Annotated in this window: 118 protein-coding genes and 4 pseudogenes (1 of these 122 only partly in view); 30 read left to right on the forward strand and 92 right to left on the reverse strand. The window is 52.1% G+C overall.

Going from position 1 to position 114,034, the window contains the following annotated elements:
* Position 1 precedes the first annotated feature (1 nt).
* The 8 genes from JTY93_RS28075 to JTY93_RS28110 all read right to left on the reverse strand — a co-directional run bounded on the left by JTY93_RS28075 (position 2) and on the right by JTY93_RS28110 (position 4,986).
* The gene (locus JTY93_RS28075; protein WP_076965110.1) at positions 2–268 is read right to left on the reverse strand and encodes a hypothetical protein; all 267 of its coding nucleotides are present in this window, start codon (positions 266–268) and stop codon (positions 2–4) included.
* 160 nt (positions 269–428) lie between these two features.
* A complete protein-coding gene (locus JTY93_RS29540; RefSeq protein WP_236466703.1) occupies positions 429–1,163 on the reverse strand; it encodes a helix-turn-helix domain-containing protein in 735 nt (244 codons plus the stop codon).
* Entirely contained in the window at positions 1,160–1,492 is a 333-nt protein-coding gene (locus tag JTY93_RS28085; RefSeq protein WP_038445807.1) for a type II toxin-antitoxin system HigB family toxin, read from the reverse strand. The genes JTY93_RS29540 and JTY93_RS28085 overlap by 4 nt, the downstream gene beginning before the upstream one ends.
* Before the next feature lie 150 nt (positions 1,493–1,642).
* Positions 1,643–2,284, reverse strand: a complete 642-nt coding sequence (locus JTY93_RS28090; protein WP_038445805.1) for an SOS response-associated peptidase — start codon at positions 2,282–2,284, stop codon at positions 1,643–1,645.
* Between the two features lie 28 nt (positions 2,285–2,312).
* Positions 2,313–3,611, reverse strand: coding sequence for a translesion error-prone DNA polymerase V subunit UmuC (gene umuC / locus JTY93_RS28095; RefSeq protein ID WP_038445804.1), 1,299 nt, complete (start codon positions 3,609–3,611; stop codon positions 2,313–2,315).
* Positions 3,601–4,029, reverse strand: coding sequence for a LexA family protein (locus tag JTY93_RS28100; protein WP_038445802.1), 429 nt, complete (start codon positions 4,027–4,029; stop codon positions 3,601–3,603). Before JTY93_RS28100 ends, umuC begins: the two co-directional genes overlap by 11 nt.
* A 216-nt stretch (positions 4,030–4,245) precedes the next feature.
* A complete protein-coding gene (locus JTY93_RS28105) occupies positions 4,246–4,419 on the reverse strand; it encodes a hypothetical protein (RefSeq protein ID WP_162843699.1) in 174 nt (57 codons plus the stop codon).
* A 36-nt stretch (positions 4,420–4,455) separates the two neighbouring features.
* Positions 4,456–4,986 carry a hypothetical protein gene (locus tag JTY93_RS28110; RefSeq protein WP_076965109.1) on the reverse strand — a complete coding sequence of 177 codons (531 nt, stop codon included), beginning with the start codon at positions 4,984–4,986 and terminating at the stop codon, positions 4,456–4,458.
* A gap of 589 nt (positions 4,987–5,575) precedes the next feature.
* Here JTY93_RS28110 and JTY93_RS28115 point away from each other — a divergent pair.
* Complete coding sequence (locus JTY93_RS28115; protein ID WP_038445799.1) at positions 5,576–6,466, forward strand: hypothetical protein; 891 nt, start codon at positions 5,576–5,578, stop codon at positions 6,464–6,466.
* Here JTY93_RS28115 and JTY93_RS28120 read toward each other — a convergent pair.
* Together JTY93_RS28120 and JTY93_RS28125 are read right to left on the reverse strand one after the other, a co-directional pair.
* Entirely contained in the window at positions 6,445–8,385 is a 1,941-nt protein-coding gene (locus JTY93_RS28120; RefSeq protein WP_038445798.1) for a DEAD/DEAH box helicase family protein, read from the reverse strand. The genes JTY93_RS28115 and JTY93_RS28120 overlap by 22 nt on opposite strands.
* Before the next feature lie 515 nt (positions 8,386–8,900).
* Positions 8,901–10,097, reverse strand: a complete 1,197-nt coding sequence (locus JTY93_RS28125) for a hypothetical protein (protein WP_038445796.1) — start codon at positions 10,095–10,097, stop codon at positions 8,901–8,903.
* A gap of 398 nt (positions 10,098–10,495) precedes the next feature.
* Between JTY93_RS28125 and JTY93_RS28130 the strand changes: the two genes are divergently transcribed.
* A protein-coding gene (locus tag JTY93_RS28130; RefSeq protein ID WP_088500423.1) for an IS3 family transposase occupies positions 10,496–11,646 on the forward strand; the annotation gives its coding sequence in 2 pieces (ribosomal slippage) (positions 10,496–10,730 and positions 10,730–11,646; 1,152 coding nt in all).
* A gap of 394 nt (positions 11,647–12,040) precedes the next feature.
* On the opposite strand, the gene JTY93_RS28135 is transcribed toward JTY93_RS28130, so the two are convergent.
* Both JTY93_RS28135 and JTY93_RS28140 read right to left on the reverse strand, forming a co-directional pair.
* Positions 12,041–12,340, reverse strand: a complete 300-nt coding sequence (locus JTY93_RS28135) for a hypothetical protein (protein WP_169898852.1) — start codon at positions 12,338–12,340, stop codon at positions 12,041–12,043.
* Positions 12,341–12,577: 237 nt separating this feature from the next.
* Positions 12,578–13,063, reverse strand: a complete 486-nt coding sequence (locus tag JTY93_RS28140) for a hypothetical protein (RefSeq protein WP_038445794.1) — start codon at positions 13,061–13,063, stop codon at positions 12,578–12,580.
* Positions 13,064–13,529: 466 nt separating this feature from the next.
* Here JTY93_RS28140 and JTY93_RS28145 point away from each other — a divergent pair, with 466 nt between their 5' ends.
* Complete coding sequence (locus JTY93_RS28145) at positions 13,530–13,874, forward strand: hypothetical protein (protein WP_154220709.1); 345 nt, start codon at positions 13,530–13,532, stop codon at positions 13,872–13,874.
* Positions 13,875–14,526: 652 nt separating this feature from the next.
* Here the strand turns inward: JTY93_RS28145 and mobI are convergent.
* Positions 14,527–15,000, reverse strand: a complete 474-nt coding sequence (mobI, locus tag JTY93_RS28150; RefSeq protein ID WP_170058669.1) for a conjugative transfer protein MobI(A/C) — start codon at positions 14,998–15,000, stop codon at positions 14,527–14,529.
* 261 nt (positions 15,001–15,261) lie between these two features.
* On the opposite strand from mobI, the gene JTY93_RS28155 reads away from it, so the two are divergent.
* From JTY93_RS28155 to JTY93_RS28175, 5 genes are all read left to right on the forward strand, one after another.
* A complete protein-coding gene (locus JTY93_RS28155; protein ID WP_038445791.1) occupies positions 15,262–16,242 on the forward strand; it encodes a ParM/StbA family protein in 981 nt (326 codons plus the stop codon).
* Between the two features lie 36 nt (positions 16,243–16,278).
* Positions 16,279–16,551: a hypothetical protein gene (locus tag JTY93_RS28160; protein WP_080727736.1), complete on the forward strand. Its 273-nt coding sequence runs from the start codon at positions 16,279–16,281 to the stop codon at positions 16,549–16,551.
* Positions 16,544–17,107: a transglycosylase SLT domain-containing protein gene (locus JTY93_RS28165; protein ID WP_080727735.1), complete on the forward strand. Its 564-nt coding sequence runs from the start codon at positions 16,544–16,546 to the stop codon at positions 17,105–17,107. The genes JTY93_RS28160 and JTY93_RS28165 overlap by 8 nt, the downstream gene beginning before the upstream one ends.
* 10 nt (positions 17,108–17,117) lie before the next feature.
* Complete coding sequence (locus JTY93_RS28170) at positions 17,118–18,152, forward strand: hypothetical protein (protein WP_047229208.1); 1,035 nt, start codon at positions 17,118–17,120, stop codon at positions 18,150–18,152.
* A gap of 115 nt (positions 18,153–18,267) precedes the next feature.
* Positions 18,268–18,630, forward strand: coding sequence for a hypothetical protein (locus tag JTY93_RS28175; protein ID WP_169899552.1), 363 nt, complete (start codon positions 18,268–18,270; stop codon positions 18,628–18,630).
* Between the two features lie 63 nt (positions 18,631–18,693).
* On the opposite strand, the gene JTY93_RS28180 is transcribed toward JTY93_RS28175, so the two are convergent.
* The 6 genes from JTY93_RS28180 to JTY93_RS28205 form a co-directional block, all read right to left on the reverse strand.
* Complete coding sequence (locus JTY93_RS28180) at positions 18,694–22,131, reverse strand: conjugal transfer protein TraG N-terminal domain-containing protein (protein ID WP_170058668.1); 3,438 nt, start codon at positions 22,129–22,131, stop codon at positions 18,694–18,696.
* An 11-nt stretch (positions 22,132–22,142) separates the two neighbouring features.
* On the reverse strand, positions 22,143–23,546 hold the full coding sequence (locus JTY93_RS28185) for a conjugal transfer protein TraH (RefSeq protein ID WP_047229210.1): 1,404 nt from the start codon (positions 23,544–23,546) through the stop codon (positions 22,143–22,145).
* The gene (gene traF / locus JTY93_RS28190) at positions 23,543–24,568 is read right to left on the reverse strand and encodes a conjugal transfer protein TraF (RefSeq protein ID WP_047229211.1); all 1,026 of its coding nucleotides are present in this window, start codon (positions 24,566–24,568) and stop codon (positions 23,543–23,545) included. Before traF ends, JTY93_RS28185 begins: the two co-directional genes overlap by 4 nt.
* Positions 24,569–24,686: 118 nt before the next feature.
* On the reverse strand, positions 24,687–25,802 hold the full coding sequence (locus JTY93_RS28195; protein WP_080962922.1) for a DUF7146 domain-containing protein: 1,116 nt from the start codon (positions 25,800–25,802) through the stop codon (positions 24,687–24,689).
* A gap of 48 nt (positions 25,803–25,850) precedes the next feature.
* Positions 25,851–26,474: a hypothetical protein gene (locus JTY93_RS28200; protein WP_047229212.1), complete on the reverse strand. Its 624-nt coding sequence runs from the start codon at positions 26,472–26,474 to the stop codon at positions 25,851–25,853.
* Positions 26,471–26,779, reverse strand: coding sequence for a hypothetical protein (locus tag JTY93_RS28205; protein WP_047229213.1), 309 nt, complete (start codon positions 26,777–26,779; stop codon positions 26,471–26,473). The genes JTY93_RS28200 and JTY93_RS28205 overlap by 4 nt, the downstream gene beginning before the upstream one ends.
* 410 nt (positions 26,780–27,189) lie before the next feature.
* On the opposite strand from JTY93_RS28205, the gene JTY93_RS28210 reads away from it, so the two are divergent.
* On the forward strand, positions 27,190–27,876 hold the full coding sequence (locus tag JTY93_RS28210; protein ID WP_047229214.1) for a DUF1845 domain-containing protein: 687 nt from the start codon (positions 27,190–27,192) through the stop codon (positions 27,874–27,876).
* Between the two features lie 211 nt (positions 27,877–28,087).
* Here the strand turns inward: JTY93_RS28210 and JTY93_RS28215 are convergent, their stop codons facing one another.
* From JTY93_RS28215 to JTY93_RS28335, 25 genes are all read right to left on the reverse strand, one after another.
* Complete coding sequence (locus JTY93_RS28215) at positions 28,088–28,807, reverse strand: nuclease-related domain-containing protein (RefSeq protein ID WP_047229215.1); 720 nt, start codon at positions 28,805–28,807, stop codon at positions 28,088–28,090.
* A gap of 49 nt (positions 28,808–28,856) precedes the next feature.
* A complete protein-coding gene (locus tag JTY93_RS28220) occupies positions 28,857–29,906 on the reverse strand; it encodes a TraU family protein (RefSeq protein ID WP_052915339.1) in 1,050 nt (349 codons plus the stop codon).
* Positions 29,893–31,134 carry a TrbC family F-type conjugative pilus assembly protein gene (locus JTY93_RS28225; RefSeq protein WP_047229216.1) on the reverse strand — a complete coding sequence of 414 codons (1,242 nt, stop codon included), beginning with the start codon at positions 31,132–31,134 and terminating at the stop codon, positions 29,893–29,895. Before JTY93_RS28225 ends, JTY93_RS28220 begins: the two co-directional genes overlap by 14 nt.
* Positions 31,128–31,700, reverse strand: coding sequence for a S26 family signal peptidase (locus JTY93_RS28230; protein WP_052915341.1), 573 nt, complete (start codon positions 31,698–31,700; stop codon positions 31,128–31,130). The genes JTY93_RS28225 and JTY93_RS28230 overlap by 7 nt, the downstream gene beginning before the upstream one ends.
* Positions 31,700–34,165 (reverse strand): type IV secretion system protein TraC, encoded by a 2,466-nt coding sequence (gene traC, locus JTY93_RS28235; protein WP_047229217.1) that lies wholly within the window; start codon positions 34,163–34,165, stop codon positions 31,700–31,702. The genes JTY93_RS28230 and traC overlap by 1 nt, the downstream gene beginning before the upstream one ends.
* Before the next feature lie 11 nt (positions 34,166–34,176).
* Positions 34,177–34,890 (reverse strand): DsbC family protein, encoded by a 714-nt coding sequence (locus JTY93_RS28240; protein WP_047229218.1) that lies wholly within the window; start codon positions 34,888–34,890, stop codon positions 34,177–34,179.
* A gap of 118 nt (positions 34,891–35,008) precedes the next feature.
* Positions 35,009–35,353: a TraA family conjugative transfer protein gene (traA, locus tag JTY93_RS28245; RefSeq protein WP_047229219.1), complete on the reverse strand. Its 345-nt coding sequence runs from the start codon at positions 35,351–35,353 to the stop codon at positions 35,009–35,011.
* A gap of 140 nt (positions 35,354–35,493) precedes the next feature.
* Positions 35,494–42,159, reverse strand: coding sequence for an Ig-like domain-containing protein (locus JTY93_RS28250; RefSeq protein WP_170058667.1), 6,666 nt, complete (start codon positions 42,157–42,159; stop codon positions 35,494–35,496).
* A gap of 59 nt (positions 42,160–42,218) precedes the next feature.
* Entirely contained in the window at positions 42,219–42,698 is a 480-nt protein-coding gene (gene traV, locus JTY93_RS28255; RefSeq protein WP_047229982.1) for a type IV conjugative transfer system lipoprotein TraV, read from the reverse strand.
* 10 nt (positions 42,699–42,708) lie between these two features.
* Positions 42,709–44,025, reverse strand: a complete 1,317-nt coding sequence (locus JTY93_RS28260; RefSeq protein WP_047229981.1) for a TraB/VirB10 family protein — start codon at positions 44,023–44,025, stop codon at positions 42,709–42,711.
* 11 nt (positions 44,026–44,036) lie between these two features.
* On the reverse strand, positions 44,037–45,077 hold the full coding sequence (locus JTY93_RS28265; RefSeq protein ID WP_047229980.1) for a type-F conjugative transfer system secretin TraK: 1,041 nt from the start codon (positions 45,075–45,077) through the stop codon (positions 44,037–44,039).
* A gap of 177 nt (positions 45,078–45,254) precedes the next feature.
* Positions 45,255–45,896 (reverse strand): TraE/TraK family type IV conjugative transfer system protein, encoded by a 642-nt coding sequence (locus JTY93_RS28270; protein WP_047229979.1) that lies wholly within the window; start codon positions 45,894–45,896, stop codon positions 45,255–45,257.
* Entirely contained in the window at positions 45,896–46,183 is a 288-nt protein-coding gene (traL, locus tag JTY93_RS28275; RefSeq protein ID WP_052915356.1) for a type IV conjugative transfer system protein TraL, read from the reverse strand. Before traL ends, JTY93_RS28270 begins: the two co-directional genes overlap by 1 nt.
* Positions 46,180–46,965, reverse strand: coding sequence for a DsbA family protein (locus JTY93_RS28280; protein ID WP_047229978.1), 786 nt, complete (start codon positions 46,963–46,965; stop codon positions 46,180–46,182). The genes traL and JTY93_RS28280 overlap by 4 nt, the downstream gene beginning before the upstream one ends.
* 87 nt (positions 46,966–47,052) lie before the next feature.
* Positions 47,053–47,700 (reverse strand): DUF4400 domain-containing protein, encoded by a 648-nt coding sequence (locus tag JTY93_RS28285; protein WP_170058666.1) that lies wholly within the window; start codon positions 47,698–47,700, stop codon positions 47,053–47,055.
* Entirely contained in the window at positions 47,693–48,049 is a 357-nt protein-coding gene (locus JTY93_RS28290; RefSeq protein ID WP_047229976.1) for a hypothetical protein, read from the reverse strand. The genes JTY93_RS28285 and JTY93_RS28290 overlap by 8 nt, the downstream gene beginning before the upstream one ends.
* Before the next feature lie 13 nt (positions 48,050–48,062).
* Positions 48,063–49,892, reverse strand: a complete 1,830-nt coding sequence (gene traD / locus JTY93_RS28295) for a conjugative transfer system coupling protein TraD (protein ID WP_170058665.1) — start codon at positions 49,890–49,892, stop codon at positions 48,063–48,065.
* On the reverse strand, positions 49,889–50,752 hold the full coding sequence (locus tag JTY93_RS28300) for a hypothetical protein (protein WP_205519053.1): 864 nt from the start codon (positions 50,750–50,752) through the stop codon (positions 49,889–49,891). The genes traD and JTY93_RS28300 overlap by 4 nt, the downstream gene beginning before the upstream one ends.
* The gene (mobH, locus tag JTY93_RS28305; protein ID WP_205519054.1) at positions 50,694–52,442 is read right to left on the reverse strand and encodes a MobH family relaxase; all 1,749 of its coding nucleotides are present in this window, start codon (positions 52,440–52,442) and stop codon (positions 50,694–50,696) included. The genes JTY93_RS28300 and mobH overlap by 59 nt, the downstream gene beginning before the upstream one ends.
* 100 nt (positions 52,443–52,542) lie before the next feature.
* On the reverse strand, positions 52,543–53,586 hold the full coding sequence (locus tag JTY93_RS28310) for a YqaJ viral recombinase family protein (protein ID WP_233096853.1): 1,044 nt from the start codon (positions 53,584–53,586) through the stop codon (positions 52,543–52,545).
* A gap of 183 nt (positions 53,587–53,769) precedes the next feature.
* A complete protein-coding gene (locus tag JTY93_RS28315) occupies positions 53,770–54,273 on the reverse strand; it encodes a hypothetical protein (protein ID WP_169990577.1) in 504 nt (167 codons plus the stop codon).
* Positions 54,254–54,433: a hypothetical protein gene (locus tag JTY93_RS28320; RefSeq protein ID WP_169990578.1), complete on the reverse strand. Its 180-nt coding sequence runs from the start codon at positions 54,431–54,433 to the stop codon at positions 54,254–54,256. The genes JTY93_RS28315 and JTY93_RS28320 overlap by 20 nt, the downstream gene beginning before the upstream one ends.
* Positions 54,434–54,566: 133 nt before the next feature.
* Positions 54,567–54,815 (reverse strand): hypothetical protein, encoded by a 249-nt coding sequence (locus JTY93_RS28325; RefSeq protein WP_170058663.1) that lies wholly within the window; start codon positions 54,813–54,815, stop codon positions 54,567–54,569.
* A 235-nt stretch (positions 54,816–55,050) separates the two neighbouring features.
* Positions 55,051–56,142: a recombinase RecT gene (locus tag JTY93_RS28330; protein ID WP_169990579.1), complete on the reverse strand. Its 1,092-nt coding sequence runs from the start codon at positions 56,140–56,142 to the stop codon at positions 55,051–55,053.
* Positions 56,143–56,209: 67 nt separating this feature from the next.
* The gene (locus JTY93_RS28335; protein ID WP_169990580.1) at positions 56,210–56,716 is read right to left on the reverse strand and encodes a single-stranded DNA-binding protein; all 507 of its coding nucleotides are present in this window, start codon (positions 56,714–56,716) and stop codon (positions 56,210–56,212) included.
* A 420-nt stretch (positions 56,717–57,136) separates the two neighbouring features.
* Between JTY93_RS28335 and JTY93_RS28340 the strand changes: the two genes are divergently transcribed.
* From JTY93_RS28340 to JTY93_RS28360, 5 genes are all read left to right on the forward strand, one after another.
* A complete protein-coding gene (locus tag JTY93_RS28340) occupies positions 57,137–57,694 on the forward strand; it encodes a hypothetical protein (protein ID WP_047229966.1) in 558 nt (185 codons plus the stop codon).
* A 6-nt stretch (positions 57,695–57,700) separates the two neighbouring features.
* Positions 57,701–58,558: a DsbA family protein gene (locus JTY93_RS28345; RefSeq protein WP_169990581.1), complete on the forward strand. Its 858-nt coding sequence runs from the start codon at positions 57,701–57,703 to the stop codon at positions 58,556–58,558.
* 383 nt (positions 58,559–58,941) lie between these two features.
* Positions 58,942–59,874, forward strand: coding sequence for a ParB-like helix-turn-helix domain-containing protein (locus JTY93_RS28350; RefSeq protein WP_169990582.1), 933 nt, complete (start codon positions 58,942–58,944; stop codon positions 59,872–59,874).
* Positions 59,861–60,034 carry a carbon storage regulator gene (locus JTY93_RS28355; RefSeq protein WP_169990583.1) on the forward strand — a complete coding sequence of 58 codons (174 nt, stop codon included), beginning with the start codon at positions 59,861–59,863 and terminating at the stop codon, positions 60,032–60,034. The genes JTY93_RS28350 and JTY93_RS28355 overlap by 14 nt, the downstream gene beginning before the upstream one ends.
* Positions 60,035–60,115: 81 nt before the next feature.
* A complete protein-coding gene (locus tag JTY93_RS28360; protein WP_169990584.1) occupies positions 60,116–60,949 on the forward strand; it encodes a hypothetical protein in 834 nt (277 codons plus the stop codon).
* A gap of 53 nt (positions 60,950–61,002) precedes the next feature.
* On the opposite strand, the gene traN is transcribed toward JTY93_RS28360, so the two are convergent.
* The 13 genes and pseudogenes from traN to JTY93_RS28420 all read right to left on the reverse strand — a co-directional run bounded on the left by traN (position 61,003) and on the right by JTY93_RS28420 (position 72,858).
* Positions 61,003–62,586: a conjugal transfer mating pair stabilization protein TraN gene (traN, locus tag JTY93_RS28365; RefSeq protein ID WP_205480064.1), complete on the reverse strand. Its 1,584-nt coding sequence runs from the start codon at positions 62,584–62,586 to the stop codon at positions 61,003–61,005.
* A gap of 29 nt (positions 62,587–62,615) precedes the next feature.
* Positions 62,616–63,645 (reverse strand): annotated as a pseudogene (locus JTY93_RS28370) (IS30-like element ISShes10 family transposase).
* A 37-nt stretch (positions 63,646–63,682) separates the two neighbouring features.
* Positions 63,683–65,353 (reverse strand): hypothetical protein, encoded by a 1,671-nt coding sequence (locus JTY93_RS28375; RefSeq protein WP_205478264.1) that lies wholly within the window; start codon positions 65,351–65,353, stop codon positions 63,683–63,685.
* 173 nt (positions 65,354–65,526) lie between these two features.
* Positions 65,527–65,724, reverse strand: coding sequence for a hypothetical protein (locus JTY93_RS28380; RefSeq protein ID WP_169990586.1), 198 nt, complete (start codon positions 65,722–65,724; stop codon positions 65,527–65,529).
* A 142-nt stretch (positions 65,725–65,866) separates the two neighbouring features.
* Entirely contained in the window at positions 65,867–65,998 is a 132-nt protein-coding gene (locus tag JTY93_RS29710) for a hypothetical protein (protein ID WP_262379181.1), read from the reverse strand.
* A 1-nt stretch (position 65,999) separates the two neighbouring features.
* Positions 66,000–66,206 (reverse strand): hypothetical protein, encoded by a 207-nt coding sequence (locus JTY93_RS28385; protein ID WP_169990587.1) that lies wholly within the window; start codon positions 66,204–66,206, stop codon positions 66,000–66,002.
* A 799-nt stretch (positions 66,207–67,005) separates the two neighbouring features.
* Entirely contained in the window at positions 67,006–67,251 is a 246-nt protein-coding gene (locus JTY93_RS28390) for a hypothetical protein (RefSeq protein WP_169990588.1), read from the reverse strand.
* 61 nt (positions 67,252–67,312) lie between these two features.
* On the reverse strand, positions 67,313–67,561 hold the full coding sequence (locus JTY93_RS28395) for a hypothetical protein (RefSeq protein WP_169990589.1): 249 nt from the start codon (positions 67,559–67,561) through the stop codon (positions 67,313–67,315).
* 229 nt (positions 67,562–67,790) lie between these two features.
* Positions 67,791–68,207 carry a hypothetical protein gene (locus JTY93_RS28400; RefSeq protein WP_169990590.1) on the reverse strand — a complete coding sequence of 139 codons (417 nt, stop codon included), beginning with the start codon at positions 68,205–68,207 and terminating at the stop codon, positions 67,791–67,793.
* Positions 68,208–68,276: 69 nt separating this feature from the next.
* Positions 68,277–70,076: a VWA domain-containing protein gene (locus JTY93_RS28405; RefSeq protein ID WP_169990591.1), complete on the reverse strand. Its 1,800-nt coding sequence runs from the start codon at positions 70,074–70,076 to the stop codon at positions 68,277–68,279.
* Between the two features lie 80 nt (positions 70,077–70,156).
* Positions 70,157–71,356, reverse strand: a complete 1,200-nt coding sequence (locus tag JTY93_RS28410; RefSeq protein ID WP_169990592.1) for a DUF3150 domain-containing protein — start codon at positions 71,354–71,356, stop codon at positions 70,157–70,159.
* 77 nt (positions 71,357–71,433) lie between these two features.
* A complete protein-coding gene (locus tag JTY93_RS28415; RefSeq protein ID WP_099168933.1) occupies positions 71,434–72,405 on the reverse strand; it encodes an AAA family ATPase in 972 nt (323 codons plus the stop codon).
* A 93-nt stretch (positions 72,406–72,498) separates the two neighbouring features.
* Positions 72,499–72,858 (reverse strand): hypothetical protein, encoded by a 360-nt coding sequence (locus JTY93_RS28420; RefSeq protein ID WP_047229952.1) that lies wholly within the window; start codon positions 72,856–72,858, stop codon positions 72,499–72,501.
* A gap of 1,808 nt (positions 72,859–74,666) precedes the next feature.
* Here JTY93_RS28420 and JTY93_RS28425 point away from each other — a divergent pair.
* On the forward strand, positions 74,667–74,861 hold the full coding sequence (locus JTY93_RS28425; protein WP_099168934.1) for a hypothetical protein: 195 nt from the start codon (positions 74,667–74,669) through the stop codon (positions 74,859–74,861).
* 18 nt (positions 74,862–74,879) lie between these two features.
* Here JTY93_RS28425 and JTY93_RS28430 read toward each other — a convergent pair whose 3' ends face one another.
* From JTY93_RS28430 to JTY93_RS28530, 22 genes and pseudogenes are all read right to left on the reverse strand, one after another.
* Positions 74,880–75,020, reverse strand: a complete 141-nt coding sequence (locus JTY93_RS28430) for a hypothetical protein (RefSeq protein ID WP_169990593.1) — start codon at positions 75,018–75,020, stop codon at positions 74,880–74,882.
* 100 nt (positions 75,021–75,120) lie between these two features.
* Complete coding sequence (locus JTY93_RS28435) at positions 75,121–75,372, reverse strand: hypothetical protein (protein WP_169990594.1); 252 nt, start codon at positions 75,370–75,372, stop codon at positions 75,121–75,123.
* 1 nt (position 75,373) lies between these two features.
* Positions 75,374–75,679 carry a hypothetical protein gene (locus tag JTY93_RS28440; protein ID WP_099168935.1) on the reverse strand — a complete coding sequence of 102 codons (306 nt, stop codon included), beginning with the start codon at positions 75,677–75,679 and terminating at the stop codon, positions 75,374–75,376.
* Positions 75,680–75,856: 177 nt separating this feature from the next.
* On the reverse strand, positions 75,857–76,036 hold the full coding sequence (locus tag JTY93_RS28445) for a hypothetical protein (RefSeq protein WP_099168936.1): 180 nt from the start codon (positions 76,034–76,036) through the stop codon (positions 75,857–75,859).
* Between the two features lie 66 nt (positions 76,037–76,102).
* Positions 76,103–76,309, reverse strand: a complete 207-nt coding sequence (locus JTY93_RS28450; RefSeq protein ID WP_099168937.1) for a hypothetical protein — start codon at positions 76,307–76,309, stop codon at positions 76,103–76,105.
* A gap of 249 nt (positions 76,310–76,558) precedes the next feature.
* Positions 76,559–77,086: a hypothetical protein gene (locus JTY93_RS28455; protein ID WP_099168938.1), complete on the reverse strand. Its 528-nt coding sequence runs from the start codon at positions 77,084–77,086 to the stop codon at positions 76,559–76,561.
* Between the two features lie 319 nt (positions 77,087–77,405).
* A complete protein-coding gene (locus JTY93_RS28460) occupies positions 77,406–77,813 on the reverse strand; it encodes a Rap1a/Tai family immunity protein (RefSeq protein WP_169990595.1) in 408 nt (135 codons plus the stop codon).
* A gap of 11 nt (positions 77,814–77,824) precedes the next feature.
* Positions 77,825–78,022, reverse strand: a complete 198-nt coding sequence (locus tag JTY93_RS28465; RefSeq protein ID WP_099170541.1) for a hypothetical protein — start codon at positions 78,020–78,022, stop codon at positions 77,825–77,827.
* 17 nt (positions 78,023–78,039) lie between these two features.
* The gene (locus JTY93_RS28470; protein WP_205478263.1) at positions 78,040–78,345 is read right to left on the reverse strand and encodes a hypothetical protein; all 306 of its coding nucleotides are present in this window, start codon (positions 78,343–78,345) and stop codon (positions 78,040–78,042) included.
* A gap of 327 nt (positions 78,346–78,672) precedes the next feature.
* A complete protein-coding gene (locus JTY93_RS28475) occupies positions 78,673–79,554 on the reverse strand; it encodes a hypothetical protein (protein WP_099170543.1) in 882 nt (293 codons plus the stop codon).
* A gap of 235 nt (positions 79,555–79,789) precedes the next feature.
* The gene (locus tag JTY93_RS28480) at positions 79,790–80,038 is read right to left on the reverse strand and encodes a hypothetical protein (RefSeq protein ID WP_099170544.1); all 249 of its coding nucleotides are present in this window, start codon (positions 80,036–80,038) and stop codon (positions 79,790–79,792) included.
* Between the two features lie 9 nt (positions 80,039–80,047).
* On the reverse strand, positions 80,048–80,308 hold the full coding sequence (locus tag JTY93_RS28485) for a hypothetical protein (RefSeq protein ID WP_099170545.1): 261 nt from the start codon (positions 80,306–80,308) through the stop codon (positions 80,048–80,050).
* Positions 80,309–80,336: 28 nt separating this feature from the next.
* Positions 80,337–81,017 carry a VRR-NUC domain-containing protein gene (locus JTY93_RS28490; protein WP_099170546.1) on the reverse strand — a complete coding sequence of 227 codons (681 nt, stop codon included), beginning with the start codon at positions 81,015–81,017 and terminating at the stop codon, positions 80,337–80,339.
* A 12-nt stretch (positions 81,018–81,029) separates the two neighbouring features.
* A pseudogene (locus JTY93_RS29545) lies at positions 81,030–81,237 on the reverse strand (type II toxin-antitoxin system PemK/MazF family toxin); the annotation flags it as partial.
* Between the two features lie 53 nt (positions 81,238–81,290).
* On the reverse strand, positions 81,291–81,740 hold the full coding sequence (locus tag JTY93_RS28495) for a DUF6530 family protein (protein ID WP_099170547.1): 450 nt from the start codon (positions 81,738–81,740) through the stop codon (positions 81,291–81,293).
* Between the two features lie 138 nt (positions 81,741–81,878).
* Positions 81,879–82,454: a tyrosine-type recombinase/integrase gene (locus JTY93_RS28500; protein ID WP_099170548.1), complete on the reverse strand. Its 576-nt coding sequence runs from the start codon at positions 82,452–82,454 to the stop codon at positions 81,879–81,881.
* 227 nt (positions 82,455–82,681) lie between these two features.
* Positions 82,682–83,485, reverse strand: a complete 804-nt coding sequence (locus JTY93_RS28505; protein ID WP_099170549.1) for a hypothetical protein — start codon at positions 83,483–83,485, stop codon at positions 82,682–82,684.
* Positions 83,482–84,948: a 3'-5' exonuclease gene (locus JTY93_RS28510; protein WP_076965334.1), complete on the reverse strand. Its 1,467-nt coding sequence runs from the start codon at positions 84,946–84,948 to the stop codon at positions 83,482–83,484. The genes JTY93_RS28505 and JTY93_RS28510 overlap by 4 nt, the downstream gene beginning before the upstream one ends.
* On the reverse strand, positions 84,945–85,397 hold the full coding sequence (locus tag JTY93_RS28515) for a hypothetical protein (RefSeq protein ID WP_076965333.1): 453 nt from the start codon (positions 85,395–85,397) through the stop codon (positions 84,945–84,947). The genes JTY93_RS28510 and JTY93_RS28515 overlap by 4 nt, the downstream gene beginning before the upstream one ends.
* Before the next feature lie 393 nt (positions 85,398–85,790).
* Positions 85,791–86,570 carry a matrixin family metalloprotease gene (locus tag JTY93_RS28520; RefSeq protein ID WP_076965332.1) on the reverse strand — a complete coding sequence of 260 codons (780 nt, stop codon included), beginning with the start codon at positions 86,568–86,570 and terminating at the stop codon, positions 85,791–85,793.
* A 14-nt stretch (positions 86,571–86,584) separates the two neighbouring features.
* Positions 86,585–86,968, reverse strand: coding sequence for a hypothetical protein (locus JTY93_RS28525; protein ID WP_130898287.1), 384 nt, complete (start codon positions 86,966–86,968; stop codon positions 86,585–86,587).
* A 355-nt stretch (positions 86,969–87,323) separates the two neighbouring features.
* Entirely contained in the window at positions 87,324–88,814 is a 1,491-nt protein-coding gene (locus JTY93_RS28530; RefSeq protein WP_076965331.1) for a DEAD/DEAH box helicase, read from the reverse strand.
* Positions 88,815–89,073: 259 nt separating this feature from the next.
* Between JTY93_RS28530 and JTY93_RS28535 the strand changes: the two genes are divergently transcribed.
* The 3 genes from JTY93_RS28535 to JTY93_RS28545 all read left to right on the forward strand — a co-directional run bounded on the left by JTY93_RS28535 (position 89,074) and on the right by JTY93_RS28545 (position 91,534).
* Positions 89,074–89,640: a hypothetical protein gene (locus JTY93_RS28535; RefSeq protein ID WP_028622358.1), complete on the forward strand. Its 567-nt coding sequence runs from the start codon at positions 89,074–89,076 to the stop codon at positions 89,638–89,640.
* Between the two features lie 3 nt (positions 89,641–89,643).
* Positions 89,644–90,645: a nucleoid-associated protein YejK gene (gene yejK / locus JTY93_RS28540; protein ID WP_076965302.1), complete on the forward strand. Its 1,002-nt coding sequence runs from the start codon at positions 89,644–89,646 to the stop codon at positions 90,643–90,645.
* A gap of 652 nt (positions 90,646–91,297) precedes the next feature.
* On the forward strand, positions 91,298–91,534 hold the full coding sequence (locus JTY93_RS28545) for a hypothetical protein (protein WP_076965300.1): 237 nt from the start codon (positions 91,298–91,300) through the stop codon (positions 91,532–91,534).
* 40 nt (positions 91,535–91,574) lie between these two features.
* On the opposite strand, the pseudogene JTY93_RS28550 reads toward JTY93_RS28545, so the two are convergent.
* Positions 91,575–91,871 (reverse strand): annotated as a pseudogene (locus JTY93_RS28550) (IS3 family transposase); the annotation flags it as partial.
* Between the two features lie 55 nt (positions 91,872–91,926).
* On the opposite strand from JTY93_RS28550, the gene JTY93_RS28555 reads away from it, so the two are divergent.
* On the forward strand, positions 91,927–93,303 hold the full coding sequence (locus tag JTY93_RS28555) for an IS30 family transposase (protein WP_170044298.1): 1,377 nt from the start codon (positions 91,927–91,929) through the stop codon (positions 93,301–93,303).
* Here the strand turns inward: JTY93_RS28555 and JTY93_RS28560 are convergent.
* Positions 93,206–94,177: pseudogene (locus JTY93_RS28560) on the reverse strand (IS3 family transposase). The gene JTY93_RS28555 and the pseudogene JTY93_RS28560 overlap by 98 nt on opposite strands.
* A gap of 78 nt (positions 94,178–94,255) precedes the next feature.
* On the opposite strand from JTY93_RS28560, the gene JTY93_RS28565 reads away from it, so the two are divergent.
* On the forward strand, positions 94,256–94,792 hold the full coding sequence (locus tag JTY93_RS28565; protein ID WP_076965299.1) for a protein-tyrosine phosphatase family protein: 537 nt from the start codon (positions 94,256–94,258) through the stop codon (positions 94,790–94,792).
* A 92-nt stretch (positions 94,793–94,884) separates the two neighbouring features.
* Here JTY93_RS28565 and JTY93_RS28570 read toward each other — a convergent pair whose 3' ends face one another.
* Positions 94,885–95,109 carry a hypothetical protein gene (locus tag JTY93_RS28570; protein ID WP_130898285.1) on the reverse strand — a complete coding sequence of 75 codons (225 nt, stop codon included), beginning with the start codon at positions 95,107–95,109 and terminating at the stop codon, positions 94,885–94,887.
* A 169-nt stretch (positions 95,110–95,278) separates the two neighbouring features.
* On the opposite strand from JTY93_RS28570, the gene JTY93_RS28575 reads away from it, so the two are divergent.
* Positions 95,279–95,611 carry a hypothetical protein gene (locus JTY93_RS28575; protein WP_373562158.1) on the forward strand — a complete coding sequence of 111 codons (333 nt, stop codon included), beginning with the start codon at positions 95,279–95,281 and terminating at the stop codon, positions 95,609–95,611.
* A gap of 162 nt (positions 95,612–95,773) precedes the next feature.
* A complete protein-coding gene (locus JTY93_RS28580; protein WP_076965297.1) occupies positions 95,774–96,598 on the forward strand; it encodes an N-6 DNA methylase in 825 nt (274 codons plus the stop codon).
* Between the two features lie 19 nt (positions 96,599–96,617).
* Here the strand turns inward: JTY93_RS28580 and JTY93_RS28585 are convergent, their stop codons facing one another.
* Positions 96,618–97,070, reverse strand: a complete 453-nt coding sequence (locus JTY93_RS28585) for a hypothetical protein (protein WP_154220724.1) — start codon at positions 97,068–97,070, stop codon at positions 96,618–96,620.
* A gap of 34 nt (positions 97,071–97,104) precedes the next feature.
* Here JTY93_RS28585 and JTY93_RS28590 point away from each other — a divergent pair, with 34 nt between their 5' ends.
* From JTY93_RS28590 to JTY93_RS28600, 3 genes are all read left to right on the forward strand, one after another.
* A complete protein-coding gene (locus JTY93_RS28590; protein ID WP_076965296.1) occupies positions 97,105–97,776 on the forward strand; it encodes a GNAT family N-acetyltransferase in 672 nt (223 codons plus the stop codon).
* Positions 97,777–98,125: 349 nt separating this feature from the next.
* Entirely contained in the window at positions 98,126–98,533 is a 408-nt protein-coding gene (locus tag JTY93_RS28595) for a hypothetical protein (protein WP_076965295.1), read from the forward strand.
* A complete protein-coding gene (locus tag JTY93_RS28600; protein ID WP_076965294.1) occupies positions 98,530–99,783 on the forward strand; it encodes a tyrosine-type recombinase/integrase in 1,254 nt (417 codons plus the stop codon). The genes JTY93_RS28595 and JTY93_RS28600 overlap by 4 nt, the downstream gene beginning before the upstream one ends.
* 154 nt (positions 99,784–99,937) lie before the next feature.
* Here JTY93_RS28600 and JTY93_RS28605 read toward each other — a convergent pair whose 3' ends face one another.
* The 8 genes from JTY93_RS28605 to JTY93_RS28640 form a co-directional block, all read right to left on the reverse strand.
* Positions 99,938–100,423 (reverse strand): hypothetical protein, encoded by a 486-nt coding sequence (locus JTY93_RS28605; protein WP_076965293.1) that lies wholly within the window; start codon positions 100,421–100,423, stop codon positions 99,938–99,940.
* A 144-nt stretch (positions 100,424–100,567) separates the two neighbouring features.
* Positions 100,568–100,927 carry a histone-like nucleoid-structuring protein, MvaT/MvaU family gene (locus JTY93_RS28610; protein ID WP_076965292.1) on the reverse strand — a complete coding sequence of 120 codons (360 nt, stop codon included), beginning with the start codon at positions 100,925–100,927 and terminating at the stop codon, positions 100,568–100,570.
* Positions 100,928–101,113: 186 nt separating this feature from the next.
* Positions 101,114–101,737: a hypothetical protein gene (locus tag JTY93_RS28615; RefSeq protein WP_169899438.1), complete on the reverse strand. Its 624-nt coding sequence runs from the start codon at positions 101,735–101,737 to the stop codon at positions 101,114–101,116.
* A gap of 63 nt (positions 101,738–101,800) precedes the next feature.
* Positions 101,801–102,781, reverse strand: coding sequence for a ParB/RepB/Spo0J family partition protein (locus tag JTY93_RS28620; RefSeq protein ID WP_076965369.1), 981 nt, complete (start codon positions 102,779–102,781; stop codon positions 101,801–101,803).
* Between the two features lie 883 nt (positions 102,782–103,664).
* A complete protein-coding gene (locus JTY93_RS28625) occupies positions 103,665–103,970 on the reverse strand; it encodes a hypothetical protein (protein WP_076965345.1) in 306 nt (101 codons plus the stop codon).
* A 393-nt stretch (positions 103,971–104,363) separates the two neighbouring features.
* A complete protein-coding gene (locus JTY93_RS28630; protein WP_076965343.1) occupies positions 104,364–105,392 on the reverse strand; it encodes a ParB/RepB/Spo0J family partition protein in 1,029 nt (342 codons plus the stop codon).
* 135 nt (positions 105,393–105,527) lie between these two features.
* Positions 105,528–106,661 (reverse strand): ParA family protein, encoded by a 1,134-nt coding sequence (locus JTY93_RS28635; RefSeq protein WP_169990628.1) that lies wholly within the window; start codon positions 106,659–106,661, stop codon positions 105,528–105,530.
* A 209-nt stretch (positions 106,662–106,870) separates the two neighbouring features.
* Complete coding sequence (locus JTY93_RS28640; protein WP_169899440.1) at positions 106,871–107,350, reverse strand: hypothetical protein; 480 nt, start codon at positions 107,348–107,350, stop codon at positions 106,871–106,873.
* 1,018 nt (positions 107,351–108,368) lie between these two features.
* Between JTY93_RS28640 and JTY93_RS28645 the strand changes: the two genes are divergently transcribed.
* Together JTY93_RS28645 and JTY93_RS28650 are read left to right on the forward strand one after the other, a co-directional pair.
* Positions 108,369–109,235 (forward strand): replication initiation protein, encoded by an 867-nt coding sequence (locus JTY93_RS28645; RefSeq protein ID WP_076965359.1) that lies wholly within the window; start codon positions 108,369–108,371, stop codon positions 109,233–109,235.
* Between the two features lie 596 nt (positions 109,236–109,831).
* The gene (locus JTY93_RS28650; RefSeq protein ID WP_169899442.1) at positions 109,832–110,800 is read left to right on the forward strand and encodes an HNH endonuclease signature motif containing protein; all 969 of its coding nucleotides are present in this window, start codon (positions 109,832–109,834) and stop codon (positions 110,798–110,800) included.
* Between the two features lie 23 nt (positions 110,801–110,823).
* Here the strand turns inward: JTY93_RS28650 and JTY93_RS28655 are convergent, their stop codons facing one another.
* Positions 110,824–111,465, reverse strand: coding sequence for a DUF6988 family protein (locus JTY93_RS28655; RefSeq protein ID WP_076964878.1), 642 nt, complete (start codon positions 111,463–111,465; stop codon positions 110,824–110,826).
* Between the two features lie 236 nt (positions 111,466–111,701).
* On the opposite strand from JTY93_RS28655, the gene JTY93_RS28660 reads away from it, so the two are divergent.
* The 3 genes from JTY93_RS28660 to JTY93_RS28670 all read left to right on the forward strand — a co-directional run.
* The gene (locus JTY93_RS28660; protein WP_076964880.1) at positions 111,702–112,667 is read left to right on the forward strand and encodes a DNA replication terminus site-binding protein; all 966 of its coding nucleotides are present in this window, start codon (positions 111,702–111,704) and stop codon (positions 112,665–112,667) included.
* 112 nt (positions 112,668–112,779) lie between these two features.
* Positions 112,780–113,046: a hypothetical protein gene (locus tag JTY93_RS28665; protein WP_047229587.1), complete on the forward strand. Its 267-nt coding sequence runs from the start codon at positions 112,780–112,782 to the stop codon at positions 113,044–113,046.
* A gap of 817 nt (positions 113,047–113,863) precedes the next feature.
* Positions 113,864–114,034, forward strand: partial view of a hypothetical protein gene (locus JTY93_RS28670; protein ID WP_240357308.1) — the start only. Its footprint extends 1,041 nt past the window's final position; the window shows 171 of its 1,212 coding nt (coding positions 1–171); its start codon is at positions 113,864–113,866; its stop codon lies off the right edge, out of view.

Consider the following 114,034-nt stretch of genomic DNA (forward strand, 5'->3'; position numbering starts at 1 on the left):
GTTACTGGGCACCCTCGTCCGACAGTCGACTACTGGCCTGCACCATGGTTTCAATCAGTTGGCAACTGATGACCCCGCCCTCTTGCCTGGTGATCAGACCGGCATCTACCAGGGCTTGCAGATAGCCCTGTCCCTGATGGAACTCAAGCCTAACCTGATCTCTGGATTGGGCTGTTCGAAGCTGTTTCAGACGCTCCTCACAGCTTCGTTGTATTTGTTCATTGGGGTACTTGGCCTGTACGTCGAAAGCGGTAGGCTTGTCGGTCATTGTGTCTCTCCTATTATTTTCCGTGGCTTGTGGAGCGTGTGGTGGACGAGGAGACTCTCCGCTTCGCGCAAAAGCAACGTTCAAAGCCTTGGAACATGATTCGTACATTGCTCGCCAAAGTTCAATACACGAGTTGTGCAAAGGCTGAATATTTGAGGAATTACGGCTTAGGTCCACGGTCGCTTGGTTTAGGCGCACGCGCCACTAACCTATGATCATCATCTTGCCGAGTTGGCCACCAGCTACCAGCAGGTTGCGCTGGCCGAGCTGCCGGCTTTGATGGCTTAGCAGGCGCTGACGGCTTGAATGGCTTAGCAGGCACAGCCACTGCGGGTTTTGGCCCATTGCCCGAGTGCAATTTGAGCTTAGGGAGACTGACAGGTTGCTGTTTATTCGATACAGACATCGCTAAGGCGGCATCTACAGTAGCCTTACCAGGTGTTGGGGCGAATGCTTTCGGGTCCATGCTAAATCTCTCAGCTAGAGCGAACGCCATTCTATGGCTGATCGGTAATCTGCCGTTGAGCACCTTTGATACAGCTGCCTTATCGCCAATTTCCGGTAGATCTGAACCTGTGAGCTGCAGTGTTTCCATCAAATCTTTAAGCAGCTGCACCGGCGTGGTTTTGGCTGTGAAAGATTCGTTGAAGGCCTTGAACTGCTCACCGTCTTGCTCGTAAGCGAGAATAGCGTCCTCGAGCTCGACCAGAATCTTTTCCTCATACTTGTTGAGGTCATGCCCGTCGGTCAGCTCATCAAGCAAGACCGAGGCGCGTGCGTAGTCCGCGGCGTCATTAATGCCATTGACGAACTGGCCGCTCAGCTGCTCGAGAAGCATTTGGAGATCTTCGAGCGCGGCGCGCACGGTCTGCGAATTCTCTAGAACAGTGATCATGGTTTGATTCCTCGTTTGTTGCTGGCATACCACTCTGTAGCCGTGTCGTAGTCAGCATGGGTGTAAATGTGCTTCACATAAAGCTTTTGCCTGGCGTAGTTAACGCCTGCAATCAGCCTCAAATTGTTCCCACCAATATCAATTACTACCCAACAGTCATCAGCGCGGTATTTGAAGAGATCGATAGTGTGACCGAATATTTTTTCCAGATCCGTGTAGCTCTTTGGCTCTGCCTCCGTCAGCAATCTGTAACATCGTTGAAGCCCGCTCCGATCGTTCGGGTAGCGATTCGCGGCATCTTGAAACCGCTGCTTGAGCAATACGTCCATGGGCTTTCCTAACATTTAGGATCAAGAATACTCCAGTTGTGTATTTTGACAACTGATATTTCGATCCGCCTTCAGCGAAGTGCCACTTTTTTTGTACATGGGTGGTGCCGATGCTCAGGCTTCTGGTCGACACTGATAAATCACAGAAAATCACACAGCCACGGCCATCCGATCTGCTGGGTACTGCCGCATGAATTCCATGCTCTCGCAGGCTGGAGCTTTCAACCAGTCGCTGTATAGCCCCCGGGGCAGTATGACGACCATACGTTTTTCATCCTGGGGTTTGTGGTAGTTGCGCATGAATGGGTGATCGTCCGCGTTGATGGTCAACATGGTGTAGCTGTGCAAGATCTCCCCGGTGCCGGGATCGCGCCATTGCTCCCATAGACCCGCGATGCCCATCAACTCGCCATCTGTCCGCGCAATCCGCGTGGCTATTGCCTTTCCTGATCGCCAGTCAGGCTCATAGATGGCTGCTGCGGGAATAATGCAGTGCTGGGCCAGACGCCAGGCACTGCGAAAAGACGGTTTTTCCGCGACGGTTTCAGACCTGGCGTTGTAAGTACGCCGCGCAATTTTGGTGTCCTTGCTCCAGGACGGTATCAATCCAAATGAACCGGACAGCGCCTCTACCGGCATCTGCACCGCTCCATCGTGATCAACCTGTTCCGCGCGGCGGACGAAAGGCCCGATGTAGCCTGGCCATAGGTCCAACTTGCCCTGCTCATAGGGATCGATGCCGAATGTGTGGGCGAGCAGCCGCGGCGTCGGCGCTTCATAATGACTGCACATGTAAAAACTCCCTCAGATTATTTACGCCTCAATTGGCGTTCACCGTCCATAACTGGTCAAGCCTCGTGGTGTAGCTCTGGCTCATCAACTCACGCCGCATCGCCCAGGCCGGCGCTGCCGGCACTGCTGCGGCGCGCAGCGTACCCCGCCCCCACCGGTTATTGATCTCATCGAGGACATTCATCACCTTATCCGCCGCGGCTGGTTGCGTATGCGCAAAGAGATCATCTGTGAATTCACCAGGTTGACGCAGATCCATGAGCAAAACTTCGGCCTTGCTGTATCGAAACCCGGGGCGGAACAGGCGTTCTACTGCCTGTGTCGCTGCCTTGGTGATCAGGCGCACGTCATTGGTGGGATAGGGAAGCTCCACAAGAACGCCGTTGGCGTAACGCGCTTCGTCCGGGTTGAACATGCCGGTTCGAATACTCACGCGGATCTTTTTGCACAGAGAATGCTGAGCTCGCAGCTTCTCCGAAGCCCGTTGCACGTAGGTGGCCACCGCTTCCTTAATCGGCTCGATCGTCTCCAATCGCACACCAAACATTCTGCTGCAACAGATCTCCTGTTTGGACGGAGCTGCGTCTTCCAGCGCCAGACAAGAAGTGCCGGCAAGCTCGCGTATGGTTTTCTCAAGGACGACGCTGAATTTACGGCCGAGCAGGACCGGGTCCGCCGTGGCCAAGTCCATTGCTGTGCGAATGCCCAAGGCCTGCATGTGTGCCGACATGCGTCGACCAATGCCCCACACCTCTTCAACGGCGGTGTTACGCAATACCCAGTCGCGTTTGAAAGGATCGCACAGGTCCACCACCCCGCCAGTCTGCGATTGCAGCCGTTTTGCGGTGTGATTGGCCAGTTTGGCCAGTGTTTTAGTATGGGCAATGCCCACACCCACCGGGATACCGGTGTGTTTTAGGACTTTGGCACGGATCTTTCGGCCGAATTCGGTGAGGTCGCCGGGCATGCCGGTCAACGTACAAAATATTTCATCGATACTATAAATTTCTGAGTCGCAAACCATTGATTCTATTATGGTCATGACTCTTTCGGACAACTGACCGTACAACGCGTAATTGCTGCTGAAAGCCACGATTCCGTGCCGGCGCAAGGTGTCCTTGATCTGGAAATAGGGTGCGCCCATTTTGACGAAGGGCTTGGCATCGTAGCTACGGGCAATAACACAGCCATCATTATTGCTCAGCACGACAATCGGCGTGCTGGCCAGATCCGGCCGAAAAACACGCTCACAACTGGCGTAGAAGCTGTTGCAGTCAGCCAGCGCAAAAATCGGCAAGGCTGGATCGACGGCAGTATTAACGCTCATGATCGCGAACGCTGTAGTTAACCACACCCCATATCACCAGTTCGTCGCCCTCCATCACATATCTAGGCGGAAATTTGGGGTTTTCGGCCATCAACACCACTTGGCCATCTCGCTTGTGCAGACGTTTGCACACGCACTCGGTGTTGAGCGCCGCAATGACGATATCGCCATGTCGCGCCGTTTTACTTCGATCAACGATCACCAGATCACCGCTGAAAATGCCCGCGCCTTGCATGCTGTCGCCCAGGATCTTGGCTAGGTACACATGCGGTGCCCTGATATCAAACAGCTCGTCCAGAGATATCAGCTTTTCAAGATGGTCCGCTGCCGGCGACGGAAAGCCAGCAGATACCTGACACGAATACAGCGGTAGCGATTTACCACCGCTCGCAATGGGACCAAGAAGGGTCACGCTCATAAACCTGGCCTGAAGAAATAACTGTATGGATACACAGTTAACTGCGTACTCAACGCGCCGTCAATCTTCGCCGACCGGATGCACAATCGTTAGAGGTACCCCACCAGGACGCGCAGTGGGCTTTGAAGACCAGCCCGCCTTCAACCACTTTCCAGACGGGGGGATGCTTTCTTTGACTTTGGCTCAGGATAAATTCGGTCCAAGAGGCAGTTACAGTCAGAGCGCCCGCAAAGCTTCATCACAACGGGCTGCCAGCAGATCATGCAGTATTTCGGCGTCATTGGCCGCATCCACGCAATCGCGGAGCAGCGCTTTCTCCAAACAGCTTTTCAGCCAGTCACTGGTAGCAGGGTTGTTGAGAACTGCTTGAATTTTTTCGTCGATGGCCATGGTTCGAGTCCGATATCAAGTTTTGGGAGATTTTCTTCAGCGAGTAGCTGGCGCGGTACATGGCAGATCGCGACTCGGAAACTCGATATGCCGGTCTATGACTTCGAACACCGGCGAGATGAACTCTGCCGCAATTGCTTCGGACAGCGACTCCAATTCGAAGTCAGATACCTGCAGGCTCCCAGGCCAGATCTTGATATGTGCAGATTTACGAATGCCGACGCTTTGTCCTCGCTTGAACATCGCTTCATTCACGATGATCCCGAGCATCTCGGCCAACGCCACGCGACTCTTGAAAAGTCGAATGAGTGAGGAAAATTCGCAGTTGAGTATCACCCCGTCAACGATCACCTGGTTGGGCTTGATGTCGATGACGATGCGATTCGCTATCATTTTTTGCCACGACCGTTCCAGTAACCATGCCCCTCCCCCCGCGCCAAGGGTGATCGCGCCAGCAAAGAACCAAGTTCCGTAACCAATCGGTTCCCCGGTCCAGGGGGTGAGCGATGCTACCAAAGGCAGTGGCGCTATTGACATCGCTAGCAAAGCTTTTGAGATTTCGTTCATTTGAGGGCCATTTAATCGCGGGGTTTGAGCGATTATTTCATTCACCCTTCGAACGCAAGGCCGATTTCAGGACGGAAACCAGTCGGAAAACATCCACTCGAACTCTATTGCCGGCGGTGCGTTACGGGGAACACAACGGCTGTGCTTTCGCTGCCGAGAACGTACCTGCGAAGAGGGATCTGAAGGCTCGGCCTAGGCGGTTTGATGGTTTGATCCCACAATCGCTGGGCGTACACAACCAGCACGGCACTATCTACCGCTTTGAGCACAAATCCCTTCGGGACACGCTCTTCTGTGACCACTGGATCGTTGCTGGCACAAAGGTAGGCCACCATATTTGCACAGGTGTTCGCTAACCGCCCCGGGCTGAGCCAACTGACTGGTCCGAAACCTAGCCGTGAGGCGATATCGTCCGGAGTGACCTGGTGTCGAGCTAACGCTCGCTTTCCCGGGTTCTGGTAATCGCAGCTTCGCCGGGGATTTTACGTTCGGCGTGTTTGTGTGCTGCCTAATCAGACATCACACCTTGAAGCGTTGGGATTTCGGTAGGAGATGAGACGGTGGCCACCTCCTACCAGGAACCACCAGCATGGAACTCAACCGCCTCCCCGCTTGGCTTCAGGCTTACCGCGATGGCCATCGTCAAGGCAACGCCCAAGCGCTAGCAGCATATGCCGATTACTACTGTATGGACGGGTCAGCCGACATGGAGTTGGATATTGAGGAGCGGCTTGGCTACATCCCCCCGCCGATGGTCTCGTATGCAAGCCGAACCGGCACACGCCGCAACCTCGCAGCAATGCGCGGGGCGGGTTGGCGCTTACTCGTTTCTGCGGCCGGGGTTCTGCGCACTGAGGGGTTCGAGCATTACGCTTTGGACAACGGAGCGTGGAGCGCTTACCAGCAGGGCACGCAGTTCGATGAGCGTGCTTTCGGCCGTGCCGTGGATCTTCTTGGCGAAGACGCTGACTGGGTTGTCCTACCTGACATCGTGGCAGGTGGGATAGAGTCTCTGGATTTCAGCCTGCGCTGGCTGGATCGGCTGAAGGGATTTCCTCGAAGGTTGCTCATTGCTGTGCAGGATGGAATGGAGCCAGACGATGTGCGTGAGTTCCTGAGCCCATCCGTAGGGATATTTCTCGGAGGGAGCACCCCTTGGAAGCTGCAAACCATGGCTGCATGGGGTGTCCTTTCTCGTCGCCGCAACTGCTACTACCACGTTGGCCGGGTAAACAGCGCTCGACGGATCGGAATGTGCGCTGCCGCCAGTGCAAATTCCTTCGACGGGACCAGCGTGACACGCTTCGCCGACACGCTGCCTGCGCTCCATGCCGCACTATGCTATGCAGATTATCAGGGTGATCTTTTCTCTCTAGCCAAGGAGGACGTTGCGGCAACGCCATTCAATTGCTGTTGGCCGCTGCCTTCGAGACAGCACTGTTTTGATGGAGCCCACCATCATGAAGATGAGGTTATCTGAGCTTTCGCTGCCGTGGACATATCAGACGCCCAGTCCCGGAGATAACCAGGAACGATGAGCTTGTGACGAGCTCTCGATCCACCCGTGTAAAGGGCTGCAAAAGCCCTGCTCGCTGCAATTCGGTCGCCAGGCCCTACTTGACTGAGCAAGTCTGGAGCGAGCATCACTGCGTCGATTTCGGAATTGCGTGCGTCCATGACCCGGCCAAGCTGAAGCAGGGCTGTACCTGACACATCGAGGTTGAGTAACGATGCCTCGAACTCATATGAGCTATAGCCTTTGCTGAGCATCCGGTCGATGCGCTGAAAGCTACTATTTTTGCTGCCCATGTCCGCCCGGAGATCATCCCAGTGGGTGTATTTGAAGAGCGCGCTATGCTTTGGCCGTTCTTGATCATGGAACAGGCCTATGCAGTCGAGAATGAACCGGCGGAAGGTGTTGACTGCACCCGGTAGCAAACTGAAACGCGCGCCAGCGATGGCCAGGCGCTGAAACCACTCGAATAATCCCCACTCGGAATCTACGAGAATTGTCACAGCCCCAGTGGGAACCTCTGGCTTGTCGTAGTAAACAATCTTCGTCTCGATACCGTTGTTGCCCTCGATCGAGGCCAATTTCAGGATCGGGTGTTTGTCGATGAGGGGGTTTATGACTCCCTCGATTTGCCGGCCGGCGCGAATGGAGTGTGTGATCTCGTGCTTGCGGAGGGTGCTAGCACGCTGGTGGTAGCTCCCATCAAGGCGCTGGCATGCATCACCCAATGTAATCACGGGCTGAGTACAGCGGTCGAGAAATACCGAGAGTGGCCAGCTAAGGTCGTGCGCTTCGTCGACAATAATGTGGGTGAATTCTAGGCCTATCACTGCCTCATGAAGCAGGGTCATGTGCTTAATTCGGTGATACCCACGAAGCGGGAGCTGAAGGCGCGGATCGGTCGGCTCTATGGTCTGCTCCCACAATTTTTGCGCATACCCCACCAGCACCAATCGATCTACGGCATCAAGAGCAAGCCCCTTTGGGATGTGCTGCTCGGCTAACGCAAAATCAATGCTGTTGCAAAATGCGGCCACCATTCTTGCGCAGGCCGTGGCTACTTGAGCTGGGCTGAGCCTACTGATCCATCCGAAACCCAACCGTGACGCAATGTCTTCCGGGGTAACCTGGTGCCGAGCAGATGCCCGCTTACCTGGTCGGTAATAGCCGACACCTCGCTCGAGCACATAGTTGGCGAGATCTCCGAACGTCATTCCTCTCACGTTCGCGGCTCCGATTCGTTGCATCAATGCCTGGAGCTGGACCGCGGTGAAAGCCAGCACGAGTGGTCGGCTTGAGGAAAGCGAGTCCACTAAGCGTTCGATCATATGGGTCTTACCGGTACCAGCGAGGCCCTGGATATGAATGCTCTCATCGGGTTCGGCATGAATAATGCGGAATGTACGGCTCTGCTGATTCGACAGAGAAATTGTTTTTCCCGATGACGTCTCGAACGAATGCTTGAGCGGGTTGAGCTTCTGGGCGTGCGCAGCACGGAAATTGAAGTCCCAGATCCCACCGTTGAGGAATTGTTTTGCGTCCAACGTCTCCTCATCAAGGAAGCGAACACGCAGTCGAGGCATGAGCGCCAGCCCGCGCTCAAACAACTCTGGCTTAAATTTGCCTGCGATCAGATTAGAAAAAGTACCTGGTGGATGCGTGTGGCTCAGCTCTGTTCCAATCGAAATCAACTCGGCCAGGGCTTTCTCTACGAGCATTTCGCTTTTCGGTTTACCGTCCAGAGCCGGCAAATTCTGGAGGACTGCCACCGAAGCCACTTGGGGGACGTCCCACTGCCCCAACAGGACGCGAGCAGAAGTACTCGGATCAACCAAGGAATTGGCCTGGGAAGCCAGCAGCGGGATGTAAAGAACCGAATCGCTCACGCATTGTTCTCAATGGGATGCACGTCTACGAACGCCACCACCAGTAGCGCCAGTGGCAGGGCTTAGCTACCCAGTGTATGCCAGGTCGGCCAAACGTCACAGCATCTCACCGCCGGTACCAGTTGAGCTGGCAGCACCTAGCGGCCATGAGGATTTGGTTAGGCGGTCGCAGGTAGTCGAGATACCGACTAAAACTTTTCGCAGTCGGCGGGCCGAGTCTGTGCCATTAAGCAGCATTTGAGAGCGGCTGAGGTCGTTACTTTCTTCCCAGCCAATTCCTCTGGTATTTCCATCACCTGACTCATGATGGCCTCGCTTACCAAAGCATCGCCTTTCACTCAAGAGGAAATACCCATGGCAAAGCATGACGATGACAACCGCTCCAACCAACTGAATCCTACTAGCGACGCCTACTGGAGTTCCCGTGGCGAAGATGAGCGCCCGGTGGACTGGGAAGACCAAATAGCAGACTGATGTGCAACGGGAAGGGTCGACATCAACTCGACTCTTCCCGATCAGACCAGGGGCTGGCCTAGTAAATTTCGAGCCTTGCGGTACTCCTCTACATAGGAAAAAAAAACCGCCTCGATTAGCGACTCTGAGAAACGTCTCTTTTGCATTTCACCCAGCATATACCGACTGGTCTCAGCGAAATGAAAGCAGTAAACCAAGCCTGTGACCTCAGCCTGGGCCTCGCTTGCAGTTAGACCGCGTAAAACAGTCGCCTTGTGTGCGACCGCCGTGGCGAACGACAGCACGCTGTTGCGCTTGGGTCGCCCTTTCTCGCCAGAGAGCCAATCACGCAGCGTGTGTTGCCGGGAAGCAATCTCCGGGAATTCATTTTGATCGTAGTCGTGCTCGGCCCAGATCCGACCCAAGGAAGATGAAAGGGTATCGTCGGCTGGGCAACGGCACAGCACAGCGAAATATTTCAGGCAGAACTCAACTGCATTCGTCCAGCCTCCCGCTTTCTGCCTCACAGGAAGCAGATCCGCGAACAACATTTCGTTCTGTTTCCCCGCCCGAATCGTAAGCACCCATTGGGCCAAACTGCTGTCCACTATGTGCCAGGCGGCGAAGCGAAGCAGGAAACTAGCCAGGTCCGCTAGCCGATAATTGATGAAGTCAGAGCCCGCCACCACCTTGTCAGCATCGGACTCACAAGCCAGCAGTTGCAGCATACGCTCGGGGGAGCCTGGAGCACCCAACGTGTGCATCAGCGAGCTATTGGCCAGAGCTTCCAATCTGGCCCGGTTAGTAGGCATCGCTGGGAGAATTTTGCACATCAATTGCCATTCCGTTTCTAGCAAGCCCGCCCAGTAAGCGCTGCAAACTTCACTCTGGAAAGTGCGGTGAACAAGGACAATCCATTGGGCGTAAGGCTTCCAGAGGGCATCCTTCCGCAACGAGTCATGTAGCAGCCCATGGGAACTAGGGTTGGTCGCGAGTGTTTTAGTGAGTTTTAGGATCTGGCTTGGCCGCAACTGCATGGCAGCAGGCGGCTTGCTCATCCATTTGCTGAAGGTCTTCCAGGTCAACCAGCCAGGCTGATGATTTTGCTCATAGCATTGCTTGGGCAACTCAGGCATGCCGAGCACATCGAAGACGAATTCAAGTGGAGGGAAGAAGGTACAACCTTCGCGATAGGGTACTAGAGTCTCGCCCGGGCTGTTGATCAGGTCGAGAAGTTTCTCACTGGCTTGAGCATCCATGTTTTGCAAAGCTCCAGACGATTCGAATCCAATACATTATTGGCTGATACCAAATCGTAGAGTAGCGCAACTAGGGTGATCCGCGATGCGTATGGTTTGTCGGTAGAGCTTTCGCTTTGCCAATGTGGACGGCAGGCACCTACCAGTGTGCCGAGGGGAATATCTCTGTCTCGATTGCGAACGTCAAGTGTGATGCCGGATTTCGCCCTGCTGATTGAAATTTGAGCATCGCCGGGGGAGCGTTCCCCGTCAGCTGCGGCAGGGCTTTATCCACAGACTTACCCCCATTTTCAGGGGGTAAATATGATGGAGAAAGCACTGGGCAAGAAGACAGTATGAATCGCCCCTAGTTTCGTAGACACCTCCAAGCCTTAAAATGAGGCCCATTAGGAGGTGCCATGAGCAACCAGCGATATCCCGAAGAATTCAAAATCCAGGCGGTCAAACAAGTGACCGAAAAGAAGCTTCCTGTCTCGGAGGTGGCTGCACGATTGGGTGTGTCCGTGCACAGCCTCTATGCCTGGGTTAAGCGCTACACCAAGCCCCAGGAACAGCGCGTTGAGGAGGATGATCAGAGCGCTGAGGTTCGTCGTCTACGGGCCGAGCTGAAACGGGTGACGGAGGAGCGAGACATCTTAAAAAAGGCCGCCGCGTACTTTGCCAAGGAGTGCGGCTGAAGTACGCCTTTATTAAGCAGCAAGCGGGTCATTACGCGATTCGACGGCTTTGCCTGACGCTCAAGGTTCATCCCAGCGGCTACTACGCGTGGCTATCAGAACCAAAATCTGCGCGAGCCAAGGACGATCAGCGACTGCTTGGACTGATCAAACACTCCTGGTTGGAAAGCGGTGGTGTTTATGGCTATCGCAAGATCCATGATGACCTGCGAGAGGTTGGTGAGAGCTGTGGCCGTCACCGGGTAGCTAGGTTGATGCGCCTTGAAGGTTTACGTTCTCAGACTGGGTATCGACGGAGGCCGGGAAAATATGGCGGTAAACCAGCCGTTGCCTCACCGAACTTACTGAAGCGCCAATTCGATGTCAGAGAACCCAACAAAGTCTGGGTCACAGACATTACCTACATCCGAACATATGAAGGCTGGCTGTATTTGGCCGTGGTGCTCGATCTGTTTTCACGCCAGATCATTGGTTGGTCAATGAAGTCGCAGATGACCAGCGACGTAGCCATTGATGCACTGCTGATGGCGGTTTGGAGACGTAAGCCGAAGCAAGAGGTGATGATCCACTCGGATCAAGGCAGTCAGTACAGCAGCTCAGACTGGCGAAGCTTCTTGAAAGCTAACAACCTGGTAGCCAGCATGAGTCGTCGAGGTAACTGCCACGACAACGCTGTGGCGGAGAGCTTTTTCCAGCTGCTAAAGCGGGAGCGGATCAAGCGTAAAATCTACACTACACGCCAGGATGCTCGGGATGATGTGTTCGATTACATCGAGATGTTTTACAACCCAAAACGACGCCACAGTTTCAACAATCAGCTGTCACCGGTAGAGTTTGAAAAGCGTTACGCAGCGAGCCTGGAGAGTGTCTAGGAAACCCGGGGCGATTCAGTATTCGTATTTCTCAGATCTAGTTTTTGAAAGGAATCACCGAAGCTTCTGCACTGGGCATGTCTTCTGGACAGCCACTACGGTACTCACTTAGCCCCCAGAGTGCTTGGTGCACCGCTGCGGGTGAGCAACCTTCACGAATAATTAGCGTCATCCCTTCGATAAAGACCAGTGCCTTCCTTTGCTCATCACTCATTTGCTGTACATGAGGATAACAAGCCAGAGCGCTCATCCTGTAACTATCGCTCAGTCCGTTTAAATCTGGCCATGGTACTAAAACTACCTGGTCAGTTCCTGGATTCCAGCACAGCATTCGATTTTTACAGCTCGCACTTGAATGCATTCAACTATCTCCAATACAAAGACGCATGTTTTTTTATCGATTCACCGACAACCAATATCTCCCCGTATTCGGGTTGCTCAGCAAATATACATGTTCCATACCTTCAAACGAGGTGTCCAACTTTTTGACGCCTTCACCTAAATAATCACCCAAACGCGACAATACTTTTTCCTGCTCTGCTTGCGGATAATCTTTAATTTCATCAAGAACCATCTTCAGCTCTGTGATAGCCGCGGCAAAAAAAGTTCTTGCTCGCAACGCATCAGCGTGCCCGAGTGTTGGCTCGTATTCACTAAGCAATACCGCCATCACCATAGAACTTCGCTCACGCAACTCTGCACACTCTTGAGTCAGCAAGATTGCATTTAGGAGATCCTGACTCCAGGAATGTCCGCATGCAGGACCTCTAATATTTCCTCAGACGACCCCATGTCACCAGGTAGGTTGTAGCCATCGAAAGAAAAACTAACGCTGGCCCCGATCAACTCATTAACTCCATACATAAAACATCTATTCCGTATTTTTGTAGGTCACCGTAACGGCCTGCATTCATCCGCTTCGCGACACATTTCATAGATCGCGTTTCACGGCAGACCAATAACTTTCAATATTTTGATTTCCCATAAGTAAGATTCGCTCAAGCTCATCGAATGAGGTTTCCATATAGCTCCCTGTAGATCTGTAGTATGGACGCATGCCATCAAGAACCTTGTCCCGCTCATCAACTCGCATCGTGTTCAAACGATCAAACAGGATTTTTAGTTCTGTGAGAAAACCAATGTAAAACGTTCTCAACAGAAAATTGCGATCTCCAGCGTTAAGTTCTTCCTCCGCATCTTTAAGCAGACGGAATACTGCCTCAGAGCCAAGCCCCCTCATTTCTCGACACTTCTGTACATTAAGCAGCACAATCAGCAGGTCATGACTTCCAGGGACGCGCCTTTCTAGCTCAACAAACATCTGCCGTATCCAACTCGGTTCGCCGGGAATACAGAATTGGTATACAGCTTGATCGCCACTTGATCCGTACAGACGTATCCCCTTTAGCTTGCTCATGCCTGCCTCGTCATTTCATCTATTTTCGGCCGTCAGGGCTATCCGCTACGCGACACAGGTTGACCTCTACAAGATCCACCAAAGTTTATTTTATGGAAGTAAGTCGCTTCACTTCTAACACGGTTGATGGCCCAGTCGTCTTGCTGGGCTGTCGCCTCACTACTAATGACTGGGTAACACCTTTCGTTTTGACTCGTAGCTGATGCGATTCATCAGGCAGTAGTCGACAGTGTATCCGTCTATCCGGGTAACGATTTCCCCAGTCAGATCGAGCAGCGCAGATGCCCCTGCGTTAAATCCAATTCCGCCGCTGGCATATTTTCCGCTCCGAATCTGGAATCCTTTGGCGTCAGTGATGGATACGCCGGCTATCTCGTGCCATAGGAGAAATACACCCTCCCCGTACAGGCCGTCTTCTCGCACTGAAAAAAGAACCTGCCGGAGTTGGCTCCCATGGGCAACGCCTATGAAATCGCCGTTTGGTAGCACCGGCGGGAATAACCTACCGTCATCTCTTTTTCTAAACTCCAAATGTCACCGCCTGTTCATTGCCGTGTTTCGCCGGCTCTTTATGTTCGATATCACGCTGGTGACAACCAATGCTGACTTGATCGACAAGCTTACGCAGCAAGCGATGCCGGTAATGCACATGCCAGGAAAAATCATCCCGTGGATCGCTGATGTCCATGCTCCGAGGTATGGCAGGTTCGCGAAGATCATTCGCTTGGCCCTCCCCTTACGCTCGCATATTTGCCAGCCAAGGCTTTCATCGCCGCCCGCAGTTTCGCGCAGTCGGTTTTCGCATCGCTGAGTACATACCTCGATCCGTAGCAGGTCAGCCAGGCGGTTGCTAACCCGGCACTCAATGCGCCGATTGATCCAAGCAGTAGTTCCAGTTGTTCGCTCCCGTGCATGAGATTTACTCCCTCTCAATCCTGGCTGCTTACTCCAGCCCGCAAATTTGCGTTGTGCCAATGCTCCCACCATCGCAATCAATCCCAAGGATTTAGTGCGCTCCGAATCCGCTAGCTGCCCTCTCCCGTCCGCAGGCGTTTTCTCACTTCCGATACACCGCCTTCCCCCGCTTCGCGACACAGGTTTAAAGTTTTGAGCCCCACTCCCCATCTTTTATTTATGGAAGTCTGAGGTGTAACTTCCCATAGAGAGCAGCCTTTCACGCGGTCAATCCGCGTTTTTGGCTTTAAGCCCGCTCCATGCGGCTTTCAGGCATATCGAGCGTGAAGGGGTGTCGTCATGGAGTGTCGTCATGGGAAATTGGCGTTGTGAAGAGGTGTCGTGAAGAGGTGTCGTGGCTGAAAGCCGCATGGCACGCGGCTTGTGGGTTTTGCCACGTCCTGGTTCGGTAGCCCGTATACGTGAAGAGGTGTCGTCATGGGAAATCGGCGTTGTGAAGGGGTGTCGTGAAGAGATGTCGCAGCCTGACTACCGTAATACAGCACTACTTAGCGCCGGTCCTCCGCGAGAATGACCACCCTTTGCTCAACTGACGCTACCCTCGTCGCTGCTGCGATCAGCGATCTGCGGATCTTCTGGAGCATTGAACCGGCTACCCGTATCTCCCGAAGCTGTAGCTCATAACCACGCACGATAGGGTTCAAGCTGCCTTTCACAAAGTTGAAGCCATTCAGCGGGTAATTGCTACCCCGTCCCTTATCTAGGGTAGTGATCTTCTGACTGCCGTTCTTCCCGTCGCCCTTGATTAGCTCAATTTTCACCCAGTTAAACGAGTAAGCATTGGGGCTCGACTGCTTGACATTGATGCCAATGGGGATATGCCCAGGCTTGCCCGCATGAAGATCCAATGCTGTCTTGAAAAAGGCTTCCCGCAAATCCTCCGCACGCTCAACGAGAACTGCATACATCCGATCAATTTCAGCTACTGCTGGGTGCTTGGGTGCTTCAGAGGGTGAGTTCATGTGTTGCTCCTTTGTGGATGGGAGCATTTTGCGGGTCGACAGAGAAGGCGCGGATCGTTTTCAGACGCTAAAACGTCCTGAAAACGAAGCCCAAAGCTTTCAGGAAGGCTGATTATTACGGTGTGTCGTCATCTGGTGACCGGGTGATGCAGATATAGCGCTTGGGATTCTTTGGATATGGGGTTTCATGTGCTGCGGGGTCATGCGCGTCGTCATCTGACGCACTTCTTTTGTCATTTTTTTGCTGGGAGCGGCATACGAATGGGTAACGCCTTAGGTCTGGATATTGGTTACAGCAACGTCATTTGCGTTTTTGGCAGTGGCGATGGGCAACCGGAGTCGATTATTCGTCCCTCGCAGGCCGCTCCCTTGAGCGTTCTGCCTGGGGATTCTGGGTTACGCCCCGGTGAAGTAATCGTTGAAGTTGATGGCGCGCCCTGGGTGGCATTTGCCGCGCCCGGCCGAGTTCAGGATGGACGAGAGCTGCACGAGGACTACACTTCCTCGCACGCCTATGAGGCCCTATTTAAGGGGGCTCTGCTTCATGCGGCCGGTGATAAAGACGTGATTGACTGCTTAGTAACTGGCCTTCCTGTCTCGCAGGCTCGCGATAAGCCCTATGTAGAAGCCCTGATGAAGCGTATGACCGGGACGCATCGGATTACGCCCAAGCGAGAGGTTACGGTTAAGCAAGTAGAGGTTGTTGCTCAGCCTATCGGGACTCTGACGGAGATTTACTGCAACTCAGATGCTTCGGAAGTTATTGAGGAGTCAGTTTCAATCATTATTGATCCGGGGTTTTTCAGTGTTGATTGGGTGGTATTTGACCATCGCGAGCTAGTAGTAAACTCCAGCAGCAGCAGCCTCAAAGCTATGTCTGTTGTACTTGAAGCATGCAACGAAGAAATTGCGAAGGATCATGGCGGTATTCCTGGTGTAGAAAAGATCGAACATGCGCTTCAGTCGGGTAAGTCTTACATTTTGATTTATGGCCGCAAAGTTGAACTATCTGAATATCTCGAGCGTGCTGCCGAACGTGTTATCCCATCCGTCTTCACTGAGATCAAACAAGGACTTCGATTCCTGAAGGGGCGCGCTATCGACTGTGTGATTCTCGGCGGTGGGGGAGCCTCATTGTATGAGCCATATGCTAGAAAAGAATTCCCCGATGCGTTGGTAGTTAAGCCCGTTAATAGTGTAAAAAGCAATGCCGAAGGTTTCTGGCATATAGCACGCTCTTAATTAAACGGCTGCGCAGGGAAGCGCTGAGGAGGGAATGTGGATAAAACGATGAGACTACAATGTCGAGTCACGCCAGCGACACAAGAATTGCACGCGCATCTTGAAACTATTGACCCCGATTATCGGGGCAAAAGGCTTGTTGCAATGGCAGCACTGTATCTAAGTATGATTAGCGCGACCGAAGATACTAAAAGCAAGCAGGCTGATACTCAGCAGAATAATAATGTCTCTGAGGGCAGAAAAGAACCAATTAGTAATGAGCCAACGTCTCGCCCAGTTGCTAACTGGATAAGGGGGGCTAATGTTTAATATCCGCGCCAGCTCCTTTATTGCTGTCTATGCATGCATTGCTATATTTAATTCAGCAAGCGCTAATGGGTTTTCATTAAAAGGGACAATGTGGGAGCGAGCCTCAAAGGCCTCCGCATGCAAGCCGGACCCACTGCTTCTATATTCACTGGCCCTGAATGAATCTAAAACTTCCGCCGGAAAAGGGATGGTTGCACCACACCCATTTGCGCTTCGGAACGCGCCTAGTGGTGCCCTGTACCCTAATACCTATATGGATGCCAAGGTTGTACTCGGCAAGTATATTGCCGAAGACATTCTGACCGATATAGGGATTATGCAAATAAATTACCGTTGGAATGGTAATCGAGTAGCGCGCCCAGAGCTTCTTCTTGACCCTGAAGTAAACATCCGAATTGGTGCCCAGATACTTTGCGAGTCGATTGCGCAATACCCTGTCGATATGCAACTTGCTATTGGCGGGTACCATACTCGAAACCCTAGGCGGGAACTTGACGCACGCCAGTATGCGAGTAATGTGCTCAGCATTTGGCGTTCACTACAGCGTTTGAAGTAAGGGCAAAGACATGCGGGTTAAGATCAATGCATCGATGATACAAATGGGTCTGCGCTGGCTAACGTCTGGCTTGCGAGATTTCAATGTAATTCTCGCCGAGCAACGATTGACTCAAAGCGATATGGTTTGGCTTTCTTCTTTGAGCGCAAACCAGCGTCAGTTAAACGCTGTAGATGCCCTTCCCGTTTCCCTCTACCGTGTTCACTACAATACTTTGAAGGTTGGTAGGGGGTACCTGGACGATGAGGAATTCCGAGAAATCGGTAACAAAATGGTCATGTTCATGGAGTTTTGTCACTTCTCACGCGTCAATCAGACAAGCCCAATTCTTGCTGTGGGTCTCGACGATGTTGGGTATCGGGTGTTCGAGGCGGGTTCTTTCGACTCTCGCATGATGTTGGTAAGCCGCGGCGGGTTCTCTATTGGCACAAGATGCAACCTCAGGAGACTGAGGATGAACATGTCATCACCAGACGATCAATTGAGGGACGTAACCACAGTATTGCTTGGTGACCTCCGGTACTTCCTCAAGCCAGGCGTAAGTGGTATCGGTCGGGTCAAAGACTATCCGTCCACAATGCCTCTAGATGTGATCGCGACAGAGTTGCTTCAGCAGAAGCTACAGCCAAAGCTTGTAGCGCAATGGACAGGATTGAATGCTGACGAGGTAGTCCGGATGAAGCGCTCTTTGCTTCGTGATACACCCCTTGTACAGTCTCAAAGCGGTCGAATACAGGCACCGAATAAGACCTTGGCTGAGAGCCCGCTTCACTGCCTGCTCTACCTCACTGTGTACAGGCTTCTCGCCGACAATCCACTCCGCCGGACGAATGCTCGGGCGGTGGTTGCGGCTCATCGTGAGTACGTGGATCTGTGTAAAGCGGTTGGCATCCCGGCCAGTGAGTTGATCTCCCCTTCCAATGGCTACCAGCTCAGCAACGCAATGAAGACCGGTGACATCACCCTCACATCCTGCAGCAAGTGCAAGGAAATCAACGCTCGTTACGCGCTGAAACCCGGCCGATGCATCTGGTGTAACCACTGAGTCCCATCCAGGAAAAGCTGTTCGCAACCCATCCCCTCGCGTTGGGGCTTTTTCCGTTTGGGTTTTCCCCTGGTGGTGAGATTATGTTGGTGAGACGAACCCAATGGTGACCGAGATGCGAAACGATAAAGTTGAGTGCCAGTGCTGTAAGAAGATGATGGTCCCGAAGGTGATTACTAGCGCCCCGTTCTACATCAGCGGTGTGCCTATTGGAGGCCGCGATCCAGAGTCCTCAGTTTGTCCGTTTTGCCTCTCGCCGAAGTGGATGCTTACAGAAGACCAGGTCCTTACCGGTGCGAAGGCGAATGCTGAGTTCTTCGGCATCATGGTGCTCATTATGATCAACATTGTTGTGTTCACCCGTTTGGGTGCTCAAGCATTGTGTGTGAGCGCTGGTCTGTCCGTTATGCTGTTCCTGTTCCGAGTTCGCATCGCTAAGGCAATGAAGGATCGACTGGCTGGAATCTTCAAGGGGTAAAGCATGTGGTTGGTTAAAAAAAAGGCCGGGGAATCCCGGCCTTGTTGTTTGAGTTTAAATCATCTAGTCAGTATTAATCCCCGTAGGTCGTTGTGGTTTTGGGGCAGCCGGTGCCGCTGATGAAGGTGCTGGAACAGATTGGGTTGATTGCCTGGTCGGACCCTGGGTTGGAACTTGAACGGTCTCCTGACTGGTCGGGCCAGGTGATGGAATTTGTGGAACGTCCTCACTACCCGGCCCGTGGGATGGAATTTGTGGAACGTCCTCACTTCCCGGCCCGTGGGATGGCATTTGAGGCACAGCCTCACTTCCCGGCCCGTGGGATGGCATTTGAGGCACAGCCTCACTTCCCGGCCCGTGGGATGGCATTTGAGGCACAGCCTCACTTCCCGGCCCGTGGGATGGCATTTGAGGCACGTCCTCAGGTGATGGCGCTTGGTGCGTCTGATAGTGCACTGCGGCCCTTGAATCAGCGAGCGCTGTAAGGGTCGGATAGGAACCACTTTCGGGGGCTTTTGCAGCATCATCGATCGCGGTGATGGCCCCAGCGATGTAGTTGGTATCCCGAATGCCTTGGCTACGGTAGTAACCATTCAGCTCACGGTAGGCATCCCCCTCGGTCGATCCAAACTCGCCAGTAGCCTTGGCGGCAAAGTACTGCGCTTCCTCGGGTTTCAGCCCTTGATTGATACCAATGTCGTAATAGTTCTCGAGTTTTTCACTATCGGAGCCGCTGCGGAAGGCACCAGCAATCGTATTGATCCCTGTAAAAGCTCCATTAGCACCATTAGCTACAACGCTGCCTAGATTCGTACCTTGGCTCGCAGCTTGCCCCCTTGCTGCCAATGTTTCATATGCAGCTTGGGAAGAACGGTTACTCACGTGATCCTGATTTTGCGAGTTCGCATCAATCACTGGATCCATATTCTCGGAGTTTCGCTGCCCAATAACCGTCGCGCCATCCTCCTTCGTAGCTTGATAGCCACTGGCATTCATGTCATTTGAACTTGCATAGGCCCCAGCATTTGAGTTCCATTTTGCATCAAGCTTGCCCGCGATGGCGTCGGTGCCGGCAGTGGCCTTGGCGGCACTGCTTGTGAGACCAGCGTTCGAGTTTGCGTCTCCTTGGTTGACGTTAAAATCGAATGGGTTGTATTGGCTCATCAAGAGATCACCAAGACGTCCGTCCTGATTGATCGCACGAATTGCTGCCATCGCGCGACGCTCGCTCGTATCTTTCGACATGTCTTGGATGCTCTGGCTTCCAAAGGCTTGCTCATACAACTCTTTACCCGACTCTGTTTGCCCCGCGATTTTCTCAAGAGCCAGGCCAGTTTCATTACGCCCCAACCCTCGGGTGAGTGCCTTGACGCCGGCGTCTCTAAGAGAGAGAGATTGGCCTGCTTTAATCGTGTCTTGTAGCGAAGAGGCTTGATTGTAGGTCTGTTGAGCTTGAATCGCGCTTGAACGAGTCTTCCCGATTTCGTCGGTATTTGAAGCGCTCTGCTGAGCCAATGCGCTGCTCGAGAATGCGTCACCAGTAGCGAAGGTGAGCACATTCGAATCTGTTGATTGGACGGACTGCGTGAGCTGGGCCAGCGCCTTCTCTGCTTTGGCCCTGTTTTCCTGGGTCATAGTGTCAGCGGAGGTGTTATCTGTTCGCTTAAGTCCGCCAAACGGAGTTGAAACCCCCATCGCAGCGTTAGAGGTAGCCTGATTAAGTGACGATTCGGACAAGCCGAGACTGCGCAAGGATTCCTTTGCTTCGTTATAGGATGCATTTGAGCTGAGGGCAGAACTTGCTGAAAGGTTTTCCCCAATCTGCGCGAGCGCCTGTCGTCCCGTGCCCGACGAACTGAGTTGTTGCCCGGCTGCCTTGAGACTTTCCTGGTACTGCGACGTAGCAGTTTGTGAAGCCATACTTGCACTCTGCACCACAGAACTTGCTGCCTGCTCACTACTGATAGTTTCTGCAAGCTGCGTAGTGCCTGTTTTGGCAACACCTGTGCTCACCTGATCAGATGTGAAGGAAGCATTCGTGCTTAGAACAGGAGCGCTCGCCTGAGATCGAGGATTAACGTCCTCGGACTTGAATTTGTCACCAGACGTCATCTGACCCATAAGACTGTTTGCAACCATTGCAGAGCCGGAAACAATGAACAGTGCCAAGGGTGGCACCGAGGCGGCAAGCAGACCGCCAATGCCCAATGCCTTGCCGATGGCTTTGTCTATATCCATCAGTTGGAGCATTGCAAAACCAGGCCCTGTCGGGTCGTATCCGTTGAATACCGCCTCCATTTGGGCTCCTGCATACCAAAGGGTAAAGGCGTTCACGATACTTAGCAGAGGCATCCACAAGCCCACCGCTAGAGGAAGCACCAGGTATTTTCCAAGAATTGACAGTCCGGGCCCTCCCAGGAGAAGAGCGAAAGCAAGGAATGGGGTCATGGCGTAGAGCATTCCTTCAAAGAAGGCAATCATCGGCCTCATGTAATGCTTGAAGCTATCCCCTTTCCCCGCCCACTGGATTTCTTGCTGATTTAGCGACTCTCGGAGAGCCATAGCTGCTCTTTGCTCTTGCCAATGGTTCATAGCGTCGACACGAGAATCATTGAAAATTGGCGCAATCAGGGACGTCAAAACGTAGTCTTGAGCTGATTTGCTGCTCAGTGCAAGACTTTGAATAGCCTGATCAGTGGCCACTTGAACCTGGACGCCACTTGTCATCCGGTTGGTCTTGACCTCTTCGCTAAAACCTTTCTGAAGAATGTCCCCCAGGACGTCCGTGTAGACATTCTGCAAATGCGCGTTAAGGAACGAGCGCGCCTCTGCACAGCTTTTCATCGCGCCAGCTGTTCCATCATAAACGTAGATGAACATCGACGAGTTTTGGTTAGACAACACCTGCGACCAACCAGGTGCCCGGTAAAGATCAGTCAAGGTCTTATCGGTCCGCAGCGCAACTGGGTTCAGGGAGCAGAATGTCATGTACTCATTCACTGATCGTGGGAGATCCCACCCTTCTGATTTCCGATAGTTCTGGAAGCTATCCAGAGCCATCGGGTTTCGAAGGGCATCACGAACCTTCGACAATGTGCTCAGGCTAGAAAATAGCCCGTAATCAGTCATGCTTGGCGTTGAGAAAGCCTGCTCCGTAGTCTTTGTGATGCGATAGGCCACTGTAGAAATCACGGAGCCGACAAAGGCTGGGCCCAGAGGTACGTTATCCACCACCCGCACCTGCGATGACACCGTATCCTCGATGACCGTAGTGACCGTGGGGCCGTAAAACATCATGTAGAGGACAAGCACAAGGCCCGCCTTTCCGAAAGTGATCGCCTGATTATTAAAAACTGCTTGAAACGCCAGCAGGAGGAGGCCTAGTAGTGCGCCAATTCGGGCAAGGTCTTCGGAGTCGCCGCTTCCTGTGATCATGGCGCAGGCATTCAGCATAATTTCAAGAAATTCGGCACTGCCAGTCGTGTAGATTGTAAAGTCCATAGAATTCCTCCCTATGCGCCTGCGTTATCGTTGATGGTCCCTTGGGGCAAGGTTCCGCTATCGAAAACAGGAGCCATCTGGAGCATTTTTTCTGCTTGGCCATCAGCATCTTTGCCTTTCATCGCCTCCTCGATGTAGGAGCGATATTCATCCATGAGCTCGCCTTTGGTAGCCCTAAGATCTTCAATCACCTTCCCTGCGTCCGCCATATTCAGACTGGTCAGGCCTTTCTCTGTATGCCCAAGAAGCTGATAGATAAGACTCATCGAAGCATCTGCAGCAATCTTCTTGGCGAACTGATCCAGATAGTCGTAGCCAGATTGAGCGCCGGCTTTCTGGGTGATCTTCATCAGATTTACACCCACGCGGCTTGAGGCTAGGTAAGCAATACGATTTCCGTCAGCAGTCGTAGCTGTACCGTTGGCAAATCGTTCAAGGATTCCATTGTTCTTCAGATCCTCCAGGATTCGTGTTTCGAGCCCCTTGAAACTAGTGAGGGTACGAACGTTCGGGTCAGCACAGTCCGGATCGTTCTGGCCACACTGATACACCTTCACATCAAGGTTGGTAGAGCCTTCAACAAGAATTTTCAGGCCTTCGCCGGTGATCAACTTGGGCATAGGCTGCGCTGCGAAGTTTTTTCCTCCTTTGTCATCGTTAGTGAGCACCACGTTGTAGCTGCCGACCATTGACATGACGAACTCCGCGTTTTCGTCGCTGCCGAAAAGAATTTGAGACTGGAGACCAGACTTCTTCATGGCGCACCAAAGTACGTTCCCGGTGTTCTCACACTGGACCGCTTTTCCAGCAGACGTGATGCGGCTAGCCGGAGAGTCCTCTTTCGTGGATTTTGCGGTGAAAAAGTCGGATGAGACGTTCGAGCCAAAGGCTGTCATCGCGGATTTGAAGTCAGTGCTCTCTTCATATGCCTTTTTTGCATTCGTTACCAAACCGCTCGCCAACTGACAGCTGTTGGAAAACATTTGATTGAGTGACTGGATCTTGTTGGCCAGGTTGCGGATGACACCACCTGTCTGAGCATCCATTGCATCCAGCGCCAGCTCAAAAGCAAAACCGGAGACAATGCCAGCTGCGTTTGACGCTACGTTCCTCATAAGCGCTACGAACTCCTCACCGTTGATAAAGGAGAACGAGCCACTGTAAAGATTGATGCCCCCACAGCCCCCTTTTGCGCTTGGAGGCGTAATACTGATTAGATTGGCAGTGGATATTCGATTCCGTAGAACAACAGAACCACCGGTTACAACGCCGCGAGTGGCGGTTCTATATGCCCCAGGGTTGGTGACGTTGATCATGCCACTGAACATCTCATTAACCTGCTGTTGAATATTCGCTTGAGCCGCAAAAGGCGACACGAACAGGGCTACAGCAAGGGCGATAGGTTTGATTTTCACTGTCCACCTCCGTTGTTTTTTTGAAAGGCGCGGCGAGCTTCTTCGCGCATCCGATTCACGAATTTTCTAGGGTCCTTTGTTGCATCTTGCGGGGCGTCAGCCAGCTTCGTGGCGTCGATTAACCCCATTGTGTTAAGGCGAGATGTAGCGTTGTATTCCTGATCGGAAATCAGTCCCGCTTCGTTCGCGGCGATGAGAATTCGCGTAGTTGCCGTCTCCATTGACACGGTGCTGAAGCTCACGATCTTCACGTCACTCGGAGGGACAACTAGGGCTAATGCAGGTGAAGTGACGATGCCCAGCTGCTCCGCGAGCCCAGTGTCGTACTGTGTGTTCGGGTACTTGCCGCCAGGAAGAGGAGCCCCGTCCATAGAGACCGGCATCACAGTAAATCCGTACCTGAACTCAAGAGCTGAGACCGCGGCTAGGGCCTGCTCGCATAAAATGCAGTCATTTCCGCTGTAGAAGAACATCAGCGCGGAGCTTCCAGCGATTTGCTTCAACAACGTTTCTTTTTGCTTGCCGGCCGCAGTTGCCAAAGCATCTGAGGCAGCGTTGGAAGCTGGATAACGCATATCCTCGTCGAGCAGAGGGTCATTTCGGATCACGTCAACCGTTCGACGTGAGAAAAGCTCGGCCTTGTCCATCATGATTCGGTTGGCCCAAAAATAAGCGCTAACGTTTTCCTCGGTTGGGCTATCCATTGCTGCGTCACGCATTTTCGGAAGCATCTCGCGTATCCAGGCCACAGTGCCGGTCGGAGGTAGTTCGGGCGCAGGGGGCACCATGATTTCCGTTACTGCTGGAGGGGGGGCCGGAGGTACTACTGGGGGTTTGAGCTCTTCAGGTTCCTTTTCTGGAGGCGGCTCTTCATACCAGAACCAGCCGCGCTCTTTATCCTGATAGAACGAAGATCCTGCTACTTGGGGTGTTTTCGGTTCGGCGGGTTGGATCCCTTCCGCAAGGGGAGTGCTGCTAATAGCGGCAGCAAGCAATAAGATGGGAAATTTAAGGGGCGTCATGAGTCCGTCTGGCCAAGATGGGGATGCTCGAATTGTGAGCGTTGGCCAAAGCTGAAGGTCGCGATTTCAAGCGCTTTTATGGTCGGAAAAAGAAGAGGGGTATGGGAAGGCCAGAGGCCTATCGCTGCACGCGATAGACCTCATGGCCGATGAAGCCGATAGAACCACGCTCACGAAGAACGTCATTCCAATCGACACTTTTGGAGCCGTCAGGGATGGGCATATCCGGCAACATTATCTGCGCCTTGATCCCCATTTCCCACAGACGTTTTTTCAACACGGATGCGGCTTTTTGGCCACCCTCCTTACGGTCCTTGTCAGCCCAAATTCGGACTGCTTTGGTGCAGGCTGGCGGTACGAAGGTCTCCATCAGGAATGTATTCACTAAGGGCCACACAGCTATGCCCATGGCTGTTTCTACCGACAGAGCCGTTTCCAATCCCTCACATACATTCAAGACTTCACTCGTTTGTGATGTAGGTACAGCACAACCAGGGAGCTTGCGGTTGCTGGGAATTGGGAACATTTTTTTTGGTTCAGCGATGTCTGCTTTTTCACCCTTTACTGTCAGGTAGTGACGGTTGATGGTCACAGCCTGGCCCTCTGGATCGATGAGCGAACACACTATCCCGGGATGCTTAGAACGCTTGCCGGCTTTGTCCAAGTAGGTCAATGCCGGGTGGAAGCGAACGTAACGGCTCAGCTCGGTTCGATCCCAAGCAAGAATGCCTCGAGAGCGAAGATAGAGCCTTGCTGGCTCCGCTGATGGATGTGTTAGAGGAACGGTACCCATCCACAGTTTGCGCATAGCTTCACGCAGCCAATCATCTGAAGGCTCTAGCTTGGCTGGGGCTGGGTCCTTACGGATTACAACGCTTGGGCTAAAGCCATCAGCGCTGCGTCCATACGGATCTTTAACCCGAAGCAACGCTCCGATTTCCTGTAAAGCATGATGGAAACTCCAGTGGTTCACCCACATTAGAAGAGCTATGCCATCAGCTTTGACACCACAGGTACGGCAGATCCCTCCGCTTGACGATACAGCCGTCTTACGGAAAATCTTAAACCCGTCCTCTCCACCATGCACCGGGCATGAAACACCCCGGCCTGCTTTTTTGTGTGCCGGCACCAGGGAAGGTGCGAGGCTCGTGTAAATGTCATGCCAGCGGCCATCAGCAGCTACCAGCACATCTTTCTTCTCTGGGGCGTAATTGCCTTCTGAGTTTTGGGACATGTGTACCTCCGTGGAATTGGAATGCGCCCCTTAGGGCGCATTTGCTGGCTATTTAATGATCTTGATTTGCCAAGAGTTTCGATGTGTATCCATCCACTCCTGTTCTGCTTGACCGTCGACAATCACATCTTTGAGGACACTCACAGCGGTTTTTCCAAGGAATGTCAGCGAGATCTTGTCACCTTGTTGCGCACCTGACTGACGCAGCTGAGCGTTAAGCTCGACTCCCCAAACCAGGTGCTCACCGATACGCAGGAAGAACGATTTTCCATTTTTCCTGAGAAACCGGTAATGCGCGAAACCTGAACCGCGGTATTCGCCGGTCACAGACTTACCAACAACGCCTTGAAAATTCAGTTCAGGAGCGTACCCATCAAGCTCATCATCGCCTTCGGCAACTCTGATCTCTGGAGCGGGTTCTTGATGCTCGGGCTGGGAATCGCGGGGAATGAACTCCCCTGTTATCTCGCCCTGCTGCTGCTTATCGATCAATGCAACCTGGTGACGGCCCTGCGGCCGGTAGAAGTTGTTAATCACCACCGGTTCCAGCGCCTGGTTCATCGGTTCATTGGTTTCTGCCTCGGGAAGCTTATGAGCCAGGCGTTCCGAAACGATGCACAGGCCCTGTTGAAGACGGAGGTAGCTTGGAACATCGAAGTCAACACGGATCATTTCGCTTCTCCCTGGCGACGCAGGTACGAAGGAATGTAGTAGTTGTCATAGTCGACGCTGTTACACCAACGGGCGTTGGGTAAAGTCTTGGTAGCTTGAGGAGTCGAAGCCTTCAAACAACCGCGCAGGTAACTCAGTGAGCCAAGCAGAATCTGCTTACCATTCAGAATCACTACAGCGAGAAAAACGCAGAGTGCCAAAGGCAAAACATGCTTTGCAAACTCCGGTGCGTATGCAGCTCCCAACGTTGCAACGAGAAAGCCAAACGCGGTCAGCACTTTAACTTTGAGGGTCGTAGATGCCATTTTTCAGTTCTCCATATTTTTGAAACGGAGAACGCCCTAACGGGAGATCCCCGTTAGGGTTTTTTGACACAAAAAAAGGAAGCCCAAGGGCTTCCTTCTTTGATTAGCGCTACGCGAGCGTAGGCTTGGTTTTTAAGCTGATAAGCTCAGCTTGGCTTGCTCCCAGACGCATACACGTCATGGGTACCAGTGACAGCAGCATGCTGACACGTAGGGTCAATAGCCTCCAGGAGGCAAATTCATAATCGACTTTAGCCGATGAGTGCTGCAATTCTCACCGCCATTTCAGCTTGTCGTCAACCGAAAAAAACACATGTCAATTTCCGACGCAATTCGTGCGCGAAATCGAAAAACAGAGCCTCCGCAAGCTGGTGCAATAGTCTGGCCACCAACATCCGGAGAAATCGCCAATGGCCACCGATCAACCACAACCGACCAAATACCAATATTCGAAGCCATCACTCAAAGGCAAAATGATACTGAACACGGAGCAGGCAAAGTTCTTCGCCGGTAACCGATTCGATAGCCTCATGACATCCCTCTTCATCATCGACGTTACCTCGCGAAAGCTGGCTAAACGCCTCAAGACCTTTGATCACAAAGCGGTAGTAGAGGCTGTCTCGAAGAAGATTGAGCGCATGGAAGTAGCCGTGCGTGACGAGTCTGAGCGGATGGATGCTCTTCTGAAGAGCTTAGGAATCAAAGAGCTTGCCGGGTACAGCTCCCCACTGACTCGTGAGTTCGAGATCACCAGCCCGGAAATCAAGCGGATGAGCAGTCTGCTTCATGCATTCGACCACTTGATTATTCAGGTCGATACTGCCTGGTTGCATGAAAAGATTGATAGCTCCGAAGCTGATGAATTCCGCGCCAGCAAAAGCAACCAAATGGCGCGGCTAATCCGCTCACTGGTTGGCCTGGGTCAGAGCGCTCGAGCAAAAGCCTACGCCAGCAAAGTTGCAGAGCTTCAGGAGGATATCGAAAAGGCAGAAGCCAGCGTCAACGCAGAGAAGAAAGACCGTGAAGCCAAGGGCTACATCGAGCCAGATGGCAATGCAGATGCTTTGGACGCTCTTCCTGATGAAGCGGTTGCCTGACAGCTCCGGTAATGAAAACGCCCCGCATTGCGGGGCGTTTTTTTTAGAAAGTACATGATGCTCGATAATCGTACTGCTGCATGCGCCAGGACGAACATGAGCCGCAAGCTAGGTGCGAATCCTCTCCGCTAGGTCGCTCAATTATGGATTGAGGAGCTGGAGAATGACGAGTGGATGTGCAAGGTAATGAGGTGCTTTGGGGCCGTAGCTGTCACACCTGCTTTTCCTGTTGGGGGGACGATAGGTGTTCCTCCCGGTTTCTACCTATATGGCCTATTTTAGAACCCACGCCGTCCCGAAGCTTTAGCTTTTCTACATGACGCCTAGCAGCCCAATAACCACCCTTAATTCTGCGCTCGCTCAGTGACCGGCAAATTGATACTACATGTCCCCGGGAAAAAACCGGGGCTTTGAAGGACTGTATTTTACGAATCACGCCCCAAATACTGTAGACCCGCTCAGGCATTCCATAGGTAAATTTGGCTTGCCCGGCCATGACTGCGTAGTTGTGAATTTTCTGAGAATGAACACCAGTAACTTTCTGAACGGCCTTGACGTGTGAGTAGTTCTGCATCAAAGGGTTTTGAACACGGTATTTCCTTCGGCCGACGATTTGCAACCATAGTTCAGGTGCTTCTGGGTCAGTTATGATTTTACCCTTGAAACACTTTGTCTCCAGTACAAAGATCCCGTAGACCGAGACAATGACGTGATCAATTTGTGTCGACTCTTCTTTTGTCTTGCCCCGATAGATCGCGTTGGCGAACACCTTGTACTGGCCGCTAAGACATAACCGAAGCATGAAGTTCACCTTGTACTCCCCCCACCACCCCCGGTATGCAGGATATTCAAGGAGTCGCATGTGAGCGATGCCCGCAAAAACTCCCAGAATCAAAACTGGGGGGAGGTACAACATTAGAAAGTCATTCATACAATCGCAAATCCGCCCTTACAGGCGGAATCTCCATTAGAACGGTTCGCTAGAGCTTCGAACAGCAATCGGTCCAGCGCCAAAACATGTACATGGCATCATTTCCAGTTCCAGGCACATGCCGGCTAGGCCCACCTTCCCAGGTTTGAGGGGGCTCACCGAGCCACATCGCTCGGCTGTTCTGAGACTTTGGCCAGAACTGAGTGACCCGATACTGACTTTTAGGAATCGTGGGGTAGATCCCCGCTTTGCAGACGTTCTCATCACCCATGGTGCGCCGAGCAAGGCCTCTTCGATGTTGCTGAGCGATCACCCGTGCAGCAAGTAACGCCGTGGTCCGGTTTGCATCTTGTGCCACAGTTACACCGGCAAATGGGTAGATGCTCCCCCACGTTCCGGTGCACCACCAAAGCGACTCAAGAGGCTCCTTTCGAGCGGTGACGAGAGCCGACTCAGCTGCGCAGGCGGCGATAGCAATCGGGTTGGCTACGGCCGCGGACTCAGGATGCTGGAAGAAAGCCAACGTGCCGTTGTTCCAGGTTGGATCGATCTCGGTGAAGGAGAGAATATCGAGGTCAAGATAACCATCCGGATTGCATTTGGTAGGCGTGTAGAGATCGAGGATCTGAAGTAACGGGAAGGCATACAGATGCGCGTGATAGAACGACCCTGACGCCTGACCAGTCTGGGTACTATTGTCCTGCCGTAGTCTCCCATAGCTTCGTTTGTTGCCAAGCGGTAGCGTTACACCGCCCAGAGTTGGCGAGCAACCTGGCTTACGGACAGTTTCAACCATCCGTGCAGGTTCCCACATTGCAGTGATGATGCCTGGCTTGTAGATCGGGGAGGAACCTTCCTGACAGGCGCAGAAGACCATTTTTGTAGCTTTCGCAGGCGCAGTACCAGGGGTTATTTGCACACCAGAAATGCGAATTGGAAAAAGGCACGCCCAACAGATGTCAGTGAACAACTTGGGCCCAAATAGCCCTGAATCCTCACACATCACTTCGCCGGAAGAAGCCTCCGCTGCTAGCCCTGGAAGGGAAAGCATTGATGCAAATACCAACAACGCTGCGCACATCACCTTATTGATGCTCACGATTAGCCTCCTCGAACGTTGTTTGATCAACCTCGCGGACCATGAAGTTCTTCGTGTCAGCAGTTACGACAGATGGGGCTCTGAGGATTTGGAAACGCTCTGCCATATCGGGAGGCAGCAGGTAGAGGGGGGCGTCGAGGCGGTCTTGCACGCTATTGAACAAGTCCCAACCAGAATCAGTGGGGATCTGCGTCGCCATTACGGTAACGGTTAGGTTCGCAGCATGAGCCGCATACTCACGCTTTGCGAGCGCAACTTGCCAAGATTGCGTCGGGTCAATTACTACCAGTTTCTGGTCAAACGGCATCATGTCGAGTGGATTAATTCTCCCCGCCTTCTGAACAACCCTTCCCATGTTGTCGAGAATGTCATCGGGAACGATTACAGACGCATCGACAAAGCGTGTCGCACTTTTCGTTACCGGCGGCAGTGGATGCCCTTTGTGGTTATCCCAGAACCGAGATATCGCTCGCTCCTTCATGGCATCAGTGTCCAGTTCAGCGATGCGTTGTTTCGCAACATCCATGAGGTCAGGCTCCATAATTTCCTGTGTAGAGCCAATAGTTCCTAAATCACCTCGCTTACCATCCTTTACTGCCGCCTCGATGTAGGTGACAGAAGAGGACCCAACAGCTTTGGCAACCAGAACATCATTCGGAGACTCTATGACGACTGTTGGGACGGCTGAAACGCTATGACGTTGAAATGCGAGCGGATCGAGCAGCACTGTGACAGTGCTGTGTGTTTCTTGCGTGAGCAGATGCATTTTAGATACAGCGTCGCCCATCGACATGCCGTTAGGTATGCCACGAAAGACAATGCCAATGCCTGGCATCCCGTCAAATGAAATGAGGATGTCCTTGATGGCAGTTGTGCCCAGCGACCACGACACGAAAATCAGGGTGCGGTTTCCTTCTCCCAAGGGGTGTTTCTTCTCACGCTCCGGGTCATCAGCGCTACCGAGCGGAAAATCGCCCCCCAGGATTTCCTCATCATTAGCTTGAGCAATGGCGTTTTCGGCCATCTCACTCACCCAACTCATGTCTGCGATACCACTCACTTCTTCGCGCGCGGCTTTGGAGTTACGGCTGATTTCCTTCACCTGCTCGAGAAGTACGGGATTGAACTCATGGATGTCGTACTTGCGAATTCCAAGATCGTCGCCTGCGATGGCCATCGCGCAGCCGAAGGCCATCCCAATGCAGATGGCTAATTGATTCTTCACCATATTGGATATGCCTTCCCGATGATTTGATCTGTCGATGCTGAGCCCCAGTACCGGGAGTCAAAAGAGTCTGGAGTGCGGCCAAAGAACCAGTAATTACCCTGCCCTATTACCCCCTCTCGAACGTACTTCCCTGGGTCTATCCCGTGCTGGCTGGCCACCTGAAGCCCTTGGGCGACGGTCACGTCATTGATAGTTGTTTCATCCAGCCTAACCCTCGCTAGATCACCTGGCATGCCCTCCAGCACCTTCACGATGATCGTGCCGTCATCAAAAATCGGACTCAGACCTTTTGAGTGAAAGGCATAAATTTCCCCTCGCACCAGGTCCGACTTTGTTTTGTCGATGATCCATAGCCTGTATGGGGGTAAGCACAGGGAGTCCTGGCTAGCGATAGCGATGGAGTAGCGGGATGCCAGTAGTACAACTCCGCCGGCCACGATTGCAGAGTAGAGAAGGCCTTTGCCGAGAAAGGTTGCCGAGATTCGCTTCGGAGCTCGATCGCGCTCAACCTTAGCCATAGCCCTTCGCACTTTGGCCTCGATGCTGAAGGGGTTCCACAACGCCATTACGCGACTTCCGCCGGATCAGGGCTGTACTCGACACCTCGATCACGGAGTACGCGGAGAATCGCCTCATCCTGAGGAATGCCGGTGAGTGTGTAATTTCGGATCGCTTGCACATCTTCGGGCGCGGTCGAATAGAGGAGGATCGAATATGGGTCCACCGTTAGTCGCACAATGCCGGCACCGCGGGGGGTGAGCATGAATATCTCGGAGTAATGACCCTTATACGATTTAACCGTCTTCAGGATGCGGTACCCACCCTCACCCAAAGGCAAACGCTTGTTCTCCTGGATAGCATCAATAGCTTCGGCCTTCTGGCCAAGCAGCAGCGTGAATGCGGAGTTTTCAGCGATGGCTTGTCCGACCTTGTTCTGATAGAGGTCATTGACGCCTTGAGTAATGACAATGGCACTACCGCCATACTTACGGAATCGCCGGTAACCATGCTCGATGAACTCACCAACGTTGCCCTGGGAGAGTAGCGACCAGGCTTCGTCAATGATCACAATTTTCGGTCGGTCACGCTCACCAAGGTACATGTCCTGCTGGATTTGAAAGATGAGCTGAAGGAGCACAACTTGTTGCAGGTGTTGACGCCCTTTAAGCTCCTCGAGCTCTAGAACCGTGAAGGGGTTCTTGAAGTTGAGGTTATTTTTGCCGTTGAAAAAGCGACCGTACTGCCCTTTTGAAGTGAACGCGAAAAGCTGATGGCCGATGTCCTGGATCCGCATATCCGAATCGCTAAGGAGTGCGTCAGCGATGTTGTCGACAATCATCTTCTTGCCCAACAGTTCCCAGCAGCCCGTCAGGTGTCTTTTGAGTCCGGCTGTTTGGAAGTCGATCAGAGGCACGGTAGGGGCAGCCATAGCGGAAAGCAGCCCAACCAGAACATCCTCTTCTTCGCTGAAGTCCTCGATCAGCTCGAAAGGGTTAAGGCACAAATTCGACTCTTGGTCGAAGCGTGCAAAGTCACCTTTGTAGGCCTCCGCGAGTTTGAGGTAAGAAAGGCCCACGTCAATAACCCAAACCTTCGCCCCAATGCTCAGGTAGGACGTGATGAGATAGTTGGTAGCAAACGACTTACCAGAGCCCGACTGGGCGGCGATCATACCGTTGTAGTTGGTGTCGGAATCAAAGAGGTTGAAACTAACAGGCTGACCATTTCGGGAAATGAATGGGGCAACCTGGGTCCCTGTTCCTTTCCAATCTCCATAGATTGGAAGAAGCGGCAAAGCCTGGGTGAGGCTCAATGTCTTAAACCGAAACAGCTCTTTCATCGCATCGGGATCTGCGCACATAGGCAGAGAGTTCACGAATACGGGCAACACACAGAATTTATCCTCCATGAGGCTGAAGCCCTGCGTTGCAAAATGGCTCTTTGCACTCGAGGCTGCCTGAGTTAAGTCTTCCTTGTTCTGACCGAATACCACAAGGGTCATCGTCGCTTGAACGTTTGGCAGACCTTTGTCGAGATCCTCAAACAGCGTGTCATAGGCTTCCTTTGTCTTCCGTAGAACAGGTACAAAATGCACCATCGGGCCGAAGCTCTGATTGATTGCCCATTGACGACGCTTCGAAAGCTTGTCCTTCGTCTCCAGTTGGGGTGGAAAATACAGGGTCATATTGATAACGCAGTTACCTCGAATACCGCCTCGCTGAGACAAAATATCAGCGAGGTACTGAGAGGCATCGCCCTGCCACATGACATCAGGAAACCGCTTGGCCGAAAGCGTTTTGACGTAACAATCCTCACCAATCTGAAGGTGGTCTTTCTTTACGTCTAGGCTACGGTTGAAGTCGAGAATTTGCTCATTCAGCGGCTTGTCTATATCGGCCTTCATGTCCGGGTCCTCACGCCACGAGGCTGTTGGCCCTTGATTCAGTATTGAGGAGAATATTTCCTTGTAGCTATCGTTTGTAAGGGGTACAGGTGCGAGGTTGCAGCTGTCCAACGAAGTTCGCAGTCCGTCGAAAAGCTCCTTCGCCGCATTCGTTTCTATTTGGGTAGGCAGCGCATTGGCGATCGGAAACGTTACGGAGACGACCAGGCTCTGTTCACGAATTCGTACACCCGAGATTGAATCAACCGGACGCATTGTTCGATCGCTGAAGTAATCGGCCCGGGCGTTCGTCACTTTCTCAAGCAGCGCTTGAGTTTCAACAGGAAGATCAGTGCGACCTGACTCACGGAAAGCACGACGCAGACGAAGAAATCCCGTCTTCATCTCATTGATATTTTCAGTGCAAATCAGACCGAACTGAATAGTTGTTTTCTCAGGCCAATCAACTGTAAGACCAGCCTTCAGACGGTCGCCTTCATCCCCGTTTGAACCCGACAGAGGGGAACATAAGAAAGCGAAACCCAAGCGATTCCCTTCCAGCTGAAACAAGTAAAGATTCGGCTCATAGGCGAGGCCATTAATCAGCTTGGAAAGCCGAGGTATTGATCGGATGAGCGATTTGAGCATTTCAGACTTCCTTAAAGGGTACGGTTTGTTTCAATCCAAGCGCGCAGGCCTTCTTCAGGCTTACCTTCTCGAGTTAAACCGTCATCACGAATGAGGAAAGGGACATTTCTAGCGCCAAGAAATTGAGCAGTCATCCGGCGCTTCGAGATCACGTCCAGATCACACTGCCCGGCGGGCAGCTGTTCGAGCGGCGATTTCATATCGCCCGTAGCTCCGGCCTTCCATGCTGCAACCTTGTCTTTTGCGCAAAGGAGCTCTTTGGTGCGGACCGCGCTCTCTTGGCTGAGCAGCGGTAGCATTAGCACGTCAAGGCGATAGCCCTCGGGAAGGGATTCGCGTGCTTGTTGGATGATCTCCTTGCAGTACCCACACGCAGGATCGGAGAACATGGTGATTGCTTTCTCACCGTTGCCTACAGTGAGAGGAGCAAGATCTTTGAAGCCGAGGTTTGTCTTGTCCACTGGAACATAGTGGGCGGCGATTCGGGCGTCCTCAATGGTCTTCAATTCCTTCTTCGCCCACACGTCATACACAGTTCCCTGGATGATGAATCGGCCGGTATCGCTTATAACTGCGAACTTGCCGTTCTTTTCAATTGCGAGCATTGCTGAGGCGGGAAGCATCACCACCTTGTCTGCATTTTTGTCTGCTGGGCTTTCTGCTAATGCGGTACCCGCCAACGCAAGCAGCGTCATGGCAAGAACGGTTCGTGTTGGTTTGAACATGGGCGTACCTCCTGAGTCGATGCACTCAGAGTATTTGGCCCGTAAAAGAAAAGGCCTCTTTTTCAAGACGTTTTAGCGTCGGAAAAAGAGGCCTTTGATAGATGTGTGTTGCCTGAGATCAGAAGCCTACAGGCATAGCTTGGAGGGCGCTGGTGATGACAGAGGCCCCAGGAATGGTTGCAGTCAATATAGACTCGATAACTTCCGGCGCAGCGTAGAGGCCAACCCCACCGCCGACACCTGTGACGAACGGCATGAGTGATTGACGCAGAACGCCTGCCCCGATACCGGTAAGAATCATCAGGCCGATCAAAATGCGGCCCAGAGTACCTTTCATCCACTCTGTAATGGTAATCCACACGCTATCGAACGTATCGCCACCAGTACCCGCGAGAGCGGTACCTGCGACAACCATGACGGCTACTACGGCCAGTGTTTGGAGAGTTACTTTGTTGACATGCATTGGTCTTGCTCCTGGAGGACTGACATGCGCAGGTGCTGCGCTCAGGAGACATTTTTCATACTTTCTGTTAGCCGGTGTTTCGCTTTCACGCACATTTCTCGACGGAAATTAAAAAGGGCCGCTTTGTGCGGCCCTTTGTATTACTTGTTAGAGACTGGCGGCGACTCAGCTCCGGAGTTATCGATGCCTACGAGGGTAATTACGGGCTCTCCTTTTGGATAACGCCACATCGATACAGAGATGTTGCTCGACGTCAGCGCCTGCTGCTCACCATTGATGAACCATAGGTTTTTAGCCATTCGGCCATCTTCATCAGTACAGTTTGCTTTTGCTAGCCAGGAGGTTCGTCCAACTACAACTTCCAGCTTGCAGACAGGAGGCTTGTTCCTAGCCACCGAAATTTTGGCCTCGCCTGTCGCTGTCTGCCCCATTGCAGTGGCTACATCCAACTTCACCGAATACACCCCATCCTCTTTGAGGGTCGCGCGACCATATTCACCTGAGCTGGGTAGCGGATTCCCATCCAGGCTGAACGTTTTTTGGAGGATTTTATCCTTTGGGTGGCCGCCGGTGATTGATGGTCGAATGAGCACGCCCAAAGGCGCGCGATTCGCATCGTTATCACCAAACCAAGACAATTTAACATCCCACGGAGTCGGCTCAAAAAACTCCAATTTGGTTTCGGAATAGCTGTAGTTACCCCGAGAGTCGGTAATGTGGGCGCCAAATGTGTAAACACCTGGTTCCTTTACTCGAACGATCCGGTTGGTCTGGTTGGACTCCTTGATCATTTCGAGACCTGCGTAAGGAGGGATATCCCACTCGATGGTCAATCCCTCGAACTCACGGAACAAGCCAAGAGCGCGCGCCGTCATGGTCAAATCTGCCGGCACATACTGAGCTGTGGACTTAGAGTTGATCTTCCATTCTGGCCAGTCATACGACCAAAAGATCAAACGGTGCCGAGTAAGACCCAAACCACCACGGTCCTCGTAGCCATTGATCCAAGATCGCACACCAATGTAGTTTTCCTCATTCTCCTTGTCCTCCGGAGTTGGTGTGTACTTCACTTCAGTTGAGCGGATGACTGTCCCGTCAGGCAGGATAAACTCCCCATCCATTTTCACATCCATTTTCGGATACGGCATCATCAAGTTGGCAATCCACGTAGCCTCTTTTCCGACTTCAGGACGGCGCGGTCCAATGATCTGGACACGAGGCGGCATAACAGGCCTAAACGCAACACCTGCCCTTAAGGTTTTGTAGACCCTTTTATCCTCTGGTGAGTCTGAATATTTCACCCTGGCCGTGAGGTACACACGATCAGCAACATCACGACCCAATCGATAAGACCCCTGACCTGGAGCCCAGGTTTTACCTCGATCCTCCGACCATTCCACTATCATCCCAGTCGTATCGAGCGTATTACCTTTTAGGTCAGTTAGAGTGAACGTACCGCTATCACCGATGAACACGTTCGCAGGGCCTTTCAGCCTGGCAACAGGAACGACATAGGCGACAACTTCAATAGTGGGAGTCATGGATTTCGAACCACTGTGGCGGTTCGTCAACTCCGCCCTTAGCAGATACGTCCCTCGCTGAAAGACCATACTGAGCCGCTGCGGAAGCTTTGCATTACCTTCAATGTTCTCCCAGGTAACTCCACCATCTTTGCTCATCTCCCAGCGCACTTCACCGAGATCACCTGATTGGTAACGATCAGTAGTGACCGCGTAAAAGGTACTGCGTAGAGGTGCAGGACCGATGACGCGCAATGCCCGAATCGAACCATCAAGGGATTCACCATTGAGAACAGATAGGACCATTGGGGCGGCCGACACACGTATCAACTCGAACTCAGGTACAGGTGAGCGCACACGAGCTTCAGCAATGATCCGAACCGCTTTATTCGTTAGTGATTGAAGAGCGACTTCAAATTCGACTTGCCCATTATCGTCAATGGGCTCCCAGTTCGTCATAGGCTCGTAGTTTAAACCTGCAGTCGTCGAAAGAAGCCGAATTTCCCAGTCACCCATGCTGCTCAGGCGATATGCGTCCTCCATGAAGCGGGTATCTTTGATGCCAACCCGGATTGGAAGACTAACCGTATCCAAGACCGTTCTTTCATCGTTGAGAATGACAGGGAGAATTTTGTCATGAGGGACCGCCAGGAGTGCCGCTTTTTTTATCGAACGCGTTTCTGGTAACGCGGTGTATCCAATGTCAACGGTGTACGGTGTTACGCTCCACAGAGGTGCCTCTACTCCTTCAATGTAGCGGGTAAACCTCTGAGACCGACCATAGCTAGGAATCGTAGACCGCTCGATTACTGATTCAGCTCGGCTGATCACCACGTCCAGCGACGCTGCAATTGAAGCTACAGACGCGCTGCCAACATATCCGCCGAGTTGTGAAACCGAATACAGCCCTTCTTTCACCAGGTTACTCGATGGCATTTCAACTTCGATCGCTGGCGGCTCTGTAACCATAACAGTGTGCTCCCCGTAACCAATGTCGATTTCCTGGCCGCTCGGGGTGAAAATGGAGGCTTTCCAAGAGATGTTATTTGCTCCCGGCAGGTTCATTGCTCCCTCAACGAGTGGCGTGACACTGTTGCGTTCTTGCGCCATTCCCTCTGGCAACTGCATCCAACGAATGAGGCACGATGAACGACTCGACCACTGCTGAGCTGTCTTCTTCGCAAAGCTTTCGCTCGCAGTAGGATCACACACAGGGCCTTCCATGTGACGTAGCAACAGTGAGAGTTGCTGCACCTTTTGATAAGCCTCATTCGGAGCCGGTTTTAAACTAAAACTGACTTGATCGGCCACAGGCAGAATGTTTAGTTGGTGACTGAAACTCACTACCTTGTGCTTCAAGCCGCTGGAGTCAAAAACATATGCAGTAGCCTCAACAGTCTGACTCCCTACGGCTGCTCCACCGGCGTCCATCATTAAGTTATCGAGGGTTCCAGCGCTGCGCCACTCATCAGGAGTCTTCGTCCATGTGATGAAGCATGCTGGATCCTGAAGAACATTTTTTGGCTTCACTACCGTCTCATTGGTCATGACCAAGCATGCATTGTTCGTTGGTGTGAAGCTGATTCTGGTGCGTCCTGCGGCTTGCAGGATGTCCCATGAGTCGGCGGTTAATGAGCCCTGCGGTGCCCACACATGCACGGGGATTGAATATACAGGCCCCGTCATATCTGCACGGCTGAGATAGACACTAGCCATCCCATCAATACCAATTTTCAAACCACCTAAGCGAGCCTCGAGTAGATCTGCTGTGAGCTTATGCGGCACTAACCGCATTCCAATTCCCTGTGCCAATTCACGATGTTGCAGTGTTACGCCCACCTCACTATCAGGAGTCGTAATGGCGATGATTTCAGAACCTAACGCCTCAATAATTTTATGATCAAGAATCTGAAGAGCATAAAGACCCGAGCGGTTCGTCATTTGTGCTTTGACAGCCGGAACTTTAGGTCGGACTGCACTCGGTTGAACAGTACGATCTTTAAACATATCCCACGCTGGAAGAAAATTTAAAGCTACCTCTTGTTCAATATAAAGCCCATCTTGGTCTGTGGCGCGCACTAAAACTGAAGTGTCGGCATCTCCATCAGTCTTGTAGATAATGCTCATTCCGCTTATCGTTACATTGCCATGCGCAGGTTGCCTGGCAATTTCCAGAGTATTTGCCCCCCATTTATTCGGATCTAATACTTTAAGTTCAGCGGTACCACCAATACCAGAATACATTTCAACTTCAGTAGGTGTTATTGCGGTTGGCTTATAATTAAATTTTGTTACCTCGACTGTGACTGGCCCTTCGACACTCAAGCCCTCACTATCAGTAGCTTTAATTATGAAAGTGTCGCTACCGTAAAAAGCCGGATTCGGTGTGTACTCCAGAAGGCCACTCACCAGCTTTGCTGACCCGTTGGAGGGCTGCTGTTCTATGGTAAAGGTATGAATATCTCCATAGATCGTATCGACATCAATGACCCACGGTGCAACGTGATCACTAATCATCCCTTCACTTGCCTTGATCAAGGCCCCTGTTGACGCTGGTGCGTCGTTAACCCATGTGACACTAATCACCACAATTGCAGGTTCAGACCAGGCACCATTTGTATCCTGAGCGCGATAGCTTAATTCTGTAGAGCCATTCCAGTCTTTTGGCGGTGTGTAAGTCAGAATCGTTCCACTAACAGACGCGGTACCTTGGATGGGAGCTGAATCAATCGCAAAGATGCTTGGCGGTGGGGAGTCAATATCGGTGGCCGATAGCACCACGGTTCCAGTGGTGTCTTCAGCGAGGATCAGCGCTTTGTTCTGAGCGATCGGTGCATCGTTCACTGGGGTCACGGTGATGAAAACGGTCGCCGGAGCAGACCACGCCCCGTCCGCATCTTGCGCTCTATAGGTCAGACTGGTTGAACCATTCCAATCTGGATTTGGGGTAAACGTAAGGGTTGAGCCACTGAGCGAAGCCTTGCCATTACCTGGCGGAGAAACTACTGAGAAGTTGGTTGGCGGCGGCGAATCGATATCGGTGGCCGATAACAGAACGGCCCCTTCAGTATCCTCAGCCAGGATCATCTGTTTGTCCTGCGCAACCGGAGCATCATTGACCGGGGTTACGGTAATGACCACGGTTGCAGGATGCGACCAAGCGCCATCCGCATCTCGCGCTCTGTAGGTCAGACTGGTTGCTCCATTCCAGTCAGGATCGGGAGTGAAGGTCAGGGTTGATCCATTGAGCGAAGCCTTGCCTTTGTTTGGCGCGGAAACAATCTCAAAAATGCTTGGCGGTGGAGAATCAATATCGGTGGCAGACAGCGTAATGGTGCCAATCGTATCTTCGGATAGAACCAAGGATTTAGCCTGAGCCACCGGAGGATCATTGACTGCAGTCACGGTAATCGCCACGTTCGCCGGAGCAGACCACGCCCCGTCCGCATCTCGCGCTCTATAGGTCAGACTGGTTGTACCATTCCAGTCAAGATCGGGAGTGAAGGTTAAAGTTGATCCACTGATCGAAGCTTTTCCTTTGCTTGGCGCGGAAACTATCTCAAAGGTGCTTGGTGGTGGCGAATCAATATCTGTGGCTGACAGGGTAACGGTACCAATCGTGTCTTCAGCGATCACCAACGACTTGGCCAGCGCCACCGGAGCATCATTGACCGGGGTTACGGTAATCGCCACGGTTGCCGGAGCAGACCACGCCCCATCCGCATCTCGCGCTCTATAGGTCAAACTGGTTGCTCCGTTCCAGTCAAGATCGGGAGTGAAGGTCAGGGTTGACCCACTGATCGAAGCTTTTCCTTTGCTTGTCGCAGAAACAATCTCAAAGGTACTTGGCGGTGGCGAATCAATATCTGTGGCTGACAGGGTAACGGTACCAATCGTGTCTTCAGCGATCACCAACGACTTGGCCAGCGCCACCGGAGCATCATTGACCGGGGTTACGGTAATCGCCACGGTTGCCGGAGCAGACCACGCCCCATCCGCATCTCGCGCTCTATAGGTCAGATTCGTAGCACCATTCCAGTCAGGATCGGGAGTGAAGGTTAGAGTTGATCCAATGAGCGAAGCCTTGCCTTTGTTTGGCGCGGAAACAATCTCAAAAATGCTTGGTGGTGGCGAATCAATATCTGTGGCTGACAGGGTAACGGTACCAATCGTGTCTTCAGCGATCACCAACGACTTGGCCAGCGCCACCGGAGCATCATTGACCGGGGTTACGGTAATCGCCACGGTTGCCGGAGCAGACCACGCCCCATCCGCATCTCGCGCTCTATAGGTCAAACTGGTTGCACCATTCCAGTCAGGATCCGGAGTAAAGGTTAGAGTTGATCCATTGAGCGAAGCCTTGCCTTTGTTTGGCGCTGAAACAATTTCAAAGATGCTTGGCGGTGGCGAATCAATATCGGTGGCTGATAGCACCACGGTTCCAATGGTGTCTTCGGCGAGGATCAGCTCTTTATTCTGAGCAATCGGGGCATCATTCACAGGGGTCACGGTGATGAAAACGGTCGCCGGGGGTGACCACGCCCCATCCGTGTCTTGCGCACGGTAAGTCAGGCTCGTAACTCCACTCCAGTCAGGGTCTGGCTTGAAGGTGAGAGTCGTTCCGCTGAGCGTTGCCTGACCATTACTTGGCGCAGAAAGCAGTTCGAAGGTGTTTGGCTGTGGCGAATCAATATCCGTTGCGGAGAGAGAAACACTCCCAATGGTGTCCTCTGCAATGGTTAAAGGAACGTCATGAGCTATGGGCGCAAGGTTGGTGGCACCGACAGCGACAGTTAAAATATTTGAATAATCTCTATAGATCGGGCCGTTGTATCTCAATTGCCATTCAAGTTGCACAGCAAGTTCGTATAGCCCTGACTTAGGTCTTTCATTACCCGCCATTGCAAAGTTGCTATCTACGGAGATTGAGCGAGTAGCTCCACCACATGACGTGAACTGCCAAGCTTGCGATCCGTTGACCATGGCCCACGACTCATTCCAAAGATCACTACTCCCCTTCTCTCGAAACATAACCTTAGCAGCGACAGTGGGTGTCACCCCCCATCCAATCACGCTACAACCAGAAATTCTACTCGGATAGGTTACGTTAGCGGTGAAGTCATCACCGTCAGTAACCTTGGTTGGCGCAGTAATTGTTAAACCCGGAGTTTGCGGACCTACCGTACCTTGACCCCAAATACCGAAAGCATGAGAGCTTAAAAGTGAAAAAAAAGTAATGGCAACAACTTTATTGGCACTAAAGAGCGATCTGAATAGTTTGATCATGAGTCGATCCACTTCCATATTTGTGAGAGCAAAAAAACCTGCTCAAGGCAGGCTTTTTTTTATTTATTATTTACATTCAGTGGTCTTAGTGTGACTGCTGCGGCGGGTTGCCTAGCTCCGATCTCCCAGCGCCGCGATTCAATTTCTGTGTATACAAAACCCGGAACATACAGATCGCCTTTATCGTCCTCCCATGGATCGACTGCGATGCGCATGACTACGGCTTGCGAGCGAATCGGCAGAGGATTTCTCGCTCTCATCGGCATCGGGGCGTTGTCCGATCCTTCTGCGATAAGCACACGCGTTGCAACGGTGCCTGTAGATTTTTCCCTACTAGCGTCGACGCCTTCTTGTTCTTGTTTCAATTGGGTTTTGTAGTCATCACCCTCAGTTGCCGAGTAAACTTCTTTTGCGGACATGCAGGTAACGCCATTCGGCATCCCCTTACATGCATATTCGTCGGAGCCTAAGCCCATGATGCTGGTACAGCCCGAAGTCAATGCAGCTACAGCAACCGCCAGGATAATTTTTTTAATCATTACGATGTCCTTACTGATTTACGTCAGTGACTTTGAGGGTGGTTGCATTGAACTTCACAGTCATGCCTTTGTTGACGATGAAATTAACTTCGCGCATAGCGTCGATTTCAATTACGGGGAAGATGCTTTCGGCCATCTCCAGATAGAAGTCAGCAATTCGCTCCAGGGCTGAACCCGCGCCGCTGAAACCGGCAGACTGAAGCGCGTTGCTATCGAATGCCTGCTCGTAAACTGGTGTTACGGTCTTCCCGTTATCTCCAGCTCGGGTGACATTGATGGTTGGTACCTTCTGGACGTTGAATGCTCCAGCTATACCTTGAAGAAAGCCCGCCCCCAGGCTTCTCGCGATGATCTGGCCTTGTTTGCTCACCAGCCGGCCGCGCAGGCCGGCTTTCCCATCTTCACCTGTTGCGTAGGCTTCGAGACTGGCTTCCAACACCGAACCGTCATTGCGGACGCACGATAAGCGTTCGGCGCGCATATATGCCCGCTCCGAGCTCAGGTCGCCCCAGCCGCCGGCGATCATGAAACATTCGCGGAAATCGGCTCTAAATCGGTTGGGAAGGATTGCTTCATTTTTTATGCGGACCAGGCTCGGAAAAGGGTCACGCTGGGCCTGCTTTCCTGTTGGCGCATCCATGCCTGTTACAAGAACGCCAGACAGGATTGAACCCGCTGGGAGCGTCACAGAAAGCTCCTGGGGCTTATCCTTTTTACCTTCGTCTTCCTTAGCCTTTATGACCCGGATTTTTGGTGCCTCTTTTTTCTCGCTACTACGCGACTTCGGATCTATAGGCGCCTCTGGAGGCAGGTTCGAATAAACGTCCGTCAGTTCAGCCGGTGAGCTAGTCGCTTTGTTTACGAACGCCAGTTCACGAGGAGGGATGGGTGATCGTCCTTGCTTGGACGCGGAGTTGTCGGAGGCTTGATCCTCCTTCTCAGTAGTACCTTTGTTCCCTCGACCGAGCTTTGCCATTTCTTGCTGCATTTGCTGAAGCTCATGCTCCAGCCCGCTCACTTTGTCTTGTGTATTTTTGAGCTGATGGTCCTTCTCCTTCTGACCGTTAATTCGCTCAAGACGGTTTAGTGCAGTTTGAACTTGGCGCAGCTGACTTGAGATAGAGTCCATACCCAGCCCACGCGGATCTTCGTCTGTAAGTACAGCCTGGACCTGAGGTTTTGCGGCTGCTCGAGATACTCGCTCAGGAGTTGCCGCGTTCATGGCCACGCCAACGACAGTACCGACGACGAGAACAGTTCCGCCGATCGCGAGAAAGAGCTTGCCCCGCGGCGTAAGTTTTTCGAAAAGTTGCTGAATCACTTTCACTGACAGTCCCCTTACTGCAACAGGCTTGGGCGGGTTGAGCTTTGTGGAACTTCGGTTGGAACACGAGTGACTACAAACACTTCAGTTTTCTGGCCGGGCTCGAGTACTTCATCTGGCCATGCACTCACAGCGGCTCTATGAGGGTGCGTGCAGGACCCGTGATCGAACTCGACAGTCTTGGCGGAGACGTTCTCTGCAGTGGCCACAAAGACTTTGAAGTCGTGACCCTCGATCACCTGAGACTTGCTGAAATCGAAACTAAGACTTGGCTGCGCACAAGCAGGGATTTTGTTACCGCTGGCGAGCACACCGAAGCTGTAGCCACGTGGCAGCTTGCCTAGCGCCATCTCACGCATCAGGGAACGAAGAGTGTCCATGTAAGGTTGAGACCGTTCCCACTTGCGCGCCTGGCCGCTGTAGTTAAGCGACGAGGGTACTGGCATGCCGCTCGCCAACCCCTGCACGTTTTTTGCCAATATCAGGTTCGCCTGAATGGGCGGGACACTCTGTGGTAGCAAGGTCAGGGAAATTGCTACTGACTGATCTTCATCAGGCGTGACGTACATGGTTACGGGGTTATCTGCACCGGTGGTGACGTAGATGACGTTCTCTTTAATCGTGATCTCAGCCTCACTTACGGTCTGCACGTTAGGCTTCTCGAAAGGCGTGACCAGTCGGTTCATTTGTCCGCGGCTAATTGGGATAAGGGTATTTGTGCCACTCGAAACAACCACATCCTGACGAGACTCTATCGGCTGCGAAGGGATAGGCTTTTTAACGACACTTGCCGGAACGCTAGGGTTTTCAATAGAGCCCGGAGTAACCGCAACCAGGCGCGGGCGTTTTTCCTCCGACGCATCTTGCTGTGGTTCCGGAACGGTCTCTTGGGAGGGGGTTGGCTTAACCGTCACCTCGGGCTGTGTGCTAGCCGCTACGGGCATACTCATGCCCGGTATTTGAATCTGTTCCTGGGCGATAGCTGGCATCACGGCCGCCATAGCCACTAACAGCGCTGCTGGCTTGAAAAAATTGAGGGAAACTGGAAGGGACATCGAGACGACCTCTGCTCTGAGTTGTCGTCAATTCTGGAGTGCAATCGTTGGCTTGAGTCGCGTTTTCAAGCAGTTTTTGCGTCTGAAAAAGAAGGGCATATTTACCCCTTCCTTTACTGACTTACACCGACAAAAAAGCCCATGCCAAAGTGCTTGGCATGGGCTAGTTGTTGCAATTTAGTGCTCCTGGGCCTTCCTCTTCTCCCGTTCTGCTTGTTTCGCCGCCTTGCTTGTTTCGCGATCTACAACATCCTGAGTTCGCGCATCACCGGAGTTGGTGCTAAGCCAACTCAGGACAGGTTTGTAGTCTTTGATGGCAAGCTCAAACTCATAGGTCCGGTTGGTACGCTTTTTATCTCCCGCCGGGCCTTCACTAACCGAGCGACCTGTAACGTAAAATTTGTTGAGATTAAGGTTATCGCGGAGGACCTTCATCGGCTCAAAGCTCAGGGTAACGCGGTCCTGGCGGATCTGATGAATTTGAGTATCGAGAACCTTCATCGTCTCTTGGTAGATGGCTTTATCTAAGATCGGCCCCAGGGCATCTTTTACAACTGAGGCATTCTGTGGAGTGACGTTACCAAGCATCATGGCGATATATAGTGCCCATGCGTCAGTATATTCACCCGAACTTTGGGTCTTGCTCACCCAGGCTGTCTCGGTCAGCGTAGGCGGGATTACGGTGACTACTTGCTCCTTGTTGATGGCCGAGCACGACACAACAAGGTTGCTCAGTAGAAGGCCAGCAAGGGCAATTCGCAAGAATTGATTTTCCCCCCGCATGCCATCAAAAGAATTTTTGAGCGACTTCAGAAGCATCAGACGTACTCCCTTTGGTAAGAGTTTGGCATGGTGCGAACACTCTTCCGACCAATCGCTCCCCAGTGCCAGTAAATGGCGTGAAGAAGGTATCCGTCTGGGCGGTTGTCGCAGAAACGCCGATAGAAGCGAGCAAGGAGTAGTCCAACCACAGTGCAAAGAATTAACTGCGCCAGAAGAACACCTGCAACCAAGCCGATACCAATGGGCATCACTTCATCCAAGCGCCAAAACATAACGTGCGGCGGCTGGTCGATGTAGGCTGGAATTTTGATTGGCTCGCTCACTTTGCTCCCCCTGCTTTATTGAGGCTGGCAATTGCTTTAAGGATGCCTTCATGACTGGCGTTGGCGCCCTGGAGAACCATCGACATCCCTGTTTGATTATCCAAAAGCAGTGTCGAAGGCGTTTGTTGGATGCCCAGCTTTATTGCTTCGTCCAGATCTCCAGTGACCCGCTCGATGGCCTGCTTGGAATCTGTGCATGCAGCAAAACGCTTCCCATCCAGACCAAGCTCAGTTGCAAGAGAAACGAGGGATTCAGTAACCCCCTTTCCGTTGCCACCCGTTTTATCGAAAACCGTCTGAGTGTATTTCCAGGCAGCATCAGAGCCACCCTGTTCACCAGCACATTCAATAGCCAAGGCTTGTCTACGAGATGCCTCGCCAAGAGCGGGGACATGGAGAATCGCGGCGTTGATTTGCCCTGCAGACGACTCGATAAGAGCTTTGAGCAGGGGGAAATGATCCCGGCAGTACGGGCACTCTGTATCTGTCATTTCGACGAGCGTGTATCGAGCAGATGCCGAGCCATATATCCAGTTGTCTGGAGCTGCGGGAATGTCATCTTTTGGAAGTTGCTTGAGATTGGCAACTATCTCTTGAATAGAGGCGGGATCGACTGCTTTTGCTGTTGCAAAGGACAGCTCACCCTCAAGGGTACTAACCTGGCCTTTAAGGCTGCTCACGGTAGTAAAATGGTAATACGAACCGACTACCAACGCGGTAGCAAGGGCTGTAATAGCGATTGCAGATGGAATCGTTTTCGAGTGAGTCGTTTTCGTTGCCATGGATTTCAGCCTATCGTGTTGATAGGAACATTCTGCGGATAAAAACCGCCTGCGAGATTCGTTTTCAGGCGGTTTTATGGTCAGAATTCAAATCCGTTTAGGCAGGTTGCTGATCAGCACGGATAGGACCACGGGCAGCATTATTACGATGAAGGTTGATATGACGAGCGGCGGTAGCGGCAGAGGCAGCAACACGCTGAGCACAATCAGCATTCCACCCCAAGATAAGACAATTGCAGCGTTGTTATTCAGGAACGGCGATGAATAGTCGAATCCATGTCGCTTGGCATTCCAACGCATCCAGCCAGCGTAAATTGCTGGCACAAGAACTGCGATCAGCAATGGCAACCAGTAGATGGTCAAAACTATCCGGTAAACCATCTGATAGATGATTTTCTGGACGGCTTCACCTCGCGACTCTAGATAGCGAAACCACCAATCCACATTTCTTTCGAAAGCATCCACGGTGCCACCCCGTGGCATCAGCATGTCGGAGACAATCTTTTTGGCTCCAGAATCGATTACTAGCGCCGAATAATAGTAATTGGTCTTCTCAAGCACCTTCTCCATGTCGGAATCGCCAAGCAACTCAACGCCCCACTTGCGTTCTTTAAGCATCACCGTGTCCACAAGCTTATTTGGCGCTACAGTTGCTAGCATCAGGATCAGTAGGAAGAAAAACGCTATAGATGCCATCACGCCCTTTGGCCATTTCTCCTCAAGCATCTCAGCCATTGATGAGGCACTCCCGAATAGGTAGCGGAACATTGGTAGTTTCGCACCACATAACCACATCATCCGGTGCAGGGCCGTTACCGTTGCTCGTTAGGATCTGGAGTATGTGGCCGAGGACAACCCGGAGCCGCACGAAGTCGCTGATACCCTCGCGACACATCCGCTGGTAAGCCACCAGCACATCAATAAGGGCCGGGCCAATGACCTCTGGCTTATGACCCGCCTCAAGCATCTTGAAGATGAATTGCGTTCCACAGCGCCATTCCAGATCGAAGGTACGCAGTCGAGTGGTTGAGGCCTCGTCCAGGCCAGTCAACCGCTGAATTTCTAGAGGGATAGAGACAGTCATTTGTTTTCCGGAATCAGTTGGCAGCTGGGCCAGTAAGAATAGGCAGTCGACCTTTACGGATATCGCCGCCGGCAAAAATCGCAAGGAATTCCAAGTCAGGTAACTCTCCCAGAAGAGCTGAGGGGAAGCGCTCACCCTCCTCCTGCATGAGGCGCTCACCCACGTTACCTCCCTGCAAAACTCCACCCTCACCTGCTGAGTTACCCTGAGTTCGCATTACATATTTGAAACGAGTCGGAGTCATTTTTTTAGACACAAACTCCTGGGTATCGGAGTCCAAGACGCGAAAACAGATGATGTTGTTGCAGTTACCAAGCACCTGCATTGCTTTCGCCTCATCTCCCATACGGGCGACAAAGTCAGCTATTGTCTGCGTTGCTATGTAAAGGTTAATCCCCGCCCCACGCCCCTTGTTGAGGAGTTGAATGAGTTGGTCGTTAATAACCTCAGCTGCCTCGTCCACAAAGATGTTCACAGGCTTGGGTAACCGATGGTTGTAGATTTCGCCAGCTGTGGAGGCCAAGTCGGCCAGAGCTAGCGATCCGATTGTTGAACCAACCATGGGGTCCGCAAGTGAGTCGAGCCCAAGGTACAAAACTTGGTCAGCATTGATTACAGAGTTGAGGTCACATATTAATCGAGGATCTTCATTGTCGTTTTGCGGAGAAAGCAATGGCCCCATCTCACCAGAAGTTAGCATCGTAAGAATGGGTAACAGACCGGCAATCATTTTGCTAAAGTGTGCGCGCTCGTGTTCGAGCATTGTCAACAAACCTTCCATGTCGGGATTTGCTTTGACCTTAGCTATATCGTTGTAATACACCCTGCGCAAAACCTTTGCTTTCTGTTCAATATCTTTAACTTTCGCTGAAAGAATCGCCGATTCCGCCATTCGGTTGAATTCGGCCTCGCCGAATACCTTCGCGCCATAGGCCATCACGACTTTGATAGTTAGTCCTGGAACATCACCTTCGAGCGTTCGGCGGATTCCGACGAGTGTTGGAAGAATATTGCAGATCAGCATGGCTTGGATCACGCTGTTCAAGGACATTTGTGCAAAAGCTTGGAAGGGATCACCAGCCTTGCTTTGCATCAATACTGCAACCCTTGAGGCAATTTCAGTAGCGCGGCCAAAGTTTTTTGTCAGAGACAATCGAACTGATTTATCTGGGTGAGCCGGGTGGAAGTACTTGAACAAGCTTGGCTTGCCAACCGCGGCACAGGCCCGCTTGCAAGTTGCTGCAAGCCCCTTATCCCCTTTGGGGTCAATCACGATCACTGCCTCACCACGTGCAACGCACTGGGCAATCGCAATATCGAACCAACGACTTTTTCCGGCACCTGTAGTCCCAGTGACCAAGTGATGGATAGAGCGTTGGTCCTGAGGACGAAAACATGGCTCCTCCTCAGCCATGCCAATGCCGTGAATCCACCTTGTGCCCTTCACATTTGCCTGGCGACGTCCTCTCTTTCCAAGGATGGCCTCTACGTCCATTGCTTGAAGCTCAAAGGCGTATTGGCCGTGCATTTGTCTCCACTGAAACGCTTCGCCGAAATAGAACTCGTGAGGATGCCCCCTGACCAGCTCCATGACTTCCTCTAGCGTGATGAACGATAACTCCTTGCCGAGTAGACAGGCTTTAGCTTGGTAAACCCTCAGTGCACGCGGAATTGCGGCTAAAGCGAAGCCAGCTTGCACCCCCAAAGTAATGAGATATGGCGTCACAGGCATAGCAGTTAAAAGCTGGACTGCCGTGCCGGCGACCATAGATGATCCCCATGCCATGGCCTCGCGCGCCTCGTAGTTTTTCCGCCAATAGCTGGTGTAGTCCCATTCACTCATTTTTTTGGAAGCTCCTCGTTAAGTGGGCGAATGAAGATTTTTCTGCGTTTGGCGACCTTGACGGCATCGCGAAAACAAAAAACTGCGTTCTCCAAGGATGTAGCCGTGATCCCGAACTGCTCAGCAACATTTGAGAGCATGAAGGTTGTGAGGCTGAGCACGGGCGAGCCGCCTATTTCCTCAAGGACGGCCTTCTCCATCAGTGACCTCACAGCCTGTTCGAGACTTGGAATGTCTGCCTCACGAAGCCGGGATATGTGGGGAATAATCCAGTCAAGATCTGCTAGCTTGCAGAAGATGACGCTGTAATCGGCCGTGAGCATGAAGCCTTCACGTGACTGTAGGGTTCGGGTCAGGGCTGGGCCCTCAACAGTGATGTCCTGCCACAGCCAACCCGCATGTACGAGCGGGTGGATGTCCTCAGCAAGGAATGTAGATTTCCCCAGTTGAATGAACACCTTGTTTCTCGCTAATGCCGCTTTCTCGGGATGTTCAGCCGCATTGATGAGTTTTTGAGCAAGATCAGGTTGTTGCTCCAACAGGTAAGATTCGTGCGCTGTGAGCTTCGAGAGGAGATCTTTGGGGAACACGCTTGAAGCAACCTGCAGTGGCTCCAGGGCTGTGCCTACTTCTTCGCTTTTCTGCTGCCGCGCTTCCGCCAGAGGGATGGCTTTGGGTGTGCGCTTCCCTTGTCCCATAATAGAATTTAGAGAGATTTTCTCTTGGCGAGGCAACAGTTCTAGCGTCGCTTGGCATAGCCCAGGTTGCGTACCATCGTTAGATGGCTCGATGAAGCCTAGCTCAACAGGAGGGAGATTTTCTTCCTGTGGAGAGTCTATTGCCGTTGAGTTCGGGCTCAAGAAGAGCAACATTTCCTCGAGGGTGGGAGGGGGGGGAAGGAGGTGTTGGATCCTCCTCAGCAACCGCATCCAAGTCTTCACCTGGTTGGGTTGGGGTGGTGCCGGCTGTATCGCCAGTTGCAGCAACTGAACTCTCATCAACCAGTGCATTTTCGGTCGGGGTCTGGCCTTGATTCAGGCTCACTCCAGGCGATGACGTCGCTGGAATCGCAGCTTTTTGAGTCTGTGCTACTTTTTTCTTTCGTGCTGGCTTGGACGATACGGACTCTTTAGGAGATGAGGAGCCCGAGTCAAAGTCAGTATCCTCGCTTGAATCACCAGTTAGATCAGCACCAAATAGGTCGACCTGATGCTCGCTCAACGCATTTGCTGCTGCTCCGGCCGTATCGTTTGGAGCAATAACCTCCTTCTGCTTTCCCTCCCTCCCGATGCTTATAGAAACTGGCGGGGGAATCGGTGTGGTCGGAAACAAGATATCCGGATTCAAAAGCTTCATGCAGCGTAGCGCCGGCCCTTTGCCGTTCTTGCGCAATAGGTGTGGCGTAATCAGCCAGTGCAGGTCGCCACTGGGGGCCCTTTCTGCTATCCCGTGATCTACTAAAGTGCCAATCAGCGTGTCAGGCGATCGAGGAATGGCCACGACCCCATCAGCAACGAGCATGCTAACGATCTCTTCCGCACCTTGGTTCCAAGCGATATAGACACCATCAGTGGCAACCCATACACGGCCACCAGGAGTGTTGATCTTCCAGGTTCCATGACTCAACAACCTTAGCATTGCATCCGACACCAACCGCGGTACCGGGACTCCTGTTGCGTGACCTCCACCATTATTTGATCCTCGATTGAGGTCACGCTTGGTGGATGCTGAGTCGGCCCATTTAACCAACTCGGTCAACGGAGAGTTTCCGGTACCGGAAATTGCGTTCAGGAGAGCTTCATAGATGTCGTGGCCACCTTCAATCAGCCATGCCTGTACAGCCGGGGGAATGATGCGTGTGGCTTGCGCTACAGAGACCTGAACATGGTTGCCATGCCTATTGGAATTCCAGTGAAGGAAATAGCGGGCCAGCTTGTGGCGTGCTGACCAGTCATGGAGTGTCTCTTGCGCATAGATCCACTGGTTGTTGCCCTCAAAATCAGTAGCTCGAATGTCCGTGAGCGGTTTCCCTGCGTCGTGGAGCAACCCCGCCGCAATTCCCGCGACGTACCACCGGCGCAAACGCATACTTCGGCGTGCTGGGGTCTCATTAGTATCGAAGGCGGTCGTGAGGCACCCGTCCAGGGTGAGCGAGGCGACCTCAAGACTATGCCGGAGCAATCCACCTGGGCCGGAATGATGGTGGTTCTCCGACGCCGGCAGCATGTGCGCCAACTCGGCGAAATTTACCAGGATCGGCTCAACGTAGAGTTTGAGCTCGTTATCAGGCATACCGACTGAATGAATAATCCGGTCGTACAACTCGTGCTGATAATTACGCATGAACCACTGGCCGGGAACCCCACCCGGATAGCCCTCTTGGTAAGGTGGGTACCGAAGATTTCGCCAGTTATGGTTTTCAAGATAACGCTTGATTTCAGGAGTAATCATCTGCTCGGCCGGATGCGCGAAGCTGTCCATCAGAGACCGCTCGCTACGTGGCCACAGGCGTTTCAAGAATGAAAAAGGAGGCATACGCTTCTCGGCCATATTGTGTGCTGAGAATGATGCGTGAGGGATACAGGCTTGAGTTTCGATTTCAGGCCGTTTTATGGTCGAAAAAAAGCCCGGCAAGTGCCGGGCTGAGATGTTAGAACCAGAAGGTCCCAAAAAATTGTGACGGTTCTTCGACCGCCTCAGATATGGCTTCCACCTTTTGCCGTATGCGAGGCAACGGCTCAGGTTTAGCCTGACTTTCATCGTATGAGGCATCCACAGAGAACCTCGTGGCCATTGACGAACCGGTCTGGTGTCTAGCAATCACATCAAGTGGAATAACCCCCTTTAGCTCATGCGCCACACCTTTCCAATCCACAGTGCCAGCCACTTCATAACTCGTGACTTTCACACCAAGAGCATCGGCCCTCCGGAACTCTCCAAGCAACGGAAAGATCTCGGCTTCAAGGTCTTTTGCTTCCTTGGTGAGCACTTTCAACTGGGCTTTCAGCTCAGCTATTTTGCTCTCCTTCGCCCTTCTGGCACTTGCTAACGGACGCCAAACAGCCAGGTTCAGCCTATCCAGCGGAATAAGGTCCCGCATTGGATTAGCCTCCGGCGGCACCCCGCGCATCACTAGCCCCCAGAAGAGCTCTTCTGCCTGAATGATTCGTCTCACCAGGAGGTCATCCCAGTCGACGATCAGACAGCAAGGCTCATGCTTCGGCGACCAAAACCACAGGTAACCGCGCCGCGCACCACTGACGATCATCTGATGCAGCACTTGCCAGCGGTAGAGCTTGAATGGCGTGCTGTGCTCCCTAAGCTGCAGTACCTCCAGATGGTTGGTCTCAGAAAGATTTTTGATCTCTACCGGTGACTTATCATCCAGAACCCCATCGAACGACGCCCGAATAAACGGGTATGCGGTCGACTCTGCACAGAACGGCAAAGCAATTTTGCCGTACTTATCCTCAAAGGCTTGTAGTGCCATCGGTTCGAATTTGACTCCCCTCCTAACCTGCGGGATTACCGACAAGTCAGCTGGCTCGACAATTCCGACCAGTTCTTTCCACAACTCCAGGGGCGTTTTATCTGGGTTCTCACCCATGATGACCGCGCAACTGGTTGCACTGATCCCTTCCCTTCGCCATATATGCCACTCAGGCGTCCGCTGTGCGATGTCAACGATGTGCATTGTTGACACCCCCATAGAGCACCGGCATGAAGCTGGATTCAAAGGTCTTCATCTAATTTCTCCTTTTCTCAAGTTCACCACTCTTGTTCGAAAACCAAAGTGGTACCCCCGAAAAGGCGAACCCCCGGAGGGCTTTCGCCCTCAGGGGATGTTTTTTCACTGGTGCTCCCGTGACCCTCACGCCTACGCAGCCTTCGCATAGCGGGAGTAGATTTCTGTTCGCTTTCGCATGGCATCCTCGAAGCTCAACTGACCTGCATTGCAAGCCTGAATCACTGCAACGATCTCCATGCCACGCTTCCATTCAGCGGTGCCAGACACTCGATCAAGCGCCCCCATATCGAGAAGCGCATAACCATCGTCAAGCATGTCGCCTATGCAAAGCTCTGGCGTGTCGTGTGTGCAATGGCCAGTGAAGCCATCACTCTGAAACGCCTGCCACCTGAAGCGCCCTTGCTCTGATGCGTCAGGGACCAGAACACCCCAGGCTTCCCGGCTCCGGTGCTTCAGCGTTAAGCCAATTCCATGTATAAAAAACTGACAGAGCAGGTATTCCAGAAGAATGAGCTTCACCTGAAATTGCTCGATCATTTCATCCGCGTATTCGGCGAACGCACCACCCTCTTCTTTGTTCTCCCCCCAATTAGCAAGGGAGTCCTTAAGGCTCTTAACGGTTGACGGTCGCATTGTTCTGCTCTCCTGCAGGGGAGTTGTTCAGAACGGCAAAAAAACCCGGATGAGCTTTCTCTGCTTTGTCGATCGCTTCACCGAAAGTGCTTGCTTCGCAACGGAAGGTCGTCTTCTGCTTTGTGCCCAGAACGACCATCGATAGGATGTAAGTCCGCATGGTGTATCTCCTTCTCAGATTTTTAACCCTGAAAAAGAGGCACCGTCCCTGAGAGGGGATGCCCCCTCAGGGTGAAACGAATACAGATTTCTACTTAGCAATGTGTCTTGGTTTCCCAGAACAACTGCTCTCGTTAGAAGCCGTTAGCTTGTTGGTCGATCCTAGCGCAAAGAGCCCTGGCCTTATCGAGGTCGCGAACTCGAATTATTCGAGCCTCTCGATTTGCCTGAAGTAGCAGTTGTCGAGAGCAATGTGACTCGGCGCTAACAGATTTTATTTCCTCGGCAGATGCATCACTGAATTCATTATTCAGATCCACTCCGACGAGAAACAGAGCCGCTAGTACAGCAGCGGCCCCTACAATTACGATCACTTTTTTCATCACTTAATTTCCTTATAGGGAGCGACGAAGGGCAATCACCTGGCGGGATGTGCCCCGTCAGGGAGTTGTTTTGTCCTACGCTTTACGGCAGCAATAGGGTCAGGATGAAGACGATCAAGTCAGCCATCTTGTTGGTTCCTTTCTGAACACGGAGCCCCTTAACGGGAAAGCCCCGCAGGGTTGTGGTCAGTTCGAGACGCCCTTTGCAACAAGGCCCCTCATAGAGGTTTTAGCGTCAATCACCTTGTGAATGAGCAGCGTACTGCGCAGATTTCAGTTGGGTTACTGCGTAATTCCGAGCTTCTACAGGCCACGTCGAAACGTACTCGAGTGCGGGCTCCCAACTTTTGGCGTCACGAGCTCGCCGAACGACCTCCGCAACCTTCTTGATCACCTTGTCGGATAGATCTGCTGGCGGCGGCACCTGACTTCCGTCACGGACAACTTCACCTTCAATCACATCATCTGCTTGAGCAGGTTCTGCAACCCCAGGTTTAGCGGTCTGTTCCGGCTGCAATGTGGGTTCTAAGTGTTGATCTGCCTGGTTAGAGGTCGGCAACGGCTCAGGTTCCACCACTTCAGCAGAGCCCATAAATCGCTCAACAACTTCGACTGGCACATCGTTGGTAGAAAATCCTTCGCCAGCGTCTGTATTGAGGTACTGAATCACTCCGTCCAGCTTTGAGCCGGTTTGAGGCCAGTATTTTCTTGCGATCTTGATAGCAGACTTCTTGCGCATGGAATCTTCGAAGTCGACCCAGGGGCCTTTCTTCTTCCGTTTCCACAGCTCGGAAGCATCACGTGCGGCACAGATTTCATCAGCGGTAACCGCTTCAACGTGCACTCGCCCATCAGGCAGAGAAGCTTCGACGTAGCAACCTACAAACTCTCCACGATCAGCCTTCTTGTCGAAGGGATTGAACGTATGAATAGGGCTTTGCCGCTTACCTCTGTACTCGAATTTGTCTTTCGAGTAGACCAATTCAACGATGCAATCACGGATTGCAGCGTCGTTCACGGCGACTTTGACCATGCCCCTCCAGGACACATCCAATACCACCTGCCCATCTCGGGGCACCAAGTAAGCAAGCTGTCGAGATTGATTGAGGGTCAGTCCGTATGCCGCAACCTGGCTAAACGCATTTCTAAGGCTTAGTGGGTTAGACGTCGCACATTTGCATAGATAGTCGTTGTTCATCATGGCTTGCGATGCATAAAGCAGCTCATTTTTGAACATAACGTCAGTCTTCGACGACTCCACGAGCTTGATAAACTTTTCTTCTTGCTTCGCAATGATTGCAACTGCGTTTTGGAAGTTATCGCTCATATCATTTTCCTTTCTATAAAGAAAACGCACCCGTAGGTGCGTTAGTTCTTGACTGGCTTTTGCCTAATTAGATGATGTTTAGTAGCAAACGGCTAATAGGGGCAAAAGGGATGTCGTCGTCGAAGCTATCGAACCCTGCACCTTGCTGAGGAGCCGGTTCACGCTGTTGCTGGCTAGGACGTTGTTGAGGGCGACTCTGTTGGGGTTGACCTTGAGAATCGCTCCGATCTGGTTTACCACCCAGGAGCTGCATCTTGCCCTGCATGTCGACGATAATTTCGGTGGTATACCGCTTAATACCGTCTTTTTCCCACTCTCGTGTTTGAAGCTTACCTTCGATGTATACCTGCGCTCCTTTACGCAGATACTCACCAGCGATTTCAGCGACTTTTCCAAACAAAGAAACACGGTGCCATTCGGTCTTTTCGACTTTCTGTCCTGTCTGTTTGTCAGTCCACTGTTCACTTGTTGCAAGGCTGAGATTGGTCACTGCATTACCGTTAGGTAAGTAGCGAGTTTCTGGATCTTGGCCACAGGTACCAACCAAGATCACTTTATTTACGCCGCGAGCCATAGTATTTCTCCATTTAGATAGAACTACGGGGCGGCATTACCCCAGACGGAGGCAATAGCTGCCCCGTTGGGGTTTGTTTTTTCATGGTTTTTTTGGTTGTACTTTTGAGACGGCCAACAAGCCGACCATGCGACGAAGCGCATGACTAAATCAATCCACACATGTGGGCTGACTTAATCTGGGAATTCATGATGGCTGAGATTCAACCATGAGGCGCTGGGCCTGGATGGACTGCAAGGCATGCAGTCGGGATTTATGACGCCGATGTACTCGACGTAATAGAAAGTCTGCAACAAGCAGAATCCAATGGCAAGCGGGATTTGTGTCGACGTTTTTTCAGTCGCTTTTTCGTCCTGAAAACGGGCCATCCCCTTTTCTGTACGGAGGAAAATGGTACTTACCAGCCTCTGAGGATCAACCATGCACCACCTTAAATCTCTCCTGCCGCTAGGCCTGGCCATTGGCTTGGCGATCACAGCGGGTTGTGCCAACAAGCCAGAACCCCCTGCCTTGGGAACAGCGTTCGAAGTATCAAGCTACGAACCTGACATGCGCGAATACCACACTAGCTGGGGGCATACCGGCCGAGGCGGTGCAGCGCTGCGAAAGCCTGCCTATCAACCAGTTCTTGGCAGCCTCGACGTTCTCGAGATCACTGCAGGGAAACTTCACCCAGAACTGCAAGCACGTTTCACAACGAACGATAGCGTTTCTGTCCCCTCCTCCGTGTACCAGGCCAACTGTGCGGACTCTACGAATGTGGCGCAGACCTTCGCTCTGGGCCAACCCGCGGCAAGCGAGCGCATCGTTACCTTGGCTAACGCGGCCGGTTCAGTTGACGAGTACATAACCGTCCGGAACAAGCTCTGCAAAGGTGCGCAACGGTTGAGCTACGAGGAGTGGGTGATTCTCGTTGAGGGCACCCCAAAGGATGTCCCACTTCACCTGAAACAGTCTCTTTCCCCCTCCTACAAGTGATCTTTCATGTCTAAATTCAATCCCACTCTCGCTACCGCCATTGGCGTTTCCCTCGTGACCTCTGCCGTTGCTATCGGAGTGTCTTCCCTCATGAGTCAAAGCTACACCGACATGGCTGTGAAGAATGCCCTTGAGGAGCAGTTACCAGGGGCAGTAGACAAAACCCTCAAGAATCGTGAGATCGAGAAGATCAACGCTGCAAAGGCAAAAATCCTTTCCAAATGGAGCGGCGCATCTGACACGTCTATTGAAGGTCGCCACATCTACGGCAACAAGGACGCCCAGTTCACTCTGGTTGAGTTCAGTGACTTGGAATGCCCTTACTGCAAGCGTTTCCATGACACGCCAAAGCAAATGGCTGACAAGTCCGAAGGGCGTATTAACTGGGAATGGCAGCATTACCCCCTAGCGTTCCACAACCCAGCAGCCGAAGTGGCAGCTCATGCGTCTGAGTGTGTAGCAGAGCTTGCCGGCAATAAAGCGTTCTGGGCCTTCACTGGCGAGTGGTTCGCTCGCACCCAACTGAATGGTCAAGGTGTCGAGGACGTAGAACGTCTTGCGCAGGAAGTTGGTGCTCCCCTGGATGCCTACCGTCAGTGCATGGAAAGCGGCAAGTACCAGGTCTTGATCGACAACCAGGTGAAAAAAGGCACGAATATGGGTGTGACCGGCACGCCAGCCACTGTCGTCGTCGACAACCTGACAGGTAACAAACTGCTAGTGAAAGGTGCTCAAAGCACACAGGTGCTCCTACAAACCATGCAGCAACTGGTAAAAATGCGCGACGAGACTCCCAACCAGGAAAAGTTGGATCCCCCTTCTGCGGCCACGGTTCAGGAGATCGGTGCTCAAAAGTCTGAATAAAAGGGCCTGCCGGCTTGCTGCCGACGGCATTCGTTCGCCTTCGTGCGATTGTTACGCCATGACTCAGCAGCTACACGCTCGAGCCTACCTTTGCCACGTAATACGCAGGGCTAATAGCTGGGAAGAGGTTTTCGATCCCATTTCAGCCAATAGATACACCCTCTTTGCAAATGAAGAGGTCTTTATCGCCGCTGACCTGAGCGCAGGGCTGGTGTTCTCGGTCATAGCCGGCTGGTATTTGAGGAACGGCTTGGCCACTTTCCGGCTTCACCTAGAAGTCGACGACTGCAACCCCGCTCCGGCGGGGTTTTTCTTGTGCTTGGGATATTCGACAGCAGTGATGTACTGAATTGACCTCAACAAACGTATCAGGGAGATACGCCATGACCGATTTACCCCGCATTGCATCGTTTCGCCAACTGGACGAGTACCTGAAGAAAATTGGTGTTCCTCGCGACGAACAGATGATCCGCAACAATATCTATATCGCACCGCTTGACTGGTTTGCTATCGAAGAAGGCTTCAATCTGAGGCCCATAGATCCTAACCATGCCGAAGGCTTCGCAAAGTCTTATGAGCTGGGCCTCTATGTGCCCCCGGTAGTCGCCGAATTGAAGATCATCGACGGCAACCCACGCCTGGTTATTCGCGAAGGTCACCATCGCCTAACTGGCGCTCTCATTGCTGATGGGCGCGGTGCAAACCTTCCTGGCCTGATGGTCAACGAGTTCAAAGGAAATCAGTCCGACGCTGTTGTGATGATGATCAAGACCAGCGAAGGAAAAGAGCTGCTGCCGCTGGAACGAGGAGAAGGCTACAAACGCCTGGCCGGGCAAAACTGGAGCCCAGCACAGATCGCCGATCGCATGAACAGGAGCATCACTCATGTTGAGCGACTGTTGCTGCTCGCCAACGCAGAAGAGAATGTCAAACAACTCGTCCGAGAGGATTTAATTAAAGCATCACCCGTTATCGATGTTCTGGCGGAACTGCGAGGAACTGGGCAGAACGCATATCCCAAGCTGCTGGGGATGATCGAAGGTGCGAAGGCCTCAGGCCGCGCCCGCCCAACGGGCTCAGACGCCAACAAAGCGCTTGGTAAGTTCAAGGTAACGCCTAAGGAGGCAATGAGCGCGTTCAGCGCACTGAGCGGCCTTACAGGAAGCTTGCGACATCAGCTCAAGTACGGAGGCGATGCACAGCATGAGTTGCGGCTTGACTCAAAGGCGGCGGAATCGCTGCTGAAGATCCTGGATAAGTACGAGGCCAGCCAGAATACGGCTGAAGCCGGAGGAGCCAGTGATGCTGCACATTGAGCGAAAGGTTGGGGAGTCTATTCGGCTCAGTGACAACATACAGGTGATCGTCACTAAGGCTGCGAACGGTACAGTCAGGTTGGCGTTTGATGCGCCGAAAGAGGTGAAGATCTACCGCGAAGAGATCTACCAGCGCATCCAGAACGGAAAGATGCCCTGATAGCACATTAAGCCGCTTGACTTCACTTGGGATCACCGCCGAAAACGGTAATCTATGGCTATCGAAAAAGGGAGTTTCACAATGAAGAACAGCAACATATCGATCCGTACTGGGTTCCTAGCTGTGGGTATCGCCCTCTTGGTCGGGTGCTCTTCTCCGCAGAAGGTTAAATCCGTGCAACTGCCCGATCCGCAGACAGTACCTAAGGAAAAATGGTCTGATGCGATGCACGTTTTGACTGCCATGAAGATTTCTGGCCAGCGTGACGTGCCGCGTGAAAAGGCTGAGTCGTTTGCTAGCACTGCACCTGGCAACACTGCGGCAGCAGGTGCTGATGCTGCTGTTGCTGGTGTGAGTCTGGCGGCACCTCCCAGCGGGTTTAGTGGAGGTGCTGCTGCGAGCGCAAGTCTCGGTCTTATGATCCTTGGCGGATCTAGCGACCCTTCGCATGCAACACAGGTTGTCGCCTGGGTTCCTGCTGATCAAGCGTCCAGCCCAGCGGAAGCATCGGCTCTCGCACTGGCGAAAGTAGAGGAAGCTCGTAACAGGGTGTTCGTGAAGGGCATGTCCAAGCTGCCAATGCATGTCGGTAAATATCCCGATGGTCATTCCCGGGCTTATGCCTCTTTGGCTGATAGCTACGCTGAGAGGCCCATCCCATTTACCGACGCACCATCCCCAGCACCCGAGTTTCTGAAGTCGGCCGCAGCATACGGACCCATCTTCATCCGCGACAATCAGTTCGTCCTGGACGCCTCAAAAAATGGGATGACGGTGTCAGATGCCATGCTTCTCGCTTCGCGCAACTTACCCGCTTGGATCTACATCTACCATCCAGGCCAAAAGCTACGGAACAACTCAATTCCAGCTGCTATTTTCAATCAGGGGGAGGCGAAGTACTTCATCGGTAAGTAGCTGACACATGAAAAACAAAGCCCCGCTATGCGGGGCTTTTCTATGCCTTAGAGTTACTTCAGATCTTTTTCATACTGTTTTTTAACTCCGTCTACATCGAACCCATTCAGTCTTTCGAGGTTCCGATCCAGGGTGTTAAGCCGTTTGGTCCCTTCAGATAGACCACCAAGGCCGCTACCGCCGCCAGTTACGTCCTCAAGTGAGACCGTAGAAGCAGTCGGCAGTCTTCCTGCCAAATTTAACATCCCGATCCACTCTGAAAGGTCGACACGAGTCCAATCCATCTTCGCCATCTGAGTTGGCGTAATCCCTTCGCAGGAAGGTGTCTTGGTCTCACCCCAACCGAGCCCCAACTGCTCACGAGCGGACTCCTGGATGATTCTCGCAACCACCGATCCAAAGCAGCAATATGCCTCCCTTTTTTCAACACAAGAGCCCAATACCTTAGAGGCACAGTAGCTTCCGACGAAGTGGCATTGGCGGGTTTCCTTTTTAGCGCCCAGCTCGAACTCCTTCTCTTCGCATTCCCATATGATGTTGATTAACAGATCGACAATCACATAAACCATGTACACCCAGCCGATAATATTCAGCACCATCGCAGCATTAGCCCCAAGGCCGGTAACCGCACCATCAGCACCGGTAGCAAACACAGCGTCAGCCGCGGCTCCTGCGCCCATTTCTACCATTGCATCGTAAGCCTTCTGCATGAGCCAGGTTTGCAACTTACTCAAAGCTGTTTGCTCTAAGGTGCCGCTGAGAGTCTTCTCGAAAGCGCCTGTCGCAGCATCTACGACTGTCCCCCACTGGCCCTTCACTACAGAAGTACCGGCGGCCATTACTGCGTTACTGCCGGCGGCCCAGTAGCCAGGAGAGAACAAACTACCTGTTCTGTTGAGTGCCTCAAGCGAACTAGTCATCTTGAGAGTATTCATCGTCAGGTTTACATAGTCGAAAATGCTAACGCTTTCGGGAGCTTCGCAGCAGTCGACATAACCACCAAGTGCCTTCTTGCACTCCATTGCATCGCCTTTGAAAATCTTGCACTCATTAGCCTCGTTGATGTCGGTACCGTCACCCCCACAATCGAGGTCGTGCTCTGCGAATTGAGCGACCTGAAGCATGGCAACGGCATAGGCGAAGTCACCGCTCTTCGTATTCGAGGTGTCAAAACATTCGCTACCCATACAGCGTGCCCCACCAGGACAGTCAATTTGGGAGCCTGTATTAACAATCGTTTCATAACTCGTGTCATAACCGCAGTCCCAAATCTCCTCAAAGGCATAACAACTACCGCTTTCACCTTTAGTGCCTTCTATACATCCCTGTGAAATAAACCCACAACTCGGATCTTCTTCATACTTGGTACAGGTGTTGGTTCTCGAAGATGTAGTTCCACACCCAGTAACTCTAACTTGCTCGGCTAAGCGTGAGGTACCTAGAGGACTGGCTTTGATCTGATCATAAAGGGGCGAGCCTGGGCAAATATGGACTCCTGCTATGGTTCCGCATTCGCCTTCACTTTCGACCCCCTTAGTCACTTTAATCGAGCCCGATGTACACTCGCCATTTAGAACTGCTTTACCCTGATTAACACAGCTTTGAGGTGTCCAGACATCAGATTCGATTTTAGACATGGCGGTTGCAGGATCTGAGTGCAACACGGTTATTGAATTGAAGCGGGAGCATCATGCCGCATCACCACGGCTTCTTGCATCACTTCGCCCATCACCTCGATCGGGCATTTGAAGTCGAAGCGTTTGCGCGGTCGCATATTCAGTTGCAAAGCGATGGCGTCCAGGGCTTCCTGACTATGCACCGACAAGTCCGTGCCCTTGGGCAGGTACTGGCGGATCAGTCCATTGATGTTCTCATTGCTGCCGCGTTGCCAGGGGCTGTGCGGGTCGCAGAAGTAGATCGCCACCCCGGTCCGCTGGGTGATCTCGGCGTGCCGCGCCATCTCCCGGCCCTGGTCGTAGGTCATGCTCTTGCGCACCGCCAGCGGCATGCCATTGAGCGCCGCACTGAAGCCCTCCAGCGCCGAGGTCGCCGTCGCGTCGGCCATCTTGATCAGCATCAGGTAGCCGCTGGTACGCTCCACCAAGGTGCCCACCGCCGAGGCATTGGCCTTGCCCTTGATCAGGTCGCCCTCCCAATGGCCTGGCATCAGCCGGTCTTCGACCTCCGGCGGGCGCACGTGGATGCTGAGCATTTCAGGGATCTGGCCGCGCCGATCGACGCCGCCAGAGCGCGGCCTGCGACTCGTCTTGCCCTGGCGCAGGCAGATGATCAGCTCCTTGCGCAGGCCACCGACCGGCAGGGCGTAGATCGCGTTATAGATCGTCTCGCGGCAGACGTAGGCCTCTCTGAGGCTGGGTATGTTCATGCTGCGCAGCTTGCCGGCAATCTGCTCGGGAGACAAACCCTCACGCAGCATATGGACGACCAGCTCGAAGCGCTCACTGCCCGGCAGCAGCTTGCACTGAGGCCTGCAGACCTGGCGGCGGACCTGCATCTGCTGCTGGGCAGCACAGGCCTGGTAGCGGGTGCCAGGGGGCCCGGTTGCGGCGCAGCTCCCGGCTGATGGTCGAGGGGGAGCGGCCGAGCATCCGGGCAATTCGCCGCTGGCTGAAACCTTGGGCAAGGCCGAGTTGAAGGGTCGCACGTTCGGGGATACTGAGTTCGTGATAGGACATAGTGGCAGCACCGTACCGGAAAGGTCAGGTGTTGCACTCAGTTTTTGCGGCCGCCCATTCTAAAACGAACCTCTCCGGAGAGCACAAACTCCAAATCGCCATCAGATTTGGTGTCCTGTATTTGTATTATTGCTTTTAACCCATTTTCACAGGTTGGTGCCTGTATTATTCTTTGATTGATCGAAGTATCGAGTATGCCTCCGAGCCCATGCTCTGGCCATAGACCTATTCCCATTGAGTCAATCTGACTAACCTTATCTGTGCAATATTCCTTATAATCAGCTTTGGATACACTCCCATTGAAAAGTGTTCCGTCTGAGGGTGAAATCGTTTTCCATGTACCAGCAACAAAATCAAGTTCAGCAGTTGCTATGTCTCTGCCGTTGGCAGCAAAACGCCCTACCAAAGCTTGTGAGGCTATTTTAATATCATGATTCACGCCGCAACTTTCTGCGCCATTCGTAGGGCACTGTTCATTTCCATTAGCATCCCTATAGCACTCCATCGGACCTTTGTAAAATGAGCACTCGGCACTCACTGTGGCCTTTTCACACAGAGGATCAATACTTGAGTGCGGCGAAGAGGTCATATCTGAACCGCAAACGCGAGCACCGTTCTTCTCAATACAGCCATTAGCGTCTACATCTGGCATGGAAGTGCAGGATATTTGAGAGTCTTTACAAAACCCATCATCTATCATGTTGAACATAGGCAGACGTTCTTTCGGCCCCCAACCGTTATCAACGAACGCTTTAGCCGGATCATATATTATTTTGATTCTTGCATACCCTTCACCGCGACCAGTAACGGACGTCCTGGTTTTGAACGTAATCACATCATTACTTTCTGTAAACTTGTCTGTTATGTCTGCGCCAGGAGATACATTCCAGTTAGTGCTACGCTCACAGCCTCCTGCCGTTTCGGGCGGAAACACTCCTGGTGTATGAGACCATAGCACTTTATCGTCAAACACAACTTCAAAGTAGTCGTCGAAAACCGCATTATCTACTGTTGCTGAAATAATTGAATCCTTTGCGAGCACCCTAAACCTGGTGTACTCCTCAAAGATCTTGCATTGCCCACTCCAGTAGTTATCACCTACGGTTCCTACCCAGATATATAAACATCCTACACCACAGGATTGAAAGTTAGGCTGTCCAGATACATATTCGACAACGCCCACTTTATAATCATGTGTGAATTCGACGCTACCGCCTTGATCAACCACGCGCTCGCAGGTTTTGTAATTTGCAACATGGGCGTTTTTGGTTACCGTTTCAAAAACATCTGTTCTTTTACAATCTGAGAAGTTTTGCTTGAAGCCGTCCATAAACTCAGGGGATCTAACTTTATCTGCCTGGTTAAGCATAGGGTCTTTCGAGAGGTCCACAGAAAGTCGGTTACCGCTGTCGATTAACGTTCTATAAGCATCGCCTTCGGCCGAGCTCTCGGATTTAAGACGAGTATTCGCCTGGATCCCCATATCAATGGTCTTTACATCGTCCCCGTAAACCTTTTCCAGTGATGCTGTATCTCCAAGATCAGGGAACAGATCCTGAAGAGTAACGGAGGCGTCGCCACCATCAAAAGCCTGGAGTACTTGTTGGCCTACTGACTGCCCTGCTGAAGACCCAGCCGTCACTGCGTCAGCCCAGGCCGTGAACGTCATACTGTTAAGGTACAACCCTATAACAGTCACGTTGACCATTCGTCTCAGTGTTGTTTTCAATGGTTGTCGCATCGATCGCATGTCCAAAAATGGGGATGCTTCGATGCTATGTGAAGGTCTGAAAGTGATGGGTCGGTTTCAAGCAACAAAATCGCCTGAAAAAGCAAAGCCCCGACTGGTGGGTCACCGGCCGGGGCTCGCTATATTTTTGATCATGCCTCAGGTGCTACTAAGACCTGGCCATCACTCGGAATCAGGTGGTGAATAACCGCCCATGATTTTACGAACCGGGTATCAGGATCGGAGGATGAAACCGTTCTGGCGATCTGCTCGGGGACTTTGAACACCCGTCCAGACTCGACCATCAGTTCTTGAAGTTTTTGGCAAAATAGTGCGTTTGCTGCGGTCATGTTCAACTCTCCAGGTGTGGGTGATCCCCGGAGCCCTTCACACGGAAGGACTCTGGTGGATCACCCACGGAGGGTGACCACGCAGCAGTCTAGCCGAAGCTAGACTTTAATCCGTTCACTGGGTCTACCCATGCGGGAAGACTCAGTGGGCCTTGATGTTCGTGCCGTGTTTCTTGTCGAGACGATCAGCGACCACATAACCAATCACACCGGCTAGAGCCAAAACGCTGACAACCCCTACGATTGCGTAAACAAGCATCTGCATCGAGTCCATTTCATTCTCCTTTCGGATTTCTTAACGCTGTTACCAAGGATACCACCAAATCGGCGATCATCATTACCACACCAAGCACCAGACAGAACGATACGACAAGCGGATGCGTCCCTGGTGTAACGATGGAGACAAAAGCAGCAGCCAGTAAGCTGCAGCCCACGCCCATAAGTGAAGCCTTGATCCAGTCAAAAAGTATTTTCTTGAACATATTTTTTTCTCCTCAAAAAGACGAGGAGCCCCAACGGGATTCCCCGTCAGGGTTTAATTATCTCTAACTCCAAGCCATTCGGTTGAACTAGAGGAACAACAATAAAGCCGTTTTCTTGCGAATAAATCGCATACGTTAATTTCGACTCTTCTGCCAACGATGATGCACTGCGAACAGCGTCAATTGCGTTTACATGAAACATCGCAAAGACCTCCTTCGAGACAAAGACTTAAATAAAACCAGAAGCTCATGAGCTCCGTGTCTTATTGAATCAAAGCACGCGACGTGCCTAGATTATTTCTTCGGCATTAAATTGCTAAGCAATTCCAACGCCGGCATCTATTGCCTTAAAGAAAAGTTGAATTCCACCAACAACAATTGCGAAAAGAACGATGATAGTTTCATAGGCATTTCCGTTAGCAAGATATGCAGACGGAGCACTACCCTGACGGGAAGAAACCTCCCCGCCGCGGATTTTTATTCACAAATAAAACCAAAATCCAGAAAGTTGGATATCGATAAATTAAGTGCTATTTTTTTAGCCGGTTTGAAAGCGTGGCTCTGCTTTTTGTGCCTCACCCTATAAATGATGAGAACACTGCCTGAACGCATACACGACTCAGGCCTTGGCGGACATGCTCATGCATGGCGCTAAGTTCAAAGCACAGAGGGATCTGTACTGAAGGGGTTCTTGAAAGCTCGACCCTAGGCCAGCTTTGTGCCTGCGATGATACCAAACCGATAATCTTTAACAAGACATAGAACAAAAAAAGGGGACCCTAAGGCCCCCCTTTTACACTTAAAGCCCACTCGGTGAGAACACCTTATGACCACGTTTATTACGGAAACGATCAACAACCATCTCCATTGGTTCTTCCAGCTTTATCGGCGGAAAAAAACCATGTCTCCGCGAGTGCTTCAGGTATATGACTCCTCCTGTTGACAGCTCCCACAGGTGAACCTTTGTGTCGCCTTTTGTAACCCAAGCCTTACGGTCTACCGAGGCCTGACCTTGCAAACGAGCAGCTTCAAGGATCGCGTTCATCGACTTCTCCATATATACGACAGGGAGAAGCCCCTTGGGGGATTTCTCCCCCATGGGTGGTTTATTTAGAGCGCCGGATTCGGCTTTCGAGCTTCAGCTTTTCCGGTGCTACTGAAAACCAGTAGCAATCCCAGTCCAGGAATATGATTGCCCCGGGCCGAAACTCATCGATCTCACGAACGAATCCAAGGATTGTCTTCCCCTGGATTTCGAGTCCGTACCCATTTATCACCGTTACGGTATCGCCAAGCATGAAGTCGCATGGAACAGGCGCGACATTTGCCATTTTTTCTTCAACAAACCTTTGCATTCCCGATATCCATTTTCATGGAGAACCCCGCCGGGGTTCCCCGGTAGGGTAATTTGCAGATTGCGTTGGCTAGCTCTTCAGCGTGCACTAAGGCGTACGCGCTTCGCTCCTGAATGTCTTGGCTTCGCCGGCCTGGGCATCCTTATAAGCATCCATCTGATTGTCCTTTTCAACGAAACGCAGAAAGGGAGAAAGCCCGAAAGGGGCTTTCCCCCCATCGGGCTTCTATTTACTTAAACAGTTCTTTGACTGCGATTTTCAATGTTGTAGCGCGCACATCTTCGAAGTCGCACATCATTGCTTCACAACATACTCGGAAGCTGAAGGGATGAACTTCGTCAGAAAGTACCCAGTCCATCGCTTCGCGCCAATTCTGCTCACTGACCTGAGGATGGATGATCTGCCTCAGAGTGATTTTCAGCAGGTACTCCCGCATCCAATCAACGTAATCTTCAGTGATTTCATCTCGTGCCTGCAGGGCTTCCAGCTCAGCGTCAGACATCTCCAAAATGTCGAGAAATCCAAATTGAACGACTCGCGCGAGGCTTGCCTTTCTCCGTGGTTTCCGCTCAAAAGAACGGCGCTGAATAATTACTTGTTCCCCAAACAGATCCAGCAGGGGCAACGCAGTCGCAGTATTTTCCATTTCAGACCTCCTCAAACCGACAGAGGCCTCCCACTAGGGAATGCCCCTAGTGGGTTGAATAGTTATTTGTTAGGCGGCTAATGCTTCGCGGACAAGCTCAAAGAGCGAGTTCTTGAGATTCGCAACCTCCCCAACAGCACGGTATTGGCTGAACAATGCTTTCAGGATGTGCTCCTTGGCATTTCCGAAACCAAGTCCAATGACTTCGATGCCGCTGACCTCACACCGCTGAATAAACTCTTTAGCTGCATGAGTAGTGCCTGCGTTCGGTTCCCCATCCGTTATGACGAAAAGAATCTTCTTCTCGCCCTTCGCACGAAGAACTTCAACAGCAGCCGGCCACAGTGCTTGCGCAAGAGGCGTAAGGCCCTCCGACCTCGCACCAAAGCCACCTTCGCTTACCGCCCTGATCAATCGCTCTTTCGGGCTCTTGATCAATGCGCAGCGCTCAACGCCATCGTTCGTCTTGTTGGGAAATGACATCGCGCCGGTTGTCACCAGCGGAAGCCCTTCCAGCGCGCTTAGGACCGCATAGACTGCGGCTTCGGCCTGATCCATCGCAGATTTCATACTCCCCGACTTGTCGAGAAGAATCTGGATAGATGCAGATTGACGCTCTGCTCGAGACTTGCTTCTAAACACCCGCGTTTCGCCGCCTTTCATCATGGCGATACGGCCAGTGTCGATCCGCTTGCCCTGCCGCTTCAGCCGAACACGGCAATCGACATGCGCCTGTAACAGCCCATTGAGGCACTGTCGCAAACCTGCCGATTGCTCGATGCCCAATTGCACACGGCGGACGCTCGCTTCATCGGATCGGTTCCTCCCCCTCCCATCCAGAGAGAATGGTCGGACCGGATTACCGTCGCGCACTGCATTACGGCCTAGCAACTCGCCCGCCTTGTCGCCTACTTCCGAGATCAACCCTTTCAGGTCGGCTTCAGTTGCATCCTTGGCCTGCTCGCGCAGGTTGCTGGCTTCTGGGGAAGGTTTGCCGCTGCCATTGCTGGAATGCGAGGTTACACCGGCATCGCTGCCGCTACTTGGTTGGGATTGGTCTTGGGGCTTGGAGCCGGACTGGCCTCCATCAGATGTTTCCTGCTTGGATTCGGGTTGCCCCTCCTCTTTGCCTTGATCATCTGAACCCGCACCAGCTTGCTTAGGCTCCTGATGCTGATCGCCTCCACCCGACTGTTGCGAGTCCTGAGGAGCACCCTCAGCACCTTGCTCGGGCTGCAGTTGCTCATCTCCCTGCTCATCCTCTTGCGAAGGCAGCAGGTCGATAATCGCGTCCACCAGACCGAGAACATCTGTTGTGCTCTCGCACGCCAGGGTGTTCTTCACCAGGGTAAGAATCTTATCCGTAAGGTCATTACCAAGAAGGGTCTCCATACGGGCCAGGTAGGCTTTTGCTGGAACCTCAAGCTGCGGTTCCTGGAGTAGCCAGTAACCGCCGTAGAGAATTCCGTTGTGAATCACATGAAGCGCCGGGCATTCATCCACCTGCTCAGGCCGAAACGGCTCAAGCAGAACCTTTCGATTCAGGTAGCGAATATCCGGCTCAGTACCTGGGTACTGATCCATGCTCAATCGTTCAATGCGTATGTCCTCAAGAATGTTCAGCAGATTCTTGCGGAAGGGTGTCGAGCATGAGTCGCGAAAGCAGCCCATGTCAGTGTTGCGGACATGGGAGCATTCGTGTGCGATGTACCCGAAGGACAGCGGCAGATCGTCGTCAGTGAATGGGACGAATACATTTTTTCCATCTGTCTTAGCCTGGACGCCCTCAACATGCACTGTGACCCCAGTTAACTCGGCCAGGTGCTGTGCGTAGATCGGCAGAGTGCCGACCAGGGATTGATTGCTCATCGTTTATCTCCTTTCTCGCCACCGCAAAAAGGAGTAACCCCGCGAGGAGGATTACTCCCACGCAGGGTTTGTTTGTGATGTCAGAACCAGAATGTGCCGAAGGGCATACCAGGTTCGGACGAATTGATTACGAAGAGCGGATCTGTCTGCTCCCCTGGAACGGACTCAGCAGGATCAGCTACCTCGAATGTTGCAGATACTTCGTTGATGCTGTCGTGACGACTCGGACAAGCTTCGCTTACGCCCAGCTCCTCCTCATCCCTCGATACAGCGTCTGCGGGTACCTCTGCAGCTGGTACAGCAACAACAGCAACGATGTCGATCGAGGCTTCGATCTCTACTGCTGCGGGAGCCTCAGTTTCAACACCAGCCGGGACGGCCGACTCAACTGAAGGGAATGCTGGAACGAAGGCCATCGATACATCTTGATGATCGTTGGCAATGTTCAGGTTTTTGATCAGCCGCTTGATAGATTCCTCATCAGAGAGGGCCGACACAAGGGCTACAACGCTGTTGTACTGAGAGCCATTAACCGCACCCGACTTTGGGAGAGCCGCTAGGACTTCCTCAATGTGTCCAGTTAAGGCTTGGACCTCGCTGGACAGAAACATCAGGCCGCGGAGCTTGGCGTTGATCTTCCGTACAGTGTTCAGCGTCGTTTGCGTGACATGGCCACGAGTGGCCAAGCCTGTTTCAAGCAAGCGCTCGGCTGTATCTGCCGTCTCAGCGTACAGCTGATCTGACAAACCACGGACCTGAGTACCCAGCGTGTTTGAGAGATGCTTGTCACCATCTGGGGAAACACGGCATGCCGCGTAACCAAAGTGCATCCCAGCGTCTACCTGCGCCTTCGGTGTTACCGAGGTGCGGATAGCGTCACGCCACTCCTGCTTCTCCCAGCCCTTATTGATCCACTCAGTGATCCAGCGTTCGTAATTGGGAAGAAAGTTATTTTTCAAGTCGTAGAATTGCGTTTTGAGCACTTCCAGTCGGTCTACAACCTCCTGAATTTTGTCCTGAGATACGGCATAGCCACCCAGAAACCTCACGCCACACTCTTCCACTACTTTCGTAGCCTGCCGTTTGATCTTCTCGAACGGTTTTAGCTTATCTGGGTCGATTACACGCATCGATCCCAGAGAAGCCAAAATTGTAGGAGGAATCTTACCCTCCAGCATTTCAGGCTTTAGTTTTTTCCTAGCAGTCCATAGATGGATGCCGGAAAGATCGACCAGCAATAGTTGGTCAAGGACTTTGATCTCACTCTGTTGAATGGACATTTCACGATTCTCCTTTCTCACATGCATGAAAAAGGGGGAATCGCGCCCTTGGGGGGGAGATTCCCCCTTAGGGTTTTTTACACAGCAGCTTTCCAATCGCCACCGAATACACTTTCGGCGATCTTACGAATTGCTGTCTTCTGAACTAGATCGCAGCGGTTGAGCAACGATTCATCCAGTGAAAGTTGAAGGGGATTAGACGCGCGTTGATGAGTGTATCCACAAGAGATACGCCCCCAACGAAGCAATGTCCGTGTGGACATTGTGACGCTCAGGTAATTACCACCTAATCCTTTATGCTGGTTACGAATTGAGTTCGCAACCTTAACCATATTTTTTGCCATATCTACAGGTAGCATTGGCAAAGTAGATATTAAGGTTTGTACTTCATCAGCTTCATCAAGGTACGGAACCTCAAGGACTCTGAATCGATCCAGCGATGCCAAGTTCTGCTGCATGGTGCCAGCATATACTCCTGAAGCATCACCCTGCCCTGCTGTGTTACCACAAGCAACGAACCGGAAGTTTGGATGCGGCTTAATGACCTCACCGTTATTTTCTGCAATCACCAAGGGCCTCCCCTCAGTAACAGCATGCAAACCCACAGTAACTGCCGGATCAAGGGCGTCATATTCATCGATTACGAATACGAAGCCATGTCGCATTGCTTGGGTAAGCGGCCCATCCACAAACTTCGTGTTTAGGTCACCACTTACCGGATCGGTGACAGGCAGGTTGTAACCAGTAAGCTCTGGCATTTCCATTCGGCTATGAGCCGAAACGGTGATGCAAGGCCAATTGAGATGGGCAGTGATTTGCTCGACGAGCGATGACTTACCAGTCCCCGTTGCGCCGATGAGCATGAAACTATCCCCAAACGGAGCGTAAAGCCAACCCATGAACGGCTTGACCAACATCTCGCGGAAGAAATACTTTCCGTTCTTCGGAGCGACGTGATGCATCCACTGGTGCCCATCAGCAAAACCAGGCGCTTTCGCGTTGGTATTGAATCCGAACTCACTCATTTCAACATGTGCGTTGAATTGCATTTTTTTAATTCTCCATTCTCGAAAGCAGTAGCCCAAGAAAAGGAGAATCCCCATAGGGGAAGACTCCCCCAGTGGGCGATTTATTTGTGCGGTTTACGCAGCAACTACTAGGTCGATGACAGACAGGCTGTCTTCACTGGTTTTTTTAGTGAAGCTTACGACTGGTGTGAGCCCGTGATAAACCAACTCGGCACACAACGAATGCATCATCCATGGCGGGCAGCTGACCAAAATGGTAGTTGCTCCAGTCTTCTTTGCTTCAGCAAGGGCAATTTCAGCAAGGCGCATAACACGCTTTGCGATACTTTCCTTGTTTGGCAGCACCGGGAAGAAAAGGAGATTACGAATCTCCTGGAATTCCTTCCAACTCGTTAGATCACAAACCCCGAAGGATTCGAGTTCACGTGTAGTTTTAAACTTGGTCAGATTAACGACGACGTTGGTATTGCTCATATTCTCAACTCCAGTTTTCAGAGCGGAGAAATCCCATACGGGTTTCCCCGCATGGGTAGGTTTTTAAGCTGATTAGAGTCGCAGCTAACGACCCGTGCGTGGCACGGACAAACATCTACGCTCATGCGTGGATGATTGATTCTGGGGGGTAGCATAGGTCAAATGGACTTACGCATACTTGAACAGCCCCGATCGGGACTGTGAAGATTCTTGAGCTGCAGTAGCGCGCAGCTTACGCACCTTTCGGCTGACCAATGATGCCTATTTACAGTGTGGCCTGCAAGCTTCTAGCATCACGCAAATTTGCGGCCTAAAGACCTTCGTTCCTCGCTTTAGGTTGCCCAGAAATATTGAGCCTCCACAGCTAAAAAACCCCGCTTACGCGGGGCCTGTTCCGGTCAAATGTCGTCGTAGTGATCGCGCAGCCAGGTCAACACCCGGTAGCCTTGGGCGACCTTGATGAGCGCGCAGAAACTTTCCCACGCCGCACGGCAACTCAATTTGAAAAGACGCATAGGCGGCTTCCTCAAAAAAGAAGCCTGGCCCCGCCGCCCTTACCGGGCAAGGCAGCGGTTCTACTGAAAGGGGTCAGCGCTTTCAGCGAGCCAGGTGTTTGTCGGCCCTTCCCTCCCGGCGCGTTTTCCAGACGCGGTGAAGGGGCCAGGGCAATACATGCCCTTGGATATACGTAATACCGCAAAACAGCGGGAAGAAAAAAGCACTTTCGCGCTTTTTTGAAATATAGAACCCCCCTATAACCATCCGTCCGGTTTTTTCTTGACGCGGCCCTGGCATGACGTTCTAGTCAATTTCCACAATCACAGCTCAATCCGTCTATATCGCCCGTAGTTACGCGGGGTTCCAAGTCGTTCAGCATGATTTGAATGATGCAAATCAACGCCGAATTCGCCGTCGTGATTTGGGATGAAAGAAAAAACCAACCACAAACGGAACTGCTTAGCCATTGCTAAACGGTCGAAACGTAATTTATGATCGATTCGTCAGCGCTTTCAGCGAACCGCATACCGAACTCCAATTCTGTAAGCACAAATAAACCGCCCCTCCAACGGCGGTTTTTTTGTGTCTTAACTCCGCCTCGGATTCGACACTCCGCGCCCAGCGCTTTTGCGAGTGCCAAAAAAAACCGCCCTGGCCTAAGCCAGAACGGTCCAACCTATCAGCCTTTACTGGTCATCAAGACAGTCTCGCAGCATTTCGTATACGTGATGAACACGCACACAAACCACCACGAAGTCCCACGCACGTTTCAAAAACTTAAACATGCTGCGGCCCTCCAGTAGTTGGGCCTAACCTCCAGTGCGCTTATCGGGATACGCGAACCTTTGGGATAACACGCTAGTGTCCCCTGTGAGGCGGCAGGGCTAAGGGCCTCCTGCATAAAACCCGACACGGATTACTAGCCCGTGGCAGGAGGTCCAAAATTCTCGCGCATGCCCGGCCAACCTCAAAGGCTGACGAACGCGGAACTACTAGCAATATACGAACAAAAACGGGCTTTGTGTTGCGGCGGATGGCCTCAATGAAGCCCAAAAACGCACACATATAGGCAAAAGCCCCAGCGGCCGGGCGTTTGCCGGGTATGGATTTTTTCGAGAAAGTCGCCCGCTGATCATTAATAACGATTATTTATTTACGCTAAACCGTAAACTCGATAGGATCAGCGAACGCTAGTGTTCCCTGTGAGCATGCAAGCCCGGCCACTAACCGGACCTGCAAAGAAAAACCGCCCTACTAAGGCGGTTTTTTTTCGTCTGAACTTTCTCCGTTACGCCTTACACGGAGTCGCTATGGCTATCACCCTGGAGCTGTCCGCCTTTGAGCTTGAAACGCTGGCTGACTTCCGCCGACTGCACGCTGAGTACCAACGCACAACCTCCAGCACGCCCAGCCTGGAACTTGACAAACTGTACAGCGCAATCAGCACCTCGGCGCAGATCCTCGCGGAAACCTTGGACAAGGCCGCCCGCGCCCATGGCGTGTAGCCAACGGCTATCAGGCAATCACTGCTCAAGTTCCTGCAGGCGCGCCCGGCCGGTGTTGTCGAAGGCGATATAAAGCGCTTCAAGGTCCGCCGGATTCAGGCCGCAGATGACCTCCAGGCCTTCGGCGTAGCCCTCGGCCCGTTCCAGGGCCAGGCGCACGGTGCAGGCATCCTAGGCAAGCTCCAGGCGCTCCAAGCGTTTTAGCGCGTGGTCACGCACCAGGGGCGGCAGCGGCCCCCGGCCAGTTGATCGGCGGCGCTCATGCTGGCACCGGGCTAACTGTGTCTAGCGCGGTTCGTAGCACTTGCAGGGGGTAACGTTCGCCGCGAATCAAGTTCGGGCACTTCTCTTTATGCCAGGCAAACGTAATCGCCCTGGCCGCGCTGTCGAACGGTTGACGCCCTTCGCAATGCCGGCATTCCAAATAACGTGGCCCAAGTACCCAGTCGCGCGCCCAGTCTTCAACCAGGGCGGCAGCGTAATGCGGTGCGTTACTGTCACGCGCGCTCATGTCACACCGCCAGGGCGGTGCAACCGGAGCGCCATTCCTTCCAACCGCTCATGGCGTAGGCCTTGGGCTGGATCAGTTGTTCAAAGGACTGCGTGCCGGGGCCCTCCAGGCCGTCCAAGTAAGCGCACAGTTCGCTCAAGGCCTCACCAAAGGGCACTGGGGCTTCGGCGCTCAGGGTGGCATTCAGGCGCTCGTTCAGGCCGGCGCCGAGCGCCTGGGGCAAGTCGTTGAGCAGCTCGCGCACCTGGGCACGGGTCAGCAGCGGTTCTTCGTAGTGGTCGAAGGCGGATAAGTGAGGCGCTGGCATCGAGGTCGCTTCCTGTTTCGAGTAAGGGCGAAGATTGCGTAACACCACTCCAGGGGGTTCTGGTGTGCCACTCCAAGGGCGTTATGGTTTCCGCGGGCACAAAAAAAGGCCCCAACACTCGGGGCAAGTGTGGGGGGCCTGTTTTACACAAGTGGCGTATTGTTAACGCCGATTCACTCAGTATATCGGCATCAATGGCGGTTCCCCGTCTTTCTGCCAGCCCAGATGGTATTCGGCGTACTGATCCGCACCGTCCTGACAGACGCACACGGCCAACAGCGTCCAACCATGGGTGATGTAGCTTTCGGCCTGGTGATAGGTGACCTTGATCAGCTTGCGGGTGTCTTCAATCGCCATTGATGCAACTCCTTGTGATGGTGGCCTATTGTAAGCACAGCGGCCGAGGTGGCGGAATTCCTTTGGTTATGACTGCTCGGCGACCTTGAATTCGCGCACGCGGGCTTCGGACCCCTCGCGGGCATCATCCAACAGTGTCAGGCGCTCGGTTTCAGTGATCGCGGCCACGTCATACAGCGCCTCGGCATAGGCGCGGGCATGTTCCTCGGTGCGGTCGATGTACTGTCGATTCGCCTTGGCGATAGCCAGCACCTTGCGCCGGGCTTGATTCATGTACAGCGTTTATTCGTGGTCGGTATAGGTCGGCATGGCGGGGGTTCCTTTCTGTTCGGTTCGTAAGGGGTTTCGAAAGCGCGTATGACGGGGCTCCATGCTTCGTTTTCCATGTCATTTCTCCTTGAACAGATCAGTGGTGGTTCGTCAGACAAGAATCGGCAATTGGTCGGTCAATATTCCGACTCCGCTTAGCTTTGACCTCCAACCGCAGTGCGCCACACCTTCTTCGACAGATCAGGCACTGCGTCAGAATCTATTTTGCGACCTGAAAAGCGTGCTGATAGAAACGGCCAGACGTTCTTCAAATGAAGCGTTGTGATGGATGCTACCGGGACTGTTAATCTGAGCCGCGAATTTGTTTAAGCCAGAGTGATTTTCAACGTATAAGTCCCCCACAAGGTGGCGAGGCACTCCGAGGCTGACCGATATATTGATAACCTCATCAAAATCCTCCGCACCATCTTCAAAATAGCCAGGATACCGAGGGACATACCCCTTTAGCTGTCCCTCATAGTTTAGAGCTATAGACTCACCAAATTGAATGAAAACAGGCTTCTCATCAAACCTATCATCTAGTTGACTCAGCTGAACCATAGCGCCCTTAATATCGTCCAGGCGTTTGAAGGATTCAAAGATGAATGCCTCAGGAACCCCAAACTTCCTCGCAACCATCGCAGCCTTGCGGAGATTTCTTTTAATTAAAAATTTGTATATGGCTTTGCCAATCACTACAACCAACAATATTGTGGTAACGAGGCCAATGATCTCAAACATAATTTCCCCCTAGTCCAGATCTTTTGGTTGTCACACTTGCGATTTCCTATACGTCTTCGTCGTTTGGATTTAGTCTAAAATGCCACGCCAACAGCCAGCCCATCAGCCCGGCAAACATCCCAAATATCTTTGTCGACCATAGGGACCCTCGACCTCCAAAATTGCAAATTTGAAGAACGCCAATTGCAGTACCCACGCAAGGACTCCAACGGTTATTCCGTGCCTTGAGGCAATTTTATAAGTGAGGGTGGCTAACACTGCGAGCGTAGCCAGCCCGATGATTGCGTGACTCAGTAAAATCGGCATGGCGTTTTCATTGTTAGTTACAGGGATATGCAGACCGCATGAAAAGGTAGACGGCTGCCGTACTTTGTTGAGCTTTAAGTTCATTACTCATTTTGCGATTTGCCCACCCCATAAACCCATCGACCAGTGACTTGTTCGTCACCTGATCTGGAATGCATATAGGGCCGCCCCGCTTGAAAGAATGCTCGTTGAAGGCATCCGCAAATGTCCAAGCGTCTCGCCAGATTTGAAACTGCACATTGCACAGAAAGACACTCGCCACATCGAGTTCGCTGGCTTTTGCTTGCGGAATGCTCACCGCCTTGCACGCGTCTACTAGACCTTGCCCTGTCGACCAATCGAAGCCCGACGCGACGGCTGGTGTAGCTCCCGCCAAAACCGATAGTGGACCCAGAAGCGCTAATAATCGAAATCCCTTCATGACTCGTTTTCCTAAGTGTTTACCTGATCCCAAAGGGGCTGAACATGCTCCATGACCTCTTCTATCGAGCGGGTGCGTCGCTCAGCCTCAAGCAATGCTTTTGCGGCACGGTGCGCTTTACGTTCGCCCATCCAAAGCATGACAAAAATGGCGATTGCTATCACTGATAAAACAAGGGCTGCTGATAAAGTGAGTACGATGGGTTCCATTACTTTTTTCCTGGATTTCAGTACGACGAGCAGGTCGTATAGCCGTAATTGGTGATGCAGTTGGTGTTTTTAGGCGTGTACACCGGATTCTGGGGTGCTGAGATGGAGGGCTGCATCGTAGCGCCTACTCGATCCGCCACTGTGGCCAGATCCGCGCACGTCATTTCCATAACCGGGCGATCGGCCTCACCCACTACGATGGTGCCGGCTTGTGCCAAGCTCGCCTGGACCATGCTGCCTAGCTTTGCCTGGTCGTACAGGTATTGGCTGGGATAGCCCTGAGTCTGAAAAACCACGTAATGGTTAAATTGGTTGACGCTCATCAAATGCTCGCGCTTGCAGATACTGGCTTGAGCGACGCGCGTGGCGATGTGATGGTAATCGGATTCGGGTAGTTGGGTTACGCAGCCACTAAGTGCTAGCGCACTGGCGAGTGTTATAGCGATCCGTGTCATTTTTGACTTCTCTAAAGCTGTTCGATTCAGCGGGCAGAAAGTGCCCAACTCCTACTGCAAAAGGCCCAATCAAGGGCCGGTGGTGTCCAGCGATTTCCGTTCTATCAGTGATTGTCAGGAGAAGACCTTTTTAAACGGCCAGGAATGACCTGATCATCTGACGATCATTGAACGACAGCACAGCGCGCAGCCTCATCAGCACCAAAGAACTGGTCGCGGCAAGTTGTTAGGATCAGCTTCTAGCCTCGACGCAAGATCCCGATCAGACACACGGCGCAACGCCTCAGCGGCCACAAACTGAGCGCGCATCGCAAGTACCATCAGCTCGATCCGGGTCATGCCGTGCGATGCATATCGGGTACCGACATAGTCAGGGAAAAGCGCGATAGCGCCGCGAAGGCGATCGTCGTGCGCAGTCGATACCTCGCCGATCAGCGCTTCGGCTAGTTTAACAAGGTGGTGCGACAATTTGCGGTATTGCGCCTCGGTCCAGCCGCGCGCGGCAAGTGCCCCTTTGAGCGCCAGTTCGGCGGTCAAGCAGATCGTCTGTACGGCCGCGTCGATATCGATGTCACCGGCAAGGATGCGAGCGGTCGCCGTGAGGGACGAGCGCGCGTTGGCGAGTAACTGAGGTGCATCCCCAGTCCCATGCTCCAGATCACTGACCCCATAGGCGAAATCCCACAGATCGGCAACGCCATAAAAGGCACGCCAACCCTGTTCTGGATATTGTTCGAATATAAATTCCAGCTCATCACGCGGTATCTCGATGCACTCGATGAGGTCAACAGAGACGGATCCATATCCGATGGCGATTCGAACCGGGTACATCTGGTCACGCAGCGCCACCCCGCCTTTGAGCATCGCTGGCATCGAGAAATCACCTTCGGGATAGAGCGTATGGTAGATCGCCATGAGCGGGTCCCACATCGCCTTGTCGAACACATCGCCGGAAATGCGGTTGGCCTTCATCCAGGCCATCGCCACGTGAAACGGCCGCTGGTGCAGTTTCAAGCCCTGCGTGATCAGTTCTTCGTCGCGTTGCCACACGAACTCCTTGTCGATGGTCTTCGTCATAAAACTTCTCCTCTCTGGGCTTAACACGGGGAGATGCGTTCAAAATGAACGCAACGATCCTGGACGCTTGAATCGTGCCTATCTCTAAGGCCTCGGCCCCGGTTTGCGGCCGGGACTTGGGGTGTACCTGGTCGTTTTCCTATACGTCGGCGTTTTAGGTGAAGTAGTCGCAAAATGCGCGAGCTACCAGCGCCGCGTTCTCGGTCGTAGGTTGGAGAAACCGAAGATCGTCACCCTAGGTTGCGTCGCCTCCGCAGCAACCGCGCTGACCGAAGGATGTGCTGGATTCACCAAATTCCCGGTCAATTCGCATGTACTCCCCCTCCGACAGCTCCAGGTGCGGAGTGAGTTCGCCCCATAGGAAGTCAACCCCGTCCAGGTCGCCTGGGTCATGCGCCTCGATCTTGAGTACACGGTTGCCGATCAACTCGATCTGATCGAGTACCACCATGGTAAAGGGCCAAAGGCCTTCGGGACGTTTCACGGTATTTTCCTAGATCCGATCATCTTTATAGGCCCACAGGCAATGCCAGTGATTAAGCGAGCCAAATGAGGCATTGCAGTCAGCAAACAGTGTCATGAATCGAGCTCTGAACAGCGCCTGGTTTTCGCGGGTATGAAACTCCTCGCTCAAGAACGCACCGATATCACGATCAATACGCTCTGCGCTTTCGGTGTCTGCTTGCTTCCGAGCGGCGATGTAATGCGCGGCAAGCGTGCATGCGTCCTTCACCAGAGAAGCCGGAAAAACCACTTCGTTTTCTTCAAGCTCTGGCTATGCGTCATTGCTTTAATGCTTTCAGGCGGACCACCCCGCAGTCAAAACCCATGGGGGAAGCAATTCCTCCTGCGAACCGCAGTTGGGAGTCCAGAAGCTTATCGCTTGTCTTTACCTCTACAAGTTTCATGGCCCCGCTCTGAATCACGATCAGGTCTGGCCATCCAGCACGGTACTCATATGGAGCTGCCGAGAATGCCAATAGGATGTCAGCCAGTTTGTCACTGCCCAGGTGATCGAATAACTCCAACATGAACGCTTCCTTCACCCTCGGGAAAAATGCCGCGAGTCTCGAGCTCTTGGACAACTCGTTCACGTTCCGCGCAAGTGCATCCGGGGAAATGCTCCTGACGGTGTCTACGATCTCGGATGTGTGCTCCGCCAGAATCGTCATCTGCGCTTCCAGATACCTGTTAACTGCATCGACCCGATCGCCAAAAGAGTTCCTTGCTGCCAGCGTTTCCAGCGCCGCAGCTTTCATGAGCAAAAGGACAGACCCACCTTCGCAATAACTCACCCTTCCGCCGCTGCTGGCAAACATCTGGCCGACAACTTCCTCTGGTAACCCGGCCGGACCTCCATCTAACGACCAGAGGCGCTTGTCATGCTTCTGCGCCATAACCTCAGTCAGTGACCAGCCGACATTTGCACATTGATCAGAAAGCGTGATTTTCTGCTGTGTCATTTTTTTCCTCTGCTATTCAATCAACACTTGAATGCGGGCCAGCACGTCGTCCATCACCACCTCGGGTGACCGATTCGACGCGCTTTGCTCCTCGGGCCTCAAGATCAACGGTGCGGATCTGATTGCACAGCACGACACCTTGCGTCTCAGTTCCTGAACCGCTCATTGGCACAGCAAAACCGGCATAGCGGGCAAAATCACCACCTTGTATGACGGGGCTCCATGCTTCGATTTCCTGAATATGAAAACCAGTGGACAGATGTCCGACCCTTTTTAAATCTTCCCAAGCTTTTTCAACGCTTCTACCAGCCGATCCAGACTCACATCAAGATGCTTTTTGTTGGCCACGAACTGTTCCTTCATTACACCTAAGAGCCGCGCTCTGTCCGCATCACCCTCTGCAAGAGACACATTGAAACCGCTGGTGTTTGGCAGATGGTCACCACTAGCCGAATACTGCATTGCGCTACATACAAGTGTTGCAAGATCGAAAACTCGATGAACCGGAAGCTCTTCTGATTGCCTTGACCATTTCCCCTCTTTTTCATCGCCGGTGTGTCGCCAAACCTTGGCGGATATTTCTGCTTCTCCAGCCCCATTCCACTGTGCAATGCCAACCGACAAACCTTTAGCATCCGATTTATTCGCATGCGGGCCATCAATTTCGTCGTAATTTTCAAGATTTATGAGTGGTATATGCTTCAAATGCGTAGGAATTTTCAAAAATCACCTATATTTCGCCTATCTGTTTTATAAACATTACTAAATTTACTAAGGTTTGTAAATTAGATGTCCAGCAGGATTTTCTTTGAACGTGTGTATCCCCTACCGTGCGCAGGCTCTGACGCCATCGATAGCCGACTAAAGCGCAATCTCAAACGCTCGGCGTATCACAATCTGGTCAACGCTCAAATACGGCTTGCTGAGATCGAGGCAAGCATGGCCAAGGATGGTTTGCACCGTCTCAACACCCCCCGTTGCAGCCAGTACCTTTGCCGCCAGTGACCGCCTCCCGCTATGGGATGAGCCCTGCTTGATACCCGCCTGGCGGCAGAGCCTGGTGATTGTCTGTTGCAGCGCATCACTGGCACGGTAGGCCACCGGCCCGCTGTCTAACTGGCGATGTTTGAATGCCAATTCAAATGCTTGCCCTTCGTGGGTCATGACCAGCTTCGAATCTGGGCTATACCGTCGGTACTCATCCGCACCAGAAAGCCCCCAACAGCGCTGATACCGGACAACCAACCACGCATCGAGCGCGGCGAGGCATTGGGCATGTGTAAGGTACACATTGCGCGGGCGGCAGCCTTTGGTGATGTCTGCTCGCAAATACACCTCGGGCTTTATAGCACCGCTGGGATACAGCACGTCGCCAATCTCCAACAAGGCCAATTCGGTGACGCGAATGCCAGAGGTGTGAGTGAGCCACAACAGCATCACGTCACGCTCCGGCAGACCGCCAGTGACGGATGCAACGCGGATCAGGTGCTTAAATATTGTCCAGGGCGGAGGGAAGTAGCTCGGCGGGGTGTCATACGGGCTCTCTGTCAGGATTGCACGGGAATCGTGCTGGATCTGGAGAGAGTCAGGCAGTAGCCTCCTGACAAGGGTATCAGCAAGCCCCGCCTGGTGTCAAGGAAAGTTAAATATCCCACTTTGGGGTTCTATACATGGCCACGTGCTCCATCCCAGAAGGATTTGAGATGGAAAAAAATCGCTGGGAGCAAGATCAGAACTACGCTGCCACAGACCGATAACGTCACCACCGTTACTGCGCCGTTGAGTGCGTGCCACATACCGATCTCGAGATAACGTGCCACAAGATCCGCTGACCTGATGATGTACTTCATTGCAACGCCTTCCCCTTGGAAGGGGATCATCTGGAGCAGTACAACTAGGCCTCCGAAACCGATCGTGACGATGGCAAAGCCCTTGAGACCTAGGGCGATATCGGCTGTACTTGGGATCGCGTGCATCGAAATAATCATCACGAGCAATGCAATAGCGAACCCCTGCAATGAACTAGTACCCAGGTGGACGACCGATGCAATGGTACCGGTGGCCACAGCGCCTATCCAACCCAGCAATGGGACCAGGCCCTGGTCGGGAATGCTTAGCTCGTATGCTTTGCCTAAGGAGACAACGGCTATTGCGCTCCCGGCCAACAATGGGGCTACTCCTTGAAATAGGAGGCCAATCGAGTTGCGCAGAGAAAACGGACTGTAGGAAAACTCAACGTAGCCAAGCTGCCCAGTGATCGCATCTGGCGCAAATAAGGCAAGCTTCCTGATTCGAAGGCCGAAGAGCACGCATGCAATCGCGTGAGACATCTCATGTACCGGCCCACCAATGATTCCAGTGCTCCGATAAACAACCCAGGTCTTTGCAGAAAACCGAGAGACCAATCTACCCCAGAGAAATATCGCACCGGCCGACACAATCAAAAGTGCGAGGAAGAGGTAAATCATGCGCGCTGCCCCGCTGTTGCTTCCATCTCCCGGCGGGCCTCAGCGTGACTTTTCTGAATCACGACTTGGGTGATTGTGTTGATCACCAGGACCTTCTTCGCCCTCGTGGCTGCGACATAGAGCAAATTCAGCTCATCAATACGCTGATCGGGGGTGATCTTCTCCTTATCAAAAATGTCTGGGAAATCTTCTTCAAGGACCACCACATCCCACTCCAACCCTTTCGAACGATGGCAGGTGCTTACGATCACATCAGCGTCAAGCGGATCATCTGTTGAGTTGCGTCGTAGGGCTGCTATCAACTTCGGTATGTCCTCGTGCTCTTTGAGTATCCTGAGCATCCGGTTCATCTCGGCATCTTTAGATTCCTCAGCCGCTTCCGAAAACCCACCAAAGTCACTGAACTGCCCGAACAATCGCTTGTTGCGAATCTCCTCCTTGCGGCCAACTTTCAGATAGTAAACATCCTCAAGGTCGGCAATCTGATATGCCTCAATCCCCCCATTCCAGTAGACAACTTGACCGTCAGAGACTGCGTCAATGGCCGTCATAATCACACCAATCACCGTGCGGTTGAGAACGGTGTAGTGGCTACAACCAAAAGGCAGCGATGTCGTCACCTTGTCCCGGGCACCAAACCCAACCAGGGGACGAGTTTCCCCTTGTTGTCTGAGGATCGCATTTGCTACGCCGGCAATCATCGGACCGAACCGGAATGAATTGGTCAAGTACATCGACGCCGCTCCCTGTACGATCTGCGTATCAAGGGCGTTCTCAGCGCCCCGCCAGCGATAGATCTGCTGCCATTTGTCACCAACAAAAATCTTCCTTGCCTTTTGACCCGACACGATCGAGGCGGTGACAGGGTTGCTGTCCTGAGCCTCATCGAAAAGGATCACGTCATACGGCAATTGCGGGTAGCTCAGTTGGTAGAGTTTTAGGTAAGCATCATGCTGGCAGGGAAATTTGCTCTCGATATCGATCATTTCCTCCCAGAGTAATTGGGCATAGCCTAACGTCCGGTCAAGATGATCAGCTCCGTGCTCAGCGGCATCCTCTTCGCTGATTCCAGCAAAATAATGTGCCTCAGTAATTTCAGCATCTGCGCTCGACAGATAGGCGTTAAGCACCGCAATGGAGTCCCTTACATCTCCCCATTTTCGAGTCTTGAGCAGCCCTGAGGCGTCTGTCAGACGAATGTTCCCGAGTTTATGCTGATAGCTCTGGCCAAACTTCGGCCAGGCCAATTGGTGTGAAGTCTTACAGGTGACGTTCTTTGGAAATTTCTCTGCCCCTTCATCCCGAATCGCACGGTTGTACGCCAGATAGAGCATGCGCAAGTGGCTGTGATGGTTGGCATAGGCAACAAGCGTTGTCGTCTTGCCGCATCCGGCATAGGCCTTCACCACCAGATGGTCACCTTGGTATTCGATGATGGGGAGTTGTTCTGCGGTCGACTTCATTGAGGCGACTCCATTCTGTTTTTTGCACATTTACCGCCGTAGATAGACAGCGCTGCTAAGCACCAGAACGAAAACACGGCATCAGTCAGGTCGCCCATTGGGAGATAGCGACCAACCAGAGCTACCGGATCTGTCACCACCAGGAACGTCGCATACCCTGCAACGGCATGCATTCCGAAGGTGCGTAAGACCGCTGCGATGAGAAGGGCAAATAGTGCGCAAGACACCAAGCTATGCGTGGAGTTGGAGCTTGGGGCGAAGTGGGTACAGGCGACGACTATGCCGACCGCTACTGCCATCAAGCCAGCAGTGTGACGGCTGGATATGGAACGCAGCTCTTCGCCGCTGTGCCTGAACGTAAGAATCATGACCGCGTGCGAGCCGATGCCTGCCAGGTAGTCAATGACTGGTGATCGGCATATCGCCGGAGGATATTTTTCGCTGGGCATGTGAGTCTCCTTAGGTGAGGAGATCGTTTCATGCAGGTCGCGGGGAAAGGTCTGGTTTCGGGCGGTTTTTTGGTCTGAATTACGCAGACGCCGCCCCAGATCGGGGCGGCTAAAGGGGGCTTACTGTTTGCTGGTGAGCCTAAGTACCTTGCGTCGATCGTCCAGCCCCACCAGTTTTCCGGTTGCCCCCGCCACTCATACTCTTCATTGCAGCACCTCTGACAGCAGGAGAGAACTACTGCCAATTCGTATTGGAAGAATTAGTAAAAAACGAGATATCTCTTCCGACCTTGGTTGCAATGAATTCGAATGTTTTGCATGTATTTCGGAAGCCTGCAAGGCTCCAATCCTGCGTTTTGATCGAAAGCAAGAGACTGACTCATTTATAATCATTCAGAGCTCATCATGATCATCATGAAAATACTCAACATTCTTGTTGAGCTTTTTACACGAATTTATGAGTTGTGCTTGATATGCTTTATTCTTGAAGCCATACATACATGCTATGGCTATTTTATCCAGAGAAGATGGAGTTTTAGGCGGTTCATAATAAAACTTAGATGTGTTAGGGCGACACCTCTGCCAATGCATAATTGAGTCTTGGTCTTTTTCAGTGACGCGGACTAGCGACAAATTAGTCTCTTCGCATCCCTTTACTGGTGATTTCATTCCGACAAACTCATGTATCAATCCGAGTGCATGGCCAATCTCGTGACCTAAAACGAAATCAATTATAGTGTTATTCGGGTCTATACTTACGACACTAGGTGGGCCATTCCAGGGAAATGTAGCGCGTCCAGCAACTTCCCCCCCGGTGTCCTCGTTCGGCTTCACTGTCGCGTATGTGAAGCGAATATCGATGTCGCTATTTTCCTTAATGCATCGCCCGTCCTCGTATTGAGAGTGTGTGAAGGTGAGATTGGCGTATTGAGTCCAATCGGTCAGCATCTTGTCAATTTTTCTGACAAGTTCGTTGTGACTGTATTTATTCTGCGGAAATGAATTGCTGACACAATAAGTCAAGGTGTGACCGAGAAGTTTGTTAAACTTTATGGATCTGCCGATTGAATGACTGATGGGGTCAGACTCAGTAAGTCCGGCTCTTACTTCCACTGAATGGGAGCTGATGACTATGGTTGCGAGTAAGATGGCGAAAATAAACTGTGATTTCATTCCGTAACCCACCTTTAGTCATTCTTCCAAGCAATATTGGTGATTTTAGCATCTGAAGAGTTGTAGCTGACCGTATGAGTTGTCTCACTACTATCAATAATTGAGAGTTTGTAAGTATCTCCGGTACTATCTGTAAAATACAAATTAATGGAAGATGTAAAACCAGATTTTGGACCTTTTCCGACAACCGTTATCTCATAGTTGTAGATAGTCCCATCAATCCTGGTCAGCTTTATAGACTTAACGCAGGCTCCGCTCTTGCCCACAATCACGTCCGATATATCATTTGAACCATTTATAGAAACATAATGGCCCAATTGAAGTCCGGTTGGGCATTGTGCGTTTGAATTCTCTCCAGGAGAGTTGCAAATAAAATCATCATACTGCGCTTCGCTCATGATTTAGGTCTCTTCTCTTTCTGAGTCTGCTTTAAGGCCGCGGGCACCGGTTCACGGCTGGTGACTCTCAATCCTTGGGCCATAATTAAGAAATCATGTGAAGCCTGACTCTACTGGTCCGGCACAGCGGCGACTTCCATGATTTTCACATCCTTCCCAAAGATAATGCGTCGGCCCTTGCTCGCCGATGAACAGCGCAAGGCGTGTCATGCAAAAGAGATTAGCAGCTGATTAAAGGAAAGAAAGCCAGATGTACCCACAAGTGCGTTCAAGTGGGATTTTCCTGTATTTGCGCTCGCTGCTTTTTAAGAATTTCACCTTTATCTCGGATACCGAAACCTGACGCTTCACTCCCTTATCCGAATCGGCGGTTGCTTTTGGCGCGACGGACGTTGTAACCCTTTACCCAGCTTTTCATATCTTCGCTCGGTGGTTTGGGCTGCACGGTGCCGATCCATGCGCGATCTGGTAGCTCCTTCATGAATGCCTGGTATGCGTACTGAGCCCAACCGTCTTTTTTGCCGGTCTCACAGGCATACCCAAGCAACTCGCAGAAAGTGTGTAGTTTGCTAGTCGGCCCGAGTACTTTGCGTCGATCGTCCAGCTTCACCAGTTTGCCGGTGGCCACCGCCACCCCATCCGGTATTACGATTTCATTGCCACACTTCGGACAGAGCAAGCCGCTGAAAACAAAGCTGCACTTTTGGCAAGGCTTGGTTTTTTTCTCCTGGTCGCCTTTGTCCTGCGGACGGCGGTCAAGACGCTCCCCTTCGCCGTTGTCCATGGCGTCGGGTACCTCGTCTGTAGGCTTCCCGTTTAGCAAGAGGTTGCCAGAGTGGTCGATGATAATGCAGTCGATCTTTCCTGTTTCAGGCGAAAGCCTCAGACCACGGCCAATCATCTGGTAGTGAAGCATCAGGGATTTGGTCGGTCGCGCAATCACAAGGCAACTGGTAGACGGATCATCAAACCCCTTGATCAGCATTGCCACTGAGACCAAGACCCTTATCCTACCCGCCTTGTACTGGCGCAGGATCTCCTCAGTCTCATGCGGCGGCATGTAGCCGTCGATGTGGGCTGCGGCAACGCCCGCTTTCAAGAATTGTTCAGCAAGCTTTTTTGAGTGCTGGACGTTGCAGGCGAAAACCAGTGTTTTGCGGTTTTGACCCAGCTCTTTCCAGTGAGATACCACGTCACCAAGCAGCTTGGCGTCCCCCATCACCGTGGCGAGCTCGTCCTCGATCCAGTCGCCGTTTGGCTTCGTACTCACGCCCTTCAACGAAGGCACGGACGGGGCATAGCACACTGTCGGGACAAGGAATCCCAGGTCAGTAAGCTCAGAAAGAGAGATGCAATTGATCAGCCTGTCAAATATGCGGCCCAGGCCACGGCGCCATGGGGTAGCACTTAGCCCGATTACTGGCACCTTGTTCCGCCGGCACCAGTTGATCAACTCAATGTGGGCTTCATGGATAACATGCGCCTCGTCAATGAGAACAAGGTGTGGCTTGTGGTGGTTGAGCATGTAGTCCAAGCGAGGGCGCAAGCTCTGGATCGTTGCTACCTGGATGGGCTTTCGATAGTCCGTCAATGGGTGGTCTGACTGAATCGCTCCCGCGACCAATCCATCTTTGTGGAACCGCTCAAGCGTCTGATCAAGTAGCTTCAGGCTGTCGACGATGAACCAGGCCTTCCGGTTCTTCGCCTGCGCGCCAGCAATGATGTGCTTGGCCACCTCTGTCTTACCGGAGCCTGTGGGGCTCATCAGCATCTGAATGGTCGCGCCAAGGCTGATGCCCTTGCGGAGTTCAAAATCCTGCTGCTGTTGGTAGGGTCGGAGTTGCATCGAGGTTTCCCGCTGAAAGAACTACAGGCAGGAAACCATTGCCTCGAAAAAACCCAAGCTAGGTGCTTGATCCACCTGATGGACACAGCCCGGGCACAGCCTGATGGAGACAGATGTTTTTTCTGAGAATGCGAGCCGATATGGACCATCCCTGAAGCCCGTATCTTGATTTGGGTTTTGCGGGTTACGTGCAAACGTAATCGTCATTGCCTGTGCTTTCGCCCAGGCGTCAATGATGGCCAAGTCAAAGGAGGCCTAGATGGATGACGTAGGAAAGGCACGCGCTCTTAGGTATGCAGAGTCGTTGCGAAACGCAAGCTGGGTTATCGATAAGGATTCAGCAAACGCACAAAATGCCGTTGGATTCTGGCTTTACTCATACAACCTGGTTGCAGGCCCCCGGCTCGTAGGCCAACTGACGTTGGACGGCTATCGAGCCATGCAGTCCGGAGAAGATCTGAAAGCACTTGGCGGGCTCCAGCCAGCCGATGTTCTCGGCGCAACCCTCACCGCCTATGACGCACTGCCCGACCAGAACCGCAATGCAGGGGAGTCACAAACCGTCATATCAGCGCTGTCCCTATACGCCAGTTCAAGTATGACCTTGCAGGCGCTGGCGCCTCTCCAAACTGGAGCACATCAGCACTTCATGGTGTTCGATTGGCTTACAGCCACCGGCAAAAGGATCTTTCGCCCGGCTGCGGCAGTCACCGGATCCGTTCTTGCTCCTGAAACTCTTGCCGAATTCGGGAACTTAGTGCTCTGCGCGCATATGTCGAAACACCCCCACGAAACGCCTTTCCAACTCCAGACTACAGGTTCTTAACTCATGCCAATCCGTCACATCATCGTTCATCAGATCCACAAAAAGCCTGATGGAACCCCAGCTGTATTGCATGCCCGCGACACTGAACTTGCAGCGTCGGCAGCCATCGAGAACATGCTCGGCGACCTCAACGAGAGCTACAACGCCAAACAGGGCAAGGCCTGGGGTTTCTTCCATGCCGAGTCCGGCGCGCATCCATTCAGCGGTTGGCTGAAGGCGTATTGCGACCGCAGTAAGGATTTCACCACCTTCAGCCGCCTTGCGGTGGATCACCTGCAGAAGCTGATGGAAGAGTCAAATCTCTCCACCGGTGGCCACGTGCTTTTTGCCCACTACCAACAGGGCATGACCGATTACCTGGCCATCGCCCTGCTCCACCACAGTGCAGGCGTGGCGGTGACTGAAGAACTGGACGTGACCCCCTCACGGCACCTCGACCTGGGCCAGCTGCACCTGGCAGCGCGCATCAACGTCTCCGAGTGGCAGAACAACAAGCAGTCCAAGCAATACATTTCGTTCATCAAAGGCAAAAACGGTAAGAAGGTCTTGGAGTACTTCCGCGATTTTATCGGCTGCCAGGAGGGTGTCGACGGCCCAGGCGAGACGCGTACCCTGCTTAAAGCCTTCACCGATTTTGTCGAAAGCGAAGACATGCCGGAGGAGTCCGCCCGCGAAAAAACCAAGACCCTGGTGCATTACGCCAGCAGCCAGGCCAAGCTCGGCGAGCCGATGGGCCTGGAAGAGCTGTCAGGGTTGATCGATGAAGATCGACCAAAAGCCTTCTACGATCACATCCGCAACAAGGACTACGGCCTGTCGCCTGAAATCCCGGCAGATAAGCGTACCCTCAACAAGTTCCGCCGCTTCACAGGACGCGCCGAAGGCCTGTCAATCAGCTTCGAAGCGCACCTGCTCGGCGACAAGATTGACTACGACGAGAACGCCGGCACGCTGATGATTCGCAATCTACCCACCCAGTTGCGTGATCAGCTCAAGCGCGGCTAGAAACCCGCCCCGTCCAGTTCAGGACGGGGCAAATCCTGCTCAATTTTAACGTAAGCCCAGCCCGTCGAACCTAAAAAGCAGCAACGACGATCCCGAGGGTCGCGAGACAGGAAAAAGTTTTTGCAGCGACGTACTGCACACTGCTCTTTGATGCTTACTTGCAGCGTTTGCTCCAAGAATTCAAGGCTCTGACCCATGGGATTTCAGTCAGAAAATTTATACACGGCTATTAAAAACTGAGGAGTAGCAATCCTGAACTGGCGACGGGAACTTGGGATTATCGGCGATCGTGAGAGAAAGAGGCGGATCACTTATACGGAGAACCATTTATGCAGGTCGTCACGCCCCAAGCCTGGAGTCAGGCTGGACTTACCCTCAACCTGGTCATTGGAGTTCTCGGCTCACAGCAGGCGCTTTTTCGGTTGAAAACCAAGCTCGAATTAGCTGTTGAGGACGCTTTGCATGGGCTCTCTCAAGAGGCAAGCCATGAGCTTGGAATTGAGATTGGTCGCTGGAACATCGAAACGTCCAACTCCCAACCAGAGGTCAACAGGTCGGCGTCGAGCGGGCCAGCCCCTGATCATTCAATAGAGGCACCTGCGACCCCCTTGGAGTCGGCATCCGAGGGATCCCTGAAAGCTGGATCATGCCTATGAGCGCCACATTCGCCCTGACACAACACCTCGAGCACGAGCGCTTTATAGTGCGGGACATCTCTGACCAATACGAGGCTCCGACCTTTGACCTGATTTTCCGAGACCAGGAGCACGGCGTTGAGCGTTGCTCCGACAGCGTGTGGAGTTCGCACGAGCAAGCCTCGGTGGCTGCGGAGGCACTGGAGAAGGCGGATCGTCATCCAGTTCACTGGGGTGTCTTGAAGAGTCTCTAACTCAGTATCATGCTAGTCATAATGAATCGCCCCGGGTTTCCTAGACACTCTCCAGGCTCGCTGCGTAACGCTTTTCAAACTCTACCGGTGACAGCTGATTGTTGAAACTGTGGCGTCGTTTTGGGTTGTAAAACATCTCGATGTAATCGAACACATCATCCCGAGCATCCTGGCGTGTAGTGTAGATTTTACGCTTGATCCGCTCCCGCTTTAGCAGCTGGAAAAAGCTCTCCGCCACAGCGTTGTCGTGGCAGTTACCTCGACGACTCATGCTGGCTACCAGGTTGTTAGCTTTCAAGAAGCTTCGCCAGTCTGAGCTGCTGTACTGGGCGGATTCAACCGGTCGTCGCAACACCTTAATCGAGGTGTTTATGGGACGACCCGCAGGATGGATGCAAAAATTGACGGGCCGGGGAGCTATGCGTTCTCCAGGTGCACCCTCACTTCGTAATGAGATCGAGCGGCTATTTTGGGTGCAGATAGCAACAGGCATCACAAGCGAAAAGGCAGCACATGCCGTTGGCGTATCAACAGCGGTAGGTACACGCTGGTTCCGTCATCGAGGCGGGATGCCATTATTCATGTCGAATCACATATCAGGACGATACTTATCGTTTGCAGAGCGAGAAGAGATTGGGCTGCTTCGAGCGCAAAGTGTTGGCGCTCGTGAGATTGCCCGTCGCCTTGGACGAAGCCCATCGACAATTTCACGGGAGCTGACACGAAATGCTGCTACCCGTTGCGGTCGGCTTGAATATCGAGCGTCAGTAGCGCAATGGAAGGCAGAACTGGTGGCCAAGAGGCCGAAACCAGCGAAACTGGTCACTAACCCGCGACTGCACCAGTACGTGCGCGACCGCCTTGAGGGCAAGGTTCAAGACGCCGATGGTCGTGAGATTTCTGGGCCTCGGCAAGCGCCCTTCAAAGGTCGAAATAAACCGCATCGCAGTGACCGTAAATGGGTCAATGGCTGGTCGCCTGAACAGATTGCCAACCGGCTCCAGATCGATTTTCCGGATGATGAGTCCATGCGTATCTCTCATGAAGCCATATATCAGGCGCTCTACATTCAGGGTCGAGGAGCTCTCAAGCGCGAACTGGTGAGCTGCCTGCGCTCAGGACGAGCATTGCGCGTGCCGAGAGCCAGAGCGCAGGCCAAAGTGTGGGCACACGTCAGCGAGGACGTCATGATCTCCAGTCGCCCTGCTGAGGTAGAAGATCGGGCTGTACCCGGGCATTGGGAGGGCGACCTGATCATCGGTCTGAACCGCTCTGCGATTGGAACTCTGGTCGAGCGCTCAACTCGATTTACCATGCTCGTCCACCTGCCTCGCGAGAAAGGTTATGGGCTAATTCCCCGCACGAAGAACGGCCCGGCGCTGGCTGGCTATGGGGCTGTTAGTATGGCCAATGCATTGAAGAAGACGGTGACTGATCTTCCCATCGAGCTGTGGCGATCTTTGACCTGGGATCGTGGAAAGGAGCTGTCGGATCACGCTCGATTTACCATCGAATCCGGAGTAAAGGTTTTCTTTGCTGACCCACATAGTCCATGGCAGCGCGGCACAAACGAAAATACGAACGGCCTTCTACGGCAATACTTCCCGAAAGGCACTGACCTCTCTCGTTGGAGTGCCCAAGAAATACAGGCGGTAGCTCACGTACTTAACACTAGACCTCGAAAAACACTCGGATGGAAAACACCTGCCGAAGCACTGAATGAGTATCTAAAGTCTGTACAACAATCCAGTGTTGCGACGACCGGTTGAATCCGCCCTGACTGCCTTGATCCGAGTGGATCATCACCTCTTGCTTCGGCTTACGTCTCCAAACCGCCATCAGCAGTGCATCAATGGCTACGTCGCTGGTCATCTGCGACTTCATTGACCAACCAATGATCTGGCGTGAAAACAGATCGAGCACCACGGCCAAATACAGCCAGCCTTCATATGTTCGGATGTAGGTAATGTCTGTGACCCAGACTTTGTTGGGTTCTCTGACATCGAATTGGCGCTTCAGTAAGTTCGGTGAGGCAACGGCTGGTTTACCGCCATATTTTCCCGGCCTCCGTCGATACCCAGTCTGAGAACGTAAACCTTCAAGGCGCATCAACCTAGCTACCCGGTGACGGCCACAGCTCTCACCAACCTCTCGCAGGTCATCATGGATCTTGCGATAGCCATAAACACCACCGCTTTCCAACCAGGAGTGTTTGATCAGTCCAAGCAGTCGCTGATCGTCCTTGGCTCGCGCAGATTTTGGTTCTGATAGCCACGCGTAGTAGCCGCTGGGATGAACCTTGAGCGTCAGGCAAAGCCGTCGAATCGCGTAATGACCCGCTTGCTGCTTAATAAAGGCGTACTTCAGCCGCACTCCTTGGCAAAGTACGCGGCGGCCTTTTTTAAGATGTCTCGCTCCTCCGTCACCCGTTTCAGCTCGGCCCGTAGACGACGAACCTCAGCGCTCTGATCATCCTCCTCAACGCGCTGTTCCTGGGGGCTTGGTGTAGCGCTTAACCCAGGCATAGAGGCTGTGCACGGACACACCCAATCGTGCAGCCACCTCCGAGACAGGAAGCTTCTTTTCGGTCACTTGTTTGACCGCCTGGATTTTGAATTCTTCGGGATATCGCTGGTTGCTCATGGCACCTCCTAATGGGCCTCATTTTAAGGCTTGGAGGTGTCTACGAAACTAGGGGCGATTCATAAAGCAGGAGAATAAATGCAACGAAAGAAACCGATACCCTGCTGCACCTTCTTATCGCGCAGCGATGCTGAGGGATACTTGCCAGGCCCTGACTGTCATCTGATATCTATATCTGATGGCCCTGACGATCAGGCACGAATCAACGAAGCACGCTGGAAGAGCGTGAGCTATCACCACTTCATTGACGCCGGCTTTGACGAAGAAGTCATCGAGATATATGGGCAGGACTTTGAGCGGAATTACGTCGATTACCTGCTCAGCAGCAAGGCTGACGTGCTGAGGGAGCGCATACGGGAAATTGCAGACCTGGGGGAAAATATCGCGGTTAATTGCCAGGCCGGCCGATCCCGCAGTGCCGCGGTCGCTTTGTATATCAACAAACATCTTGGGTACCAGTTGCATAAACCGACCCCAGACGCAAACCAGTGCGTCTACCGGATGTTGGCCAACGATGTTCACCTGATGGCCGCCTACCGTACGGCAAGCACTCCAGTGGGACCGGAAGCGCCAAAGCGAACTCTTCTTTCGCTGATCAAGTTGCTGTTCTCGTGAGCGTACAGCGCCGGCAGAGATCATGGTAAACATACGCGACGGCGCCGATGGCTATCTTACCGGCGGGTGAATCGGCGGTAGCGAGATCTGATTCAGGAAAACTCCTCCGCCGTACCTAAGCCCACCCCAAGCGGGCCGAGGCAAAACAATTCGAACATAAAGTCTTTGCTGGCCAGTCCGTTTCTCCCCACCAGTAGATTGAGGTTGGGCTTTTCCAGATCGACGATCGCGCCCGGATGTAGCTCGGCACCGATCCTAAAATCACCCACGGTTTTTTCTCGGAATGGAACTCCTTCAAGCCAATACAGCGGGATCAAGGTAGGGATTGATCCCCTCCCCTGCTCCCTACGAAACCCTGACCACGCCACTGTCTGGCGTCGGCCCATTCAAAACGCGCTGAAATAGTTGGGGTTCCGGGCCCTTGCCGTAGCCTGAAGGCATCTCTAGGAAAACTCGGATCGCCTTGTGTCTTACACCACCGCCACCATCAACGAACTGTATGGTCTACGCGACAAAGTAGGCCTCTCAACCGCTTCGGGCTTAAAAGCTCGTGTTCGCTTTGTACAGCTGGCCTACCGCCACATGCTGGTGCATGAGATCACCAGGTACACTTTGTGGGACCGTGGGTATGAAGGTCTTGGTGAACGAACTTTTGACACATGCTTCGAAATGGGCGACAGCGACGAAGTAATAGCCGAGTTAATCCGTGACGCGCGCATACGGGGCTATGCCGATAATATCGAAATGGAAATAGGTAATTCTGAGTGTTACGCACGCTGGTGTAGCTTCGCAGATCGCCAGCAAGAGTTTGCATTTTGAAGAATGGACCACCTGGGGGGCATGCGCTTCGTTTTTGCTACAAGCGCTGCTGCACCCAATGAGATCTATTAGCTAGAAAAGCGGTGATCTAACGAGGTCTTGGGTTCTTATCACTAAGGGTTAAGTTCTTTGTAACTTACCAAATAGCGTCCGATAAGCACCATGGCTAATTCAAAAAAACCACGCGCATACACCAAGGCCTCGAACCCGGCAGAACACCGCAAAACCCTCATTCGCCTGCTAAACGCAAACAGCCACCGCCATCACTTGTGGGATGTGTTCGCCGACTTCTGCGAAATGGGCGCGTTAGCGATGAGCAACAGCGTGGACCTGGCGCACCGTAATGAGCGTGAAAACCGCTATCTGAGCCTTATTAAGAAGTATGAACCGAATGAGTTGCACCGGTTTCCCCAAATGCTCGCGGAACTAACCATGGCAATGGAGTATGGCCCTGATGATGTACTGGGCCGAGTATTCGGTGAGTTGGAACTCGGTAATAGCTCAAGAGGGCAGTTCTTTACCCCCTACCCTGTCTGTCAAATAATGGCCACACAACTTATAGGCGACGGTAAAGATCTACATGAACGACTGCAGGAGCGGGGTTTTATAACTGTAGCTGAACCCGCATGTGGCGCGGGAGCCATGCCTATTGCCTTCGCCGACGCATTAACCAGCAAGGGAGTAAGCTTCCAAAGCGCCCTTCATGTAGTTGCACAGGATTTAGATTCACGAGCAGTTCATATGACCTATCTTCAACTCAGCATTCTGCATATTCCTGCAATCGTAATCCTCGGCAATACGCTAATGATGGAAGAGCGTGAGTTGTGGTACACCCCTGCGCATATTCTAGGAGGTTGGAATTATAAACTAGGGAACACTCAAGAACGAAGCAATTCACAACGGGATTCAGTACATATATCAGATGAATGTATCAAGCCATTGCCAACGACCAAGCAAATTAACGGACATCAATTCGCATTATTCTAATTCGGAATTTCAGTAGCCCTTACTTAACTTCCGTAGCTTTTGCTCGACGCTTTGCGGCATGTGAGCAGATTTTTAGGGTAGCACCTTTTATGTGGCAACTATTTTTCGTCGCTGTCGCGTTCTCATTGCTTGGTTGCGATTTACAACAAGATGCGGCGAAAAAGCGGGTCAGTGGCACCCCAAAACGCACGAGAGTACTCTGCAATACACCGTTGCGGTTGATGGGTCTCAGACGATCCAGGCGATCCTCATTACCAACGGAAAGGATGAGACTGACGTAGGAGCAGACGCTGATTCCTTGCGTAGCCTTGCGGGTTTCAGGACCCAGATAGCTTTCAAAGACTGTGGCCGCCTCAACTTTGCCCGTACCGGCCCTGGCGCAGATGTCGTGCAAGCTATTCCAACCAGCATAGGTATGACATCGAAATGCCAAATTCAAAATTTGGAGATCAGTGGAATATTCGTCAGTCAAAGTAATATACTTGCGGAAACACTAAGGACAGTCCATGAACATTTTGCACATTCACGATCTTACAACCCTAAAACAATCCCAAAAAAACGATATTTTGCGATTAGCACAGCGCAACAGCGCTGAACTTATGAACCGGCCTGTTAAGCCTAACCATCCGATGTTCGGTCTTGCCAGCGCTTGGATGTTAGCTGATCTAGAACAGCAGATAACTGCACACTCTGGCAAACAACTTGACTGCGAACTTATCCTTATTAGTGACGTAAATTCAAAGGCAATCGCATTTTTGACCTTCACTCGCGCTAACGACTCATGCACCGCGTGCGGCCTTAATTATGTGTGCGTTGATTCCAAATACAGAAAACAAGGGCTCATGACTTTAATGATTGATTACTTAAAGTCAAATTATACAGATATTGCTCTTTGTTGTTTTCCGAGCCTAGTAGGCATGTATGAAAAACTCGGCTTTTTAATGTGTGAGGCTGCTGAAGCGCAAGTAGATATGCGGATTGGCAAACTACACGAAATGAAAAAATATCCTAAGGCAAAGCTTTTGGAAAGCCCAGACGTTAAACACGCCACTGAGCTACTAGCAACTAAGTATGGCAAAAAAAAGGCAATCAAGATCAACGATATATTTGACGCCGAAACAATACAAATCACACTTAAGGTTGAAGCCTTTGTGAGTGATCGTAAACGAATTCTTTGAGTACAGCACACCAGTATGGCTAAGCAATAGTATTACAGCGATACCCCCGGGGGCACATACGGTTTCCGGGCCCCCCTCCTCCCCCCCATTGCTAACCCCCCCCTATTACCCCCAAAGCTTTCGTCTGCAGGCCAACGCTCACATTCTGCCTCCAAGTGGATATTTTCCATTGGTAAGCAACTGTGGGCCATGGTGTGGGACAAAGAATTTTGGTTTTCTCACAGGCCACGTTAAATAAGACCTGTAGCCATTTTGTACGGGGATACCTTATCCTCCTACATTTCGGCGAGATCTTGGGCGCTTACAGCATGTGCGCCTTGTATGTGAATGAGCCGTGAGGAATCCCGTAGTGAAAAACCGTGATGCAAATTTGCACGACGAAGGTGATCAAATTTCTGGTCAGATCTACCACGTCACGCCAACCCGAAATCTCGATTCGATTATCCGAGAGGGTTTACGGCCGATGATTGGACCGCGCTCTGTTTTGATCGGTGAGGTAACAGAGAAGGTCTATTTCTTCGGCACTATGCATGCTGTAGAAGGCGCTCTGAGTAACTGGCTTGGGGAGGAGCTTGATAAGGAGCCTGGAGCGATATCTGTTCTCGCTGTGGATCATTCCGGATTACATCTCTCTTCAGGCGCGGGCTATGAGCTTGCTTGCTTACACCTCGTACCTCCGGAGAAAATTTCCCTCGCTTTTGAGGATCAGCCGCCAGCGAGCAAAAAGAATCAGCAAGTGACCAAAGGCACTGCATGAGCAAACTGACTCCTAAGTTCGTCAAGGACGTCGACCAGCCCGGCTCCTACCAGGACGGTCGAGGGTTGATTCTTCGCGTTTCAGCTACCCAGCGAAAAAGTTGGGTCTTTCGCTACATGCTGGCGAAAAAACGTCACGATCTCTCCCTGGGTAAATTCCCTGCATTGAGTCTCAGGGATGCACGATTGGAGGCTGACAAGTACCGACTTGATATCGCACGCGGCACCGACCCAGCAGCTGAGCGAGCGAAGCTCAAAGCCACCAAAGCCTCGCGGACCACTACTAGCCAAACTTTTCGGGCTTCAGCAGAAAGGTACATTCGCACTCATTCGTCGAGCTGGTCTAAGAAGCATCACCAACAATGGCAAAACTCACTCACGAAGCATGTCTACCCTTGCATAGGCGGCTTTCGCATAGCCGAAGTCGACACGGACGATGTACTGGATGTGCTGACGCCTATCTGGAGCAAGGTCCCTGTTACAGCGAACCGCGTCCGGAATCGCATTGAGCTCGTGCTTGATGCGGCGAAAGCACTCAGGCTTCGGCAGGGGGAAAACCCGGCACGGTGGCGCGGTCATCTCGACAAGCTCTTGCCCAAGCAATCACATACGGTAGTCCCCTTCCCGTCTCCAGCACCTTCTCGCACAGCTGAGCTGTTGGCCAAGCTCGACTCCCTGGATGGGTCTGCAGCTCGCGCTGTTGAATTGGCCATATTGAGCGTAACTCGAAATCAGGAGGTCAGCGGAGCCCAGTGGCCTGAAATTGATTGGGAGATGAAAATCTGGCGCATCCCGCCGGAGCGCATGAAAGCGGGTAAGGCTCACCGAATACCCCTTACGGACCAGATGCTGGACGTACTGCGGCAGCAGCTCGGAAAGCATGACAAATGGGTATTTCTAAATTCCTGGCGAACAGGACCTATTCCCGGCAATGCGATGGCCAGAGTGCTTGATCAGCTTCAAGTTGATGGGGTTGTCCCGCATGGGTTCAGATCTACTTTTCGGACGTGGGCAGCTGAAGATACCGATCACCAGCGAGAGGTTTGCGAAATGGCTCTCGCGCACACACTCAACAGTAAAGTTGAAGCAGCATATAACCGCGGGGACTTGCTGGATAAGCGGCGTGTCCTGATGAAGGATTGGGGAGAGTATCTTGCCGTCAATGCTCCCCAGGTACAGGGCGATGTATCAGTTCTATCTCCGGCCCCTGATGCGGAATCAGACCAGGCCAATGTGGTACCAGCGGCTTGAAAGATGCGTCAACCGGACTCGAAGGCTTCAGACATGGCTCTTGAGAAGGTTGTAGGTTTTGTTAATTAATGCGATTGAAATGCTTCTAGTTGGAGCCTATAAAAAACGGCTACCCGTGTCAGCGGATAGCCGGTTATTTCCCCCCCGTCGCACCTTATTCGGAGGCTTGGCCGAAAGTCGTGCCACGAAGATTGTTGGCCTCGTGGCAGATGCGAGCAACCTCCAGCATCGCTTTCAATGCTCGCTCTTCAGTCTCCTTGGTGGCAAATGCGATCATGAACCCGTGCAGCAGGCCAACGAGCATTGCCCCGCTGTCAGCGACGTTACGGTTCCCAGCCACGGCGGAAAATTGTTCCAATAGAGCTGGTGGGGCTTTTTGCAAAAAATCCTGACCTAGCGATTTTCCAATGCTGGCGGCATGGGCGCACTGGTGGGCTAAAACTTCTTCAGGCGACATTGGTGTACCGTCATGATGCTCGAAGGCAGCCGTCACATTGCTACGGCCGTGCATGCCAGCGGCTATACTTTCAGCTCCCTGCCGGATCTTCTCAACTGCAATTCGTGCAATGTCGATATCTGATTGTGTGTCATCCATGACGGCTGCCACCAAGCGCTCATCGACGTTCTCATTCATATTCATTTGATCCTCCGTTGATAGTTATTTACCTCCTTTCCACGTTCTCATTCAACTCAAAAAACCCAAGCACCTGGTTAGCAAACCAACAACATAAAAAAAGGCCGGGGTAACCGGCCTTGATCTTGAAGGTCATCGTGAGCTCATGAGTCACTGGGTTCGCCAAGACTCCACTACGTCTTGGCCATATTCCGTTTTCCACTCCTTGAGCACTTTGTGGTTGCCGCCCTTGGTTTCAACATGCTCACCCGTGTTTGGGTTACGGTAAATCTTCACTACTCGTGGCGCGCGAGTCTTTGCCGGCTCGACGCCTCTTTTTTTAAGGTAGTCTGGGTCAAAAATCGCGATTATGTCACCCAGGTGTTTTCCATACTCCGACATTAATACCCGGAGCTTCTTCTCGAACTCCATTTCCTTCACAAGCGCTTCATTGCCGCTCAATTTTTCCAGCCGGACCTGAAGTTCTTTGATGGCTTCCTCAGTTGCGCGGTATTCGATAATGAGGGACATATTGTCTCCTTGGGTTGGGTTTATACCACTGAGCCGTGTTGGGGCTATGGAGAGGCTTTGAGAGCCTGTTCTAGATCATGCCTACCGATGTAAGGAATGCATAGCCAGCTAGGAAGCCAGTGCAAGGCCAGAAAGCATAGAATTGAATGTTGGCGCTCAATTGATTTTTCATTGTGTTCAAGAGGGTTAACCCTCTTCCTCCAAGCGATTAATTTCGATAATAACGCTCTGCATATTCTCGATCGCGGTTTCGGCGGCTTTTCGCGCCTTACCGAAGAGTATTTCCTTACCTTCAAGCAGGGTGTCCAAGCGATTATTTTCTCGACGAAGTTGCTTTGCTATGGAGTCGAAATCCTCACCCTCCGGTGCTTTTTGTCCCTGAAGTTTAAATTCCATTGCCTGGGTGTGCTTTGACATCAAGTCACGGACAACGCTACGTTGCCTGTCGCTTTGCTCGTCGAAACCGGTGATGCTGCCGAGAAACTTTACGACTGCTTTCGCACTGGCCAAGGCTTTAGGACCTACCTCTAATTTCCCTGGGCTTGTTTGTGCAGCTGCCTGGTCAGCTTTCCCTCCAGGGACATCATGATTTTTGGATGGAACATTGTCAGCATCTGCCTGGTGATCGGGAGTCTGTCCCGGGATATGCTCAAAGCTCTGCACCTGCTTCTGAAGAGAGCGCACGTCGCTACCTGGCACCTCGTTTGTAGTGTTTGCATCATCGACGACAAATCCTGACGCGGTGTTGCTATCCACCCCAAAGAGGTTAGGGCCAAAATCCATAACGGTATCGTCCTGGGACGTTTGCATCTGGGTATTCCTTTCAGTGCGGGCTTTGATCTATCAAAACACCTGGCCAGAAAATCCCAACCTTCATGGTTCCTCAGCGTATTTGGATTGCATTTTGACCTTAACCCGGGGTTCAAGTCTTTTCGCTATATCTACTACAAAGGCCAAGAATTGAAGATCTAGCCCTTCTTCAACCTCATTCATGATGTCGTCAGCAACACCCTCTGCCTCTCGCCCAAAATGCATGCCGGCATCAGCCATTTCGAAAAGCAATTGAGCTGCAGGTTTTCTTTCCAATGTATAAAAAGCCTCCGACTCTTGTTCTCTAGCTGCTACCAGGTTACGAGGAGTGTCAGGAGGCTCTGCATCGTCCTCGACTTCAAGTGGTACTGGAGGAGGCAAGGAACCCGATTTATCTGTTGGCGGGACTACCTTCTTGGGGGAACCAGTTGTTGCCCTGCCCTCTTCCCTCATATCTTTAGCTGCTTTACGAATCGCCCTGGGCCCGCGGCTACATAACTCTTGCTGTGTTTCTTTCTGCAGCTTGGCCACCTGCTCAGCCGCAGAGACGCTGACTTCGCCGGCCTTCACTGCATCCAGTAACTCTTGGGTGCCGTTCCGGACAACTTTACAAGCTGAGGATACCGAGCGAGGACTGATACCTAACACTTTAGCTGCCTGCTCAATAGCCATTTTAGCCGCTTCCAACTCTTGCCCCGCAGCTTTCTCAAGATCAACCGTTATGGCACTACTCCCGCGTAGGGAGGAAAGCTCGGCAGCAATCAGTGCACGCTGTGCAATAGTGAGCTGCCGGCGATACAGGTTGAGGGAGAGGACGTAACCCAGGGCATCATCTCCCGTGAACTCCTCTCTCATGGGTTCGATCAGCAGATCCTTGCAAACTCGATAGCGATTACGGCCATCAAGGATCTTCCCTTCGTAAAGAACGATCGGCTCGCGCTGCCCGTTAGCATCGATGTCATCAAGCAAGGCCTGGTACTCATCACCAACAATTAGCGGAAACAGTTGAGCGTAATCGTGAAACTCCAAATCTACGTTTTGCATATGCAGCTTCTCGTTCCATGTTCTATCAAGAAACGATAAACCGGGTAAAAATTGGAATGACGCTTTTTCAAGTCGTTTTCACGTCTGATTTTGAGTGGCGTTGTTATCCGTCAGTATAAAATCCAAGGCAAAAAAAACCCTGCCGTTTTAAGCAGGGATTGTGATTGCCAATATTTCTGGAGAACATTAAATCACTATTAAATCTTCTCTTGCAGTTGGCTTATCAGTTCCTCAAGAGCCTCTTGATCTGGCTGTGTATCAACGAATCTAAGCGTTTTATCTGAAAGGACTTCCATGACACCCCACTTCAGTTCGTGTAAATCCTGGCCCGGCTCCGGTGGAGTCTCCCAATAGGGAAAGCTTCTGACTACATGAGGCGGAATCTTTGTGATCATGGCTGAATCTCAGTATTTTCTGTCAAGGCAAAGGCTGAATGCTAATCGGTGTATAAATATACAGTCCTGATTCACCACTAAAAACAGCGTCAAAAGTACGTCATTTCCAGCTCGTAAATGACTTGCAGAACGGCAACACCTATAAAAGTTGTCTCATAGCACAGCATAAGCTAGGGCCATGCCTACAGCAAACATTAGGACTGCACAGACCGTTTAAGACTTGACAAGTTTCATTAATTTGATGCTTTTTTTCAATTGCTCAGACCACCGGCGCCTTGATCCATCCAATGGTTCCATAGCGGCCTGGCTATCTAAAGCATAGGTGATTACCGGAATCTCTACCCCCGCAGCTAAAGGTTATCCATAAAGCAACTTGGTTAAACCTTAGGCCTATGCGCCAGGCTTCCGGCTAATGCTACACGCGTATTCCATCCAGGGCAGCATATCGACATACAGATCTGGTTACTCAAATCTGAAGTCGAGGTCGTTTACTGGCAGGCATTCATAGCCACCTTAGGGCTAAGCCAACCTTGCCTGTATGCCTCTGCCATCGCCACTTTGAGCTCTGGGATAGATGAGATATCACAAGACACCGTGGGTTTCTTGCCCCCATGGTCTGTGGGCAGTTCCAAGATCACCTGCAGGGGGTCGTTCAGCGAGACCTGGAATCTTATGCTCGGAAGACCGGCGAAGGTCACACAAATCTTCGCCTGGTGCAGTTCGGCGTAAGCTTGCCGTGCCTCCCCTTCATGCTCATACGCCAGAGAGACGTGGTGTTTGGTTGAATTGGTCATAAATAATCCCTGGCGTTTGGTCTACGCAAATTTGCGTGACGCTTAGTGCTTTGTTTTGGGCCCTCGCCTCGTTGCGTATGAACCGATCTTCACTGCTCAGCATGTGTATCCGAGCAGGAGCAGAGCACTTCAGCCAGTGTTCTGCTATCACTGAAAACAACTCGATACGGCTCAGGCCGAGCAAATGCTCAGGCTCGATCTTGGGTAGCTGTTCGAAGGTGGTGAATCGAGTTTGCGGTTGCACCACTCTGTGTTTTGGTTGCGCGACTGCGGTTGCCATATATCCCTATCTCGAAGTCTAAAAACCATATTCTGTCATGGCACTTTGCCTTCGTGTTCATGTTTTCAGACTGAATTATCGTCTGAAATATGCAGTTACAATGGTTTTGAGAATCATTCACTAGAGATCAGAGAACGGTCAATTCCCTTTAGAAAGGTCTCAAACTGTTCGGCTAAGCGTTTAGCATCAACGGATTTTTCGCAGCGAACCTCAACTTTTTTCCCTTCAACACGAACTCGACCTATCCCGCTGATCTCGGTATCGGTGAACTTGTTAGTCGGATTTTTCTGGTTCAGGGCTGCAATTTCCTTAGCCAGCCACCTCAGTGCGTGCTCCTGACTCCACTTTTGATCTCTCATTGCAGTTACAGCTTTAAGAAGTAATTCTGGAGCTGTACTGCTGAACTGAACAAAATCTTTAGCCCATTTTCCGCCGATCAGCGACGGTATCTCGTCCAGAATCAGACGTACCGCTTTCGGAAGCTCCATAAGCAGCAGGCATCTACTAATCACCGAGTGATTTACCCCTACTCTCCTTCCCAAACTTCGAATCGAACGCTCACCTTTTGATTCCAATATCGAAGAATAAGATTTTCCTCGCTCGTATTCAGTGAGTGTTTCCTGGCCTTCGTTGTCCGTCAGTGCCAGGATTTGTGCCATAGAGTCATCCAACTCGCGCACATGTGAGGTAATAGTATCCCGGCCTAGTAGTTTGTGAGCCCTCCATCTACGCTCACCTCCAATTAGCTCAAAAGATCCATCTCCTAATGGCCTGACAGTAATAGGCTTGACCAAGCCAACTGATGCAATGGAGTTGGCGAGTTCCTCAATTGCAGTTTCACTGAACGTGAGTCGAGGCTGAAATGGAGATACACGTATTAGCTCTGTGCGAATTTCAGCGATCACCCCACTTCCTATAACCAGGTTACTGGTTTCTGTGATTGCCTGAGCATTTGCAGACACTACTGCAGTTTCGTGTCCAACCGGCGGATTGCCTCCGGATTCTGACTGTTTCTGAGCAAGCATTTCTCTTACCGAAACGTTCAAGTTGGGTTCTGGCAATTCTGCTGGCGCTCGTTTTACTCCTGACATCCAGCTTGGAGCTTTTTTTGGATTACCAGGGAAATCCTCTGACTTAGCCATTTCTTCTCCTTCAATCAACCTTGGTCTTGTCCAATTTCCTTTCGGGTGGTGCTCGGAGCACCAGTACCCCAGTTATCTCAAGTGGTGCTCGGAGCACCAGTCTCCTGAAATGTACAGTGGTGCTCGGAGCACCATTTACTGGGATGCAAATTCTCGAACCTTTTGAAGGATCTCGCTGAATACAGATCGCATAGAATCAATGGATTTGTTGGTTGCACCCTTCCAGACAATCAGCGGGACACCTTGATCTAACGCCTTGCCGTAGTCTTCTGAATAGTAGAGCTTTTCCTCAGCAACCCGTCCTGGAAACAGATCGTTCAGAACAACTAGGTTGTTCAGAATACGTTTGCGGTTACGAATGAACATCGTCGGAATCGCCAAAACAACCGGAGAACGGCGGTAAGCCTTCGCGAAACGAACCATCCATTCATTCAATCGCATCAATGCGCGGAAAGAGAACTTATCCATCCGGACAGGGCAAATAACGAAGTCACTTGCGACAATAGAGTTTTTAGTCAGGCGAGAAGCAGTAGGGGCATTGTCAAAAAGGATGACGTCATAGTTCGACGTATCAATGCCCTCGATCTCACCGTTTCGCGCGCGCTCCAACCAATCGGCGTACCAGAAATCCATATTATTCTCGGCGTCCAACGCGACAACTAGATCCTCAAGATATGCATCAGCAGGGATAAGATGAGGACCGTTTTCACCGAATGGTTTCTTCACAACCTGCGCAAAATTCAACGGTTCAAATTGCCTACCTCTGAGTTCGGGGCTCAGCAGGTTACCGAGGTTGCCATCAACATATCGGTCTGGCGGTATACCCATAGTTTCAAGGTCAGTTCTTGACAAATCTGGGTCATATCCCAACTCACTTGAGGAATCGCCCTGGGGATCGTTGTCGATGATTAGAACTCGGAGCCCTTGCATCTGAAGGGAGATGGCCAGGTTAACCGTCACTGTGGTTTTGCCTGTACCACCCTTAGGAACAAAGGTCGAAATCACCACTTGTCGTGATAAACCTTTGGCTTGACCTTTTGCTCTGCGTATCGCTGCAATGTCAAAGATGTCACTCAACGTGTAAGCGCGAGTAGGGACTGTTCCGCGTTGAATCCTACGGATTTCAAGACCGTTTTCATCTTCAATATCTTGCAGGCGACGAGTCGTTAATCCGAAGCAATCGGCCGCGAATTTAGGTGGGTAGAGGAGGGTGGAAAAATCGGTGTAATAGACCGATTCCTCTTCAAACTGCTCGCTTGACTGCTGCATGAAATTCCCTGCATGTGTTGAATACAGGTCAATCATAATCCTTAAAGCTGCTTTTTCAAGGAGAAAACACGGTACAGGGCTTTTTTAGGCTACTGAAACCGAACCTATGCACGTTTTTTTGAGCATCAAGTTCGGCTTTATTTCGGTTTTTGATTGCTTAGCCCGAATTACTGTTCAGGTGAAAAGGGGAGGGGAGACTACTGTTCTGGCTAAGCGTACTGTTGTTGAGCCAGGGTACGGGCGCGTTTGAAGTCTGCGCTGATGTAGTTGACTGTGAACTGAGAATCAAGAGGATGCGATTCAACAATCACCTCAGTCGTCCCGTACCTGAAAAAAATGTCCTCAGATCCTAGGCTCGATTGATCGCCAGTCATCTCAAGCTTGCTTCGCAAGCCTTCCACAACCTCTTCCAGATGTAGCTTGTCTGCTTTTACCGTAGCTACGTCTAGCACTCCCTTTGCGTTAAAGGCTAACTGGATGTCAGTAATACCCTCCATATTGATCTCCCACTCCGAAAGATTGAGTACGGGGCCACCCGTGTATGACGTACCAATCTTGTCAATAATGGTGTAGTGCTGCTGAACGTCGATGATCGTTGTAACGCCTACGGATAGACTTGCCGGCTCCGGTGCAATAGCAGCCATGCTTATCAGATAGGCAGCTACACCAGCGAAAGCAGCAGTATTCATTGGGATCCTCCAGGTCATGTTCGATTGGGACATTTTCGCTTCCCGTACCTGAAGAATGTGCTGCTTTCGAACCGCATTAGCGTCTGAAAAGCGGGAGTCTCGATTTTTTGATTAACGCAGTCTCGAGCGTCATTTCTCACGTTCAGCAAATCAGCTTTTCACTTTTAAAAGCCTTTTAATTGTTTTTATCTTGTTGTTCTCTTGTTTTTAGAACGCTGCAGGCCTTGTATTACGGGGCTTCCAGAGCATCATCGACTACTAATTGCGGTAAAGCGACTACAGATTCAGGCTTTGCGACTAAGGATTACGGCTAATACGACTACAGATTCCGGCTGCAACGACTACGGATTGCGGCCGTTATCCACAGCCCAAAACTCCTAATTCTGTCTTGGTCTATCGACTACAAATTGCGGCTGAATGGGTGGGTCTTACCACGGCACCCAGTTTTTAGGTTTTGATTTCAGGACAATTCTCGCACTGAAATTGAACAGCCAGTCGAGATTTACTCAAAAAAACTCGCTAATTCACTGATTTATATAGGATTTATTTATAATAGGACCTGTACTGAATCAGTAGGAGCAAATTTCGCTTTCCACGCATCGGTCGGTCGAAACAAAGCCAATACGACAGCAGTAGGACCCAATCGACTACAAATTACGGCTACGTCTGTGAGCGGCCAGTATGTGTCGACTACAAATTACGGCTGCCCAATGACGGCTTGAAAGCCACCGGGTCGGGCATCTGTATCGGCTATTGACTACAAATTACGGCTATCACAATGGTCAATATTCGATCATCGACTACAAATTGCGGCTAATGTTTGTTCTCTGAATCACTCGATTGACTACAGATTACGGCTACTCTCTATCGACTACGGATTCTACGTATTGTGTAAAAGTCTAGATTCGACATCGCTGAAACGCCCGTATTTGTTAGCTTTGCGTTGGAGATCGCGCCGCGGGTATCGACTACAACGCATTCTCGATGTAGGGTTTGGCAACCTAGCGTAGGGCCAGTCATGTCCAATTTATCCAAGCCGAACAAGTCAGAACCAAAGCAACTCAGGGTTACTAAATCCAACACGTTGATTACGGCCTCGTATCGGCTAACACTCAACGAACAGCGTTTGATCTTGGCGGCCATTAGCAAGCTTGATCCCAGAAGGCCCATGCCTAAAAAGGTGTCGGTGTCTGCTGCAGACTATTCGGATATCTATGGAGTACAGCTCCGACACGCGTACGAGCAGATGAAAGTGGCTGCGGATGAGTTGTACGAGCGAGATATAAAAACCTTCGATGGATCTGGCATGGAGCGGAAGCGATGGGTTGACCGCGCTAAGTACCTGGATGGAGAGGGCAGGGTAGAGCTGTCATTTACGATCCACGTCATGCCATACCTATCGATGCTTTACAGCAAAGTGACCAGTTATGACCTGCGGCGTGTTGCATGCTTAGACTCGATCCACTCATTCCGCCTATTCGAAATGCTCATGCAGTTCCGCAAAACCGGTTGGGCATACATAGAGGTCGAGTCTTTACGGGTTGCGCTCGGTTTATCGGAGGCCTACCAACGATTCAATAACCTTCGCCAACGGGTAATCGACCCGGCCGTTGCTGAGCTCAAGGCGAAAAGTAATCTGGATGTTAGCTATGAGTTGAAAAGAGAAGGCCGAAAAGTAATAGCCATCAAATTCACCTTCTCCGACCTGGCACAGCTTGCGCTTAATCTAGAACTAGAACCTGAAGATCTTCCACCGCTTCCCGATTTTGACCACGAAGAGGAAAGTGAATGGCTGCTCAGTAGGTCGCTCGGAGAAATAGCTGAAGCCCAGGAAGCAGGGCTTCTGTTCGAGGTGTCTCCCGATGGCGCTGAACTGCCTAGCTAACAAGCCGTGGTCATTTGACGACCACTTGCTGCTTGAGCCGGCAGTAAGCGCGTTCTCTACTCAGGTAGCTGGAGGAGGGTAGTGCTCAGTTACAAGGGACAACAGTGAAGAGACTTCGACGCCAATGGCTGACGTCTGCGCTGGACGCTCGTCCAGCTAATTTGAGTTCTTCGAAAATTAGCAGCGCAAACGACATTGCAGCCTCGTCATCTTCGTGAAGGTTGACGATTACGATCGGGAACCGGTCACCATCGTCAGAATCCGGCCGTGCAATTGCGACGGTCTGAATTCCCCAGGAGTTACCGTCGTCGAAGGGCTCCACAATAAATCGGATCAGACGGATGATCCTACCGTTACGAATCAACTGGATTAGGTCGCAACAGAACAAATCTGTTTGGTTCTGCGGACAAAGTCTGCTGGCTGTCATTCTGTAGCTGCTCCCTTGATGTGTCTGAATCCTGTCAGCACTGCATAGAATCCCAAACTTCACCTTTCACATTGGTATGAGCAGTTTTAAAGGAGTGCGGGTGCATTCTGTGCTCCTGGTTGGGAATGGTTGAACGGCTTCGTCATAGATCAACAGCGGGGGTGTGAAAATGTCGAAAGGAAATCGCCTGTTCCGGGGGCCTGAAAGTCATGCTGCGGAAAAACTATCCAGGGATGCACTAGCGCCATTTCTGAAAGATAGAGGCTACGTTGTCATTGACGACAAGCGAATTCAAACGGGCGTAGCCACGCAACAGTTCATCGTCACCCGCACTCCTGATGGCCAGGTACTGAGTATGCGCGTCCGACTGTGCTGGAGGCGCGATGGACGAAATCCCAACGAGAAGAACTACTCAGCGGCTCAACTGGCGGCGCATCTGCGGTCGGGCGGATGGGATGCGACACTGGAGCACATCACCACCCGAGACACAAAGCGTGGGCTCACTCACAATCTGCTTTTACAGCGTGACGGAGGCGCAATTATCTTTGCCGCGCTCATTCCTATCGAAAGTCTCCACGATATCTGGAACCGCCAGCGAGAAGTCAGCGATGACTTACAACGCCGTGGCTTGAAGGGGCGAGCTCGGAAGAATCACGCACAAAATGGCACTAGCCCGACCCTATGGTTGCAGGATGACCGGACACCTGACGGACACGAGGTCGCCGATGCGCTGTGGCAGTGGCCCGGTGTGATCGATTTAGCCCAGCTTACTCCCCATGCAGTGAGGCCGGTACTGGTCGATGACACCTATGATGACTGCCCGACGCCGGACTACTCGACTCTGGGCCGGGATGAAGGCGAGCGTGTGCCCGTGCTTCGTTCGGAGGTTCGTCGCGATCCGCATGTACGTCGAGCTGTACTTGAAAGGGCCGGGTTTGCGTGCGAGCGTGAGAGTTGTGGTAAGAGCCGGGACTTCCCTGGCTTCCTGGATGTTCATCACATCTTAGGGGCCGAGAAGTCAGATCGTGTTTACAACTGTGTGGCCTTGTGCCCGTGCTGTCACCGCGAAGCGCACTATGCACCATATGCGGATGACCTCAACATGCAGCTACTTACATACGCCAAGAGGTTCGGCTGAACCACTCCACAGTGTGAGGGCCTCTACACCTGTGGGGCCAATGGATTAAGCGGCGGGAGGCAGTCCTCAAACTGTGTCTGGATAACTCGCATCGGCTTGATGCAGCAATCATTGCCAGTGAGGATCGCCGCGAGCATCCCCGTCATTGTCATCAATCCGTTGGAGTTCCGCAGAACTTGCAGTACGAGTTGGGTAGGATAGCCCTCCAGGTGCCGACGCAGCGGGTGAATGCCGCTGTGCACATAGGAGTTCATCGCCGACCAGGAAACGTCTTTGAACTGGATCAGCATAGATGAAGCCCCGACCGGAGCCTTCTTCACGATAGCCTCCATCATCTCCCCAATTTGGGGGAGTTTATTGGCTACCCGCGCGCTTTCCTCTGTCAGCGGTGCCATGAGCTTTTGGATGGCCAGGTCACTCGCAGCGTACAACATCCACATTGCCTTGGTGTGAGCTTCAAACTGGAGGCGTAGCGTCGACATAGCGGTGGTTGGACTGCCATGCTCGAACAGGATGCGTAGTGCCTGAGCGTGTTCTAGGGCGATTCCACAGGCAATCATTGCAGCCTCAAACCGCTCGCCGGGGTATGTGGGTTCGTCTTCGAGCAGTCGCAGGATCTCAGCCTGTAGAACAGCCGAGCGGGTGAGCATTTCCTCAAGCGGCATATTGCACTTCACTTATACGGTAGACAAAACCAGTATAGGGGCTGCTGGAACAGCCTCAAGGCGTACTTTTTCCGAACTTTGTAGGTCCCCTCCATGGTGCATGCAATACCACCCCTTCACTTAGTTTCGTGTAAATGGACTCAATCCCCTCGACTCTGGTTAACATGGTTGAGTTAGGTCTTAGGGTTGCCTCGATAAGGCCCTGAGTGAAGGGGTGGTATTATGTGGGGATCGGTATGACTCAATCTATTGTCTTGGCGTTCGAACGTCTCACTGCCGCGGTGACTGCCTTAAACGCAAAGTGGCCATCCCTTGTAGTAGCGGGGAGGGCTTGGCGAATCCCGCTTCTATCAGAGCAAAAAACTCCTTCTAATATCGCAGTTCAAAGCATCACAGGAATGGAAGCCATTACGGCGGCTATAACGGCATTTGGAGAGTTCGAACGTGATCTTGGCCAGGCTCCAGGAACCGTTATGCGCTTACCTGGTTACTTCGTGCTGTCAGGGTCGGTACTGGAGGAGGGAAGGGCAGTGAACCGCTGCAAGACCGCCTTGATGGAAGCGATCGAAGCTGAACGGGAGCTTCGCAACGTTGCTGTCAGCCGCCGCTCTCACATCATGCGCCAAGCCTTGGGTAAAAATTTCTCTCTCAATCAGCTCAAACGGGCAATCCAGGTCTTTGACGCTGCGCCAAGACAGATCACTTTCACCTGGGCCGGCCACACCTCAGGAAAAGAGCGTGTGACTGTCGCGCACGCGCGCGAGCTGCTGCTCGAGGAAGCTCATGAGCGATCTATGGCCACCGGTGAGCCTGTAGAAAGTAGTCCGCAGTGGGTCGATCTGCGCAGCATCGCGAACATGGCTGAAACTGACTTATTGGATGTGCCAAAGCAAATCGCGCCGCATCCGCGGGCAATGCTGTGGTTTTCAGAGAGCAGCCGCTATGACGCAATGCTGCACGCTAACCTTCCGTTTTTCGTTTTGGATGGGCAAAGCGTTGCGAGGGTTGTTTCTCTCAAGAATTTTGACCGAGATCTACGATCGGCAAGACGCTTCGACATGAAACAGCGGACGCCGGCACTCCCAGGAGGTCGATTTTTTGTTGCTGCGCCCGAGGATGAATGTGGAGACCCGAAATCTGATGCAGTAGACGCCGTGACCTCGACTTACCGAGAGTCGATAAGAACGAAACCGGCCGACTGAAAAATCCAGAAATATCAATATGTTACAGTTCGTTGAATGGTTGTTATGTTAAACGACAATTACCAGAACGATTCTAATATCTAAATGGAATATGTTGCAGGAATGTATACCTATGAGTATCGAAACCACCCGAAAGCCTGCTCCGACGCTGTTAACTGAGCCGCTGACCCTGACCCTTGATCATCTGACGCTGGGCGATCTGAATGCCTACCGCCAGGCGACCCACGCCGAACAATGGCCACCAGCAGATCTGAATGGGGATGAGCGGAAATTCTACATCGAGCAGCAGCAGAAATTTGCGGCCGAAGCGGCATTGGGGCTGGCCCTATTCCTCAATGATCAAGTCGCACGGCAGCTCAGCGAGCCGATCGAGGAATAGTTCGGTGAAAACTCAATCAGCACATGATCAACACCCTTTGTTTCTTGCTGCGATGGTGCAGTTGATCGCCGATGTTCCTGCAGTTGTATGGATTGTTGCCGACTCGTGGGTGCGATGCGAGAACTGTGAGTACACGATTGGTGCTGACTAGCCTGCGACACGTGAACAGGTTTGCCAACTTCTGATAGACGCGGACTGGAACGCTCAGCAGTGGCTAAGCGACTGACCAAGGGAAGGAAACGTGTTCTTCACCGTCCTCACCGTCCGTTCGAAGCAGATCGAAATCAAAGCAGCTAGACGCTTTCGATGGCTACCCGGTAGGGACTTCTCCGCACCAGGTCACGTATTGATGAATTGGCTGGGTGTGATGGTGTTCACCGAGCCAGCCCGCCCAAAGCTGGATGCATAGGAAAATCAGAAAATGCCACGGAATAGCGAATACGGAAATATGCCGAAATATGCGTAGCTGGTAATGATTGCATGATTGCCGGTCGCAGGCACCTGGGTGAAGACAATGGAGGTGATGGCCTGCTCATAGCCCCTCCCGGGTTAGTCCGCTGAATGCGCTCAATATTCATACAGTCGCTGCCAGGTGTTGTCGGTTTCGAGTCGGTAATCGTGGGTTCGATAGTAATGTGCTGAAGATGTGAGCCATGCCTACACGACTATTTTGGCATAACATGTCGGTAAAATTTTCCGGCCCGCATGAGTCACGCTCTATCACCAAAAGCGCACCAGTCAAATAAGGACAAACATGAATATATGCAAGTGTTTGCAATGCAATACATGCGGAACGAAAATCGATTGCAGAATCGGCATGTCTAATAGAGATATACAGCCATTCCAGTTCGCCTGCCCAAATTGCGAAGAGCGTATTTCTTTCGTATTTGGTCAAGAAGATGGTGAGTTACGTGGCGCCAATGAGTTGATCATAAAGCCTAATGAACTTTTCAATGGCGAAAACCCATTTATTGATCTCCATCTAGAC

The sequence above is a fragment of the Pseudomonas hygromyciniae genome, assembly GCF_016925675.1.
GTDB classification, from domain to species: Bacteria; Pseudomonadota; Gammaproteobacteria; order Pseudomonadales; family Pseudomonadaceae; genus Aquipseudomonas; species Aquipseudomonas hygromyciniae.

Bases quoted from the DNA above. Each gene is read 5' to 3' on its own strand.
- JTY93_RS28075 (WP_076965110.1), bottom strand. From the start codon at position 268: ATGACCGACAAGCCTACCGCTTTCGACGTACAGGCCAAGTACCCCAAT.
- JTY93_RS29540 (WP_236466703.1), bottom strand. From the start codon at position 1,163: ATGATCACTGTTCTAGAGAATTCGCAGACCGTGCGCGCCGCGCTCGAA.
- JTY93_RS28085 (WP_038445807.1), bottom strand. From the start codon at position 1,492: ATGGACGTATTGCTCAAGCAGCGGTTTCAAGATGCCGCGAATCGCTAC.
- JTY93_RS28090 (WP_038445805.1), bottom strand. From the start codon at position 2,284: ATGTGCAGTCATTATGAAGCGCCGACGCCGCGGCTGCTCGCCCACACA.
- umuC (WP_038445804.1), bottom strand. From the start codon at position 3,611: ATGAGCGTTAATACTGCCGTCGATCCAGCCTTGCCGATTTTTGCGCTG.
- JTY93_RS28100 (WP_038445802.1), bottom strand. From the start codon at position 4,029: ATGAGCGTGACCCTTCTTGGTCCCATTGCGAGCGGTGGTAAATCGCTA.
- JTY93_RS28105 (WP_162843699.1), bottom strand. From the start codon at position 4,419: ATGGCCATCGACGAAAAAATTCAAGCAGTTCTCAACAACCCTGCTACC.
- JTY93_RS28110 (WP_076965109.1), bottom strand. From the start codon at position 4,986: ATGAACGAAATCTCAAAAGCTTTGCTAGCGATGTCAATAGCGCCACTG.
- JTY93_RS28115 (WP_038445799.1), top strand. From the start codon at position 5,576: ATGGAACTCAACCGCCTCCCCGCTTGGCTTCAGGCTTACCGCGATGGC.
- JTY93_RS28125 (WP_038445796.1), bottom strand. From the start codon at position 10,097: ATGGATGCTCAAGCCAGTGAGAAACTTCTCGACCTGATCAACAGCCCG.
- JTY93_RS28140 (WP_038445794.1), bottom strand. From the start codon at position 13,063: ATGAGCAAGCTAAAGGGGATACGTCTGTACGGATCAAGTGGCGATCAA.
- JTY93_RS28145 (WP_154220709.1), top strand. From the start codon at position 13,530: ATGAAATCGCCGTTTGGTAGCACCGGCGGGAATAACCTACCGTCATCT.
- mobI (WP_170058669.1), bottom strand. From the start codon at position 15,000: ATGAACTCACCCTCTGAAGCACCCAAGCACCCAGCAGTAGCTGAAATT.
- JTY93_RS28155 (WP_038445791.1), top strand. From the start codon at position 15,262: ATGGGTAACGCCTTAGGTCTGGATATTGGTTACAGCAACGTCATTTGC.
- JTY93_RS28165 (WP_080727735.1), top strand. From the start codon at position 16,544: ATGTTTAATATCCGCGCCAGCTCCTTTATTGCTGTCTATGCATGCATT.
- JTY93_RS28170 (WP_047229208.1), top strand. From the start codon at position 17,118: ATGCGGGTTAAGATCAATGCATCGATGATACAAATGGGTCTGCGCTGG.
- JTY93_RS28175 (WP_169899552.1), top strand. From the start codon at position 18,268: ATGCGAAACGATAAAGTTGAGTGCCAGTGCTGTAAGAAGATGATGGTC.
- JTY93_RS28180 (WP_170058668.1), bottom strand. From the start codon at position 22,131: ATGGACTTTACAATCTACACGACTGGCAGTGCCGAATTTCTTGAAATT.
- traF (WP_047229211.1), bottom strand. From the start codon at position 24,568: ATGACGCCCCTTAAATTTCCCATCTTATTGCTTGCTGCCGCTATTAGC.
- JTY93_RS28195 (WP_080962922.1), bottom strand. From the start codon at position 25,802: ATGTCCCAAAACTCAGAAGGCAATTACGCCCCAGAGAAGAAAGATGTG.
- JTY93_RS28200 (WP_047229212.1), bottom strand. From the start codon at position 26,474: ATGATCCGTGTTGACTTCGATGTTCCAAGCTACCTCCGTCTTCAACAG.
- JTY93_RS28205 (WP_047229213.1), bottom strand. From the start codon at position 26,779: ATGGCATCTACGACCCTCAAAGTTAAAGTGCTGACCGCGTTTGGCTTT.
- JTY93_RS28210 (WP_047229214.1), top strand. From the start codon at position 27,190: ATGGCCACCGATCAACCACAACCGACCAAATACCAATATTCGAAGCCA.
- JTY93_RS28215 (WP_047229215.1), bottom strand. From the start codon at position 28,807: ATGAATGACTTTCTAATGTTGTACCTCCCCCCAGTTTTGATTCTGGGA.
- JTY93_RS28225 (WP_047229216.1), bottom strand. From the start codon at position 31,134: ATGGTGAAGAATCAATTAGCCATCTGCATTGGGATGGCCTTCGGCTGC.
- JTY93_RS28230 (WP_052915341.1), bottom strand. From the start codon at position 31,700: ATGGCGTTGTGGAACCCCTTCAGCATCGAGGCCAAAGTGCGAAGGGCT.
- traC (WP_047229217.1), bottom strand. From the start codon at position 34,165: ATGCTCAAATCGCTCATCCGATCAATACCTCGGCTTTCCAAGCTGATT.
- JTY93_RS28240 (WP_047229218.1), bottom strand. From the start codon at position 34,890: ATGTTCAAACCAACACGAACCGTTCTTGCCATGACGCTGCTTGCGTTG.
- traA (WP_047229219.1), bottom strand. From the start codon at position 35,353: ATGCATGTCAACAAAGTAACTCTCCAAACACTGGCCGTAGTAGCCGTC.
- JTY93_RS28250 (WP_170058667.1), bottom strand. From the start codon at position 42,159: ATGATCAAACTATTCAGATCGCTCTTTAGTGCCAATAAAGTTGTTGCC.
- traV (WP_047229982.1), bottom strand. From the start codon at position 42,698: ATGATTAAAAAAATTATCCTGGCGGTTGCTGTAGCTGCATTGACTTCG.
- JTY93_RS28265 (WP_047229980.1), bottom strand. From the start codon at position 45,077: ATGTCCCTTCCAGTTTCCCTCAATTTTTTCAAGCCAGCAGCGCTGTTA.
- JTY93_RS28270 (WP_047229979.1), bottom strand. From the start codon at position 45,896: ATGCTTCTGAAGTCGCTCAAAAATTCTTTTGATGGCATGCGGGGGGAA.
- JTY93_RS28280 (WP_047229978.1), bottom strand. From the start codon at position 46,965: ATGGCAACGAAAACGACTCACTCGAAAACGATTCCATCTGCAATCGCT.
- JTY93_RS28285 (WP_170058666.1), bottom strand. From the start codon at position 47,700: ATGGCTGAGATGCTTGAGGAGAAATGGCCAAAGGGCGTGATGGCATCT.
- JTY93_RS28290 (WP_047229976.1), bottom strand. From the start codon at position 48,049: ATGACTGTCTCTATCCCTCTAGAAATTCAGCGGTTGACTGGCCTGGAC.
- traD (WP_170058665.1), bottom strand. From the start codon at position 49,892: ATGAGTGAATGGGACTACACCAGCTATTGGCGGAAAAACTACGAGGCG.
- mobH (WP_205519054.1), bottom strand. From the start codon at position 52,442: ATGGCCGAGAAGCGTATGCCTCCTTTTTCATTCTTGAAACGCCTGTGG.
- JTY93_RS28310 (WP_233096853.1), bottom strand. From the start codon at position 53,586: ATGCACATCGTTGACATCGCACAGCGGACGCCTGAGTGGCATATATGG.
- JTY93_RS28315 (WP_169990577.1), bottom strand. From the start codon at position 54,273: ATGCGACCGTCAACCGTTAAGAGCCTTAAGGACTCCCTTGCTAATTGG.
- JTY93_RS28320 (WP_169990578.1), bottom strand. From the start codon at position 54,433: ATGCGGACTTACATCCTATCGATGGTCGTTCTGGGCACAAAGCAGAAG.
- JTY93_RS28325 (WP_170058663.1), bottom strand. From the start codon at position 54,815: ATGAAAAAAGTGATCGTAATTGTAGGGGCCGCTGCTGTACTAGCGGCT.
- JTY93_RS28330 (WP_169990579.1), bottom strand. From the start codon at position 56,142: ATGAGCGATAACTTCCAAAACGCAGTTGCAATCATTGCGAAGCAAGAA.
- JTY93_RS28335 (WP_169990580.1), bottom strand. From the start codon at position 56,716: ATGGCTCGCGGCGTAAATAAAGTGATCTTGGTTGGTACCTGTGGCCAA.
- JTY93_RS28340 (WP_047229966.1), top strand. From the start codon at position 57,137: ATGCACCACCTTAAATCTCTCCTGCCGCTAGGCCTGGCCATTGGCTTG.
- JTY93_RS28345 (WP_169990581.1), top strand. From the start codon at position 57,701: ATGTCTAAATTCAATCCCACTCTCGCTACCGCCATTGGCGTTTCCCTC.
- JTY93_RS28350 (WP_169990582.1), top strand. From the start codon at position 58,942: ATGACCGATTTACCCCGCATTGCATCGTTTCGCCAACTGGACGAGTAC.
- JTY93_RS28355 (WP_169990583.1), top strand. From the start codon at position 59,861: ATGCTGCACATTGAGCGAAAGGTTGGGGAGTCTATTCGGCTCAGTGAC.
- JTY93_RS28360 (WP_169990584.1), top strand. From the start codon at position 60,116: ATGAAGAACAGCAACATATCGATCCGTACTGGGTTCCTAGCTGTGGGT.
- traN (WP_205480064.1), bottom strand. From the start codon at position 62,586: ATGTCTAAAATCGAATCTGATGTCTGGACACCTCAAAGCTGTGTTAAT.
- JTY93_RS28375 (WP_205478264.1), bottom strand. From the start codon at position 65,353: ATGGTCAACGTGACTGTTATAGGGTTGTACCTTAACAGTATGACGTTC.
- JTY93_RS28380 (WP_169990586.1), bottom strand. From the start codon at position 65,724: ATGACCGCAGCAAACGCACTATTTTGCCAAAAACTTCAAGAACTGATG.
- JTY93_RS29710 (WP_262379181.1), bottom strand. From the start codon at position 65,998: ATGGACTCGATGCAGATGCTTGTTTACGCAATCGTAGGGGTTGTCAGC.
- JTY93_RS28385 (WP_169990587.1), bottom strand. From the start codon at position 66,206: ATGTTCAAGAAAATACTTTTTGACTGGATCAAGGCTTCACTTATGGGC.
- JTY93_RS28390 (WP_169990588.1), bottom strand. From the start codon at position 67,251: ATGAACGCGATCCTTGAAGCTGCTCGTTTGCAAGGTCAGGCCTCGGTA.
- JTY93_RS28395 (WP_169990589.1), bottom strand. From the start codon at position 67,561: ATGCAAAGGTTTGTTGAAGAAAAAATGGCAAATGTCGCGCCTGTTCCA.
- JTY93_RS28400 (WP_169990590.1), bottom strand. From the start codon at position 68,207: ATGGAAAATACTGCGACTGCGTTGCCCCTGCTGGATCTGTTTGGGGAA.
- JTY93_RS28405 (WP_169990591.1), bottom strand. From the start codon at position 70,076: ATGAGCAATCAATCCCTGGTCGGCACTCTGCCGATCTACGCACAGCAC.
- JTY93_RS28410 (WP_169990592.1), bottom strand. From the start codon at position 71,356: ATGTCCATTCAACAGAGTGAGATCAAAGTCCTTGACCAACTATTGCTG.
- JTY93_RS28415 (WP_099168933.1), bottom strand. From the start codon at position 72,405: ATGCAATTCAACGCACATGTTGAAATGAGTGAGTTCGGATTCAATACC.
- JTY93_RS28420 (WP_047229952.1), bottom strand. From the start codon at position 72,858: ATGAGCAATACCAACGTCGTCGTTAATCTGACCAAGTTTAAAACTACA.
- JTY93_RS28425 (WP_099168934.1), top strand. From the start codon at position 74,667: ATGGCTATCACCCTGGAGCTGTCCGCCTTTGAGCTTGAAACGCTGGCT.
- JTY93_RS28435 (WP_169990594.1), bottom strand. From the start codon at position 75,372: ATGAGCGCGCGTGACAGTAACGCACCGCATTACGCTGCCGCCCTGGTT.
- JTY93_RS28440 (WP_099168935.1), bottom strand. From the start codon at position 75,679: ATGCCAGCGCCTCACTTATCCGCCTTCGACCACTACGAAGAACCGCTG.
- JTY93_RS28445 (WP_099168936.1), bottom strand. From the start codon at position 76,036: ATGGCGATTGAAGACACCCGCAAGCTGATCAAGGTCACCTATCACCAG.
- JTY93_RS28450 (WP_099168937.1), bottom strand. From the start codon at position 76,309: ATGAATCAAGCCCGGCGCAAGGTGCTGGCTATCGCCAAGGCGAATCGA.
- JTY93_RS28455 (WP_099168938.1), bottom strand. From the start codon at position 77,086: ATGTTTGAGATCATTGGCCTCGTTACCACAATATTGTTGGTTGTAGTG.
- JTY93_RS28460 (WP_169990595.1), bottom strand. From the start codon at position 77,813: ATGAAGGGATTTCGATTATTAGCGCTTCTGGGTCCACTATCGGTTTTG.
- JTY93_RS28465 (WP_099170541.1), bottom strand. From the start codon at position 78,022: ATGGAACCCATCGTACTCACTTTATCAGCAGCCCTTGTTTTATCAGTG.
- JTY93_RS28470 (WP_205478263.1), bottom strand. From the start codon at position 78,345: ATGAGCGTCAACCAATTTAACCATTACGTGGTTTTTCAGACTCAGGGC.
- JTY93_RS28475 (WP_099170543.1), bottom strand. From the start codon at position 79,554: ATGACGAAGACCATCGACAAGGAGTTCGTGTGGCAACGCGACGAAGAA.
- JTY93_RS28490 (WP_099170546.1), bottom strand. From the start codon at position 81,017: ATGACACAGCAGAAAATCACGCTTTCTGATCAATGTGCAAATGTCGGC.
- JTY93_RS28500 (WP_099170548.1), bottom strand. From the start codon at position 82,454: ATGCTGTTGTGGCTCACTCACACCTCTGGCATTCGCGTCACCGAATTG.
- JTY93_RS28505 (WP_099170549.1), bottom strand. From the start codon at position 83,485: ATGATTTACCTCTTCCTCGCACTTTTGATTGTGTCGGCCGGTGCGATA.
- JTY93_RS28510 (WP_076965334.1), bottom strand. From the start codon at position 84,948: ATGAAGTCGACCGCAGAACAACTCCCCATCATCGAATACCAAGGTGAC.
- JTY93_RS28515 (WP_076965333.1), bottom strand. From the start codon at position 85,397: ATGCCCAGCGAAAAATATCCTCCGGCGATATGCCGATCACCAGTCATT.
- JTY93_RS28520 (WP_076965332.1), bottom strand. From the start codon at position 86,570: ATGAAATCACAGTTTATTTTCGCCATCTTACTCGCAACCATAGTCATC.
- JTY93_RS28525 (WP_130898287.1), bottom strand. From the start codon at position 86,968: ATGAGCGAAGCGCAGTATGATGATTTTATTTGCAACTCTCCTGGAGAG.
- JTY93_RS28530 (WP_076965331.1), bottom strand. From the start codon at position 88,814: ATGCAACTCCGACCCTACCAACAGCAGCAGGATTTTGAACTCCGCAAG.
- JTY93_RS28535 (WP_028622358.1), top strand. From the start codon at position 89,074: ATGGATGACGTAGGAAAGGCACGCGCTCTTAGGTATGCAGAGTCGTTG.
- yejK (WP_076965302.1), top strand. From the start codon at position 89,644: ATGCCAATCCGTCACATCATCGTTCATCAGATCCACAAAAAGCCTGAT.
- JTY93_RS28545 (WP_076965300.1), top strand. From the start codon at position 91,298: ATGAGCGCCACATTCGCCCTGACACAACACCTCGAGCACGAGCGCTTT.
- JTY93_RS28555 (WP_170044298.1), top strand. From the start codon at position 91,927: ATGCAAAAATTGACGGGCCGGGGAGCTATGCGTTCTCCAGGTGCACCC.
- JTY93_RS28565 (WP_076965299.1), top strand. From the start codon at position 94,256: ATGCAACGAAAGAAACCGATACCCTGCTGCACCTTCTTATCGCGCAGC.
- JTY93_RS28580 (WP_076965297.1), top strand. From the start codon at position 95,774: ATGGCTAATTCAAAAAAACCACGCGCATACACCAAGGCCTCGAACCCG.
- JTY93_RS28590 (WP_076965296.1), top strand. From the start codon at position 97,105: ATGAACATTTTGCACATTCACGATCTTACAACCCTAAAACAATCCCAA.
- JTY93_RS28600 (WP_076965294.1), top strand. From the start codon at position 98,530: ATGAGCAAACTGACTCCTAAGTTCGTCAAGGACGTCGACCAGCCCGGC.
- JTY93_RS28605 (WP_076965293.1), bottom strand. From the start codon at position 100,423: ATGAATATGAATGAGAACGTCGATGAGCGCTTGGTGGCAGCCGTCATG.
- JTY93_RS28610 (WP_076965292.1), bottom strand. From the start codon at position 100,927: ATGTCCCTCATTATCGAATACCGCGCAACTGAGGAAGCCATCAAAGAA.
- JTY93_RS28615 (WP_169899438.1), bottom strand. From the start codon at position 101,737: ATGCAAACGTCCCAGGACGATACCGTTATGGATTTTGGCCCTAACCTC.
- JTY93_RS28620 (WP_076965369.1), bottom strand. From the start codon at position 102,781: ATGCAAAACGTAGATTTGGAGTTTCACGATTACGCTCAACTGTTTCCG.
- JTY93_RS28625 (WP_076965345.1), bottom strand. From the start codon at position 103,970: ATGACCAATTCAACCAAACACCACGTCTCTCTGGCGTATGAGCATGAA.
- JTY93_RS28630 (WP_076965343.1), bottom strand. From the start codon at position 105,392: ATGGCTAAGTCAGAGGATTTCCCTGGTAATCCAAAAAAAGCTCCAAGC.
- JTY93_RS28635 (WP_169990628.1), bottom strand. From the start codon at position 106,661: ATGCAGCAGTCAAGCGAGCAGTTTGAAGAGGAATCGGTCTATTACACC.
- JTY93_RS28640 (WP_169899440.1), bottom strand. From the start codon at position 107,350: ATGAATACTGCTGCTTTCGCTGGTGTAGCTGCCTATCTGATAAGCATG.
- JTY93_RS28645 (WP_076965359.1), top strand. From the start codon at position 108,369: ATGTCCAATTTATCCAAGCCGAACAAGTCAGAACCAAAGCAACTCAGG.
- JTY93_RS28650 (WP_169899442.1), top strand. From the start codon at position 109,832: ATGTCGAAAGGAAATCGCCTGTTCCGGGGGCCTGAAAGTCATGCTGCG.
- JTY93_RS28655 (WP_076964878.1), bottom strand. From the start codon at position 111,465: ATGCCGCTTGAGGAAATGCTCACCCGCTCGGCTGTTCTACAGGCTGAG.
- JTY93_RS28660 (WP_076964880.1), top strand. From the start codon at position 111,702: ATGACTCAATCTATTGTCTTGGCGTTCGAACGTCTCACTGCCGCGGTG.
- JTY93_RS28665 (WP_047229587.1), top strand. From the start codon at position 112,780: ATGAGTATCGAAACCACCCGAAAGCCTGCTCCGACGCTGTTAACTGAG.